This is a genomic window from Streptomyces marispadix (assembly GCF_022524345.1).
Classification (GTDB): domain Bacteria; phylum Actinomycetota; class Actinomycetes; order Streptomycetales; family Streptomycetaceae; genus Streptomyces; species Streptomyces marispadix.
Map to the genome: position 1 here is coordinate 2,126,187 of NZ_JAKWJU010000002.1, position 115,343 is coordinate 2,241,529.

Genomic DNA, 115,343 nt, shown 5'->3' on the forward strand with positions numbered 1-115,343 from the left:
CCCTGCGCGGGCACGGCCGCCCCTGACCCCACGCGTGCGGGACTGGGCCGGTCCCGGCCGCCGGGCGGGCGCGAACGCGCTCACTTCGCGAACGCCTCGTCCATCTTCCGCGCGGCCTCCGCCGCGGCCTCGTGCACGCTCCGCTTCCCCGCGGCGATCTGCTGGAACATCGCAGGCAGCACCTGCCCGGCGTCTATCTCCGCCCATGCGGGGGTCGCTGGCACGAACTCCGTTCCGGCATCGAGTGTTTCGACGAACGGCTCGGCGAACTGCTCCTTCTCGGCGGCCTGTTCACGTGTGTCGGTGAACGTCGGCAGAAAGCCCATGGCGTCGAAGAGCCGCCGCTGCGTGGACTTCCCGGCCAGCTCCCGCATCAGCGCCACGGCCAGCGTGCGGTGCGAAGTGCTCTTCACCACACCGATGTTGTTGCCGCCGGCGAAGGCGGGCGCGATGCTGCCCCGCTCGACGCCGGGGAGCGGTACGACGTCGTAGTCGTCCCCGGCCTTGCCGTCCTCGACGGCACGCCGGTTGAAGTCTCCGGCGACGACCATCGCGGCCTTGCCCGCCGCGAAGGACTCGACCGCCTCGTTGCCGCCCATCTGCGCGCACTTCGCGGCCGGGCAGTTGTCGTCGCCGAACAGGTCCGTGTAGGCGGCGATTCCGCGCTCGGCCCGAGCGCCGTCGATGCGGGACGTGAACGTTCCGTCCCGCTTCCTCCCGGCGAGCGAGCCGCCGTGCGCCCAGATGAACGGCATGGCGCCGTACGTGTAGGCACCGCCCACGGCCAGGCCGTGCATGCCGGGCCGCTTCGCCCGTATCTTCCGTGCGGCGGCGGCGACTTCGCCGAGCGTACGGGGCACCTCGATGCCGAGGTCCTTGAGGACGCCGGTGCGGTAGTACAGCGCACGCACGCCCACGAACAGCGGCGCGCCGTAGATCCGCCCGTCCACCGTCACCGACCTCTTCGCCGTCGGGTCGATGTCGCGCGTCTGCGGCCAGTCGGCGAACTCGTCGCTCACATCGGCCAGTCCGCCGCTCTCCACATATCCGGCGGTGTCCGTGTTGCCGTACTCGATGACGTCGGGCGCGGACGAAGGGTCGTTGAAGGCGCCCTTGATCCGCTCGGCGCGGCTGTCGACGGGGATGTACTGCACATCGACCCGCACGCCCCTGTGCTGCTTCTCGAACTTCCGCACCACACCGTCGACTACGCGCTCCTTGGGCCCGTTGCCGACCTCGCGGAAGAGCCAGACCCGCAGCGTGCCGCTCTTGTCGTCCTTCTGCGGCGTGCCGCCGGACGTGGACGGCGCACAACCCGACAGCAGCGTGCCCGTCAGCGCGAGTGCCGGCGCCAGCGCCGACGCCGAAGCGAGTGGCGTTCTGCGTACGGCAGTTCGTACGGCGAGTACGGCGAGTACGGCATGTGCGGCAGCAGTTCGTACGGCCGACTTCACGGCGAACCCCCAACCCTCCCAGGGCGTTGCAGAGTTCGCAACGCAAGTTCCGCATCGCACAACCGCTAGGAGATTACGAGCCCCCGCCACGTCCGGCAATAGGTCTCGACCAATCCTTCCCGGGTGTGTGCCGCGAACCACCACGTGCGCCTTGGAGCATTCGGAGGGGCACACCGGCCCGGCGCCCGCCCCAGTTCAATGCGAAGCGCCCCGCCCGTCCCGGTGAGGGGACGGACGGGGCGCGACATGAGCCTTGCACGGTGTACCACCGGGGCACCGGCGGAAGGAGACGGAACGCAGCCGGAGCGGAGCGTAAGGAGGACGGGCGAAGAGGAACGAGAGCCCGTGACAGCCGGGCCTAGCGGTCGGCCGGGGCCACCGGGTCGGGCGCAGCCTCCCGGACGTCAACGCCCCGAACGGTCAAGCGACCCGGGCGACTTCACCGCCCGGACCCAGCTCCGCTCACGGCAGTCTCTACGGCGATCCGCGCGAAGCGCGCGGCTACTTGCCGCCGCCCTTGCCGTCCTTGCCGCCGCCCTTGTCACCGCCGGAACTCATCGTCTCGTAGATCTCTTTGCACATGGGACAGACCGGGTACTTCTTCGGGTCACGCCCTGGCACCCAGACCTTGCCGCAGAGCGCCACGACGGGAGTCCCGTCCATGGCGCTCGCCATGATCTTGTCCTTCTGGACGTAATGGGCGAACCGTTCGTGGTCGCCGTCTCCATGCGAAGTCTGCGGCGTCGGTTCGACGAGGGTGCCGGTGCCCGTACCGCGCTCAGGCTCAACAGTGCTCATGCGGACCAAGCCTAATTCAGCGACGCATCGTCCGGGTACGTGGCCACCATCGCCAGTTCGTTGCGCTGGCGCCGCAGCACGGACCGCCACAGACGCTCGGGCGAGGGGGACGAGACGTCGCCCGGCTCGGACTCCACGACGTACCACGCGCCCTCGGACAGCTCCTTCTCAAGCTGCCCCGGACCCCACCCGGCGTATCCGGCGAAGATCCGCAGCGAGCCCAGCTCGGCGGCGAGCAGCTCCGGCGGCGCCTCCAGGTCGACAAGGCCGATCGCGCCGTGCACACGGCGCCAGCCCAGCGGCCCGTCATGGGCCTCGTCGTCGTCCTCGCGCTCCTCGCGTCCCTCGTGCTCGCCGTCGCGGCGGTCCGCGGACACCCCGGCACCGTCCCGTACCGCGCCACGGTCCGCCGTGGCACGCCTGCCGCCCTGCGACGCGGGTACGACGGCCACGCCGAGCGCCGCGTCGAGCGAGACCGGCCCGCCCTGGAAGACCACGCCGGGCTCTCCGGCGAGCGACGCCCAGGGCTCCAGGATGTCGCCTACGTCCACGGGCGTCGGGCGGTTGAGCACCACACCGAGCGACCCCTCCGCGTCGTGGTCGAGCAGCAGCACCACGGCCCGGTCGAAGTTCGGGTCAGCCAGCACCGGAGTGGCGACCAGCAGCCGCCCGGTGAGCGAAGACACCTCGGTCATAGGCCAATGATCCCGCACCTGCGGCCTCCGTGTGCGCCAACGGCCGGATCGGTCCGCTTCGACCCGGCGTACGCCCAGGTCACCACGTATGCACGGAATCTGAGCGCACCGGCTGCGAACTCCCCGCGAGCCCCCCGCACGACCCGCACCGCGCCCGCAACTCCGCTCACGCAACGGCACATTCACGTCACGCAACGTGACAGTTCTTCCGCATTCCGTCATCGCTCGCCCCACGGCACTTACGCGGGGGTGCGCCGGGACCATTACGATTGTCCTTCGTCCTTGCCCAAGAATCCTCCAGGGCTTCCGAGGCGCACCAAGCCTCAAGTCATCTGCCCCGAACCGTCTTCAGGAACGCGGAGATCCATGACCGACGACGTCCTGCTCGTCCACGGCGGCACCCCGCTCGATGGCGAGATCCGTGTCCGTGGCGCCAAGAACCTCGTTCCGAAGGCGATGGTCGCAGCGCTGCTGGGAAGCGAGCCGAGCCGGCTGCGCAACGTCCCCGACATCCGCGACGTGCGCGTCGTGCGGGGCCTTCTGGAACTGCACGGCACGACCGTGACCTCCGGCGAGGAGACGGGCGAGCTGGTGCTCGACCCGTCCCACGTGGAGAGCGCCAACGTCGCCGACATCGACGCGCACGCGGGCTCCTCCCGCATCCCCATCCTCTTCTGCGGCCCGCTGCTGCACCGCCTGGGGCACGCCTTCATCCCCGGCCTCGGCGGCTGCGACATCGGCGGCCGTCCCGTCGACTTCCACTTCGACGTGCTGCGCCAGTTCGGCGCGACGATCGAGAAACGAGCCGACGGCCAGTATCTGGAGGCCCCGCAGCGGCTGCGCGGCACGAAGATCCGGCTGCCGTACCCGTCCGTCGGCTCCACCGAGCAGGTGCTGCTCACGGCCGTGCTCGCCGAGGGCTCCACCGAGCTGAGCAACGCCGCCGTCGAGCCCGAGATCGAAGACCTCATCTGCGTGCTCCAGAAGATGGGCGCGATCATCTCGATGGACACCGACCGCACGATCCGCATCACCGGCGTCGACAAGCTCGGCGGCTACACCCACAGCGCGCTCCCAGACCGCCTGGAGGCGGCCTCCTGGGCGAGCGCGGCGCTCGCGACGGAGGGCAGCGTCTTCGTCAGGGGCGCGAGCCAGCGCGAGATGATGACCTTCCTCAACACCTTCCGCAAGGTCGGCGGCGCCTTCGAAGTCCTCGACGAGGGAATCAGGTTCTGGCACCCGGGCGGCCCCCTGAAGTCCATCGCGCTGGAGACGGACGTACACCCCGGCTTCCAGACCGACTGGCAGCAGCCGCTCGTCGTCGCCCTCACCCAGGCCACGGGGCTGTCCATCGTCCACGAGACGGTCTACGAGTCCCGCCTCGGCTTCACCTCCGCGCTGAACCAGATGGGCGCCCACATCCAACTCTACCGCGAGTGCCTCGGCGGCTCCGCCTGCCGCTTCGGGCAGCGCAACTTCCTGCACTCCGCGGTGGTTTCGGGCCCGACGAAGCTCCAGGGCTCGGACCTGATCATCCCCGACCTGCGCGGCGGCTTCTCGTATCTGATCGCGGCACTGGCCGCACAGGGCACCTCCCGCGTACACGGCATCGACCTGATCAACCGCGGCTACGAGAACTTCATGAACAAGCTCGCAGAACTGGGCGCCAAGGCCGAACGGCCCTGAGCCGTCAGGTCTCAGCTCCCAGGCGAGTGTCGTGAGAATCACGTGCTCCAGGACGCACGAAGGGCGGTCACCCCCTGCGGGGTGACCGCCCTCGTCGTGTGTGGCCCGGAGCGGCCGGCAGCCGTTCCCGGCCCCGTGGGCCGCTTACTTGCCCTTGGCGGATTCCTTGAGCTTCGAGCCGGCCGACACCTTCACGCTGTACCCGGCCGGAATCTCGATCGGGTCTCCGGTCTGCGGGTTCCGCGCGGTACGGGCCGCACGGTGCGTGCGCTCGAAGGTGAGGAAACCGGGGATGGTGACCTTCTCGTCGCCCTTGGAGACGACCTCGCCGACGGTCTCGGCGAGGGCGGCCAGAACGGCGTCGGCGTCCTTACGGGTCACCTCGGCGCGCTCGGAGAGAGCGGCCACCAGCTCACTGCGGTTCATAACTCGTTACTCCCGTGTTCTTCTTGCCGATGAGGCGTGAGATCGAAGCCGATGCTGCCAGGGCCCTCGGACAGTCCCCTGACCAGGGTCTGCTTTTGAGACCCTCCCGCCCCTTGGGGAATCCCCAGGACGAAGTCCCCTGGAGACGAATCCTGCCCCTACGTGCGGCGGGAAAGCCAATCCGGAACGTACTGACAACTGCGGAGTCACACGAGCGGCGGCGACGGGCCGCGCTGTGCTGACGCCCCACAGGCTTGTGTCTGCCGCAACCCTAGAGGGGGCTCCGTGACCCCGCACCTCGCGACGCGCCGTGCCACCACGCGGTGAGCGGCCGGTTCCCGGGCCACTTCGGACATGAACTCACCGGGCCGCGTGTACCCCCCGCGCCGCGCGCGAACCGCCGCCGTGCGGCCCGTGGGCCGGTACGCCGCACGCCGGGAAGTGACGCACGGCACGTCGGGAAGTGACGCACGGGACGTCAGGGAGTGACGCGTTGCACGTCGGGGAGGCGGCGCGGGCCGCGCCTGGACGGTGCGGGCGTGCTCACTCCGCGGTGGCCTCCGCCGCCGAGGCGGCAGCGGCCGTGGTCGCGGGCACGTGCGCGGTGACGGCCTCGCCCGCAGCGCGTGCCGCGTCCCGCACGGCGCCTGCCACGGCCCCGGAGACCTTCTCGTTGAAGACGCTGGGGATGATGTAGTTCGGGTTCAGCTCGTCGACGAGCACCACGTCGGCGAGCGCGCGGGCGGCGGCCAGCATCATCTCGTCGTTGACGGAACGCGATTGGGCGTCCAGCAGGCCACGGAAGACGCCCGGGAAGACCAGCACGTTGTTGATCTGGTTCGGGAAGTCGGAGCGGCCCGTGGCCACGACGGCAGCCGTCTCGCGGGCGACCGCGGGGTCGACCTCCGGGTCCGGGTTGGCGAGCGCGAATACGATCGCGCCCTCCGCCATGCGCGCCACGTCTGTGCCGTTGAGCACATTCGGCGCGGAGACTCCGATGAAGACGTCGCTGCCGGCCACGGCGTCCTTCAAAGTGCCGGTGACGCCTTCGGAGTTGGTGTTGTCGGCGATCCAGCGCAGCGGTGAGCCCTCGGCCTCGCCGACGAGGTCCTCGCGCCCGTCGTGCACCACACCGTGGATGTCGGCGACGATCGCGTGCTTGACGCCTGCCTCGAGCAGCAGCTTCAGAATGGCCGTGCCGGCGGCTCCCGCCCCGGACATCACCACGCGGATGTCCTCGATGCGCTTGTCGACGACGCGCAGCGCGTTGTAAAGCGCGGCGAGCACGACGATGGCCGTGCCGTGCTGGTCGTCGTGGAAGACGGGGATGTCGACGAGTTCACGCAGCCGAGCCTCGATCTCGAAGCAGCGCGGTGCGGAGATGTCCTCCAGGTTGATGCCGGCGAAGCCCGGGGCGATCGACCGCACGATCTCCACGATCGTGTCCGTGTCCTGGGTGTCCAGGCAGATCGGCCATGCGTCGATCCCGGCGAAGCGTTTGAAGAGGGCCGCCTTGCCCTCCATCACGGGCAGCGCGGCCTGGGGCCCGATGTTGCCGAGGCCCAGTACGGCAGAGCCGTCGGTGACCACGGCGACGCTGTTCCGCTTGATCGTCAACCGCCGTGCGTCCTCGGGGTGTTCGGCGATCTGCGTGCACACGCGGGCCACGCCGGGCGTGTAGACCATGGAGAGATCGTCGCGGTTGCGAATGGGGTGCTTCGACGACATCTCGATCTTGCCGCCGAGGTGCATCAGGAACGTACGGTCGGAGACCTTGCCGAGCACCACGCCCTCGATGCCGCGCAGCTCGGCCACGATCTCGTCGGCGTGCGCGGTGGACGACGCGGCGATCGTGACGTCGATACGGAGCCGCTCGTGCCCGGAGGCGGTGACATCGAGGCCGGTGACCGAACCGCCCGACGACTCCACGACCGTGGTGATCTGGCTGACCGCCGTCCCTCCCGCGGGGACCTCCAGGCGGACAGTCATCGAGTAGGAGACGCTGGGCGCGCTCATTGCCGACTTCCCTCTGCTTTCCCTTGACGCGTGGTGCCGCACCGGACCGAGGCGCCGAAGTATCGGTGTCCAGGGGTGGGGCGCGTCAACAGATCGTCCCACCTACCCTCCGGTACGAGGTAACCCGTGAACCAGCGGGGGCTCTCAGTGCGGAAAGAGCCTTCCACAGTACGAGATACCGATGCTCGGAGCGCCTCCGCCCCCCGCCTTCTGGGCACCGGCGCGAAACTCTGTGTCTACGCCCCAAATCACTTCAAAGCGCCCCATCTCAGCCTAGGATCGGCCCGCAAACCCCATATGCATACAGGGAGACCAGGAATGGCTCAGGGCACCGTCAAGTGGTTCAACGCCGAGAAGGGCTACGGCTTCATCGCCCAGGAGAACGGCGGACCGGACGTCTTCGTCCACTACAGCTCGATCCACGGAGAGGGCTACCGCAGCCTTCAGGACACCCAGCGGGTCGAGTTCGAGATCGCGGAGGGCCGCAAGGGCCCGCAGGCGGAAGGGGTCCGCATCATCGGCTGAAGGCCGGAGACGCGAACCCCTGCGCGGAGCTTCCGTGAAGCGGAAGCTCGGGAAGTCTTTGGTGACACCGACCCGCCAGCTCGCCTCGCGGCAAGTGGTCGCTCGAAGCGACAATGGTTGGGCCCGGGGGCATGGATCGGGCCGGTGCCACATCCAGGCTAACAAACAGCCTCTGGAAGGGATTCCCTTCCTCGGCGGCAAGTCACCTCGGCGGTCCGCCGCCCTTCCGTCAGTCTCTGAGCAGCTCCGGAACGCCGTCCGCGTCCGGCAGATCCAGCTCCCCGGACAGCACCGTCAGCCGCTGCGTCGCCCGAGTCAGAGCCACGTACAACACCCGTAGTCCGGCCGTCGCCGGGCCGCCGGTGCCCGGGCCGCCGGGGCCTTCCTCAGCGTCTCCCCCGGTGCTCGAACCGGCGCCGCCGCGGCCGGTGCCCGCGATCTCCGCCGGTGACACCACGAGTGTCGCGTCGTACTCAAGTCCCTTGGCCTCAAGGCTTCCCAGGGCCACCACGCGGTCCCCGAGCCCGGCCAGCCAGCGCCGCGCCTCCTCCCTGCGGTGCATCGCCACTACGACCCCCACGGTGCCGTCCACCTCGGCCAGTGCGCGCTGCGCCTCGTCCCGTACTGCCGCGCCCAACTCGCCCTCCACGGCGGTGAATCGGGGACGCAGGCCCGTCGAACGCACTGCCTTCGGGGGTGCCATGCCGGGCATCGCGAGGGCCAGTGCGCGGTCGGCGAGCTCCGCGATCTCCGCGGGGTTGCGGTAGTTGACGGTCAGTTCGAAGCGGCGGCGGGAGCGGGCGCCGAGGGCGTCGGCGCGCGCCTCGTCGGCCTCGCGGGTGTCGGGCCAGGAACTCTGGGCCGGGTCGCCGACGACCGTCCAGGTGGCGTGCCTGCCGCGGCGGCCGACCATGCGCCACTGCATGGGCGTCAGATCCTGCGCCTCGTCGACGATGACGTGCGCGTAGTCGGTGCGCTCCTCGGTGTGGCGTTCCGCGCGCTCGCGGCGGGCCGTGGGGTCGCGGTCGGCCGCCGTCGTCAACTCGTCCAGGCCGGTGAGCTGTTCGAGCACTTCCGCGGGCGACGGCTCCGACTCGCGGCGCGTCGGCCTGGGCGGCGGGCCGAGCAGCACGCGCAGCTCGTCGAGGAGCGCCACGTCGTGTACGGACAGCGGGCCCTCGCCGTCGTCGCCCAGGCGGCGCAGGGACTCGGCGACGGCGGTCACCTCGCCGCGCTCCATAAGGCGGCGGCCCCGGGTGCGTGCGCCGTCGCGGCCCTGGCCGCCCGGCCTGCCCGGCCGTGTGCGGCCCTGCCGGACGGGAACCCCCGCGGCGCGGGCGAGTGCCGCCTCGTCGGCGAGCGACGCCAGCACCCTGCGCGGTGTCAGCTCCGGCCACCACGCGTCGAGGAAGGCCGTGAACTCGTCCTCGGCGGAGATGTCGTCGTCGAAGCCCTCGCGTGCCTCGGCGGCCAGCTCCGGGTCGGTGTAGCGGCGGCCCGCGCCGGACTTCTCCCAGAGGGCGTCCAGCAGGAACCTCCGTGCGCGGGGCCGCATCAGGTTGACGGGGGCGGTGCCGCCGAGCACCTGGCGGCGCACCTGGCGCAGTTCGGCGGCGTCCAGCTCGACCCGGTTGCGGAACGCCACGACGCGCAGCGAGTCGGGCACCTCGCCGGCGTCGAGCGCCGTACGGGCCGCGCGTTGCAGCACCTTCGCCATGCGCGGCGAGCCCTTGACGCGGGCGACGTGCTGCTCGTCGTAGGCGGTGGCCTCGGCGCCCTCGACGAGCGAGCCGAGGGCGCGGACGGCGACCTGCCCCTCCTCGCCGAGCGAGGGCAGCACGCCTTCGGTGTACGAGACGAGCAGCGGCGTGGGGCTTACGACGAGGATGCCGCCCGCGTAGCGCCGCCGGTCCTGGTAGAGGAGGTAGGCGGCGCGGTGCAGCGCCACGGCGGTCTTGCCCGTGCCGGGACCGCCCTCGACCTCCGTGACGGACGCGGCGGGCGCACGGATCACCAGATCCTGTTCGGCCTGGATGGAGGAGACGATGTCGCGCATCGCATGGCCGCGGGCACGCCCGAGCGCCGCCATCAGGGCGCCGTCGCCGGTGACGGCCAGCTCCTCGCCGCCGAGGCGTGCGGTGACCTCGGGGCGCAGCAGGTCGTCCTCGACGCCGAGGACCTTGCGGCCCTTGCTGCGGATGACCCGGCGTCGTACGACCCGTCCGGGGGCGACCGGCGTCGCACGGTAGAACGGCGCCGCGGCGGGCGCCCGCCAGTCGATGACGAGCGGGGTGTAGTCGGCGTCGAGCACGCCCATGCGGCCCACGTGCAGGGTCTCGGCGATGTCGGCGGTGCCGTCGGGGCGTACGGCGCCCTCGGCGGGCTCCACGGACGTGTACGCACCGTCGGGGCCACGCTCGGCGTCCGCGCCGGGCAGCAGGTCGATGCGGCCGAAGAGGAAGTCCTCGAACTCGCGGTTCAGCCGGTTGAGATGGACGCCCGCGCGGAAGACCTGGGCGTCGCGCTCCGCGAGCGCGCCCGGGGTGCCGACCTGGGCCCGCTTCGAGGCGTCGTCCATCAGGAACTCGGCTTCGTGGATCTTCTCCTCGAGCCGGCGGTACACCCCGTCCAGGTGGTGCTGTTCCTCGCGGATCTCCCGGTCACGGACGGAGTCGTGCTGCGCTGCCAAGGACGCGGCCCCCTTCTGCTGGTTCAGGCCCCTGCCGGCCCGGGGCGGGGAAGCGAGACGGGTGAGGACGGAAGGAGCGTAACGGGACGGATGAGAACCGGTGGGAACGGGAGGACCGACGCAGGAGCCGCCGCCCGCCGCCCTGGGGTCCGCCGCCGTCCGCCGGGCCTCACACCGGTGTTCCGCCGGTGTTCGCCGGTGTCCGTCACGCGCTCTCAGGTTCGCCCAAGGGCAGCCGTCAACCGTACGCGAACGACGGTGCCCCGTGCATCCGCGCGGAGCCGCCAGGGCGGCCGGTGGCCGGGGGTGACCGGTGACCGGGGGGTGACGGGCGGGACAGGGCACGCGTCCGTGCCCCGCGTCCCCGGCGGCCCGCCGGGCGTTACGCCCAGCAGCACGTCAGGCGATCGCGCTCAGGCGATCGCGCTCAGGCGATCGCGCTCAGGCGTCCGTGCCCGCGTCGTACTTGCCGCTCTCCGGGGCCGCGTCGAGGGCCAGCCGATAGCCCCGCTTGACCACGGTCTGGATCAGCTTCGCGTCGCCCAGCGCCGCCCTGAGCCGTGCCATGGCGGTCTCCACGGCGTGCTCGTCGCTGCCGGGTCCCGGGAGGGCGCGCAGCAGCTCGGCCCGTGAGACCACCCAGCCGGGACGCCTCGCCAGTGCCCGCAGCAGAGCCATCCCCGCGGGCTGCACCGTACGCAGCTCGCCGTCGACGACCGCACCGCTACCGCGAATCGCCACGCGGCGACCCGCCACGGGCAGCGTGCGGGCCCTCTCCGGCAGCCGCGTGCAGAGGAGTTGTACGAGGGGGCCGAGGCGGAAGCGTTCCGGCTGCGCGGTCGGCACGCCTTCGTTCTCCAGCGGCGCCGCCGTCACGGGGCCCACGCAGGCCGCGAGCACGTCCGTGCGCATGGCTCCCAGCAGCTCCTCCCTTACGCCGCGGCGGTCCGCGCGCTCCAGCAGGGACGCGGCGGCGGGCGCGCTGGTGAAGGTGAGGGCGTCGACGCCGCGGGCGAGCGTCGCGTCGATGAGCCGGTCGACGGGGGCGATGTCCTCGGGGGGCATCCAGCGGTAGACGGGCACGCCGACGACCTCCGCGCCCGCCGCGCGCAGCGACTCGACGAAACCCGGCAGCGGCTCGCCGTGGAGCTGGAGTGCGATGCGGTGGCCGTCGACGCCCTGTGCGAGCAGCCGGTCCAGTACCTCCGCCATCGACTCGGACTCCGGCGACCAGGTCTCCTTCAGTCCCGCCGCGCGGATGGCGCCGCGTACCTTCGGGCCGCGCGCAAGCACCTCCACGTCGGCCAGGCGCTTGAGCAGTTCCGAGCCGAGGCCCCAGCCCTCGGCGGCCTCGACCCAGCCGCGGAAGCCGATGGCCGTCGTGGCGATCACGGTGTCGGGGGCGTGTGCCACCAACGCCCTGGTGGCGTCGAGGAGTTCGGTGTCGTCCGCGAGGGGGACGATGCGCAGCGCGGGGGCGTGCAGCACGCTCGCGCCGCGGCGTTCCAGCAGGGCGCCCAGTTCCTCGGCGCGGCGGGCCGCGGTGACGCCCACGGTGAATCCGGCGAGCGGCTTCAACTGCCGCTCGCCGTCCCGGTGACCGCCCCGCTTGTTCAGCGCGCCGCGACCGTCGCGGGCACGCGCGTCCTCCGCGTGCCCGTCCCGCCGGTCCGTCGCCTCGTCGTGCTCCCGCATGTCTTTCGCGCTCCGCCTTTGCTCGTACGAAGTACCGAGCCTGTCAACGGCGGATGACGGGCTCGGTACTCCGGGGTTTCCCGGCTGTTACGCCGGTGCCGGTACCGGTGCGGACGGGCGCCGCAGATAGACGGCCCAGGTCACCGCACAGCACACCGCGTAGAAGCCGAGGAAGGTCAGATAGGCCGCCGTCCCCGTACCCACCGTCTCAAACGACTGCCGGAAGGCGAGATTGATGCCCAGCCCGCCGAGCGCACCGACCGCGCCGATCAGGCCCATCGCCGCGCCCGAGCGCCGCCGTCCGACGGCGGCTGCGTCCTCGGCGGCGCCGTCACGGCCGTCGCCGACGGGACTGCCGCCGCCCGCCAGTGCCCTGGCGTGGAAGATCGCCGGGATCATCTTGTACGTGGAGCCGTTGCCCAGGCCGCTCAGCACGAACAGCGCGGTGAATCCCGCGAGGAAGAACGGCAGCGACTCCCGCAGCGAGGCAGCCACGACCACGAGCGTCGCCGCGCCCATCGCCGCGAAGTTCCACAGCGTGATCCGCGCACCGCCGAAGCGGTCCGCGAGCTGCCCGCCCACCGGCCGCACCAGGGACCCCAGCAGCGGCCCGAGGAAGGTGAGCGACGCGGCTTCGAGCGGCGTACGCGCGAACTGCGTCTGAAGCACCAGCCCGAAGGCGAAGCTGTAGCCGATGAACGAGCCGAACGTCCCGATGTAGAGGAACGACATGATCCAGGTGTGCGGATCGCGCAGTGCCTCGCGGGCGGCGCCTGTGTCGTTGCGTACGGGCGCCAGGTTGTCCATCCAGCGTGCGGAGCAGACGGCGGCGGCCACGATCAGCGGGACGTAGATTCCCAGCAGTACGCGGGGATGCCCGGCCCCCGCGGCGGCGATCACCCCGAGCCCCGCGAGCTGGACGACGGGCACGCCGATGTTGCCTCCGCCCGCGTTGACGCCGAGGGCCCAGCCCTTGCGGCGCAGCGGGAAGAAGGAGTTGATGTTGGTCATGGACGAGGCGAAGTTGCCGCCGCCGACGCCGGTGAGCAGCGCGACCGCCATGAACGTCGCGTAGGACGTGCCGGGTTCGGTCACCACGAGCGCAGCCACCGTGGGGATCAGCAGCAGACTCGCGCTGATCACCGTCCAGTTGCGGCCGCCGAAGCGTGCGACGGCGAAGGTGTACGGGACCCGGGCGACCGCCCCCACCAGCGTCGCCGCCGAGATCAGCAGGAACTTCCCCGCCGGGTCGATGCCGTACTCGGGCCCCATGAACAGCACCAGCACCGACCACAGCGTCCATACGGAGAAGCCGATGTGCTCGGAGAAGACGGACAGCAGGAGGTTGCGGTGGGCGACGCGCTCGCCGGTCTCGCGCCAGAAGGTCTCGTCCTCCGGGTCCCACTTCTCTATCCAGCGGCCCGTGCCGTGAGTGCGGCTTCCAGGTGGGCCGTTCTTCTGTGCGGCGTTCTTCTGTGCGCCGTCGGGCGCAGCGGTCGCAGCGGTCATGGCGCCTCGCCTCCACTCGTTCTCCGGTGCTGCGGCCGAAGCTAGGCGCGGCGCGTTTCACCGCCGTGCTGTGAGGTGTCGTACGGGAAACCTTGCGCTCACCTGGGGCGGTCGGCGCCGGTGAGAGGACCGCCGGGCGCCGCGGAGGCCGGTGCCGGTGCCGGTGCCGTTGCCGGTCTCGACGGTCCCCGTCCCCGTCCCGGTCCCGGCAGCCCGGGCGCCGTCTTCGTACGGGGCCACAGCCGCGCCCGGCGCCTCGCGGCGATGTCCTCGGCCCAGCCGAACACCGCGATCAGCAGCCCCACCAGCGGCCACACGGCCAGGAACATCAGCACGTCGTACCAGCTCTCCAGCGCTCCCGACAGGCTCGCCGAGTCGCCGACGACCGGGATGCGCCACAGCAGGTCCAGCAGCGGCACCGTGGCGATCAGCGCGGGCTGATGCCACAGATAGAGCGTCACGGCACGGGAGTTGGCGAGCGTGACGGGACGCTCCAGAGCCCGCAGCGGTCCCGGCAGCCGATGCCACGAAGGGCTGACGCGCAGCAGCACCGCGCAGAACCCGAACGACCACAGGGCCTGTGCGAGCGGGATGCCGTTGAGGTCGAGGCCGTCCTCGCCGGGGTGTCCGCTCGCCCACCACAGACCCGCCGCCATCGCCACGGGTGCCGCGAGAGCCACCGCGTAGCCGGGTATGCGCCGCAGCAGACCGTCGTGGTGGGCGAAGCCGAGGAGCCAGCACGAGCCGTAGACCGCGAAGTCCCCCAGGGCCTCGCCGAGTTCGCCGGGCACGGCTAGCCGGCCGGTGCCGAGGACCGCGGTGAGCGCCAGCGGCGCCAGCAGCGTCACCCATGGCAGTCGCCGGAAGGCACGCAGCAGCAGCGGCGAGGCCAGCACGAACCACAGATAGGTACGCAGGTACCACAGCGGACCGGCCGCCTCCAGCGCCCAACTGACGTCCAGCAGGCCGCCGTTGCTCCCGATCTCCTCCGGGTACGGCGGGCTGCCCAGCGGCACCAGCCAGCACAGCATCCGCAGCGGACCGCCTTCCGGCCCCTGCCACGGCCGCCAGCCCTGTACGGACAGCACGCTGAGCAGCACCGCGCCGTAGAGCCACAGCGGCAGCAGCAGGCGGCGGGCCCTGCCACGCAGCACGCCGAGGGCCGGGCGGGCGAGTGAGCGTGCCGTCAGGGACCCGGCGAGCGCGAACATCACGCCCATGGAAGGGAAGAGGAACGTCAGCCAGGCGAAGCCGAAGGTGTGGTAGACGACGACCCGCACCAGGGCGAGGGCGCGCAGCAGGTCGAGATAGCGGTCGCGTACGGGAGCCTTGGCGGATTCCCGTACGGACCCGGACGCCGACGACGGCACCGGCAGGGCCTCAGGCACAGGCGCGTGGCCGGTCACCGGCGCCGAAACCGGTCCGTCCGCACGGGAGTCGGCGCTCATCCGACGGCGCTCCTCTCCCGTGCGTGCTGCTCCCGAGCGTGCTGCTGCTCCCGCGCGTGCTGCCGAGCGTCCGGCACCACCGCGGACACGGTTCCTGCGGCGGGCGCCCGGCCCGGCGGCGCCGCGCTCAGCAGCCCCGTGCGCCGCAGCTTCTGCCAGCTCAGCCGCCCGCCCGTCAGAGCCGTGATCCACGACTGCATCAGCACCACATACATCAACTGCCGGTACAGAAGCTGCTGTAGGGGCAACGTCAGCAGCGGCGCCATCCGTTCGCGGTCCAGGCGGAACGCGTACGCCGCGCACGCGCCCTGCAACGCCAGCACCCCGAGCCATGCCGCCGCAGTGCGCAGCGTCGGCCCGAACACCAGCCCGTAGACGAGGAATACGTCGATCAGCGGCGCCAGCATCGGCGCGATCACCGTGAACATCGCCACCAGGGGCAGCCCGACACGGCCGAACCGCCCCGACGGGCCTCGTTCGAGCACCGCACGCCGGTGCTTCCAGATCGCCTGCATCGTGCCGTAGCTCCAGCGGTAGCGCTGCGACCAGAGCTGCCGCACGCTTCCCGGCGCCTCGGTCCAGGCCCGAGCACGCTCCTCGTACACGACCCGCCAGCCGTCGCGGTGCAGCGCCATGGTGACGTCGGTGTCCTCGGCGAGGGTGTCGTCGCTCATTCCGCCGACGCGCTCCAGCGCCTGGCGCCGGAAGGCGCCGACCGCACCGGGGATGGTGGGCATGCATCGCAGCACGTCGTACATGCGGCGGTCGAGGTTGAAGCCCATCACGTACTCGATGTGCTGCCACGCGCCGATCAGCCTGCCGCGGTTGCCGACCTTCGCGTTCCCGGCGACGGCGCCCACGCGCCCGTCCGCGAACGGCTGCACCAGCTCGCCGACGGTCGTGGGCTCGAAGACGGTGTCGCCGTCCATCATCACGATCAGGTCGTAACAGGCGTGCCGCAGGCCGTTGTTGAGAGCCGCCGCCTTGCCCGCGTTGGCCTGGCGCAGCACGCGCACGGCCGGCAGTCGCAGCGCTTCGACGATCTCGGCGGTGCCGTCCGTGGAACCGTCGTCGATCACGAGCACTTCCAGCGGATGGTCGCTCGCCGCGAGGGAGCGCACGGTGTTGGCGATGCACTCACGTTCGTTGTACGCGGGCACCAGCACGCTTACGGGCGCGGTCACCGCCGGGCGCCCGGAACCGGCGTCGTGGCCGCCCTCGGGTCCGTGCCCGTGCCGAGGTCGTACGCCTCGCCGTCGTACGCGCCGCCATCGCACGTCCAGGCGCCGTACGCGCCGCACATGGACCGTCGACAGCAGGAGCAGCGCCGCGAACCGCGCGGCGACCAGGACACCGGCCGCGATCAGCGCCACCACGAGCACGCCCATGACGCTCTCGGACACCCCGACCGCACCCACGAAGGCACTGCCCTTCCACAACTCCGGCCCATGCACCCTCTTATGGGGACCGGGAGCCCCCAACGCCTCGGTCAGACGCGGGAATTCATAACCACGCGCTCTCATCTCCGGGATCAGCCGGTCCAGCGCCGCGACCGTCTGCGAGCGGTCGCCGCCCGCGTCGTGCATCAGCACGACCGCCCCCTCGCCGGGCCGCCGTGGCTCGGCACGCCGCACGATCTCGTCGACTCCGGGACGTGCCCAGTCCCGGCTGTCGGTGTCGATGAACGCGGTGATGTAGCCGCGCCGGGCGACCTCGCGGACCACGGGCCACGACTTGTCGTCGAGCGCGTCGGCCGTCGAGGAGTACGGCGGCCGGAACAGTGACGTATGCACCCCTGCTGCGCCCGCCAACGCGAGCTGGCTCTGGGCGAGTTCACGCTCGATGCGGGATGTGGACTGGTAGGAGAGGTCGGGGTGGTTGAAGGTGTGCAGCCCCACCTCGTGGCCCTCCGCGACCATCCGCCGCACCAGTTCCGGGTGGCGGGCCGTCATGATGCCGGTGACGAAGAAGACGGCGTGTGCGCGGTGTTCGGCGAGCTTGTCGAGGATCTTCGGCGTCCACTCCGGGTCGGGACCGTCGTCGAAGGTCAGCACGAGCTTGCGGTCCGGTACGCGGTGCCCGACGGGCTGTTCGCCGCGTGCGTCGAGCACCGGCCCGCCGTCGAGCACCCGCTCCGGCACGGAATCGGTGGGCGCAGGCGGGCGCACCCGGTGGTCGGCGAGGAATTCGCTGTGCACGTAGCCGCGCAGCAGCAGCATCACCACGACGACGAGCAGCAGGACCGACGGCAGCAGATAACGCAGCGGCAGCCGGGGCCTCTTGGGCTGCCTGCGCCGCTTGAGCTGCTTGATCCCGTCGGTCTGCTCGCCCTGTCCGGTCGGCTTCAGGCCCGGCGAGGCGTCGTTCACTCCCGGCCTGCCGTCGCCGGGCCGGCGAGCTGATCGACGATCCGGTCCAGCAGTCCGCCCTGAGGCGAGGGCCCCGAGGAGGCCGTGGGCTCCGAGGTGGGTTCCGTACCGGGCTCCGTGGGAGCGCCGGTCGAGCCCGTGGCCACGCCGCCCGTCGGCTCGGCGGGCGGATTACCCGGCGTGGGCGTCGCACCGCCCGTTCCGCCGGTGGTGGTGCCGCCCTCGTTCCCGCGTGCCGGTGTCCTCTCGGGGTCCGATCCGGCGGACGCGCGGGCACCGGGTGCGGGCTGCGGCGACTTCCTCGGCACCCGCGCCTCGTCCACGAACCGGGTGACGGCCGCCGGGGCGGAGACGCCGGGAGCGGGCTCCCCCGAGCTACGGCCCGTCGCGGCTCCGGGCGTCGACTTCCCGTCGTCACCGGCCGGTTCGGGTACGACGCGCGCCGCACCGGAGCCGTCCCCCGAGCCCGGTATCAGCACACCCCAGGGCGCGTCGGAGTTGCCGCCGATCATGCTCACCGCCAGGACCAGTGCGTAACCGCCGCCCGCGGCCCCCAGTGCCCAGCCCAGGCGGCGCCACCTCCTGCGCCGCCCCCCACTGCTGTCCACGAAGACCGGGGACGCGGTACTGCCGCCGCCGTCCGGCCGCCCCTCAGAGTGTTCTGCCATGTTCACTTCGCGCCCTCCCCAACCTGGCGAGCACGCCCCCTCCTTGTTGAAGGAGAAAACGTATCGCAGTTGTGAAGATATAAAAGTGACTAATGTGCTTTTTTGCTTACTGATTGGACAGAGTTGTGACAAGCCGGTGACAGGCCGAACTCAACCCACGCGATCTTTCCGAGGGCCCGGCGCACCACGCCCCACTCGTCCGCGGGCTCCGCCGCGAACCGCAGCCCACGACCGCCAGGCGCCGACTCGCGTACGCCGTCCGGGACTTGAGGCCGCAACCGAGGCCGGGACTCGGCGCGCTCCCGGCCGCTGCCGCGCACGTCGCCCCGGCGCAGCCCGTCGCGATCGGGCGTCATGTGATCGTGTCCGTATGACGGCTGGCCGGATCATCTTCCTCAACGGCACCTCCAGTTCGGGCAAGTCGAGCATCGCCCGGGAGCTGCTCGGCATCCTCGACGACGGTGTCTTCTTCCATATGGCGGTTGACGGCTTCAACGCGATGCGCACGAAGCGGAGCCTGCCTCAGCAGGATCTCGACGCCGCTCTTCGGCGGACGAGGATGGGCTTTCACCGCTCGATCGCGGCCATGGCCGAGGCGGGCAACGACGTCGTCGTAGACCATGTGCTCAGCGAGCCATGGCGGCTGATCGACTGCCTGACCGTGCTGTGCCCTCAGGACGTGGTGTTCGTCGGCGTCCACTGCTCACGAGAGGAGCTGGCCCGGCGCGAAGAGGCTCGTGGCGATCGCCCCTCCGGCCTTGCGGCGCTTCAGTACGACGTGGTCCACCAGCATGGCGACTACGACTTCGAGTGCGACACCACTGCGAGGAGCCCGCGTGAATGTGCCGCGCTGATCAAGGAATTCCTCCCGCACCGGCCGCGGGAAACGGCCTTCACCCGCCTCCGCGCACGGTACTTGGCGGTCGACCGCAAGCCACCCGAGCCGGGCGACATGCCGTCCACGTAGGGAAGGACCCGCCGTTCACCGCCGCATCACCCGGCGAAACGGCGTCCTACGCGCCGACGGCCCCCAGACACCGGTCAGTCCACGCCGAATGCCGGCGGCGGAGTTCGCCGGGGGTGAGGTCGGTGCGGCCGAGGCCCGCGTAGTTGGGGACCCAGGTCTCCACGGAGCGGTGGGAGCGGGCGAGGGTGTAGAGGTCCCACAGCGGCTCGTCGGGCGACGAAACGCCGGACGCGTCCCGGTAGGCGGCGGAGAACGAGTCGGCGGCGGTGGTGCGGGCGCCGTGCAGCAGGGCGAGGTCGAGGCGGCACCAGCCGACGTCGAAGCCGCGGGGCGCCAGGCCCGCGCCGTCCCAGTCGATGACGCCGGTGAGCATGCCGTCGTGCCACAGCACGTTGCCCGACCAGTAGTCGTAGTGGGTCAGCACCCGCGGCTGCGCGGCGAGCCGTTCGGCATGTCCCTGCAACGCCGCCGCGGCCGGGCCCGTGCTGCTGCGGATCGCGGTCATGCCGTCCCGGAACCCGCTGAGCCGGGTGGCGGGGACGGCGTGGAGGCGGGCCAGTGCGTGCCCGAGGGCGGCAGCCGCCGCGTCCGGATCGTCGGGGGTGATGTCGGCCCGCCCCGGAAGCCGGGTGATCAAGACGGCGGGCATGCCGCAGTGTTCGCCGTGCGGATCGACGCCCAGCAGTCGCGGGGCGAAACCGTCGAGGCCGTCAAGCACCGCCAGGACCTTCGCCTCGCGGGCCGCCGAGTCGTCGCCGTGCGGGAAGCGCCGCAGCACGGCCTGCTGCTGCGTAACGACCGCCTCCAGCAGGTGAGTCGAGGCATGGCTCCCGCCGCTCAACGGGCGAACGGCGCGCACGGCGGCACCCGCTCCGGAGCCCAGGCATCGGGCGGCCCAGGCGAGCGTCCCGGCCGACGGATCGCCGCTGGGCTGCGGGCTGTCGTACGACGGTGGCTGCGAAGAGGTGGTCACGAAGCCACCTCAGCACGCTCCAACGGGCGGCGGCCAGCGATTTCCTGGGCGCAAGGGGCGCGCCGCGCGAGCCGGAAAACCGGTTGGCCCGGGGCCCGACGGCCAGGAGGCTCGCGCAATGCCCGACTCCGCCGTACCCCGCCGTGCACGGCACCATCGCCCCCCGTCCGGCGGCAGGACTCTTCTCGGGCTGACAGGCCACACGCTGATCGCACACACGACGGAGGACGAGGGGACCCGGCCGGGCGCCGGGCCCGTGCGTCGGCCGGGTCCGCGTACAAGCCCGCCTACGCGTAGGCCCGCACGTACGCGCACACGCCGACTCGCCCCGTACGCACGGCTGTTCACGGTGCCCGGGGCCCGCGCCTTCACGGCGGGCGCGGCGGCCTTGCTCATGGCCGGTACGGGGGCGCGGCCCCCGCGATGGTCACCGGCATGACGCTGATCCAGGGGACCGTTCCGGCGGCACGGCTGAACGAGGGCATGACCTTGGCCGTCACCGCTCTGCTGACGGGAATCGCGGCGGGGTCGGCCGCCGCGGGCTGGGCGGCGGAACATCTGCCGCATCCCGCCGCTTTCACGGTGCCGCCGGCTGCCGCGCTCCTCGCCGCCGCGGCGGCGTCGACGGCTGTCGTAGGGACCAAGTGGCGCCGCGGGCGGGCGAGTTCGGACACGGAGCGGGTACCGACACCGGACGCTCGGTAGTTGACCGCGCAATAGTTACTCTAGCGTAACGTACCGACGGGTTACCGGTGGTACGCGCTTGCCCTTAGCGTTCCCCCCACTCCGCAAAGGAGCGCAGCGAGGGGAGAGAGCGATGGGACAGACCTCCACCGACCACCGCGCACGTACGATCCTCCGGCACGGCGCCCGGCTGGCGGCCACGGCCGTCGTCGCTCTCACATGTGTGGCTGCGCAGTCCGCGCCCGCCGGTGCGGCCACCGGGCCCGAACGTCCGGTCGCGCCGGACTCGCAGGTCCCCGCGTTCTACGACCCGCCCGCGCAACTGCCGGACGCCGACGGCGCGTTGGTCCGCTCCGAGCCGCTGCCGCTCGGCCTCAGCCTGCCCGGACCGCACGGTCCGCTCCCCGGCGAGGCGACCCGGCTGATGTACAAGTCCACCGACTCGGGCGGCGATCCGGTCGCGGTGACCGGCGCCTATATCGAGCCCTCGGCGGACTGGAAGGGCGAGGGGCCCCGCCCGATGATCGCGCTTGCGCCGGGCACGATGGGGCAGGGCGACCAGTGCGCCGCGTCGCTGGGGCTGGAGCATCCGATCTCGTTCAACGGCCGTTCCGTGTCCGTCGGTTACGAGGACCTGGCCGTCTACCGGCTGCTCGCCGCCGGGGTCGCCGTCGTCGTCACCGACTACGCGGGGCTCGGCGCCACCGACCGGCTGCACACCTATGTGGACCGGCGCGACGAGGGCCACGCGCTGCTGGACGCGGTGCGCGCCGCCAGGAACCTGGACGGGGCGTCGGTCGGCGAGCGCTCGCGCGTCGGTCTGTACGGCTACAGCCAAGGCGGCGGCGCCAGTGCCTCCGCCGCCGAACTCCAGCCGTCCTACGCGCCCGACGTGAAGCTCGCCGGTGCCTACGCCGGTGCGCCGCCCGCCGATCTCACCGAGGTCGTCAAGGGCATCGACGGCAGCGCGCTGGCGGGCGCCCTCGGCTGGTCCATCAACGGCTTCCTCCAGTCCGACCCGTCCCTGGAGGAGATCGCCGAGAGGAACATCAACTCCGAGGGCAAGGCCGCCCTGGACGATCTGTCCACCCGCTGCATAGGCGACGCGATCTTCTCCTACGGCTTCAAGCAGAGCAGGGACTGGACGATCACCGGCAAGTCCCTCACCGAGATCATCGCGGACGAGCCGAAGCTGCGGGCCACGCTCGACGCACAGCGCATCGGCTCGCTGAAGCCGAGGACGCCCGTGCGCGTGGCGACCGGCACCGAGGACGACATCGTCGGGCACGAGCAGGCACGCGGGCTCGCGGTGGACTGGTGCGAGAAGGGCGCGAACGTCACCTACAAGCCCGTGAAGCTGCCGAACCTCGGCGACGGCCTGCTCACCAACCACGTGGCGCCGCTGCTCGTGGACCAGGGCGACGCGATCGGCTGGCTGACCGACCGGCTCGAAGGCAAGGCGGCCGGTTCGGGCTGCGGGGAGCTGCCGGGGCAGCCCTGAGCGGGTCTGGCACGACGCCGGGACGGGCCAGACACGGGCCCGCCGGAGGGGCCGCCGCTCCTCCGGCGGGCCGCTTCCCCGTCAGGCGACGGGAGCCGCGGCGCTCCGCGCGGCTTCGTAGCGGCTCAACGGCCGTGCCAGTCCGTAGTGTTCGCGTAGCGTGCCGCCCTCGTACTCGCTGCGGAACAGGCCGCGTTCGCGCAGGATCGGCACGACCTGGGCGGCGAACACGTCGAAACCGCCCGGCAGCCACGGCGGCATCACATTGAACCCGTCGGCCGCACCCTGCTCGTACCACTGCTGAAGCTGACCGGCGACCTGCTCGGGCGTTCCCGCGATGACGCGATGGCCGCGAGCGCCCGCCAGCCGGTGCAACAGCTCCCGCACGGTGGGCTGTTCACGCTCCACGATGTCGAGAACGAGCTGGAAGCGGCTGCCGTTGCCGCGTTCGCCTCCGGTCTCGATCAGCTCGCGCGGAACGGGCCCGTCCAACTCCCCTTGCGTCAGCCGGACTCCGAGCAGACGGTGGAGCAGTTCCAGCGAATACTCGGGCTGCGTAAGCTCGTTGAACTCCTGGTGCAGCCGTCGGGCCTCCGACTCCGTCGACGCGATGAACGGGCTGATGCCGGGCAGCACCAGCAACTTCCCCGGATCGCGGCCGAGTCGGGCGGCACGCTGCTTGATGTCCGCGTAGAACTCCTGACCGCTGCGGAGGGTCTGGTGCGCGGTGAAGACGGCCTCCGCGTATCGCGCGGCGAAGGCCCTGCCGTCCTCCGACGAACCGGCCTGCACATAGACGGGTCTGCCCTGCGGGGAGCGGGGGATGTTGAGCGGGCCGCGCACCTTCAGCAGCGGCCCTTCGTGATCGACTGTGTGGATGCGGTCGGTGTCGGCGAAGAGGCCGCTGCGACGGTCGGCGACGAGCGCGCCGTCCTCCCAGCTGTCCCAGAGTTTGCCGACGGCTTCGAGGAAGTCGCGGGCGCGCTCGTAGCGTTCGGCGTGCACGGGGTGTGCGTCGAGGCCGAAGTTGCGGGCGGCCTGCGGCGCTCCCGTGGTGACGATGTTCCAGCCCGCCCTGCCGCCGCTGAGGTGGTCGAGGGAGGCGAAGAGCCGGGCCAGGTTGTACGGCTCGGTGTAGGTGGTGGACGCGGTCGCGATGAGCCCGATCCGCTCGGTGGCGGCGGCGACGGCCGACAGCCAGGTGAAGGGTTCGAGACGGAAGCGGCTCGCGTAGCGGACGTTGTCGGCGAGGGCGGGGCCGTCGGCGAAGAACACCCCGTCGAAGGCGGCCAGTTCCGCCGCACGGGCGAGGTCCTGGTAGAAGCGGATGTCCAGCAGCCGGTCGGGGTCAGGGGACACGCTGTGCCGCCAGGCCGCCTCATGGTGGCCGCCCGGGTAGACGAAGAGATTGAGGTGCAACTGCCTGGTGCGGGGGTCCGCGCTTTGCGCACTCATGCGGGCACCTCCTGCTTCTCGCGCTCACCGGAGCGGCCGGGTCCCTGGTCGTCGGTCGGCTGATCCTCGGGCGCCTGGCCGCCCGACAACTCCTCGCCGCCGAACGGTTCTTCGCCGGGTGCCGCGCCGTCACGGGAACGCTCGGCCGCGTCGACGCCCAACCGCGCCAGCAGCGACTCGCGCAGCGCCGTGTACTCGCGGGAGCCGTGGCCGCCCGCCCCGTCCAGCTCCACCGGCACGTCCGCGGTGATACGGCCGTCCTCCAACACGGCGACCCGGTCGGCGAGTTCGATCGCCTCGTCCACGTCGTGCGTCACCAGCAGCACGGCCGGACGGTGCGCCGCGCACAGCTTCCGCAGCAACTTGTGCATGCGGATGCGGGTCAGGGCGTCCAGCGCCCCGAACGGCTCGTCGGCCAGCAGCAGTTCGGGCTCGCGTACAAGGGAGCGGGCCAGCGACACACGCTGCTGTTCACCGCCGGACAGCTCCACCGGCCACGCCGACTCCCGTCCGGACAGGCCGACTTCGCCGAGCGCGGCACGACCGCGCTGATGTGCGTCCGGACCGGCCAGGCCCAGCAGCACGTTGTCCAGGACCCTCTTCCACGGCAGCAGCCGGGCGTCCTGGAAGACGACGGAGACGTTCGCGGGCGCGCTCAGCAGCCCCTGGCCCGCGACACCGTGGTCGAGGCCCGCCAGGGCCCTCAGCAGCGTCGACTTGCCGGAGCCGCTGCGCCCGAGCAGCGCCACGAACTCCCCTGCCGCGATGTCGAGTTCGAGCCCGTCGAGTATCTTCCGTTCCCCGAGCGAACGCTCCAGATCTTGGATGCGCACGGCCGTACGGGCACGTGCCGTGCCGCCGTTCAGCTCGCGAGTGTCCGTCGCCATGACAGCACCTTCCTCTCCGCGTATCGCACCAGCCCGTCGGAGAGGAGGCCCAGCAGCCCGTAGACGACCAGCCCGACGATGATGATCTCGGTCTGTCCGTAGGTGCGTGCCAGCTCCATCATGTATCCGAGTCCGCTGGTGGCGTTGACCTGTTCGACGACGACGAGGGCGAGCCAGGCCGACGTCACGGCGAAGCGCATGCCGAGCAGGAAGCCGGGCAGCGCCCCCGGCAGCACGACATGGCGTATGAAGAGGCCGCGCTTCAGCCGTACCGTCTCCGCCAGTTCGACGTAGCGGCTGTCGATGGTGCGCAGCCCGTTGTGAGTGTGGATGTAGACGGGCACGAAGACGGCGAGGGCGACGGTGACGACCTTCATCGACTCGCCGATCCCGAACCACAGCACCAGCAGCGGCACCAGGGCCAGCGACGGCAGTGCCCGCTTGATCTGCACTGGGCCGTCGATCAGTCCCTCGCCTACGCGGCTGAGTCCGGCGGCGACCGCCAGCAGCAGCCCGGCCAGGGTCCCGAACAGCAGCCCCAGAGCGACGCGTTGCGCCGAGGACGCGAGGTGGCCCTGGAGGCGTCCGTCGCCGATCAGATCGCCCGCGGTGGTCACCACCGTCCACGGGGCCGACAGCAGCCGCGGCTCGATCAGCCCGGCCGCGGAACCCGCCGACCACACGGCGAGCAGCAGCACCGGGCCGAGGGCCTTGCCGAAACGGAACGGACGGCCGGGGGCCAGCCGGGGCCCGGCCGAGGCGCGGGGGCGAGCCCGCCGCACGGCGCCCGTAAGGCGCCCGAGGGTGTGCGCGGTGGCGGCGCTCACGGCTTCTCCCCCTCCGAATCCTCGCCGGAGTCCGAGGACTTGAGGGCGTCGGCCGCGACATGCTCGAAGCGCCGGTCGAAGAGCGTGGCCGCGTCGAACCTCTTCCGGCCGGTCTCCTTGGCGATCAGATCGATCGTCTTCTGCTGCCGCCGGATCACCGCGTCCCAGTCGGCGGGTATCTCGGGCTCGCCGTTGTGCTTGTGCAGATATTCGCCGTCCTGACGGCTGAGCCCCTGGTCCTTCACGGCGTAGCCGTCGACCCACTCCTTCGGGTGCTCGTACGCCCAGAACTGCGCACGCGCCCAGAACTTGACGAACTCCCTTACGGCGGCGGCCTTCTGGGGATCTGCCACGGTCTCCGTAGGCGCCCACAGATGGGAGGCGTCGTCACGCAGGCCGTGCGCGATGGTCTTGCCGCCCTGCTTGCCGTACTTGGCGGGATAGCGCTTGAGATTGACCGCACCGAGGGGCGCCGCGTCGACCTGGTGCTCGCCGAGCGCCGTCGAGTAGACGTCGCCGGTGCTTGGCATCTCGACGAGCTTCACGTCCTCCTTCTTCAGCCCGGCCTTGTGCAGGATGCGCAGTACCAGCGCCCCCTGCGCCTGCCCGGGGCTGAAGGCGATCCTCTTGCCGCGAAGGTCCTTCAGCGAGTCGATTCCGGCGCCGGGCGCGATGCCCAGCCGGTAGATGGGGTTCTTCGCCGGGTCCTTGCGCGTCTCCGCGGCGACGAGCTTGGTGTCCAGGCCCGTCCAGTGCGCGTGTATGGACGGCACTTCGGCCGAGGCGCACAGATCCAGCGAATGCGCGCGGAACGCCTCGGAGCACTGCGGGCCGCCGCTGATGTTCGCCCACTTCACCTTGAACGGCAATTTGCTTGCCGCGCCGGAGAGTTGAAGCAGTACGCGGTCCTCGGGGGCGCCGATCGTCAAGGTCGTCTTCGGTGAGACCTTCGCGGGGATCTCGGTCTTGGCGAGCTTCGCGTCGGACGTTCCAGCACCGTCCTGCTGGGTGCAACTCACCAGCAGCAAAGGTGCGGTGGAGGCGGCGAGGAGAGCCATGCGCCGGTTCGGGCGCCGTCGCCGGCCGACGGCGCTCGGGCGGGGTCGTCGCTGATCAGGGGCGGGCCTGGGCATGTTCGTTTCCCGGTTCGTTCGGGTGCTGCTGCGGTACGGGCATACGCCACCGGACCGCGGCGGCGCAGTGCGCAACAGGCGGCCGGAAAGCGCCAATCGGAAGTGAGAGAAGAGAAAGGAAAGCGGCAGCGGAACGGCGTCGGAGACCGCGTGGGGGAACCGCGCGCCGGAGAGAGGTCTCAGCTACACAGCGCGGAGGCGACGCGCCGGAAATCCACGGAACGGCGCTGCGTGAAACCGGAATTGGGCATGCCGTCGAAGCTAGCGACGCCGCTCAGCGGGGGTCAACAACCCCCGGGCTTCCGCACGGAGAATGCAATGCGTGCTTCGCCCCCGCGCCATCGCCGTGTCACACGGGGAAACAATCAGCGCAAGTCCGGCGCCTGCGGCGGCACATAGTGCTTGGGGGAGTCCATCTCCTCCGGCAGCGGCGAATTCCTCACGGGCGACTCCACTTGGGGCGCGTCGGCCGCACGCAGCCCCGCCTCCCGCTCCCAGCCCGCCCGCGCCCGCGGGTGGTAGCGGTACCTGAACGGCACCAGCCGCCACGCGTGATGGACGATCCGCCCGAGGCGCCGCAGCCTCCGCTCGTCCCGTACGGTCCACCGGTGGCCGAGCCGCTCACGCACGGGCTCCGGGAAGAGCCCCACCGTGAACCAGACGGTGAATCGGGCCAGCGGCCCCCGCAGCGCACGCCACGCCGCGTACGGCATCCAGGACAGCGCGGGCGGCCTGGCGATGAGGCTGATGTCGAGCACATCGCGGGCGGGCCGGTTGTCCTCCAGCACCTCACGGGCCATCCGGTCCCAGTACGCCTGGAATTCGGGCCAGCTCGCCGGCACGGGCCGCATGGTCATCCCGTACAGCCGCCACCAGCGCACATGTTCGTCGAAGAGCTGCCGCTTCTCGCCGTCGCTCAGCCCCGGCCCGAAACGGTCGGCGACGAGCAGCGTGAGCATGAAGAACGTCGAGTGCGCCCAGTAGAAGGTGTCCGGATCGAGCGCGTGATACGGGCGGCCCTGCTCGTCGACGCCCTTGATCGTGTCGTGGTACCCGCGTACCCGGCGGGCCGTCTCGGCGGCACGCGGCCCGTCGTACACGACGCCGCCGATCGGATACAGCGAGCGGAAAAGCCGCTGCCACCGCTCCTCGAAGAAGCGGGAGTGCTCGGCGACTCCGGCGCCCAGCCCGGGGTGCATGTTCTGCATCGCACCCGCCCAGGGGGCGAGCAGCACCCCGCGCCAGTCGCCGAAGTACTTCCACGTGAGCGAATCGGGGCCCAGGGGTACGGGCGGCCCGGCGGCGGGGCCGGACCGGGCGTGCGGATGCCGCTGCTCCATACGCCCGCTCCTTTCCGCGCGGTCGCGCTCCCCTGGGCCGCTCACCGGCCCGCTGCGTACTGCCGCCTACTGGCCGCTGGCCCCAGCGGACGCGACCGCACCGATGATCGCCGCGTTCGTCATCTGCATCTCGTCCAGCGCCTTCTTCAGCGCGGGCCCGGCCTCACCGGCACGCGCCGTGAGTTCCTTGATGCGCTTCTTGTGCTCGCGCCGGTCCTTGCCGGAAGTGACCGTGGGGAAGCCGCCCACCGCCGCCAGCGCCGTCAACGCGGCCTGCCTGGTGCTGAATTCGCCGACCGGACGACCGCCCGTCAGCGTCTCGACGGCCTCCGCGTGCAGCCGCTTCACCAGCGCGGCGTCCTTCACCTCGACCCGGTCGGAGAGCCATGTACGCCGCTCGATGCGAACCACACGGTCCTTCTCCAACTGCCGCTCCACAGCCTGGAACGTCTGCTTGCGCTCCCGCTGCACCAGCGCCTTCCACTTTCGCGGCTTGTCCGCCGCTATCCCCCGCAGCGCCTCGTCGAGCAGCGGGTCTCCCGTACGCCTGTCACCGACGGTGCGCACCTTGCCGTCGTCGTCCGTGATGCACCCACGGTCGGTCAACTCGACGAGCACAGCCGCACGCAGCACACTGCCTATGACTTCCCGCTTGGTGAGCTTCTCCTTCTCGGTGTCGCACGCGAGCAGGTACAACTCAGCGGGGAGGCTGCGCCCGTCCCCCGGATTCTTGTCCTTACGGTCCATGCCCCCATCACAGCACGGACCCACGGGCCGACCGAAGCCCCAGTCACGCGCTTTGTGCCCACCGACGAGCACCCGCGTCACGGTCACGGGACCCTACGGCCCCACCCTTGCTTCCACCCCCGGGACGAAGCGGAAATCGGGGGGCACATTCGCCGCCCGCGCCTGGCGGACGCCTGCCGGTACGCGGGTCGGCGGCGGTTGTGCGAATCCTGTGTGGGAGGTGCGGAGCGGACGGGATCGCTGATCCCGGACCCGAGGGTGGCGGCCCTCAGAGCCGTTCCGTACACGAAGAGCATGTGCCGCCGCTCGGCCCCAACTGACAAGCCCCGCAAGGGTTTTGATCGGTCGAGCCCCACGCAGAGGCAGTGATCGGAGCCCGGGAGAACCGGGAGCGCCGGGAACCACCGGGGCGACGACCCGGGGACGACCACGGCGCGCAACCCCCACGGGGCGGCAGGGGGCGAAGCCCCCGCCAAGGGGGTGCCAGGGGGCGAAGCCCCCGCCGGGGGTGCGGGTGGCGGAGCCCCCGCCCCGCGCGGCGCCAGCCGCGCAAAACACAACGAGGGCGACCCGGTCCGCGCTTTCCGCGGACACACGTCGCCCTCGACCGAGTGGAGATGGCGGGAATCGAACCCGCGTCCAACGGAGCAGAAGAAGGGCTTCTCCGAGCGCAGTCCACTTCGATTTTCTCGGCCCCGGAGATCACGTGGACAAGTCTCCGACGGGCCCAGTCACTGTTCTGTGTCCCGGCAGACCCCGTGACCGGGTCTACGCGGTGAGTCCCCTAGCTGATGCCAGGATCCGGGTCGGGAACGCACCCGGGCTGACACTTCACGCTCGCTGCTCAGGCAGCGAGGGCGAAGGAATCGCGCTTCGAATTGGCGATTATTTTTTTGCGGCACATGGTTAACGAGATCATTGCCGCGTTCCTCGGCTCGCTTCACCTGCTTCGACATCCGCTGTCGAAACCGATCATCCCCATGTTGAGTTGACAACCCACGACGCCCGGCGGGGCGGCGCTGTGGACATGGTACGGGACCCGGCCACACCAGCACCAACCGATTCGGACGCCTTCGTATTCCCGCCCCCCGCCGCGTGCCCCGGACCCGCGCCGGAACCGGCCCGTACCGGCGTACGCACTCGACCTCGTCACGCTAAGTATGGGCCACCGAACGCTCCGCACACACGGCACCCTCGCGCGCCGCGACCCGCCTCAGGCCCGGACCCGCTGCCGCCGCCGTGCCGCCGCCATCGCGCGGTCCGACTCGCGGCGGTCCTGCTTCTCCCGCAGCGCGTGCCGCTTGTCGTACTCCTTCTTGCCCTTCGCGAGCGCGATCTCCACCTTCGCGCGCCCGTTGAGGAAATAGAGCTGGAGCGGCACCAGAGTGTGACCCGTCTCCTGGGTCTTGCCGATCAGCTTGTCGATCTCGTAGCGGTGCAGCAGCAGCTTCCGCTTGCGCCGGGCCGTGTGGTTCGTCCAAGTGCCCTGCGCGTACTCGGGGATGTGCACGTTGTGCAGCCACACCTCGCCGCCGTCGAGCTGGGCGAAGCCGTCGACCAGCGAAGCCCGGCCCTGGCGCAGCGACTTGACCTCGGTGCCCGTGAGCGCGATGCCGCACTCGTAGGTGTTGAGGATGTGGTAGTCGTGGCGGGCCTTCTTGTTCTGCGCGATGAGCTTACGGCCGCCCCGGGCGTCCTCGGCCTTCTTGGCCTTGCTCTTCTTCTTGTCGTCCTTCTTCGCCATAGCCCGGCCATTCTCCCACTACGACCGGGCCTCCAGGCCACTCAATACCGTGCGGGCCCGCTCCGCCGCGTCCCACCCGGCGTCGATCGGCAGGTCCGGCATGATGCCCTGCCCATCGAGCGAACGCCCCGAGGGTGTGGCGTAGTGGCCGACGGTGAGTTCCGCTACGGAGCCGTCCGGCAGCTTCCGCGGCATCTGCACCGACCCCTTGCCGAAGGTGCGGGAGCCCACGACCACGGCCCGGCCTCGGTCCTGCAAGGCGCCGGTCAGCAGTTCCGCGGCGCTCATCGTGCCGCCGTCGACGAGCACCACCAGCGGCGGCGCCGCCCTTCCGCCGGCCGCCGCGCCCGTAGCGCTGTCCGCGTAGAGGGCGCGCTGCTCGCCGTGGTCCTCGTAGGTGGCGACGAGACCGCCGTCGAGGAAGACCGAGGCCGCGGCGACCGCCTCCTCGACGAGGCCGCCGGAGTTGCCGCGAAGGTCGAGCAGGACTCCGGAGCCCGCCGGTACATCGCGGGCGACCGCTTCGTGCACCTGGCGCGCGGAGCCCTTGGTGAAGGAGGAGACCTTGATGCGCGTGACGCCCTGCCCCATGTGGTCCACGGTGACGGCGTCGGCGCTGAGCCGCGTCCGGCGCAGTCTCTCCTTCCACTGCCGTCCGTCGCGGTCGAGTTCCAGCTCCACGCTGCTGCCCAGCGGCGAGGACTCGGCGGAACGGCCGCCGGTCTCCGCGCCGCGCAGCCGCGCCACCACGTCGGTGACGGGATTCTCGGAGACGTCCTCGCCGTCGACGGCACGCAGCCGGTCACCGGGGCGCACTCCCGCACGGTGAGCCGGGCTGCCGGGTGCGACCCGGGCCACGGCGACGGACGGCGTGCCCCGGGAGTCCCGTTCGCGCCGGACGGAGACGCCGACGCCCACGTACTCGCCGTCGAGGGTCTGTTGCAGCCCCTCGTACTCGCGGGCGGTGTAGGCGGAGGACCAGCGGTCGCCGCTGCGGCTGACGAGTTGCTCTGCCTCCTCGGCCTCACCCGCGGTGGCTCCGTCGCCCCGTACCCGTCCGGTCTCGTCGTCCAGGCCGGACGCTCTGCTCGTGGCGTCGCCGAACGTACCGCCGGCGAAGTCCGCCTCGGCGGAGGACTCCCCCGCCGACATGTCTCGCGAGCCCGCGAAGGCCCGTACGCCGTCGCCCCAGGCACCGGTGGCCGCGCCCGTCGCAAGAACGCTCGCGAAGACCAGTGCCAGACCCGCCCCGCGGCGCAACTGCCGGGAGCTTCCCCTGCGTTTGTCGGGGGATGGGGCGGAATACCACGAGTCCGACATGATTCGGAGTCTAAGCCAGACGAGGGGCGCCGCACGGGCCGTTGGCCGTACGGCGCCAGCGTCGTGCGTCACACCTTCAAGTACTTGCGCAGCGTGAAGAACGCGGCCACCGCGGGCATCAGAATCCCCACCGCGACGAGCAGCGGCAGCACCTTGAACACGGCGTCCCAGCCGATGAAGTTGATGAGCGCGATCTTCTCGGCGAGCCAGCTGTCGATGAGGAAGAACTTGCCGCCGAGCAGCAGCACGCAGGCGAATCCCGCACCGATGAGGCCCGCGATCGCCGCCTCGAGGATGAACGGCATCTGGATGTAGAAGCTGGACGCGCCGACCAGCCGCATGATGCCCGTCTCACGGCGGCGGCTGAACGCCGAGACCCTGACGGTGTTGACGATCAGCAGCAGCGCGACGACCAGCATCAGCCCCATCACGAACAGGGCAGCGATGTTCATGCCGTTGAGGAGGTTGAAGAGGTTCTCCAGCAGGTTCCGCTGGTCCTGCACCTCCTGCACCCCTGGTCTGCCGGAGAACGCGGTCTGCAACACCCGGTACTTGGTGGGGTCCTTGAGCTTGACGCGGTAGGACTCCTGCATCTGGTCCGGGGTGAGGGAGTCGGCGAGCGGAGAGTCCTTGAACTGCTCCTTGTAGTGCTTGTAAGCCTCGTCGGCCGACTCGTGGTAGACCTTGTCGACCACCCGGAGCTTCTGCAACTCCGTGCGGATCTGGTCCTTCTGCTGCGCGGTGACGGCGCCCTTGGCGCAGTTCGGGTCGGAGTCAGCGTCGTTCTCGTTGCACAGGTAGACCGACACCTGGACCTTGTCGTACCAGTAGCCCTTCATCGTGCTGACCTGTTCGCGGGCGAGCAGGGAACCGCCCGCGAGGGCCAGAGACAGGGCTACCGACACGATCACCGCGAAGGTCATCGTGAGATTCCGGCGGAGACCGACGCTGATCTCCGACGCTACGAACTGGGCGCGCATGGCGTCCTTTCAGTGTGTTGCCGTCTCAACTGCTCAGACTGCTCAGCCTGTTCGACGGCGGGCCCGCCGGACGCAGCGCCGGCGACCGCCCGCCGGCGGCTCAGTGCTGGTAGCCGTAGACACCGCGCGTCTGGTCACGCACGAGCCGGCCCCGCTCCAGCTCCACGACGCGCTTACGCATCTGGTCGACGATCTGCTGGTCGTGCGTGGCCATCACCACTGTCGTGCCGGTCCGGTTGATCCGGTCCAGCAGCTTCATGATTCCGACGGAAGTCTGCGGGTCCAGGTTGCCGGTCGGCTCGTCCGCGATCAGCAGCATGGGACGGTTCGCGAACGCGCGGGCGATGGCGACGCGTTGCTGCTCACCGCCGGAGAGCTCCCCGGGCATGCGGTCGCCCTTGCCTCCGAGGCCCACCAGGTCGAGCACCTCCGGGACCGTCTTGCGGATCTGCACCCGGGACTTGCCGATGACTTCGAGCGCGAACGCGACGTTCTCACCGACCGTCTTGTTGGCCAGCAGCCGGAAGTCCTGGAAGACGGTGCCCAGTTGGCGGCGCATCTGCGGCACCTTCCAGTTGGACAGCCGGGCGAGGTCCTTGCCCAGTACGTGCACCTGACCTTGGCTGGCACGCTCCTCGCGAAGGATCAGCCGCAGGAAGGTGGACTTGCCGGAGCCGGACGAGCCCACCAGGAAGACGAACTCGCCGCGCTCGATGTCCAGCGAGACATCGTGCAGCGCAGGGCGGTTCTGCTTGGGGTAGGACTTGGAGACGCTGTCGAATCGGATCACGGATACACCATGTCGGCCTGGGGCAGGGGCAGCGGAAGCCGCGTGGCGGCTCACCGTCGAATGTGGCGACCTTACGCGAACCGCCGCACGGCGCGCAGTCGGCGTTCGTTGTTGGTGGGCTTGGTCACGTGCCCTTTACGACAAAGCACCATATTCCCGGTCCTTTTCTCCGGGTCCGTACGGCCGGAGGGCCCGCGGCGGTGCGGACGGGGCGGAGCCACTGCACTCGCGGGCGGATGCTGGCACAGTGGAGTGGAGGGCCGCGGGAGGCGGCCCGGGCAAGCCCCAGGGGAACCGGTCACTCCCCGGCGTCGTTGGCAGACTGAGAGGAGTTCGCATGACATGCGACCGACTGGTGTGTGCCAACTGTGCCGGCCCAGTGAGCGAAGGCCGCTGCGCGGTCTGCCGTGCGCACCGTGAGCGTCTGCACCGGGAGTCGCCGTTCGCGAGCCTCTCCCCCGCGGCGCTGTTCGCGCTGCTGCTGGCGTTGCTGACGGTGGCGCTCGTCGCCCAGCGCATGGCCACCGCGTAGCCCTGGAGAGGCACCGGGCGCATACGAGGCGCGTAGCCGTACGAGCCTCCCAGGCGTATGGGACACCCGTAAGAGGCGTGTAGCCGTACCACGGCGGTGGGTGACCGGCCCGGTTCTCCGCGGCAGTTGATCTTCTGCGCCGACGATCCTCCACGCCGATCGCCCTTGGGGACGCCCCTCGGCACACGCACGTGACATACGTACGAAGGACCCGGAGCGCGCTTCGTGCTGCGCTCCGGGTCCCTCGTCGGTGTGCTTGACGCCTACGGACCTCAGGCGGCCGTACGACGGTTGATCATGCGCGGCATGACACGGAACGCCACACCGCCCGCGATCATCGTCGCGGCGCCGACCAGCAGGTAGGTCGTCTCGGCGGAGCCGGTGTCGGCCAGCTCTTCCTTCGGGGCCTGCGGCTGCTCGGGCTGGCTGCCGGTGCTGTCGGGCTGGGTGTTGCCGCCCTCGCAGTCGACGCTGTCGTCGTTCAGGTCGCAGGTGTCGTCACCGCCGCCGGAGCCGCCGATGGTGGCAGGCTCCTCGCCGCCGGTGTCGCCACCGTCGTCGCCGCCGGTGGTGTCGCCGCCGGTCGTGGTGGTGCTGCCGCCGTCGTCACCGCCGGTGGTGCCCTCGGTGTCGCCGCCCGTCGTGGTGGTGCCGCCGTCGTCACCACCGGAGGTGCCCTCGGTGTCGCCGCCGACGCCGCCGTCGACGCCTCCGCTCACGGTGCCCTCGGTGTCGCCGCCGGTGTCGCCACCGGTGGAACCCTCGGTGTCGCCGCCGCTGTCACCGCCGCTGTCGCCACCGCCGATCACACCGCCGAGGAGGCCGCCGACGAGGCCGTCCTCCTGTGCGGCAGACGAGCCGCTGCTGTCAGCGGCCTGCGCGGCACCCGCAGCGGTGAGCGAGGCGCCGACGGCGAACACCGTGCCGGCGGCGACGCGCGCCACACGCAGCCGCGTCTTCGATTTGATCATTGGCCAACTACCCCCAGTAGTTTCATTTTTCAATGGAGCAGCTGTGTGACGGGCTGCGGAGCCTCTTGCCGGGACACGGAATCTGTCCGCCTCTTCACCCCCGCACGCGCCCCTGACACAGGCATGCGAGCGAACAGCTTTCCCATTTTCCGCACCTCAGTCAAGCGAGAAGGACGTGAATTGGCCGTGCTGCGCTGGGAGTTCACGGGGTGCGGTACGAATCGTTATGCGGACGTGGCTCTTACGGAAGCTCATCCCCCGCTTACGGGCGGCTCGTTCAGCCCTCGTCCTGCTGCTCCTGCTGCTTGCGCCAGCGGATGCCCGCTTCCAGAAAGCCGTCGATATCCCCGTCGAGAACGCCCTGCGGATTGCCGACTTCATATTCCGTCCGCAAGTCCTTCACCATTTGGTACGGGTGCAGGACGTACGAACGCATCTGGCTGCCCCAGGAGTTGCCCCCGTCCCCCTTGAGCGCGTCCATCTTCGCCTGCTCCTCCTGGCGGCGGTGGGCGAGCAGACGTGACTGCATCACGCGCATCGCGGCGGCGCGGTTTTGGATCTGGGACTTCTCGTTCTGGCAGGAGACGACGATGCCCGTGGGGATGTGGGTCATACGGACCGCGGAGTCGGTGGTGTTGACCGACTGGCCGCCCGGACCGGAAGAGCGGAACACGTCGATCCGCAACTCGTTCTCGGGAATGTCGATGTGGTCGACCTGCTCCACCACCGGCAGCACCTCGACGCCCGCGAACGACGTCTGGCGGCGGCCCTGGTTGTCGAACGGCGAGATGCGCACCATGCGGTGCGTGCCCTGCTCGACGGAGAGAGTGCCGTAGGCGTAGGGCGCCTTGACCGCGAAGGTCGCGGACTTGATGCCCGCCTCCTCCGCGTAGCTGGTGTCGTAGACCTCGGTGGGATAGCCCCTGCGCTCGCTCCAGCGCAGATACATGCGCATGAGCTGCTCGGCGAAGTCCGCGGCGTCGACGCCGCCCGCCTCCGCGCGCACGCTGACGACCGCCTCACGGGGGTCGTACTCGCCGGAGAGGAGGGTGCGCACCTCCAGCTCGTCCACGGACTTCCGCAGCGCCTCCAGCTCGGTCTCCGCCTCGCCTCGTGCGTCGGCGTCGTCCTCGCTGCCCGCAAGTTCGAAGAGCACCTCGACGTCGTCGATGCGTGAGCGCAGCTCCTCCACCTTGCGGAGCTGGCCCTGGAGATAGGACAGCTTGCTGGTGATCTTCTGCGCGTTCTCCACGTCGTCCCACAGGTCGGGGGCGGCGGCCTCCTCCTCGAGGGAGGCGATGTCGCCCCTCATCCTGCCGAGGTCCATCACGGCCTCGATCGACTCCATGGTGGAGCGGAGGGACTTGAGCTCTTCGGGGAAATCGGGGATCGCCACACCTCCACCCTAACGGCTGGGCGATGCGGCCGTTCCACGCCCGGGTCCGCTTCCCGCGGGGGCGCGGACGCGGCCTGGCCGCGGGCCTGACGGCTTTTACGGAGGCGCCCGCTTCCGGTCTGCGGGCGGGCCCTCCGGTCCGGGGTCAGCCCGGGGCCGATCCTGGCGGGATCGGGCCCGGCCCCGGGGTCAGGGCTGCTCCGGGTGTTCCACCGCGGGCGCCGGCTGCGTGGTCTCGCCGTCGTCCCCGGACGCGGCCAGCCATCCGCCGAAGCCCGCGACCGCCGCGATCACGGCCGCTCCGGCGCCGAGTTTGATCCTGCGGCGCCGTGCTGCCGCGGCCGAAAGCGGGTTACGGGCGGAACCCGCACGCGGCTCGCCCGCGGCACGCGGTGCGCGGGCCGTGCCGTGCGCTCCGCCCGCGAGTTCGTCGGCGCCCGGCACGCGCATGCTCGTGTGGGTGTCGCGGTTGGAGTCGGGGCTCGCGCCGCCGTGCACCAGCGGGACCGCCGCACGGCGTGGACGGCCGGACGCCGCTGTGCCATGGCCGTGACCGCTCCCTGAGTCGCCCGAGCCGGGGTGGCCTGGGCCGGACTGCCCCGGCCCCGAGTGGCCGGCGCCCGCGGACTGCCGCCCGGCACCGTGGCCCGCCGCGGTGGTCGCTGCCGTACGGCCGTGCTGGTCCGGCACGGTGCCGCCGCCGGTCCGGGCCTCCGCATGGCCTTCGCCGTACGCGGCGTCGGAGCCGTACTCGCCGCCGGGGCCGGAGGTCTCGCCGTAGTCGTAGGAGCCGTACGAGTCGTAGGAGTCCTCGGGCTGTTCGTCGATGTCCAGCGGCGGCAGACCCTCCAGGTCGGGCAGCAACTCCCGCAGGCGCGCCGCCACTTCGACGGCGCGCAGCCGGGACGCGGGCGCCTTGGCGAGGCACTGGTGGATCAGCAGCCACAGCTCGTCGGGGATGCCGGGGAGCGGAGCGACCGACTCCGTGACGTGCCGGCGCAGCACCGCGCCCGGGTGGCCCCCGCCGAACGGCGTGAATCCGGCGAGGAGTTCGTAGAGCACCGTGGCCAGGGCGTATATGTCGACGGACGCGCGGGGCGGCAGGCCCTCCACGATCTCGGGCGCCAGATAGTCGGGGGTGCCGATGATCGACGTGGCCCGCGTCGTACGGGGCGAGTCGATCAGCTTGGCGACGCCGAAGTCCGTGAGCAGCGCGGGCGGCGCACCGCCCGGACCGGCCGGGGCCAGCGCGTCCAGCAGTACGTTCTCGGGCTTGACGTCCCTGTGGACGATGCCCGCGGCGTGCGCCGCCGCCAGGCCGTCCGCCACGTCCGCCGCGATCGAGACCGCGGGCTGCGGTGCGATGCGGCGGTCGTGCTCCAGGCGCGTGCGCAGATCCGTACCGCGCACCAACTGCATGACGAGCGCGAGGTCGCTGCCGTCCACGACCAGGTCGCGGACGCCGACGACGCTGGGGTGGTCGAGGCAGAGCAGGGCGCTGCGCTCCTGCACGAACCGCTCCACGAGGTCCTCGTCGCTGGCGAGGTCCTCGCGCAGGAGCTTGATCGCGACGGGACCGTCGGGACCTTCGCCGAGCCACACCGTGCCGGCGCTGCCGCGGCCGAGGATCCGGTGAGCGGTGTAGCGACTGCCGATCTTCCGTGCCATAGCGACAAAACTACGCGCCGGAAGGGGGGTTGAGGGGCCGGGAGCGCACTAACCGTCACTTTCGAGGGGGAATTCCCGCTCAGGAAGTCGACAAATCTCCGAACTCGCGTACTCGGAAGGCTATTTGGGAGCGCTGTCGATCAGATTCCCGATCTCGTCGAACAGGTTCTGCACCGACTCCCAGAAACTCTTGCCCTGCTCCCACCACGTGGGAAGCGGCGTGAGATTCCACACCAGTACTGCCGCCACCACCAGAAGCAGGATCATGAACAGACAGCCCTTGAGACATCCGAGGCCGGGAATGTGCATCGGATTCGCACTGCGCTGCCTCGGCTCGCGCCGGGGGCGCGGCTCGCGGCGGGGCGGCGGCTCGGGCTCGTAGCGCTGCGGAGGCGGCTGCGCGGGACGGCGCTGCTGCTGCCCGTAGTACTCCTGCTGGGACGGGCGGCGCCGCGCGGGCGGCGGCTGCTGCGGAGGCGCCTGGCGCTGCGGGCGGCGGCGCAGCGGGTCCATGCTCGGGTCGAGCGGCTGGACCTGCGTCTGCTCGTTGCGGTCGCGGGCGGCGCGCATCTGGCTTTCCCAGGGGTGCGGGCCGTCGGGCTGACCGGCGTCCGGCGAGTGCGCGGGCGGTGGCGGCGCTCCGGGGACGGGGGGCATGACCTGTGTCGGGTCGGCATTGGGGCCCTGGCCGGAGCCCGAGGGTCCGCCCTGGCCCTGACCGCTGCCTTGCGACTGCGGCAGATAGCTGGTGGGCGCGTTCGGGTCGAAGCCGCCGCCCTGGCCCTGCTGGTTCTGTGCGGGCGGCGAGTTCGGCAGCACCTGTGTGGGGTCGGCGTTGCCCGCCGCGGCACCCGCCGCGGCACCGGCGGCAGCACCCGCCACGGCTCCGCCTGCCGCCGCTGCGGCTCCGCCGCCCTGGCCGGACTCGGGCACCGACGCCGGAGCGGGGTCGGGCGCGAGCAGCCCGGCGACTCCCATCGCCGCCGCTGCCTGCTCGGGCGTGGCCTGTGCGCTGATGCCGGAGGCGACGGTGCGCAGCGCGTTCGCGAGGCTGACCGCGCTGGGCCGCTCATCGGGGCGCTTGCGCAGGCACCGCTCGGTGACCGTCCACAGCGGGTCGGGCATGCTCGGCGGACGCGCCGGCTCCTCCCCGAGGTGGCGGTGGATCATCTCCAGGGCGGAGCCGCCCGTGAACGGCGGCTGCCCGGTGGCCAGTTCGTAGAGCAGGATGCCCGCGCCGTAGATGTCCACGGCGGACGTCTGCGGGCGGCCCTCGGCCGACTCGGGCGCCACATAGGCGGGGGTGCCGACGAATTCCTGGGTACGGGTCAGGCCCGGCGAATCGGCGAGCCGCGCGATGCCGAAGTCGGTGAGCATCGGGCGCATGCCCTCGGGGCCCTCGGCCAGCAGCACGTTGGCGGGCTTGAGGTCGCGGTGGACGATGCCGTCCGCGTGGCTCGCGGCGAGCGCGTCGGCGACCTGCGCGGTCACCAGCGCGGCGGCCACCGGCGAGAACGGGCCGTTCTCCCGCAGATAGCGGTGCAGGTCCGGCCCCTGGACCAGGTCCATCACGAGGGCGAGGAGGTCGCCCTCGACGACGAGGTCGCGCGTACGGACGATGTTGTGGTGCTGGAGGCGGAGCAGGACGGAGCGCTCCCGCAGGAAGCGCATGACCACATCGGGGTCGTTGGCCAGCTCCTCCTTGAGGACCTTGATCGCCACCGTCTCGCCGGGCTGGCCCGGCACGGCCGCCTCGGCGCCGGCCGTCTGGTTCTGCCTCGCCCGCCACACGGTGCCCGTGGCGCCGCGGCCCAGCGGTTCCTCGAGCAGGTACTTGCTGCCTACCGGCCGCACGTCATGCGCTCCCTGAAGTCGTACTGCAATCCCGCCCACAATAGTGCCGTCTCACAGACGGTCGACGCCTCATGCGAACGGATGGGCGACTTCCGGCAATGACGCGCCACGGGCCCGCGACGGTTGCGGACCGCCGGGCGGAACCGGGCGGACCGGGGCGGCGCGCGCCCGCGAACCCGACCGCGGGCCGCCCGCGGAACCGTACCGTCCGGCGCCGCGCGGGGGCGCGGATCGTATCGGGAGCGCTGTCCGGGCAGGCCCTCTTGCGCACCCGGGAGCAAAATCAAGATCATTGACCGCCGCGAGCGGGGCGAGATGTCAGTGGCGGGTGCGAAGATGCTCGCGGCATTCGACAGCACTGTGCGCGATCGCGTGCATCCGCGGGGTCGCCCCGGCCGTCCGCGGAGGCCCGGGTCGTGGTGCTGTGCCATGTGGGACGTGTGTGTGCCGGGCGCGTAGTGCGGCGAGGGTGACCGCCTCGCCGCGTACGCGGCGGGCGCACCGGTGGTCGGGACCGGGAGGGCCGATGCAGATCCGGCTGACTGTCACCCTCGGGCCGCGCGGAAGCGGCCAGGGTGCGGGGGGCGCGGCGAGCGCGCCGAGCGGAGGATCGGCGTGCGACGTGCTGGTCACGGCCCCGTCCGGCACGCCGCTGTCCGCGGTGACCGGCGGGCTGGTGTCCACGGCGGCCGCGGCGGTGAGCGGCGCGGGGCCCGGTGCTTCCTCCGGTGCGGGCGGCCCCGGCCACGGCGGCGACTCCTCGGCGGACTCCACGGCGGCGGTCTACGCCGGTACGGAACGGCTCGATCCGCACCGTCAGTTGCTCGGCGAGCCGCCGCTGCTGGACGGCGCGGTCGTCTCGCTGCACGGACCGTCCCTTCCCGTACAGGCTCCGGCTCTGGCGGCGTACGGCTCGGCGAAGGCACGGCTGCATGTGATCTCGGGCCCGGACGCAGGCGGCATACATCTTCTGCAAGGCGGCAAGGTCTGCCTCGGCCGCTCCGCGGAGGCGGACGTACCGCTCGACGACCCGGACGTCTCACGGCTGCACTGCGCGGTGACGGTCTCCGACGGCGGTGCCGTCACGGTCGCCGATCTGGGCTCCACCAACGGCACTTCGCTGGACGGCGCCCCAGTGGGAGGGCAGCCGGTGCTCTTCCGTCCCGGGTCGACGCTGCGGGTCGGTGAGTCGGCGCTGCGGGTCGAGACGTCCGCGCCGGACGGCCCGGCGGACGCGGAGGGCTCTTCCGGGATGCTCTCCGCGGGGCAGGGCTCCGGGGCGGTGCCTGGCGCCGGGTCGCTGCCGCTGTCCCTGCCGACCGAGCCGGACGGGCATGGGCAGTTGCGGCTGGTGTGCCCCCGTGGCGGGGGGTGGACGCGCGGCCCGGAGGCCGGTGAGCGTCCATACGACCGGCACCAGGGGCGCCGGGCCGGTGCCGTGGGCGCACAGGGTGCGGGAGCGGGCGGTGAGGGCCCGGGCCCTGCGCCGGGCGGTGCGTCGCGCGGCGCCTCCCGTGCCGGGTCCCACTCGCAGGCACGCGCCGCGGACAGCGCGCATGGATACGCACCGGGAGGCCCGTTCCCGGACGGCGGCACCACACATGGCTCGGGCATCGCCCAACACGCACGCTACGCACAGCAGTTCACGCCGGGCGAGGCGGCGGACGGGGGCGGCCCGGCAGCTTCCGCAGGACACGGCGCGCACGGCTCGGCCACCGGGCACGGCCCGTCCGGCGCCGCCGACGCCGGGCGGCCCCGCGCCCGGGGGCTGGGCGCCTGGGCGCGGCGCTTCGCCGGCGGCCAGCAGGGCGAGGACCAGGCGGCGCCGCCCATGGGCGCGGGAAGCGCGGGCGCACGGCCCGGCGCCACGGGCACCGGCCCGGCGGGTTCGGCCCCCGGCGGCGCGGACTCCGCGAGTGCCGCCGCCGAGGACGCTCACCGTCCCGATCCCGCCACGATCCTGCTCACGGCGCTCGGCCCCGGCCCCCGGCTGTGGGAGCGCGAGCCGGACCATCCCGAGGCCATGACCGTCCGTATCGGCACGGCACATCGCAGCCACGGCGGCCGTGGCGCCCCGGTCACCGTCGATCTGCGTGAGGCCGGTGCGCTGGGGCTGGCGGGGCCGCGTCCGCGACTTACGGGCCTGGCCCGTTCGGTGCTGGCGCAGCTCGCCGCGCTGCACGGGCCGAGCAGCCTGGAGATGGTGCTGATCGCGGCGGACCGTTCCTACGACACCGAGGACCGCGTCCGCGACTGGTCGTGGACGGGGTGGCTGCCTCATCTGCGTCCGGCTCACGGCCAGGACTGCCGCCTGCTGACGGCCTACGACCGCGACCAGGCGGCGGCGCGCGTCGCCGAACTCACCCACCGGCTGGACGAGTTGCGGCAGCACCCCGGCCAGGCGCCCTCGGCGGGTGCGGGCGTCGGCACCGGCGGACCGACGGGGCACGTTTCCGGTCCGTACACGCTGGTCGTCGTCGACGGCGACCCCGGATCGGCCGCGCTGCGGGACGCGGTGGCGCGGCTCGCGGCGGAGGGCCCCGGCGCCGGTATCCATGTGCTCTGCCTCGCGGAGACGCCCGCGGCGACTCCCTCCTCGCCCGTCTCGGAGACGGTGCGGGCGGCTTATGAGACGTCTGCCGCGTTCCGTGAGTGCGGCGCGCTGGCGCTGCTGAGCGGTGCCGTGGCCACGGCGGTGCGGGTGGTGTGGCGCGAGGGCGCCCCTGGTGACGGCGCCTCGCGTGAGAACTCCGCGTCCGGCGGGCCGTACGTGCCCGGTGCGCCCACGGCCTCCGGCACGCCCGGCACGGTCTGCACCCTCGACGCAGTCTCCGCGGCATGGGCCGAACGCTTCGCGCGTGCCATGGCTCCGCTGCGTGAGCCGGAGGGCGCTCAGGCCCGTGCGGGCGCGGCGGCACGGTCCGTGGTGACGCTGCCGCGCAGCTCCCGTCTCCTCGACGAGCTCGGCCTCGCCCGCGCCACTCCCGCCGCGCTGCTCGCCCGCTGGGCGGATCCGGACGGCCAGGCGGCGGAGCCGGGCAGCCGGGCGGCGGGCCCCGGCGGGGCGAGCGGCGCGGCGGGAACTACGGGCGCAGCGGGCTCGGTTGGCACGCAGGCCGGAGCCGGAGCGGCAAGCTCGGGCGGAGCGGCGCACGCGGGCGGACGTGCCACCCTCGTCTTCGGCGCCGGGCCACGCGGCTCTCTCAAGGCCGAGTTGGGCGTCACCCGCGGGCATGCGCTGATCACGGGGCCGCCGGGTTCCGGCAAGACGGAGCTGCTGCGTTCGCTGGCCGCGTCCCTCTCCGTGGGCAGCCCGCCCGACCGGCTACAGCTCCTGCTGGTCGACGGCGACGGCGCCACCGGCGACGGCCTGCACACCTGCCTCGAACTGCCGCACGCCCGGCGGCATCTCGCGGCCAACGACCCGGTCCGCATGAGGGACTTCGCCCAGGCACTCAGCGGTGAGCTGAAGCGCCGAGCCGAACTGATCGGCGCCGACGGCACCTACGAGGGCTTCGCGCGCCGACTCGCCCGTACGGGGCCCCGGTTGGCCGCGCAGCAGCGCCGCCGCGAGGAGGCGTCCGCGGCGGCGGACACGGCCACCGTGAGCGAGGCCCGCGCCGACACCCGTACGGAAGCCCGCGCGGAGGCCCGTACCGAGGCATCCGCGGAGCAGCCGCGCACCGAGCCGCGAAGCGACCCCGAAGCACACGGCACGCTCCGCCTCCGTACCCAGACCGGTCCCTCGGCGGGAGCGGCCCCGGGCACGGTCGGCGGCGTCACCGCCAGCGGCTCCGCGGACGTCGCCCCGGACGGCACGGGCGACGCCACGACCAGCACCGCGAGCGGCGCAACCGTTCAACACTTGGACGCACACGCGACGGCCCTCCCCCGAATCGTCATCCTCGTCGACGACTTCGACACACTCGCCGACCCGTCTCTCGGCAACCCGGGCCGCCCCGCGGCGGGTTCGGTCATGCGTGCCCTGGAGGGCGTCGCGAGGGACGGAGCGCGCCTCGGCGTGCACCTCGTGGCGGCGAGCGGCCGGCCCGAACGCACCGTAGGCACGGGCCTCGCCCAGGCCGCCGCGCTGCGCGCCGAACTGTCCCGGCACAGCGGCCCGGACGCGTCCGGCGGGGAGAGCACGGTTCCCGGCCGCGGCACGCTCATCGAGGCGGACGGCACGGTCACGGCCTTCCAGGCGGGCCGCATCACGGGACGGATCCCCCGCACCGCGACGCAGCGCCCGACGGTCGTCCCGCTGGACTGGACGCGCGCGGGCGACCCGCCGACTCGGCGCCCCGTGAGGGAACTCGGAAACGGTCCGACCGATCTCGCCCTGCTGGCAAGCGCGGTGGGACGCGCCGCGCAGTCCCTCGGGCTGGAACGACAGGAATCGGGCACCGCTACTGCGAACAGATCACGGAGTGGTCAAGATGAGGTTCTTGAAAGCTGACAACGTATTGCGGGCTCTCCGCGTTCAGGCGTAGGACTTTGCGCACGGGACTGAGGGCGTAGACCAGAAGCCCTCTGCCTTGTTACCAAGCGGCGCGGCGGCCGGGATCCGGGCACGCGCCTCCGATGGGGACGGCGGGAGCTATGCGTAATACGGTCCGTGCGACTGGTGCATCGGGCACCAAGAGCCACACCAGCATCTTTAGCAAGACCGGTACCACCAGGGCTGCTGCACGTGGAGCGGTGGCGGTGTGCGCCGTCGCGGCCCTGTCGCTGACGGCCGCCTGCGGCGGAGGAAGCGACGACAAGGGGGAGTCAGGCGGCTCGTCCCAGGCGGACAAGTCCACCGTGAAGCTGCCCAAGCTCAAGGGCGAGAAGCTTCAGGTCGCCGCGGTCTGGACGGGCGACGAAGGCAAGAACTTCGGGAAGGTCATCGAGGCGTTCGAGAAGCGCACCGGTGCCCAGGTCGAAGTCACGCCCACGGGCGACAATGTGGCGACGTACCTCGGCTCGAAGATCGAGGGCGGTTCGCCGCCCGACGTCGCGATGCTGCCTCAGGTCGGCGTGCTGAACCAGTTCGCAGAGAAGGGCTGGCTCAAGCCCCTCGACCAGGCCACCAAGGACCAGCTCAGCAAGAACTTCTCCAAGGGCTGGCAGGACTTGGGCGCCAACAAGGGCAAGCAGTACGGCGTCTACTTCAAGGCCGCCAGCAAGTCGCTGATCTGGTACAACGCCGGCGCGTACAAGAACGCGGGCGTCAGCGAGGCGAAGACCTGGCAGGACTTCGTCAAGAACGCCCAGACGATCGCCGATTCCGGTGTCGAGCCGGTGTCCGTCGGCGGCGCCGACGGCTGGGTGCTCACCGACTGGTTCGAGAACATCTACCTCTCGCAGGCGGGCCAGGAGAAGTACGACAAGCTCGCCAAGCATGAGATCAAGTGGACCGATCCCTCGGTGAAGAAGGCGCTGACCACTCTCGCCGAGCTGTTCGGGAAGAAGGAGCTGCTCGCCGGCGGCAACAAGGGCGCGCTTCAGACCGACTTCCCCAAGTCCGTTACGCAGGCGTTCGACTCCACCGACGCCCCGAGCGCCGCGAGCGTCTTCGAGGGCGACTTCGTCGGCATCAACGTCGCCAACGACACCAAGGCGAAGATCGGCAAGGACGCGAAGGTCTACCCGTTCCCGTCGGTCGGCGGCAAGGCGCCGGTGGTCACCGGCGGCGACGCGGCCGTGGCGCTGAAGGACAGCAAGGCCGCCCACGCCCTGCTGACGTTCCTCGCCAGCCCGGAGGCCGCAGCGGTCTGGGCCCAGGAGGGCGGTTTCGTCTCGCCGAACAAGAACCTCGACGGCAAGGCGTACCCGAACGACGTCCAGCGTGAGATCGGCAAGGCGCTGGTCTCGGCGGGCGACGACTTCCGCTTCGACATGTCCGACCAGGCCCCCGCAGCGTTCGGAGGCACCAAGGGCAAGGGCGAGTGGAAGGCCCTCCAGGACTTCCTGAAGAACCCGAAGGACGTGGCAGGCACCCAGAGCGCCCTTGAGGCCGCGGCCACCAAGGCGTACAAGGACTGAACCCCGCGCCGGTTCACAGCCCGCTGCAAGCAGCACGCTCTGAGGGCCGGCGGCTGAAGTCCCGGTGCCGGGTCCGTCGTCAGCGACGGGCCCGGCACCGGCCGCGCCGCATCACCCGGCCCATCTCGACCACGCCAACTCGCCCCGGACAAGGGACATCACTGTCATGCCCACCCCTACCGCGCCACCGCCGACACCCCCTGACGGGGCGGCCGCCGCCGCGGCACCGGCACCGCCGCGGCGCCCAAGTCCAAGAACGCCCCGGTCTCCGTGATGCGTTCGCGCCCCCTGATCGCCTTCTCGTTCCTGCTGCCGGCGATGCTGCTGCTGGGCGCCCTGGTGATCTATCCGATCCTGTACTCGATCTTCCGCAGCACCCTCGACGCCTCGGGGTCGAGCTTCATCGGGCTCGGCAACTACGTCGAGGTCTTCACGGACGACGACATCCTGACGGCGTTCAAGAACAACATCATCTGGGTCATCGTCGTCCCGTCGGTGTGTACGGTCCTGGGTCTGATCTTCGCCGTACTGACCGAACGGGTGCGCTGGGGCACGGCGTTCAAGCTCATCATCTTCATGCCGATGGCGATCTCCATGCTCGCCGCGGGCATCATCTTCCGCCTCGTCTACGAGCAGGACCCCGAGCAGGGCGTCGCCAACGCCGTCTGGGTGGGCGTGCACGACACCTTCACCGAGTCCTCCGCGTGGCCCGGCGCGCGTCCCCGGCCCAACGCCGGCCTCGCCAAGTCCGGCAAGGGCGACTACACCACCAAGTCGGCCGTCTCCGCGTCGGATCCGGCCAACCTCGGGCTCGTCGGCGTACCGCCGAAGGACGTCGCTGGTGCCGCTCCCGCCAAGACGGCGAAGCCCGGCAAGGCCGGCGAGGTCACCGGAACGGTGTGGCTGGACTTCGCGCCCGGCGGCGCCGGAAAGCCCGACGTCATCGACCAGAAGGAGAAGGCCCTCGCGGGCATCAAGGTCGAGGCGGTCAAGGGAGGCAAGGTAGTCGGCAAGGCCGAGACCGCCAAGGACGGCACGTTCTCGCTGCCGTCCAAGGCCGACGGGGCCAAGATCCGCCTGCCCGCGGCGAATTTCGCCGCGCCCTACAACGGCATCGACTGGCTCGGGTCGACCCTCGTCACACCGTCCATCATCGGCTCGTACGTATGGATGTGGGCGGGCTTCGCGATGGTGCTGATCGCGGCGGGACTCGCGGGCGTGCCACGTGAACTCCTCGAAGCCGCAAGGGTCGACGGCGCCAACGAGTGGCAGGTGTTCCGCAAGATCACGGTGCCGGTGCTGGCTCCCGTACTGGGAGTCGTGGTCGTCACACTGATGATCAACGTGCTGAAGATCTTCGACCTCGTCTACATCATCGCGCCCAGCGCGAGCCAGAGCGAAGCCAACGTGCTCGCCCTCCAGCTGTATCTGTCGTCCTTCGGCGCCGGTTCGAACCAGGGCATCGGCAGCGCGATCGCTGTCATCCTGCTGCTGCTCGTCCTGCCGGTGATGGTCGTCAACATCCGTCGCCTGCGAAGGGAGACCCGCCGATGAGCGCCGTCAGCGCGGCCCAGCCCGAACCGACCGCCACCGTCGAACCGGTGACGACGCCGACGCCCTCCGGGGAGAAGAAGGCCTCGGTCGCCTCCCGGCTGGTCACCCTCACCGGACACTGGGCCGTACGTCTCGGTCTCGTCGTCGTGGCGCTGGTGTGGCTGATGCCCACCGTGGGTCTGCTGAGCTCCTCGCTCCGCAGCCCCGAGGACATCGGCGTCTCCGGCTGGTGGAGCATCTTCGACTTCAACTCCAGCTTCCCGTGGGTGATCGACGCGGGGCAGTTCACCGGCGCGAACTACGAATCGCTGCTCTCCAACGAGCTGGTGACGGGCTCGCTCTTCACCACGCTGCTGATCACCATTCCCTCCACCCTGACCGTCGTGGTCATCGGTGCGCTGGCGGGATACGCCTTCGCGTGGCTGGAGTTCCCCGGCCGCGACTGGTGCTTCCTGATCGTCGTGGGACTGCTGGTGGTGCCGGTGCAGGTGGCCCTCATTCCGGTCGCCAAGCTCTTCAACACCCTGGGGCTGTTCGAGACGACGGCCGGTGTCGTCATCTTCCACACGGCCTTCGGTCTGCCCTTCGCGGTCTTCCTCCTGCGCAACTTCTTCGCGGAGATCCCCCGCGAACTGCTGGAGGCGGCCCGTCTCGACGGTGCGGGCGAGGTACGGCTCTTCACCCGCGTGGTGATGCCGCTGGGCGGCCCGGCCATCGCGTCGCTGGGCATCTTCCAGTTCCTGTGGGTGTGGAACGACATGCTCGTAGCGCTGATCTTCGCGGACTCCAGCAATCCGCCGATCACGGTGGCCCTGCAGCAGCAGGTACGCCAGTTCGGCAACAACATCGACGTGCTGGCGCCCGGCGCCTTCGTATCGATGATCGTCCCGCTGATCGTCTTCTTCGCCTTCCAGCGCCAGTTCGTCTCGGGAATGATGGCGGGCGCGGTGAAGTAGCCGAAGTGCCGGCCTGGCGGCCGTACTTGGGCCCTACGGCCCAGCACGACAGATCAGTACGGCGGCCCGGCACGACAGTTCGGTACGACAGTTCGGTACGACCAGCACAACAGCACAGCGGACGACGACGGCCGGGTCACCGGCCCGGGGCCACCGCCCCTCCCGTCACCCGTCCCGGTCGCCTCGCAGCGCACGGGCCAGACGGCGGGAGATCACGGGCGGCAGCACCTCTCGTGCGGCACGGCGGGAGAGCGCGGACAGCGCCGCGCCCCTGCCGCGCCGGGCGCCGTCCCCTTCGGAATCCCGGGCTCCGGCCCGGGATTTCGCATGCCTGGAGCGCGGCAGCGCAGGCGTCTCGGCCTTGTCGGCGCCCACCAGCAGCAGCCGGTGCCCCGCGACGTCCTGCCACTGGAGCCAGCAGTCGCCGCGCTTGCGCAGCGCGTCGTGCAGCTCCTGCTGTACGGCGGCGGGATCGCCCCAAGTGCCGTAGAACTTCTGGGCGCTGACGCACACCGGCCGCAGCCCGTCCTCCAGCACCGCCTGCCAGGTCGCACAGGCCACCCCGGGGGTGTGGGAGGAGCGGTAGTCGTCGAGTACGACGATGCCGTCGTCGGTCAGCGTCCCCCGTGCGGCTGCGATGTCGGGACGTACATGCTCGTAGAGATGCGAGGCGTCGACATGTACGAACCGGCAGCTCCCGGGCGCGACTTCGCCGGGTACGACGGAGGTCGGCGCGTGCAGCACACGCGGCAGCTCGTCGTGGAAGGAGAGGAAGTTCGCCTCGAAGCCGCGCCGGGTCAGCGTCGAGTACGAGCCGCGCATCTCGCGTTCGTTGCTCTCGGTCGGCGCCTCGGAGCCGAAGAGGTCGCACACGGTGAACGTCTCGTCCTCGCGGAGATACGACCGCAGCATGATGGCGCTCTTGCCGAGATAGGCGCCCATCTCCAGCAGGTCGCCGTGCTGCTGTAGCCGCTGCTGCCGCGACAGCAGCCAGTCGAAGAGCACGATGTCGGTGTTGTAGAACCATCCGCGCACTTCGCGGAACGAACGCGGCCTGGGCGGCGGGGTCTGCCGGGCTTCCTCGTCCGGCGAGGCACCGTCCCGGGCGTCGCCGGCCTCGGTCCGGCTCGTGGACGTGGCAGGGGTTGAAGTAGCGGGGGTCGAGGCGGCGGGGGTTGAGGGGGAGGTCATGAAGAGCACTTCTCCTCGTACGGCGAAAAGGCGGAACGAGGGCATCCGGGCCGGAGAGCCGCGTGAACGACGCATCGATCCATGCGTGAACACACACCTGAAGCCGCGCCCCGACCCGTATGCGAATCACGTGTGACGAGGCGCGCCGACCCCCGGCCCGCAGGGGCCCACCCGCCCTGTATATGAGGCCGCCGCCCCCGCGCGCACGTCCGGACAGCCGCCCCGAACAGGGCTTCCGCCGACCGACGTCCCGCGTCCACCGATGGTTAAGCCGGTGTTGGGGCCGGGCGCCGGAAAGCATCTGATGGATGCGCGCGGGAAGTTCCGTCCGGGCAGCCGCCCCTCGAACACGTCGAGTTCGTTCGTGCTGGCTATTTTCAGATGGCATATGGAGAATACTGCCGATATGGGGCATTTCGGATGCCCCCTTTTTCAGGGCACACCTCCGAGCCGCACCTGTGAGGAACAGGCCAGATGAAAATCGCCTTTCTGCTGGACAATGCCTACGGAATCGGCGGAACGATCCGCTCCACGGTGAATCTCTCCCGTGCCCTTGCCGACCGCCACTCGGTCGAGGTCGTCAGTCTCCGCCGTACGGTCCGCGACACCGCCCTCACCTTCGACCCACGGGTCAAGATGACCCACCTGCTGGAACTGCGCCGGACCGAGCGCGGCTACGACGGCGACGACCCCCGATTCCGCGAGGCCAGCCACCGCTTCACCGAGGGCGCCGACCATCTGGAGCGAGGCGTCGCCACACGCCTCGGCGACGTGCGCGTCGAGGAGTATCTGCGCGAGACCGACGCCGACGTCGTCATCGCCACACGGCCCAAGATCAACGACTATCTCGCGGCGTACGGCAGCGACCGCTATCTGCGCATCGGCCAGGAACACCTCACCCACTCCATGCACAGCGAGCATGTGCGCACCCACCAGGACGCGGCGATCCCGCTGCTCGACGCCTTCGTCACCGTCTCCTACGCCGACGCCGCCAACTATCGCGCCGCCATCAGCGGCAGCGGCACCGAGACCGCGGAGGGCGACGCCCTCATCACCTGCATCCCCAACGCCGTGCCCGCCGTGGACGTCGAACCGTCCGACGGCGAGAGCAGACTGATCGTCGCCGCGGGCCGCCTGATCAAGGTCAAGCGCTACGACCGTCTCCTCAAGGCGTTCGCCCTCGTATCGCAGCGGCACCCGGACTGGCGGCTGCGGCTGTACGGACGCGGCAGACAGCAGGCGGCGCTGCGGGCGAGCATCGACAGCCTCGGCCTCTACGACCGCGCGTTCCTCATGGGCCCGGCCGCGCCCATCGAGTCGGAGTGGGCGAAGGGCGCCATCGCCGCCGTGACGTCCGACGCGGAGTCGTTCGGCATGACTCTCGTCGAGGCCATGCACTGCGGGGTGCCGGTGGTGAGCACGGACTGCCCGTACGGGCCGGGAGAGATCATCAGCAACGGCCAGGACGGTCTGCTCTCGCCGCTGGGCCCCACCGAGAAGGACAGCGTCCGTGCCTACGCGGACGCGCTGACCCGGCTGATCGAGAACCCCGAACTGCGGTACCGGATGAGCCAGGCCGCGCTGGAGAAGGCGGCCCGCTACTCGCCCGACCGCATCGCCGGGGAGTACGAGCAGTTGATCGAGAAGCTGCTGGAGCAGCGCGGGAGCGGAACCGCCCGTGCCGCTGCCCTGGCGGGGGCCGAGAGAGCGGGGACCGAGGGCGCCGCGGTCGCGGACCCCGGAGGTGCCGTGGCGGCGGGCGAGGACGCGGGCGCGGTCGCGGGGGCAGCGCCCGCGCAGGCCACGGGCGCCGCACCGGCCGAGGCACCGGCAGCGGGCCAGGACTCGGCTCCCCCTGGCCCGGCTCCCCAGGCGGCGGGTGCCGCACCGGCCGCAGGCTCCCCGCAGGCCGCCCCCGTGCAGGCGTCCGCGTCCGCACCGCAGCGCCCCGGCAGGTCCGCGCACGCCCCCTCCCCCTCGGCAGGGTCCACCCCGAAGCCGGCGCCCGCCGCCGGGACTTCGCCCGCGGCGGGCCAGAAGCCGAGCCCCGCGGCGCCCAAGCCGCCGCCGAACCGTCCCTTTCGCCGCTTCGCCCTCCGGGTCGCCGGTCCCGTGCTGCGTCCGGCCGTACGGGCCTGGCGGCGCCGCCGTGACGTGAACCGTCCCGCCGCGAAGCTGCGCCGCCCCATGGCCCGTACCCGCGTCGCCCTCGACGGGTCGCTGGTGGTCCGGCTCCTCGCCAAGCGGCTGCCGAAGACCCCGTCCATGCTGCTGGTCCGCTCACGCCGCGAGAGCGGAGCCCCCCACCGGATTCCGCTTCCGCCGCGCTCACACGCCGTGGACGGCTGGGTCGAGGTACGGCTGGACCGCACGACACATCCGCTGAGCGAGGACCGCTGGGATACGTACGTGGAGCGCGTCGCGGACAAGAAGCGCAAGCGCATCCGCTCCGAACTCGTGGAGACCGCCCGGCTGTTGTCGATGCCCGCGCCCGTCGACGGCGACGGCGTGCTCACGCCCTGGGTGCCGTACACCACCCTCGACGGCTACCTGGCCGTGCGTGCCTGGCGCCGCCCGGGGCACGCCGAGGTCACCTCCGTTGAGCTTGGCCGGGAGAGCTGCACCGTACGGGCCGAGCTTTACGGGCGTGCGGCGACGGCCACGGCGCCGGACGGCGGTGCGGTCGTCGGCGTTGCCCGATCCAAGTCCGAACCGGACTTCGAGCTTCCCTTCGAGTTCACTCCGGGGCTTGTGCCCTCGCTCTCCTTCGAGGTGCCCTACGAGCTGCCCGCCGCGCTGGACTCGGGGAATCTGAAGGGCGTGTGGGACCTGTGGTTCCGTACGGGCGGCGAGGACGCGCCGCGCGTGCGTTTCGGGAGGCTGCTCGGCGACCTGGCCGACCGTAAGAAGACCGATCTGGTGCCGCGCGTGCGGCTCGGCGAGACCGAGACCGGGCTGTGGTTCTACTTCTCGCTCGTCAACGATCTGGTCGTGGCCATGCAGCCGCTGCCCCCGGAGAAGCCGACGGCGGCAGCACCCGCCAAGGCCGGTGCCGTGCCCGGGACTTCGGGTCAGAGCACTCCGTCGGGCTCCTCCGCCTCGTCCGCCCCGTCAGCGCCTTCGTCACCGGGCACGGCGGCCGGCTGACCGGAGGCGGCGCCGGGCCCCGTGCCCGGCCTGACGCCCGAGCCGGAGCCCCGCCTGATGCCCGGCCGCCTGTCCGGGCCTGAGTGGCCGGGCGGCTCGGGCGCCGCCCCGCTTCCGGGGCTCCCCGCGCCCGCCCAGCGTTCCCGGTGGGTCCGCGCCTGCGCCCGCAGCGCCGCCACCGCCCTGCCGAAGCGGACCGCCGACGGCGGCTCGTCCGGCCCCAGCAGATGTGCCTTGAGTTCCGCGCGTGCCTGCCGCAGCACATCCTCGGCCGGTTCGCGCACCGACTCCAGCAGGGCGGGGATGCCGTCGGCCTCCGGCGTCAGTACGGTCGCGGCCCGCACGGTCGGGAACCCCGCACGGAACTCCTCCTCCGGCAGGCCCGTGGTGTTGACGACCGCGTACGGCTTCTCACTGCTCAGATAGTCCGAGACGACGCTGGAGACGTCCGAGACGAGCAGATCCGCCTGGTTGAAGCAGGAGTGGATGCCCGGACGCCGCGTCGTGAGCACCTGGTGCTCCCAGGGGTCGCCCGCCCTCCAGTAGCACTCCTCCCACGCCTCCACGGCAGCCCGTACCGCCGCCGCCGATGGCTGCGCTCCGGGGTGCTGCCGCAGCATCCGCTCCGCCTCGTCACCGCCGCGGCGGCCGAACGAGCCGTCCAGTGCCGCGAGTTCGGCCTCCAGGCGTTCCAGTTCCGCCGCCGTGCCGGGGTCGGCGTGTTCCGCTCGTACGGCCCGTCCCGGCCGTACGGCCCGGCGGCGGGCGGCGGCCTCGGCGACCTGCTGCCGGATGCGCATGTCTACGTCCCTGACGGCCGGGTCGACGGAGCCCGTCATGGGGTGCGGCTTGTACAGCAGCCGCACGCCCTCGTCGGCGAGGAGCGCGGCGACGATCCGTTCACCGGCCAGCGGCAGCGACGTGTTGCCGGGGTCGTCGGTCCAGCCCTCCCAGGTCGGCGCGTACAGCACGGTGACGGGACGGCCGCGGGCGGGCGGCCCCGCGTAGGGGCGGACGGGTTCGAGCTGCGGGCGGCCCACCTCCACCACGTCCTCGTCGCGTACGCCGATGCCCGCGAGGCGGTAGCGCTCGCGGGCCGCCGGGCCGGCGACCCAGACCTCGTCGTATGCCTTGGCGTAGGGGTTGCAGGAGGAGAGCTTGTCGCTCTCGCCGTGGTTGATGAAGGCGTGCTTGATGGTGGGGATGCGCAGCACGTGGGAGGTCTTGCCGGAGTTCGCCGGGTGCAGCATCACCTCCAGCGTCGAGTGCTCCAGCCGCATCAGGTGGGCGACCTTGGGGATACAGACGATCGGAACGTCGGTCACGTCGATCTTCTGCACCATGAAGCGCTCGCGCAGCACGATGAGGGGGCGGCCGTCCAGCTTGTCGAGTACCGGCAGCCACATGTCCGCCTGGTAGGCGGAGGCCGTGCCGCCGGAGAAGTACATGCCGACCGTCGGCCTGTACTCGGCGAGCCAGCCGTCCAGCCAGGCCAGAACCTCCTCCTCGCCGGGCGGGCGGCGCCCGGGCAGCAGCCTGCACGCCAGGTGCACCGTGCCTGCCAGCAGCGCCGCCCAGCACGCCGGCGCCACCAGGGCGGCCCAGCGTGCGTCGCCGGTCACGGCCGTGGCGGACGCCCCGGCGGTGACGAGCGCGGAGCAGGCCAGCAGCCTCGCCGCTCCGTTACGTCCGAAGAGCGCGGCCGGTGCGGGGCCGATGCGCAGCGCGGAGACGTCGATGTTGCGGGTGACGACGGGAAGGCGACGCGATCTGCGTACGCGGGCGGCCACCGCCTGGCAGATGAAGTGCGTGGCCCAGCAGCCGAGCACCGCGACCAGGAGCAGCGCGGCCTGGTGGAGGGGCCGTAGTGCGTCCAGCCGTGCCAGGCCGCCGAGCAGCAGCCCGTCGCGCAGCAACTGCCTTACGGGGTGGTGGAGTTGGGCGCTGCCGAGGCTGCGGGCCAGGGCACGGCGGCGGGTGAGGATCCATGACTCGGTGGCGAGGCCGAGGGCGGCACCGGCGACGACGAGGGCCGGTTCCGCCAGCAGAAGGCCGAGGAGCTGGATCAGATATGCGGCGGCGAGCAGGGCCAGCGCGGTGGCGGCGGCCACCGTCCGGCGCTGGAACCGGAAGCCCCGTGTGGGCGGCGGCGCGGCCCCGGGTGCGCGGTCCGGTACGGCCGTGAGCGGGGACGCCTGCCCGGCCGGGGCCCGGGACGCCGGTGTGTGCGGGGGCGCCTGTGCCGAAGCGGGATCTGAAGCGGAAGCGGACGCTGCGTCGGGCTCGGTGCGCATGGGCCTCCCCTCGCGGTCCCCTCCAGTGAAGACCGGTGGGGCGCGGCGTGCGCCCTGGGTACGGCCGAACGCGTGCCTCGGGGCGGTGCGCCCGCCTTCACAGGGCGGATGCGCGCCGGAGGGGCGCGGGCTGCACCCGGTCCCCGTACGAGTGACCGCACGAGGACCGGCCGAAGTGCTCACGGCGGCTGAACGACCGGGCAGGGCTGGCCGGGGCGGCCGGGGTTGGGCCCCGCCAGGGCGGCCGGAGCCCGAGCCGTCGAAGCCGACAGGAGCCGACCGGGTGCCGCCGGGCCCGGCACGGCACCGCCGCCCGGCGGGCAGGCCGGGTCCGGCACGCCCAGTTCACGCGGGCGGGCGCCCCGGCGAACCGCACGTGTCCCGGCGGACGCCCCAGGGGGCCGACCCGGGGCCCGCGTCCGGGCCGGACGCCGCCGCGCACGGCCGCTGAGCAGTGGCCGACTCAGCAGTTGCCCGCTCAGCGGTCGCCCGCCCGGTGACTGCCCGCTCAGCGGTTGCTGCGCAGCAGCGTCCGCATCGTCCGCATCGCGACCGAGAGGTTCGCCAGGTCGAAGGTCTCCGACGCCTGGATCTCGTCGAGCGTGGCACGGGCGCGGGAGAGGATGGTCTTGTTCTTCGCCTCCCACTTCTCGTACCGCTGCTCGGGCGTGGCCGCGCCGTCGCCCTCCGACAGCACGTCCGCGGCGATCAACTGGTGTGCCGCGTACAGGTCTTCGCGGATCGCCGACCGCGCCATGGACTGCCAGCGGTCGGCGCGCGGCAGCTCGCTGACGCGCTCCTGGAGCTGGGTGATGCCGAGCCGGTCCGCCAGATCGTGGTAGACGGCGGCGACGTCGAGGAGCTGCACGCCCGTACGGTCCGCGACGGCGACGACGTCCAGACCGGAGAACGCCGCGGAGAACCCGGCGACCCGCAGGGCCAGTTCGGACGGGACGCCCGCGCCGTCCAGCCGGTCCAGGATCGCCTGGTGCCATGCGCGGTCGTCGCCCTTGAGGAGCTTCGGCAGCTCGTCCCACACGGTCGCCACACGGTCGCTGAACAGCTCGATCGTCTCGGCCAGTTGCAGCGGCTGCGGGCGGTTGTTCAGCAGCCAGCGCGTGCCGCGCTCGACGAGGCGCCGCGACTGGAGCCTGATGCTGGTGAGCACGTCGGCGGCGACGATGTTGTCCAAAGCCTCCGCCTCGTCCCAGATCTCACCGAGCCGGAAGATCGCACGTGCGGCGGTGTGTGCCCGTACGACCTCCTCCGTGGAGGCGCCGGTCTCCTCCTTCATGCGGTGCACGAGGCTGGAACCGCCGCTGTTGACCGTGTCGTTGACGAGCAGCGTCGTGACGATCTCGCGGCGCAGCGCGTGCCCGACGATCTCCTCGGGGAACTTTTCGCGCAGCGCACGCGGGAAGTAGGCCTGCGCGAGCTGCTGGAGGTACGGGTCGTCGGGGAGCGTGGTGTGGATCAGGTCGTCCGACACCGTGATCTTGGTGTAGGCGAGCAGCACCGCCAACTCCGGCTGCGTCAGGCCCTGTCCGGCCGCCAGCCGCTCACGGATCTGCTTGTCGCTGGGCAGGAACTCCAGGGCCCGGTCGAGCTTGCCCTCCTTCTCCAGGCGGCGGATGTGCCGGTGGTGGGCCTGGAGAAGGCCGGGGGCGACCTCGATGGAGTTGGCGAGCGCCACGTTCTGCGCGTAGTTGTTGCGCAGCACCAGCTCGGCGACCTCGTCGGTCATCTCCGACAGCAGGGTGTTGCGCTGCTTGACGGTCATGTCGCCGTTGGTGACGACCGAGTTGAGCAGGATCTTGATGTTCACCTCGTGGTCGGAGGTGTCCACGCCCGCGCTGTTGTCGATGGCGTCGGTGTTGACGTGGCCGCCGTTCAGGGCGAACTCGATACGGCCGAGCTGCGTCAGCCCGAGATTGCCTCCCTCACCGACGACCTTCACCCGCAGGTCCTGGCCGTCGATGCGGATGGCGTCGTTGGCCTTGTCGCCCACGTCGGCGTTCGTCTCCGTGGACGCCTTGACGTAGGTGCCGATGCCACCGTTCCACAGCAGGTCCACGGGAGCGGCGAGGATGGCGCGCATCAGCTCCGCCGGGGTGACCTTGCCCGCCTTCGAGTCGATGCCGAGGGCCTCCCGCACCTGCGGCGTGACCGGCACCGACTTCGCCGTACGGGGATAGACGCCGCCGCCCGCGGAGATCAGCGACGTGTCGTAGTCCTCCCAGGAGGAACGCGGCAGCTCGAACAGGCGGCGCCGCTCCGCGTACGACGTCGCCGCGTCCGGGTCGGGGTCGAGGAAGATGTGCCGGTGGTCGAACGCCGCGATGAGGCGGATGTGTTCGGACAGCAGCATGCCGTTGCCGAAGACGTCGCCCGACATGTCGCCGACGCCGACGGCCGTGAAGTCCTGGGTCTGGGTGTCGTGCCCGAGTTCGCGGAAGTGCCGCTTGACCGACTCCCAGGCGCCGCGGGCGGTGATGCCCATGCCCTTGTGGTCGTAGCCCGCGCTGCCGCCGGAGGCGAAGGCGTCGCCGAGCCAGAAGCCGTACGCCTCGGCGACCTCGTTGGCGATGTCGGAGAACGTGGCGGTGCCCTTGTCGGCGGCGACCACGAGGTAGGTGTCGTCCTCGTCGTGACGGACCACGTCCTCCGGGTGCACGACGTCGCCGGCGACGAGATTGTCGGTGATGTCGAGCAGCCCCGAGATGAACGTCTTGTAGCAGGCGATGCCTTCGGCCAGCCAGGCGTCGCGGTCTGCGGCCGGGTCGGGAAGCTGCTTGCAGACGAAGCCGCCCTTGGCGCCGACCGGCACGATGACGGTGTTCTTCACCTCCTGCGCCTTGACCAGGCCGAGGATCTCCGTACGGAAGTCCTCCCGCCGGTCCGACCAGCGCAGGCCGCCGCGTGCGACCTTGCCGAAGCGCAGATGCACGCCCTCGACGCGCGGCGAGTACACCCAGATCTCGTACTCGGGGCGCGGCGCGGGCAGATCGGGGATGGCCTGCGGGTCCAGCTTGACCGACAGATACTCGTGCGGCTTGGCCGCCGGGTCCTTCGTGCCGCCCGACCCGCTTCCCGAGCTCTGGAAGTAGTTGGTGCGCAGCGTGGCCCGGATGACGGTGAGGAAGGAACGCAGGATGCGGTCCTCGTCGAGGCTGGCGACCTGGTCCAGCGCCCCGTCCAGCTCCTCCAGCAGGCCGTCCGTCAGCTCGTGGCCGGCGCGGGAGCGGCTGGGGTCGAGGCGCGCCTCGAAGAGGTTCACCAGCAGTCGCGTGGTGTGCACGTTGTGCCGGAGGGTGTCCTCCATGTACGTCGGGCTGAACGTGGCGCCCGCCTGCCGCAGATACTTCGCATACGAACGCAGCACCGTCGCCTGGCGCCACGTCAGACCGGCGGACAGCACGAGCGAGTTGAGTCCGTCGTTCTCCGCGCGGCCCGTCCACACCGCCGTGAAGGCGTCCTGGAAACGCTCCCGCGCGTCCTCGCCGAGACCATGTGCGTGGGAGACGGGCATGCGCAGACCGAAGTCGTAGATCCACGCCTTGCTCTTGTCGCTGCAACGCAGCTCGTACGGACGCTCGTCGACGACCTCGACGCCCATCGCCTGAAGCGCCGGCAGCACGGCGGACAGGGAGACGGGCTCACCGATGCGGAAGATCTTGAAGCGGCGTTCGCCCGCGCCGGCGCCCACCGGCTCGTAGAGGCTCAGGGAGAAGTCCGGCTCGCCGGGCTCGCGGCGGGCGAGCCTGTCGAGGTGCTGGAGGTCGGCGACGGCCGCACGCGGCGGGAAGTCCGCCTTGTACCCCTCGTACCCCTCGGGGAAGGAGTTCGCGCTGTAGAGATGGCCCAGCTCGGCGGCCTGCTCCTCGCCGAACTCGGCGGTCAGCGCCTCCATGTAGCCGTCGGCCCAGGAGCGGGCGGCCTCCGCGAGGCGTGCCTCGATGCGGTCGGCCTCGGCGTCGGTCAGCTCCGGAAGCTGCGCGCCCGCCTTCAGGCGGATGACGAAGTGCAGCCTGGTGAGGACCGATTCGGTGTTCCAGACGCTGAAGTCGACGTTGGTGCCGCCCAGTTCCTCACTGAGGATCTCGGTGAGGCGCAGCCGCACGGACGTGGTGTAGCGGTCACGCGGCAGATACACCAGTGCCGAGTAGTAGCGCCCGTACTCGTCCTTGCGGAGATACAGGCGGAGCTTGCGGCGCTCCTGGAGGTAGAGCACCGACGTCGCGATGGAACGCAGCTGGTCGACGGGGATCTGGAACAGCTCGTCGCGCGGGTAGGTCTCCAGGATCTGAAGCAGGTCACGGCCGGCGTGGCTGTCGGGCGCGAACCCCGCCGACGTCAGCACCTCGGCGACCTTGCGGCGGATGACGGGGACGCGGCGCACCGACTCGGTGTACGCGGCGGACGAGAACAGCCCGAGGAAGCGGCGCTCACCGACGACATTGCCGTCGGCGTCGAACTTCTTGACGCCCACGTAGTCGAGATACGACGAACGGTGCACCGTGGCACGGCTGTTGGCCTTCGTCAGCACCAGCAGATGGTGTTCGCGGGCCTTGGCGCGGGCGTCGGCGGGGAGCCTGCTGAACGACGGCGACACCGGGTGGCCGTCGTCGCCGGTGGTGTGCTGCGGATCGGAACGCAGAATCCCCAGGCCGGTGCCCGCGACCGGGGTGAGCGTCAACTCCCCGTCGCTGTCGGGGACTTCCTCCGACAGCTCGTACTCGCGGTAGCCGAGGAAGGTGAAGTGGTCGTCGGCAAGCCAGCGCAGCAGCTCACGCGACTCCTCGACCTCCTGGGCGGGCACGTCGGCGGCGACGGGCTCACGCTCCAGCTCGTCGGCGACGGACAGCGCGGCGCCGCGCATCTTCCGCCAGTCCTCCACGGCCTCACGTACGTCGGACAGGATGCGCAGCAGATCGTCGTTGATCTGCTTGAGGTCGTCCCGGTCGGTCTCGCGGTCGATCTCGACATGAATCCAGGACTCGGTGACGGCGTCGTGCGGCAGTTCACGAGCGGGCCCCGGGCCGAGCTTGTCGCGACCGGCGTCGAGCACCTCCAGCAGCTTCCCCGTGACGTCGCGGCGCACGATCATCTGAGGGTGGATCACGACGTGGATGCCGCGGTGCTGGCGTGACAGCTCGTTGGTGACCGAGTCGACGAGGAAAGGCATGTCGTCGGTGACGACTTCGATGACGGTGTGCGTGCAGGTCCAGCCGTTCTCGTCCACCGAAGGCGTGTGCACACGCACATTGGCCGTGCCCTGCGGACGCTCCTGCGCCAGACGGTAGTGAGAGAACGCCGCACCGAGGATGTCCACCGGGTCGCGGTCGGTGAGGTCCTCCGGCGCGGTGTGCAGGTAGTAGCGCTGGAGGAACGCCCTGAGCGAACCGTTCTCAAGACCCCGCGCCGGGTGCTGGCCCCCGGCTGGGCTCTCTTCAGCTACCCGGGCGGCTTCCTCCAGCCGCTCGGCCTTTGCTTCGTCCAGCTTGGTCTGCATGTCCTGTGGCTCCTGTCGCGCGCCGTTGCGTGACGTGAAATGGCGGGAACTTGCTCGGACACGGCATCGGAGGGCGGGGTGACGACCCGGGGCTCGACGCGTGCCGTGGAAGACGACCAGCCGCGGCCCTGGGCGCTGTCGCGCAATGGGCACCGTACGGGGGTCGCACCGCCCCCGCGAGATATCGCGCTGATCACGCCCGTAGGCTACAGCCCCCGAGCCGGGGGCGGTCATAGACCTTATGTGTACAAAATCGGGGGTTGGTCTTGGACGGAGTGGACAGCGGCCACCGTTCCGCCTGTCGCTACGGGCCGGAAAACCGGCCCCTCAGGCCTACCCCGCTCTGACGCCCCCCGACTCCTCGGCCTGCCCGCCGTCTTGGGGTGCCGCAGCTTTCGACTGCCGCGCCGGGGGCTCCGGTTGAGCCGACGGGCACGCGGACTGCCCAGCACGGGCGGGCCTTCCGGTAGATCCCAGCAGCTTCCGCTCGTGAAGATGTCCGCCCGCGGATATGTCGTCCGTCACGATGACCGCCGTCGTGCCCCGCGGCTGCCCGGCCGCCCCGGCCGGTCGGGCCGTCTAGCCGGTTATCTGCTCGGCGGTCTCGACCGCCTCGGCAAGGGTGTCCACCACGGGCACGCCTGCCGTCTCCAGGCTGGCCCGGCTGTGCGAGCCGCCCGTGTAGAGCACCGCTCGCGCCCCCACATGGCGGGCTGCCAGCGCATCGTCGACGGCGTCGCCGATGACGACCGTGTGCTCCGCCTCGACACCCGCCAGCGACAGCAGATGCCGCTCCATCTGCTGGGCCTTGCCGCCTCCCGAGGGTCCCCGCGCCCCGTCGACGCGCACGAAGTGACGGTCGATGCCGTGCGTCCGCAGCAGCGGGACGAGCCGGTCGTGCGGCGCCAGCGAGCACAGCGACTGCGTACGGCCCGCGGCCGTCCTGTCCGCGAGCAGCTCCGCGGCGCCCTCGGCGAGACCCGCTTCCCGCGCCCGGTGCCAGTAGTGCCGGTGGAACGTCTCGTCCATGACCTCCCACTCCTCCTCGCTGGGCAGCCGCCCCATCAGCCGCTCGTAGAACCGCGGCACGGGTACGCAATACAGCTCGCGGTAGCGCTCCAGCGTGATCGAGGGGTGCCCGAGCTCGGCGAAGGCGGCGTTCGTCGCGGCGATGACGGCGTGGATGTCGTGCAGCAGCGTGCCGTTCCAGTCCCAGACGATGTGCGCGGACCGTCTGTGCTTTTGTCCCAGACCCATGCATAAGACGTTACGTCGGGGGTCTGACAACGCGATACCGGATTCGGCCGTCCTGACCCCGGGCCCGCCGCCGGGCCCGGGACCCGCGGTCAGGGGTGTGCACGGCCTCAGCCGGGCAGGTGCGGAATCTCCTGAGTGGCGTACCACAGCAGCTCGTGGTCCTCGGCGCCGTCGACGATGAACCGGGCGTCCTCGTCGCCCATGTCGGCGGCGCCGAGCGCGTCGGCCGCCGCCGTGACGTCCTCCACGGCGTCGCCGGAGTCCATGTGCACGGCCGCCGCCTTCGACATCGACAGCGCGCCCTCGATCCGTACCTCCCCGAGGGACTCCCGCTCCAGGCCACGGTCGGGATCGAAGGAGACCGCGCCGTCCGCCACGTCGAGCGCGACGACCACTCGCCGGCGCGGAACCTCCGGCCTGCCCGCCAGCAGCCGCAGCGACGCCTGCGCCGCGCGGTTGAGCGCCGCGTACTCCAACTCCTCGCTGTCGTCGGAGAGATACCACTCGCGCAGCCCCGGCGTGACCGCGTACGCGACGGTGCCGCCGCGCTCAGGCGCCAGTTCGCCGGCCCGGTGCGCCTCGCGCAGCGCTGGGAGGGTCAAAGGCACATAGACACGCATGGGGCTGCCGCTTTCGTGTATCGCCGGAGGGTCTGCCCCGCAAGGATAAGGGCCCAACGCCCGGCCCCCGCCGGGGAACCGTTGCACGAAGCCGCAGGTGGAAAGGGCCGGTCGTCAGCCTGATTCCGCCGATCAGCCTGATAGGTGATCGCTTCCGGCGGCTCGCCGCACCCATGATCACGCGTTGCGGCCGTGCGATCACGCCGCTACAACGATGAGCGAAGCTACCGCCCGGTAAAACTCGGCCCGGGGGCCTGCTCAAGCCCGATCACCGGCGCTGCTCACCGGCAGCTTCGTCAACGTGTTCCGTCATCGCATTTCCGTCACTCATCGGGGGACCCCATGGACGCTCCGCCCACACCGCCCGCAGCCGCCTCTCCGCGAAGCCGCCAGGCCACCGCGCGGAAGGCACCGCCGGGACGCCGCGACTCCCGGCGCCCGCAGATCCGCCGCCCTGAAACCCGCCGCCCCGAGGTCCGGCGCACAGAGGTCCGCCGCTCACGCCCGGCCACGGCCCGCCCCGCCGCATCGCCCTCCGCCTCCGCGCTGCGCGCCGCGGCAGCTAGGGAGCGGGAACGGCAGCCGCCCTTCTGGTTCGCCAGCCGGCTGGTGCTCGTACTGAGCGGACAGCGGCCCGTACACACGCTCCTGGGCCACACCCGCAGCTCCGCCTACGAACAGCTCGCGGGCCTCGCCTCCCACGCCCCACTGCGCCCGCGCGGAGCGGACCGCAGCAGCCCGGAGGTGCTGGACGCCCGCGGCAGCCGACCCAGCGACGGCGTCATCGAGGCGTTCGCCCGCATCGTCACCGGCGACCGGCAGCGGGCCATGGCCTTCCGCCTGGAACTGTGCCCCGACCGCCGCTGGCGCTGCGCCGCCGTAGAACTCGACGGCCAGTCACCGTCGGACCGCCACAGGCCCGGCGCCCAACAAGCCCACGACCAGGGGCCGTTCGGCGCGAAGCAGGACCACCGGGGATCAGACCGGCCTGAGCCCGCCGACCGCGAACCATGAACTGCGAGCCCACGTCGCGCACCCACGCGGCCGGGTCGACCACACAGCAGTAGGGGCCGGGACCTGCCGCCTCGGCGGGCAGCGGGCCCCGGCCGCTACAGCAACTCATGTGCGCAGACCGCGAAGGATCACGGCCCCCTCAGCGGTCGGCGCCGCAAGCGGTCGGCGGCTCAGCGGTGCAAGCGGCTCACTTCTTGCGCCGCTTGCCCTTCTGGGCCTTACGGCGCTCCGCCCGCGTCAGCCCGTCCGCCTCGGAACGGACCGGGCCGCCGTTGCCCGTCTCCAACTCGCCCTCCTCGACGCCGCCTTCAGCGGTCGGCGCCGAGTAGTGAAGCCTGTCCGGACGCTGCGGAGTGTCCAGGCCCTTGGCGCGGATCGCCGGAGCGGCACCCATCGCCGCACCCGCGGGCACGGCGCCCTCGCGGCTCCTTCTCCAGCGAAGCCTTCTCCTCGGGCTGCCGCTCCTCGACGGGAACCTCCTCGACCTGCTGCTCCACCTGCACCTCCAGGTTGAACAGATAGCCGACGGACTCCTCCTTGATGCCGTCCATCATGGCCTGGAACATGTCGAAGCCCTCACGCTGGTACTCCACCAGCGGGTCCTTCTGCGCCATGGCACGCAGGCCGATGCCCTCCTGGAGATAGTCCATCTCGTAGAGGTGCTCACGCCACTTGCGGTCCAGCACCGACAGCACCACGCGCCGCTCCAGCTCACGCATGATCTCGCTGCCCAGCTCCGCCTCACGCTGGTCGTACTGCTCGTGGATGTCGTCCTTGATGGACTCCACGATGAACTCCGCGGTGACGCCCTCGCGTTCACCCGCCGCGTCCTCAAGCTCCTCGATGGTGACCTTCACCGGGTAGAGCTGCTTGAACGCGCCCCACAGCCGGTCCAGATCCCACTCCTCGGCGAAGCCCTCGACCGTCTCGGCCTGGACGTACGCCTCGATCGTGTCGTCCATGAAGTGCCGCACCTGCTCGTGCAGATCCTCGCCCTCCAGGACGCGGCGGCGCTCCCCGTAGATGACCTCACGCTGCCGGTTGAGCACCTCGTCGTACTTCAGGACGTTCTTACGGATCTCGAAGTTCTGCTGCTCCACCTGCGACTGGGCCGAGGCGATGGCCCTGGTCACCATCTTGTTCTCGATGGGGACATCGTCCGGCACGTTCGCCATCGCCATCACACGCTCGACCATCTGCGCCTTGAACAGACGCATCAGATCGTCGCCGAGTGACAGATAGAAGCGGGACTCCCCCGGGTCGCCCTGACGGCCCGAACGGCCGCGGAGCTGATTGTCGATACGGCGCGACTCGTGCCGCTCGGTGCCCAGCACATACAGTCCGCCGAGCTCCTTGACCTCCTCGACGTCGTCCTTGACCGAACGCTCCGCCTTCTCCAAGGCGGCAGGCAGCGACGCCGCCCACTCCTCGGCGTGCTCCACCGGGTCGAGGCCGCGGTCGCGCAGCTCCTTCTCCGCCATGCCCTCGGCATTGCCGCCGAGCTTGATGTCCGTACCACGGCCGGCCATGTTCGTGGCGACCGTGACCGAGCCCTTGCGGCCCGCCTCCGCGACGATCGCCGCCTCACGCTCGTGGTTCTTCGCGTTCAGCACCTGGTGGCGCACACCGCGCTTGTTGAGCTGCTCCGAGAGGTACTCCGACTTCTCCACCGAGGTCGTGCCCACCAGGATCGGCTGGCCCTTCTCATGCTTCTCGGCGATGTCGTCGACGACCGCGTCGAACTTGGAGACCTCCGTGCGGTAGATCAAGTCCGCCTGGTCCTGCCGCGCCACCGGGCGGTGCGTCGGAATCGGCACGACGCCCAGCTTGTAGATCTGGTGGAACTCGGCGGCCTCCGTCATGGCCGTACCCGTCATGCCCGACAGCTTGTCGTAGAGACGGAAGAAGTTCTGAAGCGTGATCGTGGCGAGAGTCTGGTTCTCGTCCTTGATCTCCACGCCTTCCTTGGCCTCGATCGCCTGATGCATGCCCTCGTTGTAGCGGCGCCCGGCGAGGATACGGCCGGTGTGCTCGTCCACGATCATGACCTCGCCGTCGATGACGACGTAGTCCTTGTCCTTGTGGTACAGCTCCTTGGCCTTGATGGCGTTGTTGAGATAACCCACCAGCGGCGTGTTCACCGACTCGTAGAGATTGTCGATGCCGAGCCAGTCCTCGACCTTGACGACGCCCTGCTCGTGAATGCCGACCGTGCGCTTCTTCTCCTCGACCTCGTAGTCCCCGGTCTCGGGCTTCTGCGTACGGGCGTCACCGGCCTCGCCCTTCTCGAGGCGCTTCACGAGCTTGGCGAAGTCGCTGTACCACTTCGTCGCCTGGTCTGCCGGGCCCGAGATGATCAGCGGGGTGCGCGCCTCGTCGATGAGGATCGAGTCGACCTCGTCGACGATCGCGAAGTTGTGGCCGCGCTGGACCAGTTCGTCCTTCGACCACGCCATGTTGTCGCGCAGATAGTCGAAACCGAACTCGTTGTTCGTGCCGTAGGTGATATCGCAGTTGTACTGCTCGCGGCGCTCCTGCGGCGTCATGTGCGCCACGATGCAGCCGACCGTCAGACCCAGGAAACGGTGGACGCGGCCCATCCACTCCGAGTCACGCTGCGCCAGATAGTCGTTGACGGTGATGATGTGCACGCCGTCGCCCGAGATCGCGTTCAGATAAGCGGGCAGCGTGCCGACCAGGGTCTTGCCCTCACCGGTCTTCATCTCCGCGACATAACCGAGGTGCAGCGCCGCGCCGCCCATGATCTGCACGTCGTAATGACGCTCGCCGAGCACGCGCTTCGCGGCTTCGCGGACGGTCGCGAAAGCCTCCGGCATCAGGTCCTCGAGGCTTTCGCCCTCCGCGTACCGCTCCTTGTACTCATCCGTGAGGGCCCGGAGTTCCGCATCCGACAGGTCCACGAAGTCCTCTTCGATGGAATTCACCTGCCGCACGACGCGGTCCAGCCTGCGCAGGATCTTGCCTTCACCTGCGCGCATGAGCTTGCCGAAGACGGACACTTGGGGTGGCTCCTTGCCGGTCGAACCTGGCACGGTCAGTGCGCGGACACGGCGATACGGTCGCCGCCGCACCGGCCATCGTATGCGAGGGACGTACGCCCCTGTACCCCTAACGGTCCGGAGCGCTCGAAGGTGCCGGGTCCCGGCCGCGAGGCGAAATCCCCGCACCGGCACGGACATACGGGAAGACCTACAGGAACAGGCATACGGCAGCCCGCGCAGTGCCGGGCGGACCCAAAGTGCCGCGCGGCCCGCACGGCGGCGGAGGCACAATCGCCCCATGGAGCCCACCACCCTCAGCACCGGACGCCTGCTGCTGCGCCCCTTCGACGACAGGGACGTCGAAGCGGTGCGGTCCGCCTGCCAGGACCCGGAGATCATGCGCTGGATACCCGTGCCGGACCCCTACGGGCGCAAGGAGGCAGAGGAGTTCGTACTGGGCGTGAACCCGGCGGGCTGGCGCGAGGACACCATGTACAACTTCGGCGTCTTCACGAAATCGGGCGACCTCGTCGGCTCCATGGGCCTCGTGCGCCTGGCCCAGCTCCGCACCCCCGAACGCCAGGCCGAACTCGGCTTCTGGACGGTCAAGGAACAGCGCCGCAAGGGCTACACGGTCGAGGCCGGACGGGCCGTCGTCGACTGGGCGTTCACATCGCTGAAGGCCGAACGCCTGGAGTGGGTCGCCGAGGTGGGCAACGAGGCGTCCCGGAGCGTCGCACTGCGGCTGGGCTTCGCGATGGAGGGGACCCAGCGCGCGAGGATCGCCCACCGCGGCACGAGAAGGGACGCGTGGGTCGCGACGCTGCTCCCTCTCGACGTGGGCATGACGATGGAGACGCCGTACCTGCCCGCCCGATGAGCGGCGGGCTCGCGGGCCACGGGCCTCGCTGACGGCGCGCGGACGCACGAGGCCGCGTGCCCGGTGGGCGCCCCGAAAGCCCGCGCGATCCGGCCGCCGGGTCCCGTTGTCAGTGGCGGCGCATATCGTCTGCCGCATGACGACTGCGGAGATCTCCCTCTCCGCCGACGAGGCCCGGCGCGTGGCCCTGTCGGCGCAAGGGCTGCTGGGCGCGCCGGACCGCAGAGCGGGGGTGCGCGGAGTGCTGCGGCGGCTCGGTGCCGTCCAGCTCGATACCATCTCCGTGCTGGCGCGCTCGCACGAGCTCATTCCCTACGCACGGCTGGGCGCCGTCGGCCGGACCGTGGTCGAATCGGCGTACTGGACGGGCGGCCACAGCTTCGAATACTGGTCGCACGCCGCATGCATCCTGCCCGTGGAGGAATGGCCGCACTTCGCCTTCAGACGGCGTGAGCGGCGCGCCCGCGGGCACCGCTGGCACATCCTGGAGGACCGCGACCGGGCCTGCGCCGCCGTACGGGACAGGCTCAAGGCCGACGGGCCGCTGACCACCACGGAGCTGGGCGGCGGGAAGAACGGCGGCGAGTGGTTCGACTGGTCGGAGACGAAGATCGCCGTGGAGTGGCTGCTCGACACCGGTGAGGTCGTCTGCACCGAGCGGCGCGGCTGGAAGCGGGTCTACGACCTCGCTGAACGTGCCATCCCGGACGAGCTGCTGCACGACGACATCGACGACCACGAATGCATACGGCGCCTGGTGGCGCAGGCCGGTGCGGCCATGGGCGTGGCGACGCGCGCCGACCTCGCGGACTACCACCGGCTCAAGGGAGAGCAGGTGGAAGCCGTGCTGCCCGAGACGGGGCTGGTGCCGGTGGAGGTCGAGGGCTGGGGGAAGCCCGCATGGGCCGACCCCGCGGCCGTCGAGACCGCACCGCGCGGGCGGCACCGCACGACGCTCCTCTCGCCCTTCGACTCCCTGATCTGGGACAGGCCGCGTACGCAGCGGATATTCGGCTTCACACACCGGCTCGAGGCGTACGTTCCAAGGCCCAAGCGCATACACGGCTACTTCGCGATGCCGCTGCTGTCCGGCGGCAGGCTGCTGGGCCGAGTCGACCCGGGCCGGGAGGGCACGACCCTGGTGGCACGGCAGGTCTCCATGGCCGGACGCAAGGCGGTGGCGCCGATGGCCAGGGCGCTGTGGGAGGCGGCGTCCTGGGTGGGCTGCGACGAGGTGCGGGTGGAGCGCTGCGACGACGCGAAGCTCGCGGAGGCACTGGGCCGGGCGCTCACGGGAGACTCCGGGGAGGAGCCGGGAGCCGAAGCGGGCGTGGCAGCGAGCGCGGGGGCCGACTGAGCGGACGCCGGATGTGCGGGCGGTGGCCTGGGTGGATGCAAACCCGGGGTCAGGTGAGCGGGGGCCTGGACCGGGGCCCGGTTTGAGGCCTCGGGTGGGGCACAGCAGGCCCGTCAGCGGATCTCGAGGATCTTCTCCCGCATCGCGTAGACCACGGCCTCCATGCGCGAGTGGAGCTGAAGCTTCTCCAGGATGTTGCGGACGTGGTTCTTCACGGTGTTCTCGCTGATGAACAGCTCTTTCGCGATGTCCCGGTTGTTCATGCCCGTCGCGACGAGCTTGAGCACTTCGAGTTCGCGGTCCGTCAGCTTCGGAGCAGGCACCAGCTTGCTCTCGTCGGTGCGCTGGATCATCGACTTGAACTCGGTGAGAAGCTTCGCCGCCATCGACGGACTGATCTGCGACTGCCCGTCCGCCACCGCGCGAATCGCCGCCGAAACCTCGTCCGTTGAGATCTCCTTGAGGAGATAACCCGTCGCTCCGGCCTTGATGGCGTCGTAGAGGTCGGCCTCCTCGTCGCTGATCGTCAGCATGATGATCTTCGCGCTGGGGGCCACCTCCTTGATGGAGGTGCACGCCTCGATCCCGCCGCGCTTCGGCATCCGCACATCCATCAGCACGATGTCCGGCAGCAGATCCGCGGCCTTCTCGACGGCTTCCGCCCCGTCTCCCGCCTCACCGACGACCTGGATGTCCTCCTCCTGAGCAAGGACGATCTCCAGCCCGCGCCGGAAGAGTTCATGGTCGTCCACGACCAGCACACGGATCGGCTCCGGCTGCTGCCGCTCATGCGCGGGGCCGTCCTCAACCGCGACCCGTACCGGGTGCGCTTCCGCCATGGGCATCACGGGCCCGAAGCTTTCCGCCATCGATCCTCCCCCTGAAGGCTATGCCGCGCCAACCGCGCTGCACAGGGCACAGGTTGACCAGTGAGGCCATAATTCCACGTTCGCGCCCCCGGCCGAGTTCTCGACCCGGTCCGGGGGCGCGGTCTCAACGGTTCCGAGAGCGGTCGGTCAGCCGCCCAGCGCGCCGCCGGCTTCAGGAGGCGGTTCGACGGCGAAGGGATCCGGGTCCAGGTGGATCACGCCGTAGTCGTAGCCGTGACGGCGGTAGACGACGCTGGGCTGCTTGGTCTCGGAGTCGACGAAGAGATAGAAGTCGTGGCCGATCAACTCCATTTCGTAGAGAGCCTGGTCCAAAGCCATCGGCGCGGCGGCGTGTGTCTTCTCACGGACGACGAGCGGGCCGTCGCCCTGGACCTCCAACGGGCCCACCCTGGTGGTCATCGGCTTCTCTTCGGTCTTGACCGGTGCGGGTGGCTCCGCCGCGGCGTCGAGCTGTCCGTTGAGTTCTGCCGCGAGGTGCGCTGTAGCTGCCGCGACGCTGATCGGCGTGCGGCTTCCACCACGGTGTACCCGGCGCTTGTCGTGCTGCTTACGCAGCCGTGCCTCCAGCTTGGCCGCTGCCAGGTCCAGCGCAGCGTAGGGGTCGGAGGCCGCTGCCTCCGCGCGAATGACCGGCCCGCGAGTGCGGAGGGTGATCTCCACCCTCTCGGAACGGTCGGCCTGCCGGGGATTGTGTTCCTTGCACACCTCGACATCCAGGTTGATCACCTTTCCGTCGAGCTTTTGGATCTTCGCCAGCTTCTCGGCCACGTGCTTACGGAACCTCTCGGGCACCTCTGTCTTGCGGCCCTTGACGACGATGTCCACGCAGAACTCCGTTCCCGGAGCACTCCGCATATCGAAACGGAGTGCGTCCTTTGTGCACTGACACCGGAGGCTCAGGGCCTGCTCTGCCGCCAGCCTCCGGAACCTCGGCTTGCGACTGTCACCTCCTTCTCCCCCTCGGGGAAGATCGTCACCCAATCTCGAACGTACCTCTACACGCCAAGGCTGGGCACCCCCTACTGACACGTACCTACGTTCAGGTATCAATCTGCGACAACGAGCCACCTCTGCTTCTGATCTCTGGTAGCTGTGCGCGAGTTTCGGGACAGGGACGGGTGGGGCGTGACGGGGCTCGGGAGCGCAATCTTCCGCTTTTCGGGGCGGGTTTTCCGCCTTTCAGCGGACCAAGCCGGGCACCCTGGCGCCGAACGCCCTCCGGTTTCGGGGCTTAAGTTCAAGTGTGCGCCTCCGGAAAGGTTTTACGTTCTCGACCGGGACGCGATCGACCGGGACGCGACAACCGCCGCCGTCGGCACGCGCCGCTCCGGGCCCGCCGTCCGTAGCTGCTCAGCGAGCGCGCGAGCGGCCTCCGCCAACGAAGCGCCCGTGGTCATCACATCGTCCACCAGCAGCGTCTCCCCCTCGGCCAGCAGCCGTCCGCTGCCCGGCACCAACTCCAGTGCGCCGTCGAGATTCGCCGCCCGCTGCCGCGCGCTCAGCCCTGCCTGATCCGCGACCGTGCGTCGCTGCCGAAGCACAGCCAGCACGCGCGCCGGTACGCCGCCACGACGCAACTCCCGCGCCGCAGCCCGAGCCATCCGCCGCACGGGATCATGGCCACGAGCGGCGACGGAGCGGGTGGAGGAGGGGATGGGGACGAGCGTCAGGGGGGCCTCCCCGCCCCCCACCCCCTCCCCCACTCCCCCCGTGTGCCGCGTCTGTGCGGTGGCCTCGCGGACTGCTGCGGCCAGCAACGACCCCAAGGGGGCCGCCAGTCGGAGCGCGCCGCGCTCTTTGTGGGCGAGCAGCAGCGCCCGTACTTCACCGGCGTACGGCAGCGCCGCGTACACCCTGGGCAGGCCGTACGGCACCGGCGAGGGCCATACCCGACGCGGAAGTGCGTTCGCCAGCGCGCTGCCGCACGGATCGCACAACTCCCCGCGTACTCGCGGCAGTCCGCAGGCCGCGCACTGCGACGGCAGCACCAGTCCTGCGAGTTCCTGTCGTAGTTCTTGGAACAACCCCCGCATATGGATCACTTTCTCAGCGGGGGGCGGGCTTCGCCAGCCCTGTGGATAACTCTGGGCTGGGCTACCTCACCAGGGCTTTTCGCCTTCTCCAAGCAGCACGGCTCCCGCGACCGTCCCAGCACGCGGAGCCCTCCGCTTTCGCGAGGCGCCGCCCCGGCCAGCGCCCGCTCGCGCCCCGGCCCGGCCCCGCCGCCACCGGCTCGCGCCCGCGCCTATCCCGGGTACGCCGGGCTCGTCCCGCTGTCCGTCAGCGTCTTCCAGTTGGCGTCAGGCGGCAGCCGTACGATGCCGTCTTCGGAGTCGGCGAGCAGCGGCTTGCTCACGTCCTCCGAAGCGGCCACGCCCGTAACGTCGTTGATGCCGGGCAGAGTCGGCTGGTTCGAAGCCGAGCCGTCGGTTTCGATGTACTGCATCTGCTGCACGCTTCCCGACTCGCGCCCCACGACGACCAGTCGGCTGCCGCCCGCCCATGACATCGCCGAGACGTCTTCGAACTGCGGCGCGAGCGGCCGCAGTGCGGTGATGGTCACCTGCGGGTCGTTGGCCGTTCCCTTGCGCTGGACTCGTCCCAGCCTGAGCGTGCGCGAGCCGTCCTTCTGGCGTATGTGCAGCGCCATTCGTACGCCGTCGGACGCGATTCGCAGCGACTCGATCCGCTCGTCTTCGCCCAGTCCGGGGACGTCGACTTCTTCGGGCTTCTCCTTGCCGCCCGCCAGGCGCAGCAGACGCGGGTTGTCGGGGTCCCGGTCGGCGATCCACAGGTCGCCCAGGCCGTCCCAACTGGGCGCTGTCAGCCGCTCGTTCTCGTGTTTCGCCTTGCTCGTCAGTACGGGCTCTCCCAGCTCGGCGTCCTCCGTGAGGCGTGAGACGTAGAGGGAGCGGCCCGCGCGGGAGACGGCGGCGCCTTCCTGTTCGGCGCGGTTGACGGCGACGGCGCCCATCTCCGTCTCGCCCTTGCCGAGGGCGCCTTCGACGGGTGTCGGGTCGTCGCTGCCTTCTTCGAAGGAGGAGACGCGGTGGTCGCCGTCGACGAAGTACTGGTGCGACGCACGGCCGTTGAGCCGGCCCGGCTCGTAGTCCTCGGTCTGTTCGCGTGTGCGCTCGCATCGCGTGTCGCCGTCGGGGCCTGCGATGGCCACCTTGCCGACCTTCGCGGATGCCTGGTCCTGCACGGTGTGCAGCAGTTGGGCGGCCATGCGTATGCAGCGTGCTTCGCTCACTTTGGCGCCCCTGGCGTTGAGGCGGACGCTGAGCGCTCCCGAGTCGTCCAGCGACAGATGCTGGCGTGGGGCGAGCCGTGTGCCCTTGGGGAAGGACGAGTGAACGACGGGGTCGATCCAGCCTGTCGGTCCGTCGAGCAGTGCGTCGACGGTGGCGGTGACGGGGTCTATGCGGCGGCGCAGGAAGACCGGGTCGCCGACCAGTACGTCCTTGCCGCCGGTGATCGACTCGGAGTCGGTGCCGAGTTCCGCGTAGTAGTAGTTGTTGATGGGGCGGTAGATGCGCTGGAAGTCGGATTCGCCGAGCACGAGTCCGTCGGGGAGCCGGTCGATCCGCCACTCTCCGTCTTCTTTGGTGAGGTGGAAGCCTTCCGCGTAGTCGCCGGATGAGGGCGAGTAGGCGTGTTTGTCGTCGACTTCGGCGACGCGGGTGCCGGTGACCTGGACGGTGAAGCCGCTGCCGCCGCCTGCGTCCCGGCGGGCGTTGCCGGGTGTGGGTCCTTCCGAGACGACGCTGGTGGTCGAGAAGGGGTCCCAGCGCTGGGACGTGCGGTCGGTCAGGTATTCCCTGGCTGTGGAGAAGGCCGCCTCGTCGCTGGTCGTCGCCTCAAGAAAGCCGCGGACGATCTGCTGGGGCTTCTCGCCCTTCTGTGGGCTGACGCCGAAGACGCGTACCTGTGAGTCGGATTCGGTTCGGTGCGAGGAGTCGACGTGGTCGACGGAGCCGTCGTCGGGCATGGAGGCGCAGCCCGCCAACAGCAGTGCGAGGACGGCCAGTCGGGCCGCCGCTACCGTCGCGCGGCCACCGCTTCGGCGCTCGGCGCCCATCAGGCTTCTCCGTCTTCGCGGGTGGGCTCGTCGGTGGTACGGGAGGAGGTGGCGCGGGGGGCGGCGACCGTGGAGGCGGGGCGGGCCTGTGCCGATGGCGGCTGCGTCGTGGTTCGCGGTCCGGTTGCCTCTGCGGTCTCCGCCGTAGTCCCCGTCGAGGTAGGGGTCTTGGTCTGTGTGCTGGGTGTCTGGGCAGTGGCTTTGGCGGGTGTTCTCGCTGCCGTCTGCCGGGCCTGTGCGGGGACGACGCCTCGTCCGTTGTGCTGCCCGTGTGCCGCCGCGCGTCTGCGGCGGGAGTCGGCCGGCTGTAGTGGTAGGGGCGAGGAGTGCACTGTCTCCCCCGCCGTGCAGGGAAGTGTGAGCCGGAATTGGGAGCCGCCGCCTGGTTCGCCCCACACCTGGAGCCAGCCGCCGTGCAGCCGGGCGTCCTCCAGTGCGATGGACAGGCCGAGTCCGGAGCCTCCTGTCGTGCGGGCGCGGGCGGGGTCGGCTCGCCAGAAGCGGTTGAAGACGCGTTCCGCTTCGCTGTTGCTGAGCCCGACTCCGTAGTCGCGGACGGCCACTGCGACCGCTCCGCCTCCGGTGGCCAGCCGTACGACGACGTCGTGGCCTTCGCCGTGCTCTATGGCGTTGTCGACGAGGTTGCGCAGCACTCGTTCGATGCGGCGTCCGTCGGCCTCCGCGACCACGGGTTTGTCGTCGCCGCGTACGAGGACGCGGCTGCCCTTGCGGTCGGCGAGGGGTTCGCATCCGTCGACGACGCGGCGTACGACGTCACGCAGGTCGATGGGGTCGGCTTCGAGGTTGGCGGCTCCGGCGTCGAAGCGGCTGATCTCCAGCAGGTCGCCCAGCAGGGATTCGAAGCGGTCGAGCTGGCCGAGCAGCAGTTCGGCGGAGCGTGCGGTGGCGGGGTCGAATTCCTGCCGTGCCTCGTGGATCACGTCGGCGGCCATGCGGACCGTGGTGAGCGGTGTACGCAGCTCGTGGGAGACGTCCGAGACGAAGCGGCGCTGCATGCGGGAGAGTTCCTCGAGCTGCTGGATCTTCACCTGGAGGTTCTGCGCCATCTTGTTGAAGGATTCGCCGAGCCGGGCGATGTCGTCCTCGCCTGTGACTTTCATGCGTTCCTGGAGTCTTCCGGCCGCGAGGCGTTCGGAGATGCCCGCTGCCATTCGTACGGGCGTGACGACTTGCCGTACCACCAGCCATGCGATCGCGCCGAGCAGTACGACCACGAAGACGCCGGCGGTGGCGAGGGTGCCCTTGACGAGGTTCAGCGACTCTTCTTCGAGCGTGAACGGGAAGACGTAGTACATCTGGTACGGGGCGCCGCCGGCGTCGTTGAGTCGCTTGCCGACGATGAGTCCGGCGGTGCTGCTGCCGTCCTGGCGGTAGACCTTCGCGTAGCGCTGGTGGGTGCCGGGTTGTTTGTCGAGGGCTTTGCGCAGGTCGGCGGGGATGCTCTCCTCGGGGCGGATGTCGCCGGAGGCGCGTGGGCCGCGGGTGGTGGAGCGCTGGTTGCCTAGGAAGGGCGATTCGTCGTTCTGGGATCCGAGGGCGACGACGGAGTAGACGCCTTGGCCGCCGCTGGCGAGCTGTTCGACCAGGTTGTTGAGCCAGGTGCCGGTGTTCTGGGTGCTGCGGAGGCCGCTTCCGGGCCTGCCTTCTCCTTCGCCGCTGCGGCCGCTTCCGGCGCTGTCGGCCATCTCCTGGGCGGCTGCGAATCCGCCTGCGGCTTGGCTCTGGGCGGTTTTCTCCTTGGCGTCGAGGAGGCCGTTGCGTACCTGGCCGATGACGACGATGCCCAGGAGCAGCACTACGCCGAGCGACATCAGGAGGGTCGCTGCGACCACGCGTAGCTGGATGTTGCGCCGCCACAGCCGCAGTACGGGCAGCAGCGGGCGGCGTACCCAGCGGATGAAGAAGCGGATGACGGGGTGGGCCCGGGGGCCTGTGGTGCCTTCGGGGAGCAGTCCTTCGGAGAACAGTGCTCCGCTGCGCCACAGCCTCCGGAATGTGGACATTTCGGACTCTTGGGCCGTGGCTTCGGCTCCGTCCGTGCCGACGCGATCCTGGACGGAACCGTTCCGGGTCATCTCAGCCGGGTCCTGCCTTGTATCCGACCCCGCGCACCGTCACGACGATCTCCGGACGTTCCGGATCACGCTCGACCTTGGAGCGCAGACGCTGAACATGCACGTTGACCAGGCGGGTGTCGGCGGCATGCCGGTAGCCCCACACCTGCTCGAGCAGCACCTCGCGGGTGAAGACCTGCCACGGCTTACGAGCGAGCGCCACCAGCAGGTCGAACTCCAGCGGCGTCAGCGCTATGGACACTCCGTCCCGCTTCACCGAGTGACCTGCGACGTCGATCACCAGGTCGCCGATGGCAAGCTGCTCGGGCGCCGGGTCGTCCGAGCGGCGAAGCCTCGCCCGGATCCTCGCCACCAGTTCCTTGGGCTTGAACGGCTTGACGATGTAGTCGTCGGCCCCGGACTCCAGGCCCACCACCACATCCACGGTGTCGGTCTTGGCGGTCAGCATGACCACCGGCACTCCGGACTCGGCGCGGATCAGGCGGCAGACCTCGATGCCGTCCCTGCCGGGCAGCATCAGATCGAGCAGAACCAGATCCGGTTTCGTCTCGCGGAAGGCGGCGAGCGCCTTGTCGCCGTCCGACACGAACGACGGTTCAAAGCCTTCGCCGCGCAGCACGATGCCGAGCATCTCTGCCAGTGCGGTGTCGTCGTCGACGACAAGGACGCGTCCCTTCATGCGTTCATCATCCCATTACCCCCTCGTGACGTCGTCGTTCGTGACGGGGAACACAGCCCCGCGACAGTTTCGCTGGTGACGGGCGAGATCACACCCCGCTCGGTGACCACAGCCGTCACCAGCTCCGGCGGGGTCACGTCGAAGGCCGGGTTGTAGGCATCGGCCCCGGCCGGGGCCACGGCTATGCCGTCGTCGCGCTCCCCCCGTGATTCCGGATGGTACGGCGACTTCCCCGCGGAGACAGGTGCGAAGACGTGCGTCACCTCCTGAGCAGGCCGCTGCTCCACGACGATGTCCCCTCCCCGTTTCGTTTCGAGATCGACGGTGGTCACCGGCGCGACCACCACGAACGGGACCCCGTGGTGCCTGGCCAGCACCGCGAGCGGATAGCTGCCCACCTTGTTGGCCACCGAGCCGTCCGCCGCGATCCGGTCGGCGCCGATCAGCACCGCGTCCACCTGCCCTGCCGCGAACAGCGAACCTGCCGCGCCGTCGGCGAGGACGCTGAATCGCATCCCTTCCCGGGTTGCCTCGTAGGCGGTCAGCCGCGCCCCTTGCAGCAGCGGCCTCGTCTCGTCCACCCACAGCCGGTCCAGCTCACCTGCCGCGTGTACGTCGGCGACGACCGCGAACGCAGTGCCACGGCCGCCGGAGACGAGGATCCCGGTGTTGCAGTGCGTGAGCAGCCTCATCGGCCGACGGGACACCAGTTCGCCGAGGAGGCCGTGCCCGAGACGCGCCATCCTCGTACTCGCCTCGGCGTCCTCCTCATGCAGCGCCCTGGCCTCGGCCAGGGCCACGGCTGCCGCACGCTCCGTACCGGCCCCGCCGTCGACCGCCGTGCGGTAGGCGCCTTCCACTCGCCGCACGCCCGCGGCCAGGTTCACGGCCGTCGGACGTGCGGACGCCAGACGGTCCGCCGCCTCGGCGACATCGTGGCCACGGGCGGCGGCGAGCGCGACGCCGTAGCCCCCGGCGACGCCCAGCAGGGGAGCCCCCCGCACCGACAGGGCACGGATCGCGGCCACCAGGTCGTCCGCACCGCTGCACATGAGCTCGGCTTCCTCGGCCGGGAGCCTCGTCTGGTCGAGAAGCGCCAGTACCGGCCCCTCAGGGGTATCCGCCCAGCGCAGCACTGGGACACCATGATCTGCCATTCGCACAGTCTGCCTCGCCGTGCGACGACTTCTGAAGGAGATCCAAGAAGCCGGGGCCCGCCCGCCGTCGAGGGAGGGCGTGGGACGATGGCAGTCAAACAGGCGATGCAGCGACCGAGACCTCGAGGTGACGACAAGTGAACGACTCTCCGGGCTGGACACCGCCCGGATCTCCTTCCCCCGATCGTTCGCCCGACGGCGAGGAGACCGCCAAGGCGCCAGGGAGCACACCGCATCAGCCGCCGTCGAACGATCCGCCCAGGAACTGGTCCGCGCAGCAACCGCCCGCTCAACCGGGCCCGGCCTGGGGGCTCCTCCTCCTGGCAGACCCGGCTGGGACCACTGGGGCGGCTCCTGGAGCCAGCCGCCCGCCGCGAAGCCGGGGATCATCCCCCTTCGTCCGCTGGGCGTCGGCGAGATACTGGACGGCGCCGTCACCACCATGCGCGCCCACTGGCGCACGGTGCTGGGCATCTCTCTCGCTGTCGCCGTAGTCGTCCAGCTCGTCGCCACCGTCGTCAACGGCCTGTGGCTGGCGGACGCCTCCAACCTCGACGCGCTGACCAGGGACCCGCAGCCCAGCCCCGACGAACTCATGGACGCCATGACCGGTTCGCTGAGGATCTCCGGTGTACGCGCCCTCGTCGAGACCCTCGGCACCGTGCTCGCGACGGCGATGCTCACGATCGTCGTCAGCCGTGCGGTGCTCGGCCGTTCCGTGTCCGCAGGCGAGGCATGGCGGGACTCGCGGCCTCAACTGCTGCGCCTGCTGGGCCTGTTGTTCCTCTCCTTCCCCTGCTCGTCGCCCTGGCGGTGTTCGCAGGGTCCGCGCCGGGAGGCGTGATCCTCGCGGCTGGCGCGAGGACCCTCGGCGTCGCCGTACTCGTCGTGGGACTGATCGCCGGTCTTGTCGCAGCCGTATGGATCTGGGTCCGCTTCAGTCTTGCCGCTCCGGCACTGATGCTGGAGAAACAAGGCGTCATCACCGCGATGCGGCGCTCCGCCAAGCTCGTACGGGGCAGTTGGTGGCGCATCTTCGGTGTGCAGTTGCTTGCCACGATCCTCGTCGTCATCGTGGCCTCGATCATTCAGATGCCTGCCACGCTGATCGGCATGGTCGCCTCCGGTCAGGGACTCTCCGCTTTCGCCGAAGGAGCGCCGGTCACAAGCTGGTCCTACTTGATCGCCGTGGGCATCGGCGCCGTCATCGCGTCCACGATCACCTTCCCCATCCGTGCGGGAGTCACCGCGCTGCTCTATCTCGACCAGCGCATCCGGCGGGAAGCCCTCGACCTCGAACTCGCCCGCGCCGCAGGCGTTCCCGGCTACGGCGGCACACAGCCCGACGGCCCCGCCGCCGGGAGCTGAGGTGATGCCGGGGGACGTGACGACCGCGACGCCGACCGACGCTGCCGGACTGCTTCTCGCAGCGAACGCCGACGACGGCGGCGCGCCCGTCACCACCCCCCGCATCCCCGCCCGCGAAGCAGCCGAGCGTGAACTGTCGAAGGGCGAATACCACAAGAACGACCCCGGTCTCCTCAACCGCTTTCTCGACTGGCTGTGGGACCACATCAGTTCACTGCTGAACTCCGCGGCGCAGGCCTCCCCCGGAGGCTGGGCGGGCCTCACCGTGATCATCCTCCTGGTGGTGCTGCTGGCCGTGGCACTTCGTCTGCGCCTCGGCAAGCTGCGGCCCGGACCCGCCTCCGAAGCAGGCACCCTGTTCGGCAACGGCCCCCGCAGCGCCGCCGAACACCGCACGGCAGCCGAGGCCCACGCCGCCGCCGAACGCTGGAACGAGGCCCTCCAGGAACGAATGCGGGCCATCGTCCGGTCCCACGCTGGAACGAGGCCCTCCAGGAACGAATGCGGGCCATCGTCCGGTCCCTCGAAGAGCGCGCCCTGCTCGACCACCGTCCAGGCCGCACCGCCGACGAGGCCGCCGTCGAAGCCGACCTCGCCCTGCCCGGACACGCTGAAGAACTGCGTTCCGCCGCACGGTCATTCGACGAAGTGACATACGCCGGCAGGCATGTGGACTCCTCCGCATACGCAGCCGTACGCGACCTCGACTCCGCCCTCCAGCGGGCCGAGCCACCGCACGTGCCGGACAGCGCCGACCCGCGGGAAACGGACGCCCTCGCGCCATACGCCGTACGGGCACGCGGCGCGGATGTCACCACGCCGGACGGAGGGGACAGTTGAGCGAGGCCTCCGACACGTCCCTGTCGCCCACCGCACACCAGGTGTGGGTCCGCGCCCGCGGCCTGCTGATCGCCGCCGCGATCCTCGCCACAGCAGGCGTGATCATCGCCGCGGTGCGCTCCGGCAACGAGTACGGCCTGCTCGATCCCCGTTCGACCGACGGCCACGGCAGTAAGGCCACCGCCCGTCTCCTCGAAGAACGCGGCGTGCACACCGAGATCGTCACCACCGCCACCAAGGCGCGTAAGGCCGCCGGGCCACGCACCACGCTCCTCGTCAGCGACCCGGAAGCCCTCAGCCGAAGCCAACGTGCCGACCTGCGCGGGGCGTTGCGACGAGGCGGCCGCACCGTCCTCATCGCCCCCGGCCCCGCCCCCACCAAGGACCTCGTCCGCGGAGCACAAGCCGCGGCGCCCGCGACGACCCAGCCCACGCCGCCGGACTGCGACTACCCCGCCGCCGAACGGGCAGGCGACGCCGAACTCGGCGGAGTCCGCTACAGAGTGTCCAACGACAAGGCCGACCTGTGCTATCTGCATCAGGGCCTGCCGTCCCTGCTGCGCATCCCCGACGAGCCCTCCGACGACGGCGAGCGCCCCCGGCCCGAAGGCGACACCGTGCTGCTCGGCAGCCCCGAACCGCTGTACAACCAGCGGCTCGCCGAACACGGCAACGCCTCCCTGATGCTTCAACTGCTCGGCTCCCGTCCGCATCTCGTGTGGTACCTCCCCTCCTCTGCCGATGCCTCCGCCCCCCAGGGCGGACAGCGCGGCTTCCTCCACCTCGTGCCCGACGGCTGGACCTGGGCTACCGTTCAACTGTCGATCGCCGCCGTCCTCGCCGCTCTATGGCGCGTACGCCGTCTCGGTCCGCTTGTGCCTGAGCAACTCCCCGTCTCCGTACGTGCGTCCGAGACCACCGAGGGCAGGGCGCGCCTCTACCGCAGAGCCGACGCACGCGACCGCGCCGCCGACGCTCTCCGCGCCGCCACCCGCGCACGCCTGGCCTCACTGACCGGCGTCAGCACGGCGGAGGCCGACTCTCCACAGGCCCTCATCCCGGCTCTCACCTCGCGCCGGGCCGATGCCCGCTTCGAATCAGGCGCCCACGCGCAGCGGGCCTCCAGCGACTCCGGACGTCTCAACTCCCTCCTTTTCGGCGCGCCTCCCACGAACGACACCGACCTGGTACGGCTCGCCGACGAACTCGACCACCTGGAGCGGCGGTTCACCGACGCCACTTCCAGCACCCGCCTGCCGACAGACAAGGAACGCACCCAGTGAGCGCCCCCTCGCCAGACAGCGCCCGCAGCGCCCTCGAAGCACTGCGACTTGAGATCTCCAAGGCAGTCGTCGGCCAGGACGCCGCCGTCACCGGACTCGTCGTAGCGCTGCTCTGCCGCGGCCACGTACTGCTCGAAGGCGTCCCCGGCGTCGCAAAGACACTGCTCGTGCGGACACTCGCCGCGACCCTGCAACTCGGCACGAAGCGCCTTCAGTTCACCCCCGATCTGATGCCGAGCGACGTGACCGGATCGCTGATCTACGACGCCCGCACCGCAGAGTTCTCATTCCAGCCCGGCCCGATCTTCACCAATCTCCTGCTCGCCGACGAGATCAACCGGACGCCCCCGAAGACCCAGGCGTCCCTCCTCGAAGCAATGGAGGAGCGCCAGGTCTCGGTCGACGGCACCCCGCGCGCCCTGCCGGACCCCTTCCTGGTGGCGGCCACCCAGAACCCGATCGAGTACGAGGGCACCTACCCCCTGCCGGAGGCACAGCTCGACCGCTTCCTGCTGAAGCTGAATCTTCCGCTGCCGTCACGCGAGGACGAGATCAACGTGCTGACGAGGCACGCCGAAGGCTTCGACCCCCGCGACCTCGAATCGGCAGGCGTCAGCGCAGTAGCAGGACAAGCCGACCTGGAAGCAGCAAGGAGGGCCGTCGCCGAAACCTCAGTCGCTCCCGAGGTCACTGGCTACGTCGTCGATATCTGCCGTGCCACCCGTGACTCCCCCTCGTTCATGCTCGGAGTCTCGCCCCGAGGCGCCACCGCCCTACTGGCCAGCGCCCGCGCCTGGGCCTGGCTGACGGGGCGCGACTATGTGATCCCCGACGACGTGAAGTCCTTCGCCCTGCCGACGCTCCGCCACCGCGTACAACTCCGCCCCGAAGCAGAGATGGAAGGCGTCACAGCCGACAGCGTGATCAATTCGATCCTTGCTCATGTCCCCGTCCCCCGTTGAACTCAGTGAGCTGATTGGCGAGCCCTGATTCATGGCACTCACCGGCCGTACAGCCCTCTTCGCCGCTCTCGGCGCCGTAGTCGTCGGGCTGCTTCTCCCAAGCTGGTTCGGCGTGCTCACCGTCGAACTCCCGTTGCTGAGTGCCATCTTCTACGACCTCGCAATGGCCGCGCCAGTGAATCAGCTCCGCTTCACACGTTCCGGTGATACGTCAGTTCGGCTCGGCGAACACGCATACGTGAACGTCCTCGTGACGAACCCGTCCCGGCGCCGTTCCCGTCTGCGCATCCGGGACGCATGGCCGCCGAGCAGTTGGCCGGAAGGGACATCGGAAGCCGCCAGCCGCCATCAAGTACGCATCGACCCGGGCCAACAGACCCTTCTGACCACGGCACTTCAGCCGACCCGCCGTGGCGACCGGCACTCGGAACGCATCACCGTCCGCTCCTTCGGCCCGCTCGGCCTGGCCGCCCGCCAGGGCGGCCACTCGGTCCCCTGGACCGTGCGCGTGCTTCCCGCGTTCAACAGCCGCAAGCATCTGCCCGCGAAACTGGCCCGGCTTCGCGAACTCGACGGCCGCACAAGCATCCTGACCCGCGGAGAAGGGACCGAGTTCGACAGTCTCCGCGACTACATCCCGGGAGACGACACCCGATCGATCGACTGGCGCGCCACCGCTCGCCATTCGACAGTGGCCGTCCGCACATGGCGGCCCGAACGCGACAGGCACATTCTGGTCGTGCTCGACACCGGCAGAACGTCCGCCGGACGCGTCGGCGACTCCCCCGTCTGGACACGGCGATGGACGCCGCACTGCTGCTGGCGACCCTCGCCTCCCGCGCGGGCGACCGCATCGACCTTCTCGCCTACGACCGCGCGCCACGGGCAACGGTCAAAGGACGGGCGGCACATGAGGTCCTGCCAGCCTTCGTCTCGTCGATGGCACCGATCGAACCCGCCCTCGTCGAATCCGACACCCGCGGCCTGGCTTCGACCGCTCTCCGCATGGCGCGACACCAGTCACTCCTGGTCCTACTCACGGGCCTGGACGCCTCGCCCGTCGACAACGGGCTCCTTCCGGTACTGCCCCTGCTCACACAGCGCCATACGGTCCTGGTCGCCTCGATCGCCGACCCGCGCATCGCGGAGATGGCCGCCGCACGAGGCGATGTCGACGCCGTCTACGAGGCTGCCGCGGCGGCGCGAACGCAGTTGGAACGTGAGCAGACGGCGAACCGCCTCCGTCGCCACGGTGTAATCGTGGTCGACGCCCTCCCCGGCGAATTGGCGCCCGCCCTGGCCGACGCATATCTGACGCTCAAGTCAACGGGTCGTCTATGACGCCGAGTTCAACGAATCGCTGAACTTCTGAGCATATGAAAGGCCCCGTTGGTCTGGGTTGTTTCCAGTCCAACGGGGCCTGTTTCACGTGGAGTTCGGCGGTGTCCTACTCTCCCACACGCTCCCGCATGCAGTACCATCGGCGCAGTAAGGCTTAGCTTCCGGGTTCGGAATGTCACCGGGCGTTTCCCTCACGCTATGACCACCGAAACACAACCCCCACATTGCTCAACGCAACAAGGGGAAACCTTGTGTGTCGTGTTCAGCGCACTCTTCACATATCAACCAACCAGCCAGCACGGTTTGCCGGGGTTGTTGTTTCAGATACCGGACAGTGGACGCGTAGCAGCTGTGGTCAAGCCCTCGGCTTATTAGTACCAGTCAACTCCAACCCTCACGGGTCTTCCATATCTGGCCTATCAACCCGGTCATCTCCCGGGAGCCTTAACCCCACAACGGGGGTGGGAGTCCTCATCTCGAAGCAGGCTTCCCGCTTAGATGCTTTCAGCGGTTATCCCTCCCGAACGTAGCCAACCAGCCATGCCCTTGGCAGGACAACTGGCACACCAGAGGTCCGTCCGTCCCGGTCCTCTCGTACTAGGGACAGCCCTTCTCAAGACTCCTACGCGCGCAGCGGATAGGGACCGAACTGTCTCACGACGTTCTAAACCCAGCTCGCGTACCGCTTTAATGGGCGAACAGCCCAACCCTTGGGACCGACTCCAGCCCCAGGATGCGACGAGCCGACATCGAGGTGCCAAACCATCCCGTCGATATGGACTCTTGGGGAAGATCAGCCTGTTATCCCCGGGGTACCTTTTATCCGTTGAGCGACGGCGCTTCCACAAGCCACCGCCGGATCACTAGTCCCGACTTTCGTCCCTGCTCGACCCGTCAGTCTCACAGTCAAGCTCCCTTGTGCACTTACACTCACCACCTGATGACCAACCAGGCTGAGGGAACCTTTGGGCGCCTCCGTTACCCTTTAGGAGGCAACCGCCCCAGTTAAACTACCCACCAGACACTGTCCCCGATCCGGATCACGGACCCCGGGTTAGACATCCAGCACGATCAGAGTGGTATTTCAACAACGACTCCACACCCGCTGGCGCGAATGCTTCACAGTCTCCCACCTATCCTACACAAACCGAACCGAACACCAATATCAAGCTATAGTAAAGGTCCCGGGGTCTTTCCGTCCTGCTGCGCGAAACGAGCATCTTTACTCGTACTGCAATTTCACCGGGCCTATGGTTGAGACAGTCAAGAAGTCGTTACGCCATTCGTGCAGGTCGGAACTTACCCGACAAGGAATTTCGCTACCTTAGGATGGTTATAGTTACCACCGCCGTTTACTGGCGCTTAAGTTCTCAGCTTCGCCCGACCGAAATCGGACTAACCGGTCCCCTTAACGTTCCAGCACCGGGCAGGCGTCAGTCCGTATACATCGCCTTACGGCTTCGCACGGACCTGTGTTTTTAGTAAACAGTCGCTTCTCGCTGGTCTCTGCGGCCACCACCAGCTCCGAGTGCAAGACTCATCACCAGCCGTGGCCCCCCTTCTCCCGAAGTTACGGGGGCATTTTGCCGAGTTCCTTAACCATAGTTCACCCGAACGCCTCGGTATTCTCTACCAGACCACCTGAGTCGGTTTAGGGTACGGGCCGCAACAGCACTCGCTAGAGGCTTTTCTCGACAGCATAGGATCATCCACTTCACCACAATCGGCTCGGCATCAGGTCTCACCCTCAACGAAGAGCGGATTTGCCTACTCTCCGGGCTACACCCTTACCCCGGGACAACCACCGCCCGGGCTGGACTACCTTCCTGCGTCACCCCATCACTCACCTACTACAAGCTCGGTTCACCGGCTCCACCACACCGGCCGCTGTCCGAAGACAACCACCGGGGGCTTCACGGGCTTAGCATCACCTGATTCAGCGCTGGCGCACTGCCACGGGTACCGGAATATCAACCGGTTATCCATCGACTACGCCTGTCGGCCTCGCCTTAGGACCCGACTTACCCTGGGCAGATCAGCTTGACCCAGGGAACCCTTAGTCAATCGGCGCACACGTTTCTCACGTATGTATCGCTACTCATGCCTGCATTCTCACTCGCATACCGTCCACAACTCGCTTCCACGGCTGCTTCACCCGGCACACGACGCTCCCCTACCCACCCCAACAGGCGTTAGCCCTTCACGTTGGAGTGACACGACGTCGGCGGTGTGCTTGAGCCCCGCTACATTGTCGGCGCGGAATCACTTGACCAGTGAGCTATTACGCACTCTTTCAAGGATGGCTGCTTCTAAGCCAACCTCCTGGTTGTCTCTGCGACTCCACATCCTTTCCCACTTAGCACACGCTTAGGGGCCTTAGTCGATGCTCTGGGCTGTTTCCCTCTCGACCATGGAGCTTATCCCCCACAGTCTCACTGCCGCGCTCTCACTTACCGGCATTCGGAGTTTGGCTAAGGTCAGTAACCCGGTAGGGCCCATCGCCTATCCAGTGCTCTACCTCCGGCAAGAAACACACGACGCTGCACCTAAATGCATTTCGGGGAGAACCAGCTATCACGGAGTTTGATTGGCCTTTCACCCCTAACCACAGGTCATCCCCCAGGTTTTCAACCCTGGTGGGTTCGGGCCTCCACGAAGTCTTACCTCCGCTTCACCCTGCCCATGGCTAGATCACCCCGCTTCGGGTCTTGAACACGCTACTACAATCGCCCTCTTCGGACTCGCTTTCGCTACGGCTCCCCCACACGGGTTAACCTCGCAACATGCCGCAAACTCGCAGGCTCATTCTTCAAAAGGCACGCAGTCACGACCGTATGTGCAAGCACACACGGCGACGCTCCCACGGCTTGTAGGCACACGGTTTCAGGTACTCTTTCACTCCGCTCCCGCGGTACTTTTCACCATTCCCTCACGGTACTATCCGCTATCGGTCACCAGGGAATATTTAGGCTTGACGGGTGGTCCCGCCAGATTCACACAGGATTTCACGGGCCCCATGCTACTCGGGAAAAGAACAAGCAAGTTGATGACGTTTCAGCTACGGGGGTCTTACCCTCTACGCCGGGCCTTTCGCATACCCTTCGCCTACACCACCAATTTCTGACTCACCCAGCCGCCGGCAGACAACTGAAGTCCCATCCCACAACCCCGTACATGCAACCCCTGCCGGGTCTCACACACATACGGTTTAGCCTCATCCAGTTTCGCTCGCCACTACTCCCGGAATCACAATTGTTTTCTCTTCCTGCGGGTACTGAGATGTTTCACTTCCCCGCGTTCCCCCCTACACCCTATACATTCAGATGCAGGTGACAGCCCATGACGACTGCCGGGTTTCCCCATTCGGACACCCCCGGATCACAGCTCGGTTGACAACTCCCCGGGGCCTATCGCGGCCTCCCACGTCCTTCATCGGTTCCTGATGCCAAGGCATCCACCGTGCGCCCTTAAAAACTTGGCCACAGATGCTCGCGTCCACTGTCCAGTTCTCAAACAACAACCAGCCACCCACCACCCCAGACCAACAAGCCTGAGTACACCAGGACCGGCAACCAAGAGACACCAACCGCACACACGGCCGCACTCTCAGACACCCAACAGCGTGCCCAACACCACCAGCCCACCGCGCTCCCGTTCCACGCCCCGAAACCACCCGGGCAGAAACCCGAGACCGAGACAGTACTGAAGAACACGACCCGACCGGCCATGCTGAATAGTCAACGTTCCACCCATGAGCATCCCGGCATCGGACGTGCGCCGATGAACCAGGCTCCTGGACACCACCACCGGGACATCCCGGCCGATAGATGGTGTCTGGCTGCTCCTTAGAAAGGAGGTGATCCAGCCGCACCTTCCGGTACGGCTACCTTGTTACGACTTCGTCCCAATCGCCAGTCCCACCTTCGACGGCTCCCTCCCACAAGGGGTTGGGCCACCGGCTTCGGGTGTTACCGACTTTCGTGACGTGACGGGCGGTGTGTACAAGGCCCGGGAACGTATTCACCGCAGCAATGCTGATCTGCGATTACTAGCGACTCCGACTTCATGGGGTCGAGTTGCAGACCCCAATCCGAACTGAGACCGGCTTTTTGAGATTCGCTCCACCTCACGGCATCGCCACTCATTGTACCGGCCATTGTAGCACGTGTGCAGCCCAAGACATAAGGGGCATGATGACTTGACGTCGTCCCCACCTTCCTCCGAGTTGACCCCGGCAGTCTCCCGTGAGTCCCCAGCACCACAAGGGCCTGCTGGCAACACGAGACAAGGGTTGCGCTCGTTGCGGGACTTAACCCAACATCTCACGACACGAGCTGACGACAGCCATGCACCACCTGTACACCGACCACAAGGGGGGGCTCTGTCTCCAGAGCTTTCCGGTGTATGTCAAGCCTTGGTAAGGTTCTTCGCGTTGCGTCGAATTAAGCCACATGCTCCGCCGCTTGTGCGGGCCCCCGTCAATTCCTTTGAGTTTTAGCCTTGCGGCCGTACTCCCCAGGCGGGGCACTTAATGCGTTAGCTGCGGCACGGACAACGTGGAATGTCGCCCACACCTAGTGCCCAACGTTTACGGCATGGACTACCAGGGTATCTAATCCTGTTCGCTCCCCATGCTTTCGCTCCTCAGCGTCAGTATCGGCCCAGAGATCCGCCTTCGCCACCGGTGTTCCTCCTGATATCTGCGCATTTCACCGCTACACCAGGAATTCCGATCTCCCCTACCGAACTCCAGCCTGCCCGTATCGAATGCAGACCCAGGGTTAAGCCCCGGGCTTTCACATCCGACGCGACAAGCCGCCTACGAGCTCTTTACGCCCAATAATTCCGGACAACGCTCGCACCCTACGTATTACCGCGGCTGCTGGCACGTAGTTAGCCGGTGCTTCTTCTGCAGGTACCGTCACTTTTAAAGGCTTCTTCCCTGCTGAAAGAGGTTTACAACCCGAAGGCCGTCATCCCTCACGCGGCGTCGCTGCATCAGGCTTCCGCCCATTGTGCAATATTCCCCACTGCTGCCTCCCGTAGGAGTCTGGGCCGTGTCTCAGTCCCAGTGTGGCCGGTCGCCCTCTCAGGCCGGCTACCCGTCGCAGCCTTGGTAGGCCATCACCCCACCAACAAGCTGATAGGCCGCGGGCTCATCCTGCACCGCCGAAGCTTTCCACCACCAGACCATGCGGCCGGCAGTCCCATCCGGTATTAGACCCCGTTTCCAGGGCTTGTCCCGAAGTGCAGGGCAGATTGCCCACGTGTTACTCACCCGTTCGCCACTAATCCACCCCCGAAGAGGCTTCATCGTTCGACTTGCATGTGTTAAGCACGCCGCCAGCGTTCGTCCTGAGCCAGGATCAAACTCTCCGTGAATGCCTTAAAAGAAGACACCCGAAGAGCAGCACAACCCAGGGGAATAACCCAGGCCATGCCAGCGTCCTCGCTGTGTTCAAAGAAATCCCCACCCCTACCAGCCAATACAGCCATAGGGGCACGGGGTATCAACATATCTGGCGTTGACTTTTAGCACGCTGTTGAGTTCTCAAAGAACGGACGCTTCCATCACAACCCTCACAGGCCACTCCGGGCGCTTCCCTCTCGGTGATCCCGACACTATCAGAGCCTGTCCGACAGTGAATCGGGGGGTGCTTCCCGTCGATTTCCGTAATACGGAGCCGAGTTGAGAAGCGAATCGGATGCCGACTGCCGCCGGAGTGTGAACTACGGGGGTTCGTCGGTTCCTTCGCCGCGGAGTCCTTCAACAGGCGCCGCAGCGGCCAGAACAGTAACAGGTCACCGGACGGCGATGCACATCAGGCGGCCGTCGGCACGTTCGCGGGGCGGTCTTCGGGTGCCACGTCGCCCGTCTCGCCCGCCCGTGCGGCGCGGCCTCCCAGGACGTACACGTAGGCGAGGAAGAGGAGTTCGCTCACGACGCCGATGGTGAGGCGTGCCCATGTGGGGAGGCCGGAGGGCGTGACGAAGCCCTCGATCACGCCGGAGACGAAGAGGACCGCCGCGAGTCCGATGGCCATGCCGATGGCCGCGCGTCCCTCGGCGGCGAGCGCGACGCGTCGGCTTCGCGGGCCGGGGTCGATGACCGTCCAGCCCAGCCGTAGTCCTGTGCCTGCGGCGACGAAGACGGCGGTGAGTTCGAGGATGCCGTGCGGGAGGATCAGTCCGAGGAAGGTGTCGAGCCTGCCCGCGGACTGCATGAGGCCTATGCCGATGCCGAGGTTGAGCAGGTTCTGGAAGAGCACCCACAGCACGGGGATGCCGAGGAGCGCGCCGAACGCCAGGCAGACGGCGACGGCTTGGGCGTTGTTCGTCCACACCTGGGCGGCGAAGGAGGTGGCGGGGTGGCTGGAGTAGTACGACTCGTACTGGCCGCCGGGGCGGGTCATCTCCCGTAGTTCGGCGGGGGCTGCGATCGCCGAGCGGACCTCGGCGTCGGTGCCGATCCACCACCCGATGACGGCGGCGACGACTACGGACAGCAGGGCGACCGGGACCCACCAGTGGCGGCTGCGGTAGACGGCTGCGGGGAATCCGGCGGTGAAGAAGCGGGCGGCGTCGCGCCATGAGGCTCGGCGGGGGCCGGTGACCGCGCTGCGTGCACGGGCCACGAGGGAGGTGAGGCTTCCCGCGAGAGCCGGGTCCGGGGCGCTCGACTGGACCTGGGAGAGGTGGGTGGACGTGCGCTGGTAGAGGGTGACGAGTTCGTCGGCCTCCTGGCCGGAGAGGCGGCGCCGGCGGCGCAGCAGTTCGTCGAGCCGGTCCCACTCCGCTCTGTGTGCGGAGACGAAGACATCCAGATCCATGGTGAGAGCTTGGCAGACCGCTCGGCGGGAACGGCAGACTGTGCGAGGAGGGGCCGGACGGTTGAGCGGAGGCACGGTGAGCGAGCTCGTTACGGGAGATGCCGTCGTACTCGGTCTCCGGCCCGCGCGGTTGCCGACTCGTGCGCTGGCGGTCTTCATCGATCTGGTGCTGGCCTGGGCGGTGTATCTGGCGGTTTCGCTGGCGTTGCTGACTGCGGTGGCCTCGCTCGACGAGGCGGCTGTGGCGGCGGTTCAGGTGGCGCTGTTCCTGCTGGTGCTGGTGGGCGTTCCGGTGGCTGTGGAGACGTTGAGCCGCGGCAGGTCGGTGGGCAAGGTGCTGTGCGGGCTGCGGGTGCTGCGGGAGGACGGCGGTCCGGTCCGGTTCCGGCACGCTCTGGTGCGCGGGGCGATCGGCGTCATCGAGATCCAGGTGTTCTTCGGGGTGGTGGCGTGTGCGGCGTCGCTGGTCTCGGCTCGTGGGCGGCGGCTGGGCGATGTGTTCGCGGGGACTCTGGTGGTACGGGAGCGGGTGCCCGAGCCGAGTGGGGCGCCCGCGCCGCCTCCTCCGGCGTGGCTGGCGGGGAGCTTCGGGGAGCTGGATCTGTCGCGGGTGCCTGCCGGTCTGTGGCTGGCGGTGCGCCAATACCTGCTGCGTGCGGGGCAGTTGGACGAGGTCGTGAGCCGGTCGATGGCGGAGCGGCTCGCTTCGGACCTCGTGTCGTGTACGGGGGTGCCGGCGCCGTACGGCGTGCCTGCCGCGACGTATCTGGCCGGGATCGTCGCGGAGCGGCAGGCGAGGGAGGCGCAGCGGACGTTCGGCACGCGGGGTGACGGGGGTGCCCCCGGGGCTGTCGGTGGGGCGGTTGCTGAGCGGGGGCCGGTCTCCGCTGCTGCCGGTGCTGGTTCCGGTGTGGGGGGCGGCGGGTCGGACGGGCATCCCTGGGCGCCGGTGTCGGGGGCTGTGGCGGGGGCTGTCGCGGGAGCTGCGGCGGAGACGCCCGGCGGGACGGTGGCGTCCGATGGGGCGGTGGCCTCCGGCTCCGCGCCCGCGGGAGGCCGGGAGAGCGCGGGCGAGAGGGCTCGTACGACGGGTTTCGTACCGCCGTCATGATGCATGCCGTCGCCTGATGCGTGCCGCCGTCGTGATGCATGTCGCCGTCGTGAAGTGAAGCGCCGTTGTGAGGTTCAGCCGAATCCGGACGGTGGTGACTCCAGTTCCTCCAGCTCGATGCCGGGTGCAGCGAGCACGACGTCCCCGGCGATGTGCACGGGGTGCTGTTCGCCGGTGCCGACCTCGCTGACCTGGTAGTTCTCCACGATCAGAGGGGCGTTGTCAGTGGCGTGTGATTCGGTGTGGAGCAGCGTCCAGGACTGATCGAGAGTGCGTGGTGCGAGTACGGGGGGTGTGAGCGCGACGAGGCGTACGCGGGTGGCCGGTTCGCCGACGGCCGGTCGCAGCAGGCGTGATGTCGCGATGAGGAATGCGGGGGAGTTGCCGGTGAAGGAGTGGGCGGCGGCGTTGCCTTCCTGGGCGTGGTCACCTGCGGGGTCGGTGCGGACCCAGGTGACCCCGTCGAGGGCGGCGCCGCGTACCTGCCAGCCGCCGGCGTGGAGTTCGAGTCGTACGGGGCGGCCGAGTTCGTCGAGGGCCAGATCGACGGAGCCTGCGTGGTCGCCGGAGGGGGTGGTGATCTGCGAGACGTAGCGCCAGCCGGAGGGGCCGGTGGCGCAGTGGAAGTGTTCGTCGCCGAGGGGGGTGTGATCGTGCGGATCGTGAAGCGAATACCGGCCGCGTGGCATGGGTGGACTCTATGTGCGGGTGACTGAGGACAGACCGAAGGCCCCCGCCGCGGGGGCAGGGGCCTCGGCATCGTCACTCACCGGTGCCCGCTGACCGCTTCTCTGTCGAGGGGCGGTCAGGGCTGGCTGCCGGTCAGTAGCGGTAGTGGTCCGGCTTGTACGGGCCCTCGACGGGGACGCCGATATAGTCGGCCTGGTCCTTGCGGAGCTTGGTGAGCTTCACACCGAGCGCGTCCAGGTGCAGACGGGCGACCTTCTCGTCGAGGTGCTTGGGCAGCACGTAGACGCCGGTCGGGTACTCGTCGGTCTTCGTGAACAGCTCGATCTGGGCGATCGTCTGGTTCGCGAAGCTGTTGGACATCACGAACGAGGGGTGCCCGGTCGCGTTGCCCAGGTTGAGCAGACGGCCCTCCGAGAGCACGATGATCATCTTGCCGTCGGAGAAGGTCCAGGTGTGCACCTGGGGCTTGACCTCTTCCTTGACGACGCCTTCGATCTCGGCGAGGCCCGCCATGTCGATCTCGTTGTCGAAGTGGCCGATGTTGCCCACGATCGCCTGGTGCTTCATCCGGGCCATGTCCGAGGCCATGATGATGTCCTTGTTGCCCGTGGTGGTGATGAAGATGTCCGCCGTCTCCACGACGTCCTCGAGGGTCACCACCTGGTAGCCGTCCATCGCGGCCTGGAGCGCGCAGATCGGGTCGATCTCGGTGATCAGCACGCGGGCGCCCTGGCCGCGCAGTGAGTCCGCGCAGCCCTTGCCGACGTCGCCGTAGCCGAAGACCACGGCGGTCTTGCCGCCGATGAGGACGTCGGTGGCGCGGTTGATGCCGTCGATCAGCGAGTGCCGGCAGCCGTACTTGTTGTCGAACTTCGACTTGGTGACGGAGTCGTTGACGTTGATCGCCGGGAAGAGGAGGGCGCCCTCCTGCTGCATCTCGTAGAGGCGGTGGACGCCGGTGGTGGTCTCCTCGGTCACGCCGCGGATCTCGGAGGCGAGCTGGGTCCACTTCTGCGGGCTCTCGCGCAGGGTGCGGTTCAGCAGCTCCAGGATCACCCGGTGCTCGTCGTTCTCGGCGGTGTCGACGGAGGGGGCGGCTCCGGCCTTCTCGTACTCGACGCCCTTGTGTACGAGGAGGGTGGCGTCACCGCCGTCGTCGAGGATCATGTTGGGTCCGCCGGTGGCGGCGCCGGGCCAGGTGAGGGCCTGCTCGGTGCACCACCAGTACTCCTCCAGCGTCTCGCCCTTCCATGCGAAGACGGGGATGCCCTGGGGGTCTTCCGGGGTGCCGTTGGGGCCCACGGCGACGGCGGCGGCCGCGTGGTCCTGGGTGGAGAAGATGTTGCAGGACGCCCAGCGGACCTCTGCGCCGAGGGCGGTCAGGGTCTCGATCAGGACGGCCGTCTGCACGGTCATGTGGAGAGACCCGGTGATGCGGGCCCCGGACAGCGGTTTGTCAGCGGCGTACTCCTTGCGGATCGCCATCAGGCCGGGCATCTCGTGCTCGGCCAGGCTGATCTCCTTGCGGCCGAAGGCCGCAAGCGAAAGGTCCGCGACCTTGAAGTCCTGGCCGGTGGAGGTCGTCGTCATGCGAGCTGCTCTCCTCGATGTCGAGGTCATGGCTGACAGGTCCGTGCTGCGGCGCCGGGCTCCGTGTGCGGTGCCTGCGCTGCGTACGTACACAGCACTCACGGGCACACTGATCCCTTGCTCGCAGCCCAGTCCGTCGGAGGCCCTCTCTCCCTCGGTGGCCCGCTGTGCGGGCCGGCCGATCTGCCATCAGCAGCGACGTCTGTGCACTACGAAAATACACCGCTCGTCCAGTCGAACGGATTGTCCACGGTGCGAGCAAGGGCGGGCCTGGTCTGGTTTCGGCCGCTCAGTGCGCGCAGTTGTGCCGATGCCCAACACTGCGCCGTTCCACACCTCGTCGCATAATTTGACAAAGAGGGTGTGGTGATGCATTCCCCTTCAGTACGTGGGGAGTTGGAAACGCTCAGTGATGGGCGAATCCGGACATAGCGGCGTGATCAGTTCGACAGAGACGCGATCACTCGGACTTCGAATCCGACGCGGCGCCCGATGAGGAGGCGGCCGTCGGCCGGTAGATGTCGGGCTCCAGATAGATCACACGCGCGCTCGGCACGGACTCCCTTATGCGGCCCTCGGCCGCGTCGATCGCCCGCGCGACCTCCGCCGCCGTGTCGTCGTGCTGCACCGCCACCTTCGCGGCGACCAGCAGTTCCTCGGGGCCGAGATGGAGCGTCCGCATGTGGATGATTCCCGTCACGGTCTCGCCGTCCACGAGCGCGCTGCGGATCTTCTCCCGCTCGTCGGGATCGGCCGATTCGCCCAGCAGCAGCGACTTGGTCTCCGCGGCCAGCACGATCGCGATGGCCACGAGGAGCACACCGATGCACAGCGTGCCGATGCCGTCCCATACGCCGTTGCCGGTCGCGAGGGCGGCGCCGACGCCGAAGAGTGCCAGCACGAGGCCGACGAGCGCGCCGAGGTCCTCCAGCAGCACGATGGGCAGTTCGGGCGCCTTGGCCCGGCGTACGAACTGGCTCCAACTCAGCGAGCCCCGTACGACGTTGGACTCCTTGATGGCCGTACGGAAGGAGACCGCCTCGGCGGCGATCGCGAAGACCAGCACGCCGACCGGCCAGTACCAACTGTCCAGTTCGTGCGGGTGCTTGATCTTCTCGTATCCCTCGTAGAGGGCGAAGACGCCGCCGATGGTGAACAGGACGATGGAGACCAGGAACCCGTAGATGTAGCGCTCGCGGCCGTAGCCGAAGGGGTGCTCCTCGTTCGCCGCCTTCTTGGCCTTCTTGCCGCCGAGCAGCAGCAGCGCCTGGTTTCCGGAGTCGGCTACCGAGTGCACGCTCTCCGCGAGCATGGAGGACGAGCCGCTGAATACGAAGGCGACGAACTTGCCTGCGGCGATGGCCAAGTTCGCGCCCAGCGCGGCGATGATCGCCTTCGAACCGCCTGATGCACTCATACGAGTCGCTCGTCCCTCTCTCGGTGATACGTGTGGATCCGCGCTGTCCCCGGTCCGTACGGGCCCCTGCCGGCCCGGACTTCCCCGCCTCTCGCGGGGCTCGGTCAGACGGCCACTGTGGCCCGGAAGAGCGTACCGTCACCGGTCGCCTCGACCCGCTCCCCGGCCGGTACGTAGGCGGATTGCCCGCGTTCCAGGGGCAGTTGGGCGTCCTCTCCGCCGCCTCCGTTCACTACTTTCCGTATCCGCACCTGACCGTCGGTGCACAGCAGGATCTGCGGTGTACGGGCGTCGAGCGGCGTCGCAGGGGCGCCCGGGGCGACCGTGCAGCGGGAGAGGCGGAATTCGTCGACGGGGACCTCGTAGCGCTCCTCACCGCCCGGACCTGCTTCCGGGCGCAGCACGGCGGGTGCTCCGGGCTCGAAGCGGACGATACGCAGCAGTTCGGGTACGTCGACGTGCTTCGGGGTGAGGCCGCAGCGGAGCACATTGTCGGAGTTCGCCATGATCTCCACGCCGAGGCCGCTCAGATAGGCGTGCGGGACGCCCGCGCCGAGATACAGGGCCTCCCCCGGGCTGAGGCGTACATGGTTGAGGAGCATGGCGGCGAGCACGCCCGGGTCGCCCGGGTAGTGGCGGGCGAGAGAGGCGCAGAGGGCGTAAGCGCGGGCGTGTGTCCCGGGGGCTGCGATGCCAGGTTCGGAGGCGGTCTCGGCGGCGGTCTGGTCAGCGGTCTCGGCTGCGGTCTCGGCGGCGGGGTGCCCGGTCGAGAGCCGCTCCGCCGCCCGTGCCGCCTCCTGGACCGTCGCGGCGATCTCTTCCCGGCCGGCGGTGAGCACCGCGGTCAGCACCTCGCGCAGGGCGTCGCTCGCGGGGCTCGCCCGCAGGATGTCGACATACGGCTTGACCGCGTCGACGTCCAGCCCTGCCAGCAGATCCGCCGCCTCGGGCGCCCGGCGGAAGCCGCACAGGCCGTCGAAGTCCGTGAGCGCGCAGATGAGTTCGGGTTTGTGGCTGGCGTCCTTGTAGTTGCGCTCGGGCGCGTCCAGGGGGACGCCGCGTGCCTCCTCGTCCGCGTAACCCTCGCGTGCCTGCTGAGGGTCGGGGTGCACCTGAAGCGAGAGCGGCGAGGCGGCCGCGAGGATCTTCAGCAGGAACGGCAGCCGAGGCCCGAAGGCCCGGACGGCCTCCGGCCCCAGCTCCCCTTCCGGATCTGCCTCGATGACCTCCGTCAGCGTCGTCTCGCGGCCGTCGCGTACGACGGCGGACGGTGCGCCCGGGTGCGCTCCCATCCACAGCTCGGCCTGGGGTTCGCCGGTGGGCGGCGTACCGAGGAGTTCGGGGATGGCCGTGGTGGAGCCCCATGCGTAGGGCCTGACGGTGTTGGTGAGGCGGTCCATGCGGTGGCGCTTCGCTTCCTTGGGCTGCTGCGGCGGTTACGGGGCCGATGATGTGCCGGTGCCGGCCAGCACGAGGTAAACGGCGGCGAAATCCACGGTGGCGATCAGTTCGGCGGCGGCTTCGAGGGGGGTGCTGCCTTCGGCTGGTTCGAGTTCGCTGAGCGGTACGTCGTGTGCGTAGGCGATGTCGCGGGCTCCGACGACGGCGGACTCGGCGGACGGCGACCGGTCACGCAGCAGGAGGACGCGGGCGCGCAGCGGCTCCGGTTCCTCGACGCGGTCGCGGAAGAAGTCGTCCTCCCCCGCGGCCTGGGCGAGGGCGCCGGACAGCAGCGCACCGTGCGCCGCCATCGCCTCGGGAAGGGCGGCGGCGAGGGCGGGCAGCCCGGGGAGGCCGGTGAGGGTGGAGGTCATGTGACGTGCGACGGCGCCCGCCACTTCGCCCTCGCTCCACAACAGCGGGAGGCTGTCGGAGAGTTCGGCCGCGAGGGACTTCGCGGGGTTGGAGTAGGCGGCGACGGCGGGGCCGCAGCGCTCGGCGACCTCGTCGAGCCGGTCGGCCAGCGACTCCAGTGCGGAATCGGTGGCGTCGAGGAGGCCGAGGCGGGCGGAGAGAACGAGGAGGGGCGTCAGCAGCGGCCACAGCAGCCCGGGGGCGGCGGTCATCGTGCGCGGTTCGACGGGCCGGGGGTGCGGCGGCCCGCCGCCGTCGGGGCCTGCGGGAGCGCCGGAACTGGCGGGGCTGGCGGAGCTGCCGGGGGCTTCAAGGCCGCGGGTGGGTGCGCCGGGCGCGCCGGTCGCCTCCGGTGGGCCGCTCCAAGTCGCAGGCAGGTCGGCGCTCAGCGGCACCGCCAGCCCATGGGTCTCCTTTGTCAGCTCCGCGGCGGGCACTCCCGCCGGGCAGAGGGTCACGACGGTGCATCCGCGCCGGTACGCCTGCTCGATCAGTGCCGTCAGCCCGGCCTCGCTCCCGTCGGGAGTCGTCACGAGCAGCAGGTCGAGGGAGCCGGCCCAGCCGGGAAGCGCCCAGCGAAGCGCGCCCGGTGCGGCGAGCGCGCCGGTGGGCCGCAGCAGTGTGACCGGGACGGCGTCGGTGCCGAGTGCCGCGAGCAGATCGGCGGCGCAGCCGGGCGCCGGACCGGGACCGGCGACGAACACCGCCCGCGGTCTGCCGTCGGGACGCAGTCCGGCGAGGCCGGTCTCGCTCGCGCCGCGCACGGCCGTGCGTACATGGGCGCCCGCCTGGGCCGTGCCGCGCAGCAGCCCGCCGGTGTCCGCGCGGGCGAGGGCGTCTGGAGAGTCGAGGAGTGACTCGTCGAGCATCTTCCGGAGCCTCCGATCGGCCGCGGGACGGCGGGCAGCCCGCGCCGCGTGACGTGAGTGAGGGGCGTATTGCCGGGTGGGGCGGCCGGGGGCCGGGCCCGTCGCGTCAGCCGGGGCGCCGGGCCTCGTCGACGAGGAGGACGGGGATCCCGTCACGCACCGGGTACGCGAGGCCGCACTCGGCGCCGCCCGTGCACACCAGCTCCTCCGGGTCTCCTGCCTCCTCACGGAGCGGCGCATGGCACGCCGGGCAGGCGAGGATCTCCAGAAGACCGGCTTCGAGCGGCATGACTTCGTCCCTTCGCGGGCGGGGGCGGCTGGCGGCCAGGGTACCGCCGGGGGCGCGGACCGTGCCGTGCGGGCGGGCGGCCTGTGGATAACCACGACGGCGCGAGGGCGGGGGCGCGGCGGAGGGGCGCGGAGTGCGGCCGGTGAGTCACGCTCACCGGCCGCCGCTCACCGCCCGGCCGTCACCAGCGCGCCCCGCCCCCGGCCCCCGGGCTCAAGTCCCCGCTCACGCCCTTACGATCGCGAGCACCTCGTCCCGTACCGCATCCGCCGTCTCCCGGTCCCTTGCCTCCACGTTGAGCCGCAGCAGCGGCTCGGTGTTGGAGGCCCGCAGGTTGAACCACCAGTCGGCGGCCGTGACCGTCAGCCCGTCCAGCTCGTCCAGCTCGACGCCCTCCCGGTCCTGGTAGGCGGCCTTGACGGCGGCGGCGCGCCCCGCCTGGTCGTCGACCCTGCTGTTGATCTCGCCGGAGGCCGCGTACCGGTCGTACTCCGCTACGAGTTGCGACAGGGTCCCCTGCTGACCGCCCAGCGCTGCGAGCACGTGGAGGGCGGCGAGCATGCCCGTGTCGGCGTTCCAGAAGTCGCGGAAGTAGTAGTGCGCGGAGTGCTCGCCGCCGAAGATCGCGCCCGTGCGGGCCATTTCGGCCTTGATGAAGGAGTGGCCCACGCGTGTGCGCAGCGGCGTGCCGCCCGATTCCCGTACGACCTCGGGCACGGACCACGACGTGATCAGGTTGTGGATGACGGTGGAGCCGGGCGACTTGGCCAGTTCGCGTGCGGCGACGAGCGCGGTGACCGCGGACGGCGGTACGGGATCGCCCTTCTCGTCCACCACGAAGCAGCGGTCGGCGTCGCCGTCGAAGGCGAGGCCGATGTCCGCGCCGGTCTCCCGCACACGCTGCTGGAGGTCGACGATGTTCTTCGGATCGAGCGGATTGGCCTCGTGGTTGGGGAACGTGCCGTCCAACTCGAAGTACATGGCGTCCAGTCGGAGCGGCAGTCCCTCGAAGACGGTCGGGACGGTGTGCCCGCCCATGCCGTTGCCCGCGTCGACGACGACGGACAGCGGACGGATCGAGGTGAGGTCCACGAGCGTGCGCAGGTGCTCCGCGTAGTCGGAGAGCACGTCGCGCTCGCCGATCGCCCCTTCCGCGACGCCCTCCTGGCGCTGCGGCGGGCCCGACTCGGCCCATTCCTCGACGAGTTGGCGGATGTCCGCGAGTCCGCTGTCCTGGCCGACGGGCTGTGCGCCCGAGCGGCACATCTTGATGCCGTTGTAGCGGGCGGGGTTGTGGCTCGCGGTGAACATCGCGCCAGGCAGGCCGAGTTGGCCGCTGGCGAAGTAGAGCTGGTCGGTCGAGCACAGGCCGATCTCGGTGACGTCGGCGCCCTGGCCGGCCGCGCCGCGTCCGAACGCCCGTGACAGGCCCGGCGACGACGGCCTCATATCGTGCCCGACGACGATCGCCGACGCGTCCGTCACCCGTACGAAAGCGGCTCCGAACAGTTCGGCCAGCGGCTCGTCCCACTCGTCCGGCACGACGCCGCGCACGTCGTACGCCTTCACGATCTCCGACAGATCAGCCACGGGGCAGCCCTCTCCTGGGTCCTCGGGTTCTGGGATTCTCGGTTGTCGGCGGCCGGTCGTCCGGTACTCGCTCATACGTGGTCCGGCAGCTCACCGGGGCACAAATCTACCGGGCGCGAAGTCGATCTCCGTTGTGCGCAGGGCCAGTCGGGCCGGTGTCGCCTACTGCTGCTCCGGCGACCTCAGCACACGGAGATGGCCGCGCCGAGCGACCTCCATCGGGTCGGAGTCGCGTCCTTCCGGTCCGCCTACGGCGTCCGAGGGCGCCGCCGCCGAAGGGTCGCGCCGTGGTGTACGGGCCGCCTCACGAACGGCGTTGGCGAGCGCTTCGAGATCGTCGCCGCTCGGCCGGGCGGGGCCGGGGTCCACCGCGAGTCGTACGACCTCCCAGCCGCGGGGGGCCGTCAGGCGCTCGGAATGCTCCGAACACAGGTCGTAGCAGTGCGGTTCGGCGTATGTGGCGAGCGGACCGAGCACCGCGGTGGAGTCCGCGTAGACGTACGTCAGCGTCGCGACGGCGGGACGGCCGCAGGCGGTTCGCGAACAGCGACGTACAGGGCTCACGACGATGGACCGTACCGCACTCTTGAGCGGCCTGCGACGACTCTCCTTGACGTCACTCGGTCGTGTCGTCCCGGTTCGCCTGAAACACCTGATCTGCGGGAAGTCCTGAGCGCCGACACCCTTGCGCCCAGGGCGAGTCGGGGATCTGGCGCGAAGTGGTCGTGAGCTGTCCTGAAGGGTGCGCCGGATGCGAGATCACCGGTCGCGTCGAGCACAGGAATCGCCGTGAAAGGTCATGACACCGGTCACCTTCCGACACGGCCGGTAATGGTCCGGCGATCGGGGTTCGCGGGCGTACGGCCGCTAGTCTCATCACGATGAACAGCCCTGCGACGCCCGGCGGGCCGGGCCGGAACGACCGGGAAGACGGGGACCACCGCGACGACGGTGACCGCCCGGATCACCGGGACCACCCGGACCACCCGGACCGGGGGGCACACCGAGACCGGGGGGAACACAGGGAACTCCGGGACGAGGACGGCGAGATGGGGGCCGACGGCCCCGGGCCGCGCAGACGCGATCGTCATGGCCGCGGCATGCGCGGGCCCGTCGCGCCGCCCCAAGTGCCCCTGGCCGTAAGCCGTTCGGAGGCCTTCGACGATCTGGTCCGCGACTCGGTCAGCAGGCTGGAGCGGCGCTGGCCCCAACTGACCAGCGTGGAGTTCGCCGTTCAGGAGGTGCCGCGCGGGGACGACGGCGAGGCGGAGGAACAGACCGAGGCCGTACCGCTGGGCAGGGTCGCCGAGTCCAAGGGCGGACGGCCGGACCGGATCGTGGTCTACCGGCGCCCGGTGGAGATCCGTACGCGCAACCGCGACGAGCGGGCGCTGCTCGTGCACGAGGTCGTCGTCGAGCAGGTGGCCGAACTGCTGGGCCTCTCACCGGAGTCGGTCGATCCGCGCTACGGGCAGGATTAGGCGCACGGCCAGGGCGGGTCAGACGGATTGGGCCCACCGGGCGGGCGTGCAGGGGCAGTTGGGCGGCCGTCGGCCGGGGTGCGTTCCGCGCGGTACGCGGCCGGAACGGCGTTACATGGCGTGGAGGGGCCGGGCGTGGCGGGTCCGGGCGTGGAGGGTCCGGGCGCGAATGCAATCGGGTCGGGCCGGGCTGAGCTGGGCTGCGCCGCGCCGGGCTGAGCGCCACCGGGTCAGGTCGGCCGGGTGTCCCTCGGGGACGCGCCGCCGCACGACGGGCTACGGGCCCGCTCTCCCCCGCCGGAACCCGACCGGCCTCATATTCCTTGACGCGTATATACGCGAGGAGGCATATTGTCTTCCGTGACGGATGCCACGTGGACGGCGCTGGCCGACCCCCATCGGCGGGCGATGCTCGATGTGCTGCGCGAACGCGCGTGTGCCGTGGGCGAACTCGTCGAGGAACTCGGTTACACGCAGCCGACGACCTCCAAGCATCTGCGGGTGCTGCGCGAGGCGCGGCTGGTGAAGGTCCGTACGCACGCACAGCGGCGGATCTACTCGGTCGACCTGGAGCGGATGGCCGAACTCGACGCGTGGCTGGCCCCGTTCCGGCAGTTGTGGAACGAACGGCTCGACGCGCTCGGCAGACATCTCGACGTCGCCGAGTCCGGCGAGCAGCAGGACGACGCCCGCGAACGGGGTCGTTGACGAGCGCGGACCGCGGCCGGGGCGGAACGGAAAGCGGCAGAGCGGAAGAGCGCGAGAGCGCGCAGCGCGGAAACGGAAACGACCCAACGGAAACGGCCGACGGCCCAACGGCACGACAGCCCAACAGCCCGGCGCACAAGGGCAGAACGGAAGAGCGGATCATGGACCGTGGAACCTACATCGAGCACAACGGCCGCCCGGCAGTGCGCTTCCAGCGCACGTACCCCTTCCCCGTCGAAAGGCTGTGGGCCGCGGTCACCGAATCCGAGGAGCTGGCGCACTGGTTCCCCAGCGCCGTACGCATGGACACGCACGCGGGCGGCACGATCGAGTTCTCCGGCGATCCGAACGTCGAGCACAGTTCGGGCACCGTACTGGTCTACGAGCCGCCGCGGCGCCTCGCCTACACATGGGGCGGCGACGAGCTGCACTTCGAGATCGACCCCGCAGACGGCGGCTGCACGCTCACGCTGATCAACGTGCTGGAGGCGAACACCGCAGCTCGCAACGCCGCCGGATGGACCGTATGCCTGGCCGAACTCGGCAAGCATCTCGAGGGCGTCACCGCCGAGGGCCCCACAGCGAATCCGCCGGTCCATTCCGCCCCGTCTACGACGAGTACGTCGCCTCGGGCATGCCCTCGGGCGCACCGGTCCCCGGGATGTCCGACGAAGGCCCCTGAGACTCCCGCACGAAGACCCCCGAGGTTCCTGCACGAAAGGCTCCGCACGATCCGTACGAAGGGTCCACGGGCAATCCGTACGAAGGGTCCACGGGCAAGGGGTCCCGTACGAGATGTCCCTCAACGAGGGTCCGCGGACGGAGACTTCGGGAGACTTCGGGTCAGGTGCACCGAGGAGCCCCGATCACGAGTACGCGGGCAACCGGGAAGGGCCGCCCGACCGGGCCCGACCGGCGGGCCCCGAAGCTCAGTTGCCGTCGCCGTCCGTCAGCACCGAGAGGTTCTGGCCGGAGTGCGGAACCAGCACCTTGCCCCTGTCGTCCGGCAGCGTCTGCACGGTGAACGCGGGCAGCTTGCCCTTCCTCTGCTCCAGCATCCTCGACGCGTACAACTGCCCGCCGGAGAGCCGGTCCACGGTCACCGCGAAGCTGCCGTCGACCCCCTGGGGCGGGGGCGGGGCAAGGGACTTGGTCGTCTTGCCCTTCACCGTGTACGTACGGCTGACCGGCTTGCCGCCCTTGCTGCCCGCCGACGAAGTCACCCGCACCTTCACCGACTTGCCGGGTGCGGTGAGCGACAGCCGGGAGCCCTTCTCCCGGTTGTCGGCGGCCGTGGCACGGTCCGCGAGGGGCGCGGTCGCGGGGATGAACGCCGTCTCCTGCTTCGAGCCCTTCCCCCGTGTCACTCGCAGCGCCGCCACCACAGGAGTCGCGTCGCTGCCGCCCTCCGTGGGCGTGAGCAGGAGCGAACCCGCCTCGCCCTTCGTGAGGTCCTTGAGGTCGACCGCGGTGGTCATGCCCGCGCGTGCGTGCAGCGTCTCGTGACCGGCCGGGGCGATCTGCCCGGATGAGGTGGCGAGACGCAGCTTGAGGTCCGCGTCGTTCTCGCCCGGTGCCAGTACGACCAGGCGTACGGCCGTGGCGTCGCCGGGGATGCCCGGCAGCACCGCGTCCGGGGACGGGTCGGTGACCGACGGCACCCAGTCGCCGCCGATCTTCTCGTCGACGGCCTGCACTTGGGCGCCCACACGTCCGGCACGTGCCACCACGTGCACGCCGAGGTTGATCGCCGGTTCGGGCGTCAGCGTGGAGAGCAGCACGGGCACCGTGGAGCGCGGCGGCACGGTGATTCCCTCACCGGCCTCGGAAGCGATGCGTCCCTTCTTGCCGTACAGGTTCACGTCGACGACGGCGCTGGAGTCGTCCGGGTTGGTGAGATGGACGTAGTCCTGCCGCTGCTTGTCGGTGCTCGCGCCCGGGAACCAGAAGTCGGTGTCCGGTACGGAGCATGCCGTGCCCTGGATTCCGCGCCCGGCGCCGACCGCGACGGCGGTCGTCTGCTGGACGGTCCACCCCGGAGCGACCCGGCCGTCGGCGGAGCCGAAGTAGGCCGAGGAGTCGGAGGCTCCGGCATCGGCCGTGACGGGCTTGCCCGGTGTGCTCAGCGGCAGGAACGGCTTGGGCTCGGGCTTCTTCTCCCCTGCCCTGTTGCGCTCGCGCTTGCCGCCCTTGTCCTTGTCGCCCTTGTCGCCCTTGTCGTCCTTGCCCTTGCCGCCGTCGCCGCCCGAGCCGTCGTCCGCCTTCTCCGCCGCGTACAGCTCGGCCTTCCCCTTGCCCTTGCCGCCCTCGGGCGCGAAGGCCGTGTACCGGGTCTCGGCCACATCGGAGACGCTGGGCTGCGGGCAGACCAGCGTGGAGCGCTCGACCGGCCTGCGCCCGGCCGCCGCCCCGCCGTTCTCCTCGCCGCCGGGGGCCGCGAGCGCCGAGACACCGGTCACGGCGGCGAGCGCCGCGACCGCGCCGATGAGGGTCGTGCTGGTGCGGTTCACTGCTGATCGCTCCTGTTGCCGTACCGCGGGTCGTAGCCGTACGGGTCGGTCTGCCCTTCGTAAGCGTCGTACTGGCGCGAGTCGAACTGCCGCGTCGCGTAGCCGTCGTCGTACTGCTGCCCGTAGCCCTCGTCGTAGGTCCCGCCGTCGCCGTACGGGCGCTGACGCGGCTCCGACGGGGCCGTGTCGTACGACGGTTCGTACGAGGGCGACTCGTAAGCGGACGATTCATACGAGGACGATTCATACGAGGAAGCGCCGGACGCGCCGTACCGCGAGTCATAGCCGGAGGACCCGTAGGCGGAGGGCTCGTAGCCCGAAGCGGGCTCGAACTCCCGGCCGTCGCGCGGCTGTTCATACGGCGACTGTGCGGGCACCTCCGCGCCGCGCGGGTCGGCGTCCGGCACGCCGTCCGCGTCCGAGTCCGAGTCGTCCCGGCCCTCGGCGGCACGTGCCGCCTCGGCCGCCGCCAGCCTGCGTGCCCGCCGGCCGCCCTCCGCGCCCGGGGCGGGCACCGCTGCCGCCGTCTCCGGAAGGTCGTCGTCCACCTGCCGGCGCCTGCCGGGCAGCGCGAGTACGACCACGACCAGCGCCAGGAAGCCCTGCAACCACACCCAGGCGGTGTGTGCGGCGCTCGTCTCGTGCGTGACGTCCAACTGCCCGCCGCCCGCAGGCAGTTCGAAGCCCTGCGCCCAGCCGTCGAGGGTGACGGGATCGAGCGGCCGTCCGTTCAGCGTGGCCTGCCAGCCGGGGTCGGCGGCGTCGGCGATGCGCAGCACGCGCCCCGCGTCGCCGGGCCTCAGCTCCGTATGGACCTCCAGCGGCCCGGCGGGCACGGGGACCGGGTCCGCCTTCTCCCCCGCCGCGCCTCCTGCCCGGCCCGAGCCCGAACCGGCGCCCGCGGGCAGCACGCTGACCCTGGAGACCTGGCGGTCGACCCGCCACAGTGCGCTTCCGTCCTCCTGGCTGCGCCGTGTGAGGCCGGGCGTCGCGTCGAGTACGCGGCTCATCTGGCGGGGCGCGTCGTCCTTCACGAGTACGTAGCGCACCGCGTAGCCGCCGAGCTGTTCGGTCTGGTCGGCGCCGGAACCGGCGACGAGGTTGGCGACCACCCGTCCCAGCCGGGCGTCGTCGCCGCCCGCCACGGCCAGATCGCCGTCGCCGAGCCTCGCGCCGGAGCCGCGCACGATCGAGTACGAGACGTTCGCCGGTGCGCTGGAGGCGTCGTCCGCCTCACCGGAGAGCACCAGCGTGCGTGCCTGGTCGCTGGTACGGCTCTCCTCCGCGACGAACGCGGGGACCTGCACCGGGTCGCGCCGGGACAGCGGCCCGTCGGCGCCTCCCACCATCCAGCCGACGGCGGCCACGAGCGGCGCGGCCACCGCCGCCGCGGCGACCAGTGCCGCAGCGGGCTGCTTCCAGCCGAAGTTCTGCTCCGCGACCCGCTCCTTGGCGCCCTCCGCTCCCACCACGGCTGCGCACAGCAGCGCCAGCCCGTAGACGAGCGTGGCGGGACCGGCCCACGCGACGCTGTTGGAGATCCCCGCATACAGCAGCCCCACCAGGGCCACGACCCATGCGGCACGGATCGTCGACTGCCGCTCGTCGCGCAGCAGTGCGGCCAGCGCCGCCAGCACCACGCCCACCAGCAGCAGCCCGCCCGCGGCACCGGGACCGCCGGGCGTCAGCGTCAGCAGTCCGAGTGCGTCGCCGGACCCCGCCCCGTACTGGAGCCCCGCCTCGCGGAAGAGCGACGCCGGGTCCGTCAGCAGCGAAAGCGACCAGGGGGCCAGCAGCACCATCGGCGTCAGCAGCGCGATGCCGTTGCGCACGGCAATGCCCCGCACCGGCCCGTCGGCCGACTGCTCCGGGCCGTCGACCAGGTCCAGGCGCCTCAGTACGAGCAGCACCGCGGCGAGCGTCACCGCAATCAGCCACACCAGCGGCGTGAAGGCACTCGTCAAGGTCAGCAGCAGCGCATAGCCCCACACGGCGCGCCACCCCGGCCTGCCGCGCAGCCCGCTCACGGCGACGGCGGAACGCGCCAGCAGCGGCAGCGTCACCGCGAGCACGGCGGTGCCGATGCGCCCGCCCGCGAGGGCTCCCGTAGCGGCCGGGAGGAAGGCGTAGGCGACGCTCCCCCACGCACGCAGCAGACGGGACTCCACCAGCGGCCTCGAAGTGAAGTACGCGGTGAAACCGGCCAGCGGCACCGAGCAGACCAGCAGCAGCGTCAGCGCGAAGCCGGTGCTGCCGAAGAAAACGGTGGCGACCATGGCGACGATCGCGAGGTAGGGCGGCGCCGTCTGCGTGCCGCCGACGCCGACCGGATGCCAGCCGTCGACGTAGCGGCCCCACAGGTCGGAGACCTCCGCGGGCGCCGGCAGCAGCGCGCCCCCGGCGAGAGCGCCGCCGCCCAGCAGTTCACGGCAGGCGATCAGGGAGACCACGAGCAGCACGGCGAAGAGCACCGGGCCGGGCTTGCGGGCGATCTGCTTCAGCCGCGCGAACTGCTCGACCTCCAGAAAGTCCGCGTCGTCGTCGCCGGGACCGGACTCCACCGCGCCGTGCCGCCCGCCCGAGGACATGTCGGGCTCGGCACGTCCGCCGAAGTTGCTCGCGACCTGCTCGGCGGTGGCCCGTACGGTCGCTCCGGGCGGCGGGAAGAGATGCCGCAGCTCGCTGTAGGGGACGGCCGGTCTGCCGCGCCTGCGGCGCGCGCCGATGATCCGCCCCGGGCGCAGCAACGTCCCGGTGAGTCCGCGCACTTCGTCGAGCGCCCGCCCGGGAACCTTCCCCACCAGATAGGCGAGGGTGCGCAGCATCGTGCCGAGCACGAGCCGCAGCATCACCCAGAAGAGCTTCGAACCGGGCACGTTGGCGAGCAGCGTGTAGACGGCTCCGGCCTTGTCGACCCGGTGCGGGCTGGCGCCGCCGCGTGCGCCTCGGCCGACGCAGTCGACGGGGCGCCGCTCACGCGCTGCCGCCTCCGCGTGCCGTACCACGGCGTCGGGGACGATCAGCACCTTGTGCCCGGCGGAGTGCGCACGCCAGCACAGGTCGACGTCGTCACGCATCAGCGGCAAGTGCCGGTCGAAGCCGCCGAGTTCCTCGAAGACGTCCCGCCTCACGAGCATCCCGGCGCTGGATACCGACAGCACCGCACGCACCTGGTCGTGCTGCCCCTGGTCCTGCTCGCGGCGCTCCACACCGGTCCAGCGGCGCCCGCTGTTGGCGATGGTGACACCGGCTTCGAGCAACTGCCTGCGGTCGTACCAGCTACGCAGCTTGGGTCCGACGAGGGTGGCCTCGGGGTCGGCGTCGACGATCCTCAACAGGCGGGCCAGCGCGTCCGGTTCGGGAGCGCAGTCGTCGTGCAGCAGCCACAGCCACTGCACGGGCTCGCCGTGCGGCAGCTCGGGCATGTCGTAGGCGTCGTCGCGCCAGGTGCGGTTGACGGGGTCCCAGCCGCTGGGGCGCTTGAGATACGGCAGATCGTCCGGCGTCGGTACGCGGGCGGTGCGTGCCGCCTCGTCGACGGCGGCGCCGAAGCCCGTACGTCGCGCCATGTGCAGCACGCGGTCGGGCCCGAGGGATTCGGTCAGCAACTGGGCCGACTCGTCGGCGCTTCCGGTGTCGGCCGCGATGACGTCCTGCACAGGCCGTTCCTGGGAGAGCAGACCCGACAGCGCCTCGGGCAGCCACCTCGCGCCGTCGTGGGAGACGAGCACGGCGGTGACGACGTGCCGAGGGAACTCAGGTGTGGCCGCCTCGTACTGGGCAGCCGTATGGCTGTGCACGGACATCGAGGTGCGGGCCCCTCCCGGGGGTGCGGGGGCGATCCCCCGAAGACGCTGCGACGGACTTCACGGCGCACCGCCCCGCTGAGGGGCCGTGCACCTAGGACGGGCCACACACTAACGGCTCAGTGCTCAGTGCCCATCCGGTCCTGCAACCTGTCGTACAACCGGGGGGACTTCTCGTCCGCGGCTGCGCCGTTATCGGCGCCGGTGACCGTGTCCACGGTCACGTGACGGCGGCTGTCCGCTGCCGCCTTCGTCGTCGCGGGCGGCACCGCGGTCGGTGTCGCCTTCGGGTGTCGCCGCCCTGGGATCTTCCGCGTCGCCCGAGACAGCGGTCCGTGCATGTACCGGCATCCGCCGCACGGGAGTTGATCAGACAGCGGCCTTCTTCAGCCGGCGCCGCTCACGCTCGGACAGGCCGCCCCAGATTCCGAAGCGCTCGTCGTTCGCCAGCGCGTATTCGAGGCACTCGGATCGCACTTCGCAGGCGAGGCAGACCTTCTTGGCCTCCCTTGTGGAGCCGCCTTTCTCGGGGAAGAACGATTCGGGGTCGGTCTGGGCGCACAACGCGCGTTCCTGCCAGCCGAGCTCCTCGTCTACTTCTTCGACCAGCACTTCCTGGAACAGCTCGGTCATGTGCGCCCCTCGTCCGTCTTTGCGTCCCCGTGATGCCGTCGTTATCGATCGCGGCTGAACGACACGTGTGAAATTACAAGTGTGCCGATCCGCACCAGTCAAGCCGAGATCTGCTACTGGGTCCGTTATTCACTCTGCGGAACCAAGGGGAACTTGAAAGTGTTGATATCACCCGGAACCGCACCATATAGCCTCCCCGCGCAGCGTCCGGAACCGCGAGGTTCCGAGTTCGCACCGCATTCGCGGGAGCCGGCGGCGGAGCGGCCCGTACATCCGTGATCACTGCTGGATCACGGATGTACAACGACGTTCATGTGCGCGGGTGTTGCGCCACGTGTCCGGGATCGGCGGGGCACAAACCTTTCGGCGTGAACGGCTACCGGAAGGGATGAAGCGTCGATCACAAACACGACGGCTGAGTTGACAGCCCCCTGGGCAAGTCGGTCTCCTTGACCGCATGCCAGTGACTCCCGAGCCCTTCACGGCCGCCGCCATGCGGCCTCTTCGCGCTGCTCGCGTCGCCACGGGTCACTGTCGCTGTCTCTGTCGCTGTTGTTGAGCGATCCCCTCAGGCCCGTCGCGGGCCCGCCGCCGTACGGCACCGCCACCGGCGGCTCCGTGGGCGGCTTCTCCGATCGCCACGCCTGATCCGCCTCGACGGCCGGTCCGTTCGTCGCGACCCGGTCATTCGCCGCGGACGGACATCCAGGCGGACATCGCAGGCGGACATCGCGGCCGGTGCGGCCGAGCGCCTCGCCGCTGACCGACGGCCCGCCCCTCCTCGTAACAGGTTCCTCGTAACCGGCCCGGCCGCCTTCCGGGTCTCCCTACAGCGCGAAAGATCATCACCGACGTGACCAGCAGCGACATTCAGATCGCGGGCGACCCGCTCGCACTGCCCCATCTCATGCCCCCCGCCCCCGCGCATCCGTCCACCGTGGCCGGCTTCGCCGGGCTGGCCCGTACGATCGCCGCCGACCGCTCCGGCTGGGAGCCGCTGGTGCGCTACGACCCGGTCAGCCGCTGGTACCACCGGCTGCGCACCGGGCCCGGATACGAGGTGTGGCTGCTGAGCTGGCTGCCCGGACAGGGCAGCGGACGCCACCATCACGGGCCGTCCTCCGGTGTGTTCACGGTGCTGGAGGGCGAGTTGACCGAGCACTCGCGCGGGGAGAGCCGCACGCTCGGTTCCGACGCGTTGCGTACGTTCGCGCCCGGATATGTGCACGAGGTCGTCAACGACGGTCTCTTCCCCATCGTCAGTCTGCACATCTACTTCCCAGGGTTGACCGAGATGCCGATGGACGAGCCGTCGGCCGTGGTCGGCGCGTGCACCGCGGCGCCGGAGACGCTCACCGCCGGGTGAACAGCGGCTGAACAAGGCGCTCGGGCATCGCCGGGCGGGGTGACCGCCCTGCTGTTCGAAGGCCGTCTGCTGACACACTGGTCCGCATGGAGCGGATCGTGGTTCTGGCCGGGGGCATCGGTGGTGCCCGCTTCCTGCGCGGGCTGAAGGCGGCGGTGCCCGACGCGGACGTCACCGTCGTCGGCAACACCGGCGACGACATCCATCTCTTCGGGCTGAAGGTCTGCCCCGACCTGGACACCGTGATGTACACGCTCGGCGGCGGCATCAACGAGGAGCAGGGCTGGGGACGCGCCGACGAATCCTTCACCGTGAAGGAGGAGTTGGCGGCGTACGGCGTCGGCCCCGAGTGGTTCGGACTCGGCGACCGCGACTTCGCGACCCATATCGTCCGTACGCAGATGATGAGCGCGGGCTATCCGCTCAGCGCGGTCACCGAGGCGCTGTGCGCGCGCTGGCAGCCGGGAGTGCGGCTGCTGCCCATGACGGACGACCGGGTCGAGACGCATGTGCTGATCGACACCGCGGAGTTGGACGAGAGTCCGGGCAACGGCGCCGGTGGCGGCTCCGGCCACGGTCCCGGCGGCGGTCCCGGCGGCGACAGGCGCAAGGCCGTGCACTTCCAGGAGTACTGGGTGCGGCTGCGTGCCTCCGTCGAGGCGCACGCGGTGGTGCCGGTGGGTGCCGAGAGCGCCAAGCCCGCGCCGGGCGTGCTCGACGCCATCGCGGACGCGGACGTCATCCTCTTCCCGCCCTCCAACCCCGTGGTCAGCGTGGGCACGATCCTGGCCGTACCGGGGATCAGGGAGGCCATCGCCGACGCCGGGGTGCCGGTCGTAGGACTGTCGCCGATCGTCGGGGACGCACCGGTGCACGGCATGGCGGACAAGGTGCTCTCGGCGATCGGCGTCGAGTCCACGGCGGCGGCGGTCGCACAGCACTACGGCAGCGGGCTGCTGGACGGCTGGCTCGTCGACACGGTCGACGCGGGCTCGGCCCAGGCCGTTGAGGACGCCGGAATCCGTTGCCGCGCCGTCCCGTTGATGATGAACGGCACGGAGGCCACGGCCCAGATGGCGCGGGAAGCGCTGGCACTGGCGGAAGAGGTGGGCGCATGACGGCGCACGGCGGCGCGGACGGCGGCAGAGAGCGGACCGGTTCCGCTTCCGCGCCCGCGTACCGGGTGTGGGCACTGCCCGGGATTCCCGAAGTGCGCCCCGGCGACGACCTGGTGAAGCTCATCGTCGACGCGGTGATCAGCACGGCGGCGGGCACGGGCACCGGCGCGGCCACGGCCGTACCGGCGAACGGCGCGGCGCTCGCGGCGAGTTCAGAGAACGGCGATCCGCCCGCCGGGCTCGCCGACGGCGACGTACTGATCGTCACGTCGAAGATCGTGAGCAAGGCCGAGGGGCGCATCGTCCGCGCCGACGACCGCGAGGCGGCCATCGAGGCGGAGACCGTGCGCGTGGTCGCGCGCAGGGGTCCCGCACGGATCGTGGAGAGCCGGCACGGATTCGTCATGGCCGCGGCGGGTGTGGACGCCTCCAACACCCCTAAGGGCACCGTGCTGTTGCTCCCGGAGGATCCCGACGCCTCGGCCCGGCGCATCCGCGAGGGAGTACGCGACGCGCTCGGCGCCGACGTCGGCGTCGTCGTCACCGACACCTTCGGACGGCCGTGGCGCGAGGGGCAGACGGATGTGGCGATCGGCGCCGCGGGCGTACGCGTGCTGGAGGATCTGCGCGGCGGTGTCGACACGTTCGGCAATCCGCTGGGTGTGACCGTGACCGCCGTGGGGGACGAACTGGCCGCCGCGGGCGAGTTGGTGAAGGGCAAGGCGGACGGATTCCCCGTCGCGGTCGTACGCGGGCTGCCGCGCCATGTGCTGGACCACGCTGCCGTCGGTCGCGGCGCCGACGACCACGGCGGCGATCCGCGCGGGTCCGGCCCCCTGCCGGCCGGCAGCGCGAGGGCGCTCGTGCGCGACGCCGCGCACGACATGTTCCGGCTGGGCACCTCCGAGGCCGTGAGGGAAGCGCTCGGACTGCGGCGTACCGTCCGCGAGTTCACATCCGACCCGGTGGACGGCGGTGCGGTCCGCCGCGCCGTCGAGGCGGCCGTGACGGCGCCCGCACCGCATCACACGACGCCGTGGCGCTTCGTACTGCTGGAGTCGCCCGAGGCACGGCTGGGGCTGCTCGACGCGATGCGCGAGCAGTGGATCGAGGATCTGCGGGCGGACGGCAAGAGCGAGGAGAGCATCGCCAAGCGCGTGCGGCGCGGCGACGTGCTGCGCAACGCCCCGTATCTCGTGGTGCCCTGCCTCGTCGCGGACGGTTCGCACGACTATCCGGACGCGCGGCGCTCGGCGGCCGAGCGGGAGATGTTCGTCGTCGCGTGCGGCGCGGGCATCCAGAACTTCCTCGTGGCGCTGGCCGGGGAGCAGTTGGGCTCGGCGTGGGTCTCGTCGACGATGTTCTGCCGGGACGTCGTACGCCGTGAACTGAAACTGCCCGGCGACTGGGACCCGATGGGTGCCGTGGCCGTAGGGCGTGCGGCGGCCCCGCCGCGGCAGCGACCGCCACGCGGCAGCGGCGACTTCATCGAGGTGCGCTGACCCGGCGAGGTCCGTAAGGCGCCCCGCTGTCTCTCACAGCCTGGCGATGTCGCCGATCGGGAAACGGGGTTCGCGCCGCGCGGGTGCCCGTCCCGCGAGCAGGATCAGCCGGGCCGCGCGGTGGCGCTGTCCCTCGTAGGGGGCGAGCAGTTCCAGCATTCCCGCGTCGTCGGTGTTGCGGGCGCCGGTGAGGGAGTAGCCGATGATGCGCGGCAGATGAAGGTCGCCGACGGTGAGAGCGTCGGGGTCGCCGTTGCTGCGCTGAAGCGTCTCGGCGGCGGTCCACGGGCCGATGCCGGGGATGAGCTGAAGCCGCCGCATCGCCCCCGCCAGCTCCATCGAGGCGGCCTCCTCCAGACGCGGTGCGCGCTGTGCCGCTCGTATCACGGTGGCGGAGCGCTTGTTGTCGACTCCGGCGCGGTGCCACTCCCAGGAGGGGATGCGGCACCAGGCGCGCGGCTCCGGCATCACATGGAGGTTCTGATGCGGTCCGGGTGCGCGCTCTCCGTACCGGCGTACGAGCAGCCGCCACGCGCGGTACGCCTCATGGGTGGTCACCTTCTGCTCCAGCACCGACGGGATCAGCGCCTCCATGACGAGCCCGGTACGTGCCAGCCGCAGCCCCGGGTGGCGCCGGTGAGCGGTCCTCGTCAACGGGTGGTGCGGCACGAAGGCTGACGGGTCGTCCTCCGCGCCGAGCAGCGCGGGAAGCCGGTCCAGGCACCAGTCGCCGCCCGGCCCCCATGCCTGAGCGCTCACGGTGCCGGCCGCGGCGTCGGCGGTGATGCGCAGCGTCGCAGGTCCCGCCGGTGTGCGGGTCCCGCGCCAGACCGCGCCGCCCTCGATGCGGTAGCAGGGGTCGTACGGGCCGCGCCGCAGCACACGCAGATTGCCCTTGAGGTCGTACGACTCGGGCGCGGTCCAGGTACGGGTGGCAGACACGCCCGACAGCGTATGTGCGCGGCGCGGGCCGCGAACCGGCCGGGCCGTATGCCGGTCCGGCCGCCCGTGGGCGAGGCACCGGGCCTGGGCCCAACTCACCTGCCCGGTACGCGAGTCGGCGGCGCGGCCCAGGGGCGCGGGCCCCGGGCCGGGATAGCGGTCACCGGTCGGACGGAGGCGTCACTGGTCGGAGGAGAAGCGCACAGCGCCTGCCGGGATCCGCGCATCGCACCACACGCGGATGCCGTCCCGGAGTTCGTTGCCCTCGCCGACCACGGCGCCGTCGCCCACGACCGCACCGTCGAGCACGGCACCGGCGCCGATGCGGGCACCGGTGCCGATCAGCGAGTCCCTTACGTGGACGCCCGGTTCGATGACGGCGCCGTCCAGCACGGCCGAACCGTCGACGCGTGCACCGGCGCCGACCGTCGCACCGGCGCCGACGACCGTGCCGCCCGTCAGCTTGGCGTCGGGCGCGACTTCGGCCGTGTCCAGTACGAGCCGGTCGCCGCAGCGGCCCGGCACAGCGGGAGAGGGGGCCCTGCCGAGCACGAGGTCGGCGGAGCCCCGTACGAACGCCTGCGGCGTGCCCAGGTCGAGCCAGTACGTGGAGTCGACCATGCCCTGGAGGTGCGCGCCGTCGGTGAGCAGCCCGGGAAAGGTCTCACGCTCGACGGACACGGGACGGCCCTCGGGGATGGTGTCGATGACGGAGCGGTCGAAGACGTAGGCGCCCGCGTTGATCTGGTCGGTGACGATCTCCTCGGGCGTCTGCGGCTTCTCCAGGAACGCGGTCACGCGCCCGTCCCCGTCCGTGGGGACCAGTCCGTACGCGCGGGGATCGTCGACTCGCGTGAGGTGGAGCGAGACGTCGGCGCCGGTGCGGATGTGGGTGTCGACGAGGCCGCCGATGTCGAGTCCGGTGAGGATGTCGCCGTTGAAGATGAGCACCGGATCGGACGACGCGGAGCGCAGCCTTGACGCGACGTTGCGGATGGCTCCGCCCGTGCCCAGCGGCTCCTCCTCGGTGACGTACTCCAGGTGCAGGCCCAGTTGGGAGCCGTCGCCGAAGTACGGCTCGAAGACCTCCGCGAGATAGGAGGTGGCCATCACGACGTGGTCGACGCCCGCCGCCCGCGCTCTGGCCAGTTGATGGGCGAGGAACGGGACGCCCGCCGCCGGCACCATCGGCTTCGGTGTGCGCACTGTCAGCGGACGCAGCCGGGTGCCCTTGCCCCCGACCAGGAGGATCGCTTCTGTCACCGGTTTTCTTCGCTTCCTGACTGGTGGAGGAGGCGGCCTGAGCCGGGTTTCGGCGGCCAGTTTATGCAGGACCCTCGCACTGCCGGGGCGGACGGAGGGCCGGGTCGCGCGGGTGTGGGGACGGGGGCGGCCGGGCGCAAGGCGGGGCGGGGCCGGGGGTGCGTACGCGGCGGCACCCCTGCGGTGCTCCCGGCGAAGCCAGGGGCCGCCGGGTCCGGGGGCCGCCGGGCTTCGCCGGGATCAGCGCCGCCCCTGCAAGCGTCCCGCCTCGGTGCGTACGGCGGGCAGTTCGCGGTAGAGCCTCTCGCCGGGGCACTCCGTGGTGAATCCGTCGCGGTGGCCCGAGACGGCGTTGAACGACACTTTGCTGCCTCGTCTGTGCTTGTTGCTGCCGCCCGAGGTCAGCGTGACCTTGCCTGCGGCGTTGACGCCGTGCACGCCGAGCTTCCATGCCGTCAGCCTGGACAGCGCCTCCTTGGCGGCCTTCGACGGCGCTTCCCTGGAGTAGGTGCCGAGCAC

The 115,343-nt window shown here is 70.4% G+C and carries 79 protein-coding genes, 3 rRNA genes, 1 other RNA gene and 3 pseudogenes (2 of these 86 cut by a window edge); 27 read left to right on the top strand and 59 right to left on the bottom strand.

Annotated elements, in window-relative coordinates; all coding sequences use genetic code 11:
• The 4 genes from MMA15_RS09070 to MMA15_RS09085 all read right to left on the bottom strand — a co-directional run.
• On the bottom strand, window positions 1-84 hold the start of the coding sequence (locus tag MMA15_RS09070) for a carbohydrate ABC transporter permease (RefSeq protein WP_241058612.1). Its footprint begins 891 nt before the window's first position; only the first 84 of its 975 coding nucleotides appear in the window; the start codon lies at window positions 82-84; its stop codon lies off the left edge, out of view.
• The gene (locus MMA15_RS09075; RefSeq protein ID WP_372498329.1) at window positions 81-1,355 is read right to left on the bottom strand and encodes an extracellular solute-binding protein; all 1,275 of its coding nucleotides are present in this window, start codon (window positions 1,353-1,355) and stop codon (window positions 81-83) included. The genes MMA15_RS09070 and MMA15_RS09075 overlap by 4 nt, the downstream gene beginning before the upstream one ends.
• A gap of 600 nt (window positions 1,356-1,955) precedes the next feature.
• Entirely contained in the window at window positions 1,956-2,252 is a 297-nt protein-coding gene (locus tag MMA15_RS09080) for a DUF3039 domain-containing protein (protein ID WP_241058613.1), read from the bottom strand.
• Between the two features lie 11 nt (window positions 2,253-2,263).
• Entirely contained in the window at window positions 2,264-2,947 is a 684-nt protein-coding gene (locus tag MMA15_RS09085; protein WP_241058614.1) for a YqgE/AlgH family protein, read from the bottom strand.
• A gap of 366 nt (window positions 2,948-3,313) precedes the next feature.
• Here MMA15_RS09085 and murA point away from each other — a divergent pair, with 366 nt between their 5' ends.
• On the top strand, window positions 3,314-4,633 hold the full coding sequence (murA, locus tag MMA15_RS09090) for a UDP-N-acetylglucosamine 1-carboxyvinyltransferase (RefSeq protein WP_241058615.1): 1,320 nt from the start codon (window positions 3,314-3,316) through the stop codon (window positions 4,631-4,633).
• A 144-nt stretch (window positions 4,634-4,777) separates the two neighbouring features.
• Here the strand turns inward: murA and MMA15_RS09095 are convergent, their stop codons facing one another.
• Both MMA15_RS09095 and MMA15_RS09100 read right to left on the bottom strand, forming a co-directional pair.
• Entirely contained in the window at window positions 4,778-5,059 is a 282-nt protein-coding gene (locus tag MMA15_RS09095; protein WP_028433116.1) for an HU family DNA-binding protein, read from the bottom strand.
• A gap of 543 nt (window positions 5,060-5,602) precedes the next feature.
• Window positions 5,603-7,075: an NAD-dependent malic enzyme gene (locus MMA15_RS09100; RefSeq protein WP_241058616.1), complete on the bottom strand. Its 1,473-nt coding sequence runs from the start codon at window positions 7,073-7,075 to the stop codon at window positions 5,603-5,605.
• Window positions 7,076-7,393: 318 nt separating this feature from the next.
• Here MMA15_RS09100 and MMA15_RS09105 point away from each other — a divergent pair, with 318 nt between their 5' ends.
• Window positions 7,394-7,600 carry a cold-shock protein gene (locus MMA15_RS09105; protein WP_169133158.1) on the top strand — a complete coding sequence of 69 codons (207 nt, stop codon included), beginning with the start codon at window positions 7,394-7,396 and terminating at the stop codon, window positions 7,598-7,600.
• A 229-nt stretch (window positions 7,601-7,829) separates the two neighbouring features.
• Here MMA15_RS09105 and MMA15_RS09110 read toward each other — a convergent pair whose 3' ends face one another.
• The 6 genes from MMA15_RS09110 to MMA15_RS09135 all read right to left on the bottom strand — a co-directional run bounded on the left by MMA15_RS09110 (window position 7,830) and on the right by MMA15_RS09135 (window position 17,978).
• Complete coding sequence (locus MMA15_RS09110) at window positions 7,830-10,289, bottom strand: UvrD-helicase domain-containing protein (protein ID WP_241058617.1); 2,460 nt, start codon at window positions 10,287-10,289, stop codon at window positions 7,830-7,832.
• A gap of 441 nt (window positions 10,290-10,730) precedes the next feature.
• On the bottom strand, window positions 10,731-11,984 hold the full coding sequence (locus MMA15_RS09115; RefSeq protein ID WP_241058618.1) for a uroporphyrinogen-III synthase: 1,254 nt from the start codon (window positions 11,982-11,984) through the stop codon (window positions 10,731-10,733).
• 87 nt (window positions 11,985-12,071) lie between these two features.
• Window positions 12,072-13,493 (bottom strand): nitrate/nitrite transporter, encoded by a 1,422-nt coding sequence (locus tag MMA15_RS09120; RefSeq protein WP_241058619.1) that lies wholly within the window; start codon window positions 13,491-13,493, stop codon window positions 12,072-12,074.
• Window positions 13,494-13,591: 98 nt separating this feature from the next.
• Window positions 13,592-14,941, bottom strand: coding sequence for an acyltransferase family protein (locus MMA15_RS09125; protein ID WP_241058620.1), 1,350 nt, complete (start codon window positions 14,939-14,941; stop codon window positions 13,592-13,594).
• Window positions 14,938-17,205 (bottom strand): bifunctional polysaccharide deacetylase/glycosyltransferase family 2 protein, encoded by a 2,268-nt coding sequence (locus tag MMA15_RS09130; protein ID WP_241063103.1) that lies wholly within the window; start codon window positions 17,203-17,205, stop codon window positions 14,938-14,940. The genes MMA15_RS09125 and MMA15_RS09130 overlap by 4 nt, the downstream gene beginning before the upstream one ends.
• A gap of 101 nt (window positions 17,206-17,306) precedes the next feature.
• Entirely contained in the window at window positions 17,307-17,978 is a 672-nt protein-coding gene (locus MMA15_RS09135; protein ID WP_241058621.1) for a hypothetical protein, read from the bottom strand.
• A gap of 370 nt (window positions 17,979-18,348) precedes the next feature.
• Here MMA15_RS09135 and MMA15_RS09140 point away from each other — a divergent pair, with 370 nt between their 5' ends.
• Window positions 18,349-18,945, top strand: coding sequence for a chloramphenicol phosphotransferase CPT family protein (locus MMA15_RS09140; RefSeq protein ID WP_241058622.1), 597 nt, complete (start codon window positions 18,349-18,351; stop codon window positions 18,943-18,945).
• A gap of 46 nt (window positions 18,946-18,991) precedes the next feature.
• Here the strand turns inward: MMA15_RS09140 and MMA15_RS09145 are convergent, their stop codons facing one another.
• A complete protein-coding gene (locus MMA15_RS09145) occupies window positions 18,992-19,918 on the bottom strand; it encodes a phosphotransferase family protein (RefSeq protein WP_241058623.1) in 927 nt (308 codons plus the stop codon).
• A gap of 435 nt (window positions 19,919-20,353) precedes the next feature.
• Here MMA15_RS09145 and MMA15_RS09150 point away from each other — a divergent pair, with 435 nt between their 5' ends.
• Window positions 20,354-20,623, top strand: coding sequence for a hypothetical protein (locus tag MMA15_RS09150; protein ID WP_372498213.1), 270 nt, complete (start codon window positions 20,354-20,356; stop codon window positions 20,621-20,623).
• 112 nt (window positions 20,624-20,735) lie between these two features.
• Complete coding sequence (locus tag MMA15_RS09155; protein ID WP_241058624.1) at window positions 20,736-22,103, top strand: alpha/beta fold hydrolase; 1,368 nt, start codon at window positions 20,736-20,738, stop codon at window positions 22,101-22,103.
• 81 nt (window positions 22,104-22,184) lie between these two features.
• Here MMA15_RS09155 and MMA15_RS09160 read toward each other — a convergent pair whose 3' ends face one another.
• The 11 genes from MMA15_RS09160 to ftsE all read right to left on the bottom strand — a co-directional run bounded on the left by MMA15_RS09160 (window position 22,185) and on the right by ftsE (window position 33,326).
• Window positions 22,185-23,558 (bottom strand): LLM class flavin-dependent oxidoreductase, encoded by a 1,374-nt coding sequence (locus MMA15_RS09160; protein WP_241058625.1) that lies wholly within the window; start codon window positions 23,556-23,558, stop codon window positions 22,185-22,187.
• Window positions 23,555-24,445 carry an ABC transporter ATP-binding protein gene (locus MMA15_RS09165; protein WP_372498214.1) on the bottom strand — a complete coding sequence of 297 codons (891 nt, stop codon included), beginning with the start codon at window positions 24,443-24,445 and terminating at the stop codon, window positions 23,555-23,557. The genes MMA15_RS09160 and MMA15_RS09165 overlap by 4 nt, the downstream gene beginning before the upstream one ends.
• Window positions 24,421-25,272, bottom strand: a complete 852-nt coding sequence (locus MMA15_RS09170) for an ABC transporter permease (protein WP_372498215.1) — start codon at window positions 25,270-25,272, stop codon at window positions 24,421-24,423. Before MMA15_RS09170 ends, MMA15_RS09165 begins: the two co-directional genes overlap by 25 nt.
• A complete protein-coding gene (locus tag MMA15_RS09175) occupies window positions 25,269-26,330 on the bottom strand; it encodes an ABC transporter substrate-binding protein (protein WP_241058626.1) in 1,062 nt (353 codons plus the stop codon). Before MMA15_RS09175 ends, MMA15_RS09170 begins: the two co-directional genes overlap by 4 nt.
• A 440-nt stretch (window positions 26,331-26,770) precedes the next feature.
• A complete protein-coding gene (locus MMA15_RS09180; protein WP_241058627.1) occupies window positions 26,771-27,745 on the bottom strand; it encodes an oxygenase MpaB family protein in 975 nt (324 codons plus the stop codon).
• Between the two features lie 66 nt (window positions 27,746-27,811).
• A complete protein-coding gene (locus MMA15_RS09185; protein WP_241058628.1) occupies window positions 27,812-28,492 on the bottom strand; it encodes a GOLPH3/VPS74 family protein in 681 nt (226 codons plus the stop codon).
• 609 nt (window positions 28,493-29,101) lie between these two features.
• Window positions 29,102-29,472: a transfer-messenger RNA gene (ssrA, locus tag MMA15_RS09190) on the bottom strand.
• A gap of 233 nt (window positions 29,473-29,705) precedes the next feature.
• Window positions 29,706-30,236, bottom strand: coding sequence for an SsrA-binding protein SmpB (gene smpB / locus MMA15_RS09195; protein ID WP_241058629.1), 531 nt, complete (start codon window positions 30,234-30,236; stop codon window positions 29,706-29,708).
• 18 nt (window positions 30,237-30,254) lie between these two features.
• Window positions 30,255-31,556 (bottom strand): S41 family peptidase, encoded by a 1,302-nt coding sequence (locus tag MMA15_RS09200; RefSeq protein ID WP_241058630.1) that lies wholly within the window; start codon window positions 31,554-31,556, stop codon window positions 30,255-30,257.
• Window positions 31,557-31,624: 68 nt separating this feature from the next.
• Entirely contained in the window at window positions 31,625-32,536 is a 912-nt protein-coding gene (ftsX, locus tag MMA15_RS09205) for a permease-like cell division protein FtsX (RefSeq protein WP_241058631.1), read from the bottom strand.
• A gap of 100 nt (window positions 32,537-32,636) precedes the next feature.
• The gene (gene ftsE / locus MMA15_RS09210; RefSeq protein WP_241058632.1) at window positions 32,637-33,326 is read right to left on the bottom strand and encodes a cell division ATP-binding protein FtsE; all 690 of its coding nucleotides are present in this window, start codon (window positions 33,324-33,326) and stop codon (window positions 32,637-32,639) included.
• A gap of 337 nt (window positions 33,327-33,663) precedes the next feature.
• Here ftsE and MMA15_RS09215 point away from each other — a divergent pair, with 337 nt between their 5' ends.
• Complete coding sequence (locus MMA15_RS09215) at window positions 33,664-33,858, top strand: hypothetical protein (protein ID WP_241058633.1); 195 nt, start codon at window positions 33,664-33,666, stop codon at window positions 33,856-33,858.
• A gap of 272 nt (window positions 33,859-34,130) precedes the next feature.
• Here the strand turns inward: MMA15_RS09215 and MMA15_RS09220 are convergent, their stop codons facing one another.
• From MMA15_RS09220 to MMA15_RS09235, 4 genes are all read right to left on the bottom strand, one after another.
• Window positions 34,131-34,829 carry an LPXTG cell wall anchor domain-containing protein gene (locus MMA15_RS09220; RefSeq protein ID WP_241058634.1) on the bottom strand — a complete coding sequence of 233 codons (699 nt, stop codon included), beginning with the start codon at window positions 34,827-34,829 and terminating at the stop codon, window positions 34,131-34,133.
• A gap of 277 nt (window positions 34,830-35,106) precedes the next feature.
• Window positions 35,107-36,225 carry a peptide chain release factor 2 gene (gene prfB, locus MMA15_RS09225; RefSeq protein ID WP_241058635.1) on the bottom strand — a complete coding sequence of 373 codons (1,119 nt, stop codon included), beginning with the start codon at window positions 36,223-36,225 and terminating at the stop codon, window positions 35,107-35,109.
• 189 nt (window positions 36,226-36,414) lie between these two features.
• Window positions 36,415-37,893, bottom strand: coding sequence for a serine/threonine-protein kinase (locus MMA15_RS09230; protein WP_241058636.1), 1,479 nt, complete (start codon window positions 37,891-37,893; stop codon window positions 36,415-36,417).
• 120 nt (window positions 37,894-38,013) lie between these two features.
• Window positions 38,014-39,747 carry a serine/threonine-protein kinase gene (locus tag MMA15_RS09235; RefSeq protein ID WP_241058637.1) on the bottom strand — a complete coding sequence of 578 codons (1,734 nt, stop codon included), beginning with the start codon at window positions 39,745-39,747 and terminating at the stop codon, window positions 38,014-38,016.
• A gap of 526 nt (window positions 39,748-40,273) precedes the next feature.
• Between MMA15_RS09235 and MMA15_RS27840 the strand changes: the two genes are divergently transcribed.
• The 4 genes from MMA15_RS27840 (at window position 40,274) to MMA15_RS09260 (ending at window position 48,284) form a co-directional block, all read left to right on the top strand.
• Window positions 40,274-44,203 carry an FHA domain-containing protein gene (locus MMA15_RS27840; protein ID WP_277400111.1) on the top strand — a complete coding sequence of 1,310 codons (3,930 nt, stop codon included), beginning with the start codon at window positions 40,274-40,276 and terminating at the stop codon, window positions 44,201-44,203.
• A 242-nt stretch (window positions 44,204-44,445) separates the two neighbouring features.
• The gene (locus tag MMA15_RS09250; protein ID WP_241058638.1) at window positions 44,446-45,774 is read left to right on the top strand and encodes an ABC transporter substrate-binding protein; all 1,329 of its coding nucleotides are present in this window, start codon (window positions 44,446-44,448) and stop codon (window positions 45,772-45,774) included.
• Between the two features lie 273 nt (window positions 45,775-46,047).
• Entirely contained in the window at window positions 46,048-47,328 is a 1,281-nt protein-coding gene (locus tag MMA15_RS09255) for a carbohydrate ABC transporter permease (RefSeq protein WP_241058639.1), read from the top strand.
• A complete protein-coding gene (locus MMA15_RS09260) occupies window positions 47,325-48,284 on the top strand; it encodes a carbohydrate ABC transporter permease (protein WP_241058640.1) in 960 nt (319 codons plus the stop codon). The genes MMA15_RS09255 and MMA15_RS09260 overlap by 4 nt, the downstream gene beginning before the upstream one ends.
• A 165-nt stretch (window positions 48,285-48,449) precedes the next feature.
• Here the strand turns inward: MMA15_RS09260 and MMA15_RS09265 are convergent, their stop codons facing one another.
• A complete protein-coding gene (locus MMA15_RS09265; RefSeq protein ID WP_241058641.1) occupies window positions 48,450-49,475 on the bottom strand; it encodes a class I SAM-dependent methyltransferase in 1,026 nt (341 codons plus the stop codon).
• 474 nt (window positions 49,476-49,949) lie between these two features.
• Between MMA15_RS09265 and MMA15_RS09270 the strand changes: the two genes are divergently transcribed.
• Window positions 49,950-52,622, top strand: coding sequence for a glycosyltransferase family 4 protein (locus tag MMA15_RS09270; RefSeq protein ID WP_241058642.1), 2,673 nt, complete (start codon window positions 49,950-49,952; stop codon window positions 52,620-52,622).
• Here MMA15_RS09270 and MMA15_RS09275 read toward each other — a convergent pair.
• From MMA15_RS09275 to MMA15_RS09290, 4 genes are all read right to left on the bottom strand, one after another.
• Window positions 52,547-54,916, bottom strand: a complete 2,370-nt coding sequence (locus MMA15_RS09275; protein WP_241058643.1) for a hypothetical protein — start codon at window positions 54,914-54,916, stop codon at window positions 52,547-52,549. The two genes, MMA15_RS09270 and MMA15_RS09275, sit on opposite strands and share 76 nt — an antisense overlap.
• A gap of 508 nt (window positions 54,917-55,424) precedes the next feature.
• Complete coding sequence (locus tag MMA15_RS09280) at window positions 55,425-60,428, bottom strand: NAD-glutamate dehydrogenase (protein WP_241058644.1); 5,004 nt, start codon at window positions 60,426-60,428, stop codon at window positions 55,425-55,427.
• 579 nt (window positions 60,429-61,007) lie between these two features.
• Complete coding sequence (locus tag MMA15_RS09285) at window positions 61,008-61,685, bottom strand: HAD family hydrolase (protein WP_241058645.1); 678 nt, start codon at window positions 61,683-61,685, stop codon at window positions 61,008-61,010.
• Between the two features lie 107 nt (window positions 61,686-61,792).
• Window positions 61,793-62,305 (bottom strand): DUF6912 family protein, encoded by a 513-nt coding sequence (locus MMA15_RS09290; RefSeq protein ID WP_241058646.1) that lies wholly within the window; start codon window positions 62,303-62,305, stop codon window positions 61,793-61,795.
• Window positions 62,306-62,647: 342 nt separating this feature from the next.
• Between MMA15_RS09290 and MMA15_RS09295 the strand changes: the two genes are divergently transcribed.
• The gene (locus tag MMA15_RS09295) at window positions 62,648-63,319 is read left to right on the top strand and encodes an Rv3235 family protein (protein ID WP_241058647.1); all 672 of its coding nucleotides are present in this window, start codon (window positions 62,648-62,650) and stop codon (window positions 63,317-63,319) included.
• Window positions 63,320-63,627: 308 nt separating this feature from the next.
• Here the strand turns inward: MMA15_RS09295 and secA are convergent, their stop codons facing one another.
• A complete protein-coding gene (secA, locus tag MMA15_RS09300) occupies window positions 63,628-66,720 on the bottom strand; it encodes a preprotein translocase subunit SecA (protein WP_443732548.1) in 3,093 nt (1,030 codons plus the stop codon).
• Between secA and MMA15_RS09305 the strand changes: the two genes are divergently transcribed.
• Entirely contained in the window at window positions 66,620-67,201 is a 582-nt protein-coding gene (locus MMA15_RS09305; RefSeq protein ID WP_241058648.1) for a GNAT family N-acetyltransferase, read from the top strand. The genes secA and MMA15_RS09305 overlap by 101 nt on opposite strands.
• 136 nt (window positions 67,202-67,337) lie before the next feature.
• Window positions 67,338-68,558, top strand: a complete 1,221-nt coding sequence (locus MMA15_RS09310; RefSeq protein WP_241058649.1) for a winged helix-turn-helix domain-containing protein — start codon at window positions 67,338-67,340, stop codon at window positions 68,556-68,558.
• Window positions 68,559-68,671: 113 nt separating this feature from the next.
• Here the strand turns inward: MMA15_RS09310 and MMA15_RS09315 are convergent, their stop codons facing one another.
• The 7 genes from MMA15_RS09315 to mtnA all read right to left on the bottom strand — a co-directional run bounded on the left by MMA15_RS09315 (window position 68,672) and on the right by mtnA (window position 77,461).
• Complete coding sequence (locus tag MMA15_RS09315; RefSeq protein WP_241058650.1) at window positions 68,672-69,427, bottom strand: response regulator; 756 nt, start codon at window positions 69,425-69,427, stop codon at window positions 68,672-68,674.
• Between the two features lie 147 nt (window positions 69,428-69,574).
• Complete coding sequence (gene hpf, locus MMA15_RS09320) at window positions 69,575-70,273, bottom strand: ribosome hibernation-promoting factor, HPF/YfiA family (RefSeq protein ID WP_241058651.1); 699 nt, start codon at window positions 70,271-70,273, stop codon at window positions 69,575-69,577.
• A gap of 437 nt (window positions 70,274-70,710) precedes the next feature.
• A complete protein-coding gene (locus MMA15_RS09325; RefSeq protein WP_241058652.1) occupies window positions 70,711-71,481 on the bottom strand; it encodes a ComF family protein in 771 nt (256 codons plus the stop codon).
• A gap of 212 nt (window positions 71,482-71,693) precedes the next feature.
• Window positions 71,694-73,529, bottom strand: a complete 1,836-nt coding sequence (locus MMA15_RS09330; RefSeq protein ID WP_241058653.1) for an LpqB family beta-propeller domain-containing protein — start codon at window positions 73,527-73,529, stop codon at window positions 71,694-71,696.
• Entirely contained in the window at window positions 73,529-75,553 is a 2,025-nt protein-coding gene (gene mtrB / locus MMA15_RS09335) for an MtrAB system histidine kinase MtrB (protein ID WP_372498216.1), read from the bottom strand. Before mtrB ends, MMA15_RS09330 begins: the two co-directional genes overlap by 1 nt.
• A gap of 73 nt (window positions 75,554-75,626) precedes the next feature.
• A complete protein-coding gene (mtrA, locus tag MMA15_RS09340) occupies window positions 75,627-76,304 on the bottom strand; it encodes a two-component system response regulator MtrA (protein WP_028436107.1) in 678 nt (225 codons plus the stop codon).
• Window positions 76,301-77,461 carry an S-methyl-5-thioribose-1-phosphate isomerase gene (gene mtnA / locus MMA15_RS09345; protein WP_241058655.1) on the bottom strand — a complete coding sequence of 387 codons (1,161 nt, stop codon included), beginning with the start codon at window positions 77,459-77,461 and terminating at the stop codon, window positions 76,301-76,303. The genes mtrA and mtnA overlap by 4 nt, the downstream gene beginning before the upstream one ends.
• A 127-nt stretch (window positions 77,462-77,588) precedes the next feature.
• Here mtnA and MMA15_RS28180 point away from each other — a divergent pair, with 127 nt between their 5' ends.
• From MMA15_RS28180 to MMA15_RS09370, 6 genes and pseudogenes are all read left to right on the top strand, one after another.
• Window positions 77,589-78,305: a hypothetical protein gene (locus tag MMA15_RS28180; RefSeq protein ID WP_308290529.1), complete on the top strand. Its 717-nt coding sequence runs from the start codon at window positions 77,589-77,591 to the stop codon at window positions 78,303-78,305.
• Complete coding sequence (locus MMA15_RS28185) at window positions 78,302-78,829, top strand: DUF7847 domain-containing protein (RefSeq protein ID WP_308290530.1); 528 nt, start codon at window positions 78,302-78,304, stop codon at window positions 78,827-78,829. The genes MMA15_RS28180 and MMA15_RS28185 overlap by 4 nt, the downstream gene beginning before the upstream one ends.
• Before the next feature lie 4 nt (window positions 78,830-78,833).
• Window positions 78,834-79,669, top strand: a pseudogene (locus tag MMA15_RS09355) (DUF4129 domain-containing protein).
• The gene (locus MMA15_RS09360; protein WP_241058656.1) at window positions 79,666-80,952 is read left to right on the top strand and encodes a DUF4350 domain-containing protein; all 1,287 of its coding nucleotides are present in this window, start codon (window positions 79,666-79,668) and stop codon (window positions 80,950-80,952) included. The pseudogene MMA15_RS09355 and the gene MMA15_RS09360 overlap by 4 nt, the downstream one beginning before the upstream one ends.
• Complete coding sequence (locus MMA15_RS09365) at window positions 80,949-81,914, top strand: AAA family ATPase (protein ID WP_241058657.1); 966 nt, start codon at window positions 80,949-80,951, stop codon at window positions 81,912-81,914. Before MMA15_RS09360 ends, MMA15_RS09365 begins: the two co-directional genes overlap by 4 nt.
• 31 nt (window positions 81,915-81,945) lie before the next feature.
• A pseudogene (locus tag MMA15_RS09370) lies at window positions 81,946-83,255 on the top strand (DUF58 domain-containing protein).
• A 93-nt stretch (window positions 83,256-83,348) separates the two neighbouring features.
• Here the strand turns inward: MMA15_RS09370 and rrf are convergent.
• The 4 genes from rrf to MMA15_RS09390 form a co-directional block, all read right to left on the bottom strand.
• A 5S ribosomal RNA gene (gene rrf, locus MMA15_RS09375) occupies window positions 83,349-83,465 on the bottom strand.
• A 141-nt stretch (window positions 83,466-83,606) separates the two neighbouring features.
• Window positions 83,607-86,736, bottom strand: a 23S ribosomal RNA gene (locus MMA15_RS09380).
• Between the two features lie 368 nt (window positions 86,737-87,104).
• Window positions 87,105-88,637: ribosomal RNA gene (locus MMA15_RS09385) — 16S ribosomal RNA — on the bottom strand.
• Together the 16S, 23S and 5S rRNA genes form the textbook arrangement of a ribosomal RNA operon.
• 440 nt (window positions 88,638-89,077) lie before the next feature.
• Complete coding sequence (locus tag MMA15_RS09390) at window positions 89,078-90,085, bottom strand: stage II sporulation protein M (protein WP_241058658.1); 1,008 nt, start codon at window positions 90,083-90,085, stop codon at window positions 89,078-89,080.
• Window positions 90,086-90,161: 76 nt separating this feature from the next.
• Here MMA15_RS09390 and MMA15_RS09395 point away from each other — a divergent pair, with 76 nt between their 5' ends.
• A complete protein-coding gene (locus tag MMA15_RS09395; RefSeq protein WP_241058659.1) occupies window positions 90,162-91,196 on the top strand; it encodes an RDD family protein in 1,035 nt (344 codons plus the stop codon).
• 74 nt (window positions 91,197-91,270) lie between these two features.
• Here MMA15_RS09395 and MMA15_RS09400 read toward each other — a convergent pair whose 3' ends face one another.
• From MMA15_RS09400 to MMA15_RS09435, 8 genes are all read right to left on the bottom strand, one after another.
• Entirely contained in the window at window positions 91,271-91,885 is a 615-nt protein-coding gene (locus tag MMA15_RS09400; RefSeq protein ID WP_241058660.1) for a hypothetical protein, read from the bottom strand.
• Window positions 91,886-92,018: 133 nt separating this feature from the next.
• Window positions 92,019-93,476 carry an adenosylhomocysteinase gene (gene ahcY / locus MMA15_RS09405; protein ID WP_241058661.1) on the bottom strand — a complete coding sequence of 486 codons (1,458 nt, stop codon included), beginning with the start codon at window positions 93,474-93,476 and terminating at the stop codon, window positions 92,019-92,021.
• Between the two features lie 460 nt (window positions 93,477-93,936).
• Window positions 93,937-94,893, bottom strand: coding sequence for a cation diffusion facilitator family transporter (locus MMA15_RS09410; protein WP_241058662.1), 957 nt, complete (start codon window positions 94,891-94,893; stop codon window positions 93,937-93,939).
• 104 nt (window positions 94,894-94,997) lie between these two features.
• Window positions 94,998-96,293: a mannose-6-phosphate isomerase, class I gene (manA, locus tag MMA15_RS09415; protein ID WP_241058663.1), complete on the bottom strand. Its 1,296-nt coding sequence runs from the start codon at window positions 96,291-96,293 to the stop codon at window positions 94,998-95,000.
• A 36-nt stretch (window positions 96,294-96,329) separates the two neighbouring features.
• Window positions 96,330-97,616: an SIS domain-containing protein gene (locus tag MMA15_RS09420; RefSeq protein WP_241058664.1), complete on the bottom strand. Its 1,287-nt coding sequence runs from the start codon at window positions 97,614-97,616 to the stop codon at window positions 96,330-96,332.
• A 106-nt stretch (window positions 97,617-97,722) separates the two neighbouring features.
• Window positions 97,723-97,905 carry a Trm112 family protein gene (locus tag MMA15_RS09425; RefSeq protein ID WP_241058665.1) on the bottom strand — a complete coding sequence of 61 codons (183 nt, stop codon included), beginning with the start codon at window positions 97,903-97,905 and terminating at the stop codon, window positions 97,723-97,725.
• Between the two features lie 225 nt (window positions 97,906-98,130).
• Window positions 98,131-99,495 (bottom strand): phosphomannomutase/phosphoglucomutase, encoded by a 1,365-nt coding sequence (locus tag MMA15_RS09430; protein WP_241058666.1) that lies wholly within the window; start codon window positions 99,493-99,495, stop codon window positions 98,131-98,133.
• A 162-nt stretch (window positions 99,496-99,657) separates the two neighbouring features.
• Window positions 99,658-100,059 (bottom strand): DUF3499 domain-containing protein, encoded by a 402-nt coding sequence (locus tag MMA15_RS09435; protein WP_241058667.1) that lies wholly within the window; start codon window positions 100,057-100,059, stop codon window positions 99,658-99,660.
• A 485-nt stretch (window positions 100,060-100,544) separates the two neighbouring features.
• On the opposite strand from MMA15_RS09435, the gene MMA15_RS09440 reads away from it, so the two are divergent.
• The 3 genes and pseudogenes from MMA15_RS09440 to MMA15_RS09450 form a co-directional block, all read left to right on the top strand.
• On the top strand, window positions 100,545-100,976 hold the full coding sequence (locus MMA15_RS09440; RefSeq protein ID WP_241063106.1) for a metallopeptidase family protein: 432 nt from the start codon (window positions 100,545-100,547) through the stop codon (window positions 100,974-100,976).
• A 360-nt stretch (window positions 100,977-101,336) separates the two neighbouring features.
• A complete protein-coding gene (locus MMA15_RS09445; RefSeq protein WP_241058668.1) occupies window positions 101,337-101,684 on the top strand; it encodes an ArsR/SmtB family transcription factor in 348 nt (115 codons plus the stop codon).
• A 161-nt stretch (window positions 101,685-101,845) separates the two neighbouring features.
• Window positions 101,846-102,181 (top strand): annotated as a pseudogene (locus MMA15_RS09450) (SRPBCC family protein); the annotation flags it as partial.
• Between the two features lie 432 nt (window positions 102,182-102,613).
• Here MMA15_RS09450 and MMA15_RS09455 read toward each other — a convergent pair.
• The 3 genes from MMA15_RS09455 to MMA15_RS09465 form a co-directional block, all read right to left on the bottom strand.
• A complete protein-coding gene (locus tag MMA15_RS09455; protein WP_241058669.1) occupies window positions 102,614-104,194 on the bottom strand; it encodes a DUF5719 family protein in 1,581 nt (526 codons plus the stop codon).
• Entirely contained in the window at window positions 104,191-108,000 is a 3,810-nt protein-coding gene (locus MMA15_RS09460) for a glycosyltransferase family 2 protein (RefSeq protein WP_241058670.1), read from the bottom strand. Before MMA15_RS09460 ends, MMA15_RS09455 begins: the two co-directional genes overlap by 4 nt.
• Window positions 108,001-108,369: 369 nt before the next feature.
• Window positions 108,370-108,633, bottom strand: coding sequence for a WhiB family transcriptional regulator (locus MMA15_RS09465; RefSeq protein ID WP_028436999.1), 264 nt, complete (start codon window positions 108,631-108,633; stop codon window positions 108,370-108,372).
• A gap of 907 nt (window positions 108,634-109,540) precedes the next feature.
• Between MMA15_RS09465 and MMA15_RS09470 the strand changes: the two genes are divergently transcribed.
• From MMA15_RS09470 to MMA15_RS09480, 3 genes are all read left to right on the top strand, one after another.
• Entirely contained in the window at window positions 109,541-109,999 is a 459-nt protein-coding gene (locus tag MMA15_RS09470) for a cysteine dioxygenase (protein WP_241063107.1), read from the top strand.
• Between the two features lie 86 nt (window positions 110,000-110,085).
• Window positions 110,086-111,117 carry a 2-phospho-L-lactate transferase gene (locus tag MMA15_RS09475; protein ID WP_241058671.1) on the top strand — a complete coding sequence of 344 codons (1,032 nt, stop codon included), beginning with the start codon at window positions 110,086-110,088 and terminating at the stop codon, window positions 111,115-111,117.
• A complete protein-coding gene (locus MMA15_RS09480) occupies window positions 111,114-112,619 on the top strand; it encodes a coenzyme F420-0:L-glutamate ligase (RefSeq protein WP_241058672.1) in 1,506 nt (501 codons plus the stop codon). The genes MMA15_RS09475 and MMA15_RS09480 overlap by 4 nt, the downstream gene beginning before the upstream one ends.
• Before the next feature lie 33 nt (window positions 112,620-112,652).
• On the opposite strand, the gene MMA15_RS09485 is transcribed toward MMA15_RS09480, so the two are convergent.
• The 3 genes from MMA15_RS09485 to MMA15_RS09495 all read right to left on the bottom strand — a co-directional run.
• Window positions 112,653-113,561 (bottom strand): DNA-3-methyladenine glycosylase family protein, encoded by a 909-nt coding sequence (locus MMA15_RS09485; protein WP_241058673.1) that lies wholly within the window; start codon window positions 113,559-113,561, stop codon window positions 112,653-112,655.
• Window positions 113,562-113,741: 180 nt separating this feature from the next.
• Window positions 113,742-114,824: a mannose-1-phosphate guanylyltransferase gene (gene manB, locus MMA15_RS09490; protein WP_241058674.1), complete on the bottom strand. Its 1,083-nt coding sequence runs from the start codon at window positions 114,822-114,824 to the stop codon at window positions 113,742-113,744.
• A gap of 240 nt (window positions 114,825-115,064) precedes the next feature.
• Window positions 115,065-115,343, bottom strand: the final stretch of a protein-coding gene (locus tag MMA15_RS09495; protein ID WP_241058675.1) for a peptidoglycan recognition protein family protein. The gene runs 1,221 nt beyond the window's last position; the window shows 279 of its 1,500 coding nt (coding positions 1,222-1,500); its start codon lies beyond the right edge, outside the window; its stop codon occupies window positions 115,065-115,067.

Coding starts and splice junctions, on each gene's coding strand:
- MMA15_RS09275 (WP_241058643.1), bottom strand. CDS start 54,916: ATGCGCACCGAGCCCGACGCAGCGTCCGCTTCCGCTTCAGATCCCGCT.
- MMA15_RS09330 (WP_241058653.1), bottom strand. CDS start 73,529: ATGGGCGCCGAGCGCCGAAGCGGTGGCCGCGCGACGGTAGCGGCGGCC.
- MMA15_RS09230 (WP_241058636.1), bottom strand. CDS start 37,893: ATGGCACGGAAGATCGGCAGTCGCTACACCGCTCACCGGATCCTCGGC.
- MMA15_RS09480 (WP_241058672.1), top strand. CDS start 111,114: ATGACGGCGCACGGCGGCGCGGACGGCGGCAGAGAGCGGACCGGTTCC.
- secA (WP_443732548.1), bottom strand. CDS start 66,720: ATGATCTCCGGGTCCTGGCAGGCGGACCGCACCGCTTCGACGTCCCTG.
- MMA15_RS09115 (WP_241058618.1), bottom strand. CDS start 11,984: ATGCGGGAGCACGACGAGGCGACGGACCGGCGGGACGGGCACGCGGAG.
- MMA15_RS09285 (WP_241058645.1), bottom strand. CDS start 61,685: ATGGGTCTGGGACAAAAGCACAGACGGTCCGCGCACATCGTCTGGGAC.
- MMA15_RS09175 (WP_241058626.1), bottom strand. CDS start 26,330: ATGGCTCTCCTCGCCGCCTCCACCGCACCTTTGCTGCTGGTGAGTTGC.
- MMA15_RS09475 (WP_241058671.1), top strand. CDS start 110,086: ATGGAGCGGATCGTGGTTCTGGCCGGGGGCATCGGTGGTGCCCGCTTC.
- MMA15_RS09315 (WP_241058650.1), bottom strand. CDS start 69,427: ATGGCGGAAAGCTTCGGGCCCGTGATGCCCATGGCGGAAGCGCACCCG.
- MMA15_RS09100 (WP_241058616.1), bottom strand. CDS start 7,075: ATGAGCGCGCCCAGCGTCTCCTACTCGATGACTGTCCGCCTGGAGGTC.
- mtrA (WP_028436107.1), bottom strand. CDS start 76,304: ATGAAGGGACGCGTCCTTGTCGTCGACGACGACACCGCACTGGCAGAG.
- MMA15_RS09310 (WP_241058649.1), top strand. CDS start 67,338: ATGACGACTGCGGAGATCTCCCTCTCCGCCGACGAGGCCCGGCGCGTG.
- mtnA (WP_241058655.1), bottom strand. CDS start 77,461: ATGGCAGATCATGGTGTCCCAGTGCTGCGCTGGGCGGATACCCCTGAG.
- MMA15_RS09410 (WP_241058662.1), bottom strand. CDS start 94,893: ATGAGTGCATCAGGCGGTTCGAAGGCGATCATCGCCGCGCTGGGCGCG.
- MMA15_RS09140 (WP_241058622.1), top strand. CDS start 18,349: ATGACGGCTGGCCGGATCATCTTCCTCAACGGCACCTCCAGTTCGGGC.
- MMA15_RS09260 (WP_241058640.1), top strand. CDS start 47,325: ATGAGCGCCGTCAGCGCGGCCCAGCCCGAACCGACCGCCACCGTCGAA.
- MMA15_RS09270 (WP_241058642.1), top strand. CDS start 49,950: ATGAAAATCGCCTTTCTGCTGGACAATGCCTACGGAATCGGCGGAACG.
- MMA15_RS09150 (WP_372498213.1), top strand. CDS start 20,354: ATGACGCTGATCCAGGGGACCGTTCCGGCGGCACGGCTGAACGAGGGC.
- MMA15_RS09105 (WP_169133158.1), top strand. CDS start 7,394: ATGGCTCAGGGCACCGTCAAGTGGTTCAACGCCGAGAAGGGCTACGGC.
- MMA15_RS09220 (WP_241058634.1), bottom strand. CDS start 34,829: ATGATCAAATCGAAGACGCGGCTGCGTGTGGCGCGCGTCGCCGCCGGC.
- MMA15_RS09420 (WP_241058664.1), bottom strand. CDS start 97,616: ATGCTCGACGAGTCACTCCTCGACTCTCCAGACGCCCTCGCCCGCGCG.
- MMA15_RS09160 (WP_241058625.1), bottom strand. CDS start 23,558: ATGAGTGCGCAAAGCGCGGACCCCCGCACCAGGCAGTTGCACCTCAAT.
- MMA15_RS09425 (WP_241058665.1), bottom strand. CDS start 97,905: ATGCCGCTCGAAGCCGGTCTTCTGGAGATCCTCGCCTGCCCGGCGTGC.
- MMA15_RS27840 (WP_277400111.1), top strand. CDS start 40,274: ATGCAGATCCGGCTGACTGTCACCCTCGGGCCGCGCGGAAGCGGCCAG.
- MMA15_RS09280 (WP_241058644.1), bottom strand. CDS start 60,428: ATGCAGACCAAGCTGGACGAAGCAAAGGCCGAGCGGCTGGAGGAAGCC.
- MMA15_RS09390 (WP_241058658.1), bottom strand. CDS start 90,085: ATGGATCTGGATGTCTTCGTCTCCGCACACAGAGCGGAGTGGGACCGG.
- MMA15_RS09400 (WP_241058660.1), bottom strand. CDS start 91,885: ATGCCACGCGGCCGGTATTCGCTTCACGATCCGCACGATCACACCCCC.
- MMA15_RS09290 (WP_241058646.1), bottom strand. CDS start 62,305: ATGCGTGTCTATGTGCCTTTGACCCTCCCAGCGCTGCGCGAGGCGCAC.
- MMA15_RS09085 (WP_241058614.1), bottom strand. CDS start 2,947: ATGACCGAGGTGTCTTCGCTCACCGGGCGGCTGCTGGTCGCCACTCCG.
- MMA15_RS09305 (WP_241058648.1), top strand. CDS start 66,620: ATGGAGCCCACCACCCTCAGCACCGGACGCCTGCTGCTGCGCCCCTTC.
- mtrB (WP_372498216.1), bottom strand. CDS start 75,553: ATGTCCACATTCCGGAGGCTGTGGCGCAGCGGAGCACTGTTCTCCGAA.
- MMA15_RS09255 (WP_241058639.1), top strand. CDS start 46,048: ATGCGTTCGCGCCCCCTGATCGCCTTCTCGTTCCTGCTGCCGGCGATG.
- MMA15_RS09185 (WP_241058628.1), bottom strand. CDS start 28,492: ATGGACCGTAAGGACAAGAATCCGGGGGACGGGCGCAGCCTCCCCGCT.
- MMA15_RS09095 (WP_028433116.1), bottom strand. CDS start 5,059: ATGAACCGCAGTGAGCTGGTGGCCGCTCTCTCCGAGCGCGCCGAGGTG.
- smpB (WP_241058629.1), bottom strand. CDS start 30,236: ATGGCGAAGAAGGACGACAAGAAGAAGAGCAAGGCCAAGAAGGCCGAG.
- ftsX (WP_241058631.1), bottom strand. CDS start 32,536: ATGCGCGCCCAGTTCGTAGCGTCGGAGATCAGCGTCGGTCTCCGCCGG.
- MMA15_RS09180 (WP_241058627.1), bottom strand. CDS start 27,745: ATGGAGCAGCGGCATCCGCACGCCCGGTCCGGCCCCGCCGCCGGGCCG.
- murA (WP_241058615.1), top strand. CDS start 3,314: ATGACCGACGACGTCCTGCTCGTCCACGGCGGCACCCCGCTCGATGGC.
- MMA15_RS09155 (WP_241058624.1), top strand. CDS start 20,736: ATGGGACAGACCTCCACCGACCACCGCGCACGTACGATCCTCCGGCAC.
- MMA15_RS09465 (WP_028436999.1), bottom strand. CDS start 108,633: ATGACCGAGCTGTTCCAGGAAGTGCTGGTCGAAGAAGTAGACGAGGAG.
- MMA15_RS09200 (WP_241058630.1), bottom strand. CDS start 31,556: ATGTCGGACTCGTGGTATTCCGCCCCATCCCCCGACAAACGCAGGGGA.
- MMA15_RS09470 (WP_241063107.1), top strand. CDS start 109,541: ATGCCCCCCGCCCCCGCGCATCCGTCCACCGTGGCCGGCTTCGCCGGG.
- MMA15_RS09460 (WP_241058670.1), bottom strand. CDS start 108,000: ATGTCCGTGCACAGCCATACGGCTGCCCAGTACGAGGCGGCCACACCT.
- MMA15_RS09125 (WP_241058620.1), bottom strand. CDS start 14,941: ATGAGCGCCGACTCCCGTGCGGACGGACCGGTTTCGGCGCCGGTGACC.
- MMA15_RS09135 (WP_241058621.1), bottom strand. CDS start 17,978: ATGGCAGAACACTCTGAGGGGCGGCCGGACGGCGGCGGCAGTACCGCG.
- MMA15_RS09440 (WP_241063106.1), top strand. CDS start 100,545: ATGGGGGCCGACGGCCCCGGGCCGCGCAGACGCGATCGTCATGGCCGC.
- MMA15_RS09265 (WP_241058641.1), bottom strand. CDS start 49,475: ATGACCTCCCCCTCAACCCCCGCCGCCTCGACCCCCGCTACTTCAACC.
- ahcY (WP_241058661.1), bottom strand. CDS start 93,476: ATGACGACGACCTCCACCGGCCAGGACTTCAAGGTCGCGGACCTTTCG.
- manA (WP_241058663.1), bottom strand. CDS start 96,293: ATGGACCGCCTCACCAACACCGTCAGGCCCTACGCATGGGGCTCCACC.
- MMA15_RS09295 (WP_241058647.1), top strand. CDS start 62,648: ATGGACGCTCCGCCCACACCGCCCGCAGCCGCCTCTCCGCGAAGCCGC.
- MMA15_RS09165 (WP_372498214.1), bottom strand. CDS start 24,445: ATGGCGACGGACACTCGCGAGCTGAACGGCGGCACGGCACGTGCCCGT.
- MMA15_RS09215 (WP_241058633.1), top strand. CDS start 33,664: ATGACATGCGACCGACTGGTGTGTGCCAACTGTGCCGGCCCAGTGAGC.
- MMA15_RS09325 (WP_241058652.1), bottom strand. CDS start 71,481: ATGCGGGGGTTGTTCCAAGAACTACGACAGGAACTCGCAGGACTGGTG.
- MMA15_RS09120 (WP_241058619.1), bottom strand. CDS start 13,493: ATGACCGCTGCGACCGCTGCGCCCGACGGCGCACAGAAGAACGCCGCA.
- MMA15_RS09080 (WP_241058613.1), bottom strand. CDS start 2,252: ATGAGCACTGTTGAGCCTGAGCGCGGTACGGGCACCGGCACCCTCGTC.